The organism is Duganella kummerowiae (assembly GCF_053572355.1).
The window spans coordinates 57,458-168,970 of the sequence record NZ_JBKFEH010000015.1; the positions used below are offsets into that span (position 1 = coordinate 57,458).

The window sequence follows — 111,513 nt, forward strand, 5'->3', positions numbered from 1 at the left end:
AGGTCGGCGTCATTGTTGAACACGGAAACATCCGTTTCCCCAAGGACGCGGCTGGTAAGCGTGCCGGCCGTGATGGAGCCGCTCACATTAAGCGCCGTGCGGCCCATGTCGATCAGCGGTTCGATCGAGATCAGCAGGCCGGCCAGGGCCACCGGCAGGTTCATGGCCGAGAGCACGATCAGCGCCGCGAAAGTGGCGCCGCCGCCCACGCCGGCCACGCCCACCGAACCGATGGTAATGATGGCCAGCAGCGGCGCGATGAAGCCCAGCGTATAGGGATCGATGCCCACCGTGGGCGCGATCATCATGGCCAGCATGGCGGGATAGATGCCGGCGCAGCCGTTCTGGCCTATGGTGGCGCCAAACGAGGCGGCGAAGTTGGCGATGCCTTCCGGCGTGCCCAGGCGCTGGGTCTGGATCTGCACGCTCATCGGAATCGAGCCGGCGCTGGTGCGCGAGGTGAAGGCGAAGGCCAGCACCGGGAATACCTTCTTCACGTAGCGCAGCGGGTTCAGGCCCAGGCCGCTGATGATGAGCAGGTGCACGCCGAACATCAGGATCAGCGCGCTATAGGACGCCAGCACGAAGTCGATCAGGTGCAGAATGTCGCTGTAGCTGGAGGTGGCCACCACCTGCGCCATCAGGGCGAACACGCCATACGGGGTCAGGCGCAGCACCAGGGTCACGATGCGCATCACGATGGCGTGCGCCACCTGGATGAAGCGCTCGAAGGAGGCAAAGATGTCGGGTTTCTTGTCGTGGATGCCGGTGGCGGCGATGCCGATGAACATGGAAAAGATCACCACCGCGATGGTGGAGGTCTTGCGGGCGCCGGTCAGGTCCTGGAAGGGGTTGGCCGGAATGAAGCTGATCAGCATGCTCGGCAGCGAGACGGCCTGGGCGTCGCCGACCTTGCCCTGCAGGTAGGCGCCGCGCGCGACCTCGGCCGTGCTGGCGGTGAGGCCGCCAGCGTTCAGGCCGAAGGCGTAGGCCATGGCGATGCCGATGGACGCCGCCACCAGGGTGGTCACCATCAGCGTGCCTATGGTCAGGCCGCTGATCTTGCCCAGCGAATTGACCCCCTTGAGCTTGAGGATGGCGGAAATGATGGACACCATGATCAGCGGCATGACGATCATCTGCAGCAGCTTGACGTAGCCGGTGCCCACGATGTCCAGGTAGTCGCTGGTGGTCTTGAGCTCCGGCGCGTCGGCGCCGTAGATGGCCTGCAGCACGGCGCCCAGCAGCACGCCCAGGCCCAGTGCAGTGAACACGCGCACGGTGAAGCTGGCGTGGCGGCGCTGCTGGGTGTAGAGCAGGCCCAGCAGTGCCAGCGCGGCCAGCAGGTTGAGTATTACGTGAATTGCCATCGTCGGCCCTTTTTTGTAACCAAAGGGTAATTTTATATGGGATCGGGGACTGCCGTTACCGCATCTGTAAGCACATAAATCGAATATTTGGCTATATCCGCATTCGGTTTTGTTATAAGCGTTTAATTGGCGCCTGATTTCTGTTGTATTTCAGAAATTGCGTGTCAGTTACCCACATATGTTGACGTACAATAAATTCAACTAATTGATGAAATGGAGACTGGCATGTCTTTAGCAAGCATGAAGGTGAGTACGCGGCTCAGCCTGGGCTTCGGCCTGGTACTGGCCTTGTTGATGGCGGTGGCGGCGCTGGGCGTGTACAACATGCGCAGCATCAACGCGCAGCTGGACCGCATCGTCAGCCTGAACGTGGTGCGGGCCAACCTGGTGCAGGACATGTCGGAAGCGGTGCACGTGGTGGCGCGCGTGACGCGCAGCGTGGTGCTGCTGAACGACCACGCCGCGATGGAAACCGAACTGGCCAAGCTGAACAATGCGCGCGCCCACTACAACGAAGCCTTGCGCACGCTGCAGGCGCTGCCGGCATCGGCCGAAGGCTTGCAGCTGCGCCAGCGCATCGTGGAAGCCCAGCAGGCGGCGCGTCCCCTGACCGACCAGGTGATCGCGTTGGCGCGCGCGAACAAGGATGAGGAAGCCACCCGGCTGCTGATGTCGGCCGCCGGTCCCGCCACCCAAAAATGGCAGGACATCATGGATGAATATGTCGAACTGCAGAAAAAGCACAACAGCAGCGACGCCGCCGCCGCCAAGGAAACGTATGACCGCTCGACCACACTAATGCTGGGACTGTCAGGCCTGGCCCTGGTGCTGGGTCTGGCGGCTGCCGTGGTGATCGCGCGCGGACTGCTGCGCCAATTGGGCGGCGAGCCCGGCTATGCGGCCTATATTGCCGAACGCATCGCTTCCGGCGACCTGACGGTGGAGGTCAGCACCCGGGGCGGCAACGAGGCCAGCATGCTGCACGCCATCAAGACCATGCGGGACAGCCTGGCCAGCATCGTGCGCGAGGTGCGCGCCGGCACCGAGACCATCGCCTCGGCCTCGACCGAGATCGCCACCGGCAACCTGGACTTGTCGGCCCGTACCGAGGAACAGGCCAGTTCGCTGGAGGAAACCGCGTCCTCGATGGAGCAGCTGACCAGCGCCGTGCGCCAGAACAGCGAGCACGCGCGCCAGGCCAACCAGCTGGCGCGCAGCGCGTCCGAGGTGGCGGGGCAGGGCGGCAGCGTGGTGTCGCAGGTGGTGGGCACCATGGCCTCGATCAACGCATCGTCCAACAAGATCGTCGACATCATCGCCGTGATCGACGGCATCGCCTTCCAGACCAATATCCTGGCCCTGAACGCGGCCGTGGAAGCGGCGCGCGCGGGCGAGCAGGGACGCGGCTTCGCCGTGGTGGCCTCGGAAGTGCGCACTCTGGCCCAGCGCAGCGCGGCGGCGGCCAAGGAAATCAAGGAGCTGATCGGCGATTCGGTGGAAAAGGTGCAGAGCGGCAGCCGGCTGGTGGAAGAAGCCGGCAAGACCATGGACGAGATCGTTACCAGTGTGCGGCGTGTAACCGATATCATGGGTGAGATCAGCACGGCAGGCGACGAGCAGCAGGCCGGTATCGAGCAGATCAACGAAGCGGTGGTGCAGATGGATACCGTGACCCAGCAGAACGCGGCCCTGGTGGAGGAAGCCGCCGCCGCAGCTGCGGCCATGCAGGAGCAGGCCGCCAACCTGGAACGGGTGGTGAGCATCTTCAAGCTGGAGCATGACGACGCCGTGCGCCGTCAGCCTGCCAGGCCGGTGGCCAAGGCAGCTCCCAGGCCCGCGCTTCCGGCCAAAGCGGCCGCCGCCAGGCCTGCGCCGCGGCTGGCGTCCGCCGGCAAGCCGGCTGCCACTGCCCATGCCAGGAACGATGAGTGGGAGGAATTCTGAAGCGGGCACGATTCTCGCATCATGGTGAGTCTCCCTGACCATGAAAGCGTCTTGATGCGAAAACTCACTGCCTTGCTGCTGGCTGGCGCCGCTGGCGCCGCCCTGGCCGACGATGCGGCGCTGCTGCGCTGCCGCCAGCTTCCCGACGGCCCAGAGCGGCTGCGCTGCTACAACGCCATCCCGGTGGGCGCCCCCGCCACGCCCACCGCGCCCACCCGGGCCCAGCAGGAATCCAGCTTTGGCCGCGAGCAGGCGGTGATCGCCCAGCAGCAGCTGTCCGAGCTCAGCACCACCATTGCAGGAGAATTCGAAGGCTGGAAAGCGGGCGCCCGCATCCGCCTGGCCAACGGCCAGGTCTGGCAAATCGCCGACGACAGCGAGGAATGGATGCCACCGGTCACCAATCCCAGGGCCACGCTGCGGCGCGGCACGCTGGGCGCCATTTTCCTGGACATCGAAGGCGCCCCGCGCGCCCCGCGCGTGCGGCGCGTCAAATAGCGAGGACTAAAGCCAGATATCGAAGCGGGTGTGGGCATCGGCGGCGGCCAGGCGGTAGCGGTAGTGGTGGCGGGTGAGCACTTCGCGCACGAACAGCAGGCCTATGCCCTGTCCGCCTTTCCTGGTGCTGTAGAACGGCGTGAACAGCTGGTGCGGCGGCGCTTCCAGCGCGCCGCTGTCGGTCACCGACAGCCGCACCGCGCCATCCTCCTGCGCCAGCTCCAGCCCGACTTGCCCCGCCCGCCGCGCCAGGCCGGCTTCGGCCGCTTCCATGGCGTTCTTGACGATGTTGACCAGGGCTTGCTCCATCAGCTCCCGGTCCAGCATCTGCGGTCCCACCTCGTCGCGCCGCCGCCAGGCCAGTTCGATGCCGCGCTGGCGGCACGGTTCGCGGTACAGCGCGGCGATGTCGTCGAGCATGTCCGCCAGCGATACCGGCCGCAGTTCCGGCGCCGGCATCTTGACCACTTCCGTGAAGCGCTGGATGAATTGCCCCAGGCTGGCGTTGCGCCGTTGTACCGCGCTGACGGCGGTGCCGAAGTCCTCGGCGTCGCGCTCGGCCAACTGGGTCCGGTAGTACAGCAGCGATTCCAGCACCGAGCCGGTGGCCGCCACCGTGTTGTTGACCTCGTGCGCCAGCACCCGCACCAGCTTTTCGTAGGTGGCGCGCTCGGAACTTTCCAGCTCTTCCGTCAATTCCTCGATCAGGAGGAAATGGCGGGCAAAGCCGCGGTCGTGGAATTGCCCGCGCTGGGCCCGGTAGCGGCGTCCACCCGGATCTGCCAGCAACTGGCTGTCGCCCAGCGGCAGCGCGTCCAGCAAGGCCAGCAGGGCCAGGCTGCGCTCGCGCGCGGCCGCGTCGCCGCTGGGCACGGCGGCGCCGTCCAGCCAGTGGCGCAGCGGCAGGCCGCGTGCCTGGTCCAGTCCCAGCAGGGCTTGCGCGCTGGCGTTCAAGAGGCTGATGCGGCCGTCGAAATCAAACACGATGACGGCGCTGGGCGTGGCCTCCAGCAACTGTTCCAGGAAGCCGCGCTGCTCGCCGATCGCCAGCCGTTCCTGGTACAGGGCGCCCAGCATGGCGTTGAACATGGCGATCAGCTGGTCCAGTCCTTGGTCGCCGGTTGGCTTCAGGCGCGCGGCGTATTGCTGGTCCTGCAGTAGGTCATGGAAGTGGCGAGTGTAATTGAGCGGCTCCAGCGCCCGCCCGACCAGCCACAGGCCCAGCGCCAGGCTGGCCAGCAGCCCGGCCTCGATGGCCAGGAACAGCGTGGTCCGTTCACGGTACAGCCCTACCGTCAGCGCCAGCCCGGCCAGGTGCAGCACGATGAGGTAGGCGCGCAGTCGCCAGCGTAGACTCATGGCGCACTGCCTGGAATACGGGCACCCGTGCGTCTCAAGCGCACCGGCGCCAGTCCGCTTGGGCGTGGCAGGGCGGCCGTGACGTGATGGTGCAGGCCGCACAAATGCGTGGCGCACCACGCGGTATGCCGGCCGGCGCCGGGCTGACCGTGAGGCACCGGCACCAGTCCGCCCGGGCGCTGCGGGGCGGCCATGCGGGCCTGCGGGCGCCCGCGCGGCGTCATGGGGCGCCGTCCGGAACGCCTGCGCCGCCCAGGCCGTGGCGTTCCAGGCGCCGGTACAGCGCCGTGCGGCTCAGGCCCAGCGCCTTGGCCACGCGCGTGACATTGCCCTGGTGCTGCTCCAGCGCCTTGGCGATCATGTGCCGTTCGACCTGCTCCAGGGTCATGCCATCCACGCCCAGGCGCGGGGCGGCGCCGTGCTCGTGCTGCTGCACGGCCTGGAAGTCGGCCTGTTTCAGTTCGCTCTTGCCGACCAGCAGCAGGGTTCGCTCCAGGGTTTGCTTGAGCTGGCGGATGTTGCCCGGCCAGGGCTGGGCCGACAGCCACTCCAGCGCAGAAGGCGCCAGCGAGGCCGCGCCCAGGCCGTAGCTGTGCGCCACCTCGCCCAGGATGTGGCGCGCCAGCAGCGCAATGTCGCTGCGGCGCTCGCGCAGCGGCGGCAGGCGCAGGGTGATCAGGTTCAGGCGGTAGAACAGGTCCTCGCGGAACTCGCCGGCCGCCACCAGCTCGGCCAGTTCGCGGTTGGTGGCCGACACCACCCGCACGTCGGCGCGCTCGGTGCGGCTGGAACCGACCGCCTGGTAGCCCTGGTCCTGCAGCACGCGCAGCAGCTTGACCTGGTCGGCCCGGTTCAGCTCGCCGATCTCGTCCAGGAACAGCGTGCCCTCGTGGGCGCTGGCGATGTGGCCCTTGCGGTCGGCGCGGGCGTCGGTGAAGGCGCCGCGCACGTGGCCGAACATCTCGCTTTCGAACAGCGTGGGCGTGATGGCGCCCATGTTGATCTTGACGATGGGCCGCGCGGCGCGCGGGCTGTTGCGGTGGATGGCGTCGGCGATCAGCTCCTTGCCGCAGCCGCTCTCGCCCAGTATCAGCACCGGCGCGCGCGTGGCCGCCACCTGGCCGACCGTGGCCAGCACCTGCAGCAAACGCGGGTGCTCGCCGATGATGCCGGAAAAATCGAACTGGGCGTCCAGCGCCTGGCGCGTCAGGCGTGCGGCCGGAGCCGGCTCGGCCGAGGCCAGGGTGGCGCGGATCAGGCCCACCAGCTGGCTGTTGTCCCACGGCTTGGTGCAAAAATTGGCGGCGCCGGCCTGCATGCCGCGCACGGCCAGCGCGATCGAGCCCCAGGCCGTCAGCAGCAGCACCGGCAGCTGCGGGTGACGCTGGCGGATCTCGGCCAGCAGGGCCAGGCCTTCCTCGCCGCTGGTCTGCAGCGAGAAGTTCATGTCCTGCAGCACCAGGTCAACAGCTTCGCGCGCCAGCATCGCCAGGGCTTGGGCGGGATCGTCGGCGCACAGGGTGTCGAAGCCGGACTGCTTGAGCAGCAAGGCCAGCGATACCTGCACGGCCTGGTCGTCGTCGACGATGAGGATGCGTTGCTTGCGGTGTGATTCCATGGAATTCGTTATTCGTGGCGCAGGGCCGCTGTCGGGTTCAGGCGCGCGGCGCGCCAGCCCGGATACAACGAGCACAGCAAGGATAGCAGATAGATGACGCCCGCCGATAGCGCCGCCGCCGCGCTGAACACGGTCCAGTCCAGGCTGTCGAAGGCGCCGGTTAGCGGCAGCTGGGCCAGCAGCACCAGTCCCACCAGCACTGCGCCGGAACTGAGCAGCAGCTGTTCCCACACGATCTGGCGCGCGATGTCGCCGGCGCTGGCGCCCAGGGCGCGCCGCAAGCCGATCTCCGGAATGCGCTGGGTGATGTTCTGCCACAGCACGCCGAACAGCCCGAACGCCACCATGGCCAGCAGGAAGGCGGCCACCACGGCCAGCAGCTTGAGCGGCACCAGTTGCAGCCTGAACATGGAATCGCGCATCTCGGCGCTGGTCTTGATGGTGTAGGACCATTTCGGGCGCACCTGGTGCAAACGCTCGTTGAGTTCGGCCTCGAAGGCGCGTGGCGTGCCCGGCGCCACCTTGACATAGAGCGTGCGCATGTCCAGATGGGGGGCCACCGGGTTGAAGCGGAACAGCGCCAGGTTGACCGGCTCCATGAACTCGCCCTTGGGACGGAAGTCCTCGATCACGCCGACCACGCGGTGGCGCTCGGCCTTTTCCTCGGGCGCGTGCTCCAGCTCATACACCTGGCCAACCGCCGACCGTCCGGGGAACAGCTGCTCGGCCAGGCGGCGGTTGACCACCACCGGGGTGTCGGCCTGGCCATCGTCGGCCGGCGAGAACCAGCGGCCCGCATTGAGCATCATGCCGTGCATGGCGAAGAAATCGTCGCTGACCTGCAGTATCTGGGTCTTGACGGCGATGTGCTTGTCCAGCGTGTTGACGCCGGTGCTCATGGTGGACATGTCGAAGGTGGGATGCTCGCTGAAGGCCACGCCGCGCACCTGGGGCAGCGCGGCCAGGGTATCGTGCAGCTGGCGGTAGACGTCGACCCCGTTGCTCGACAGTTCATCGTCGACCGGGTTGAATTCCACGGTCCACACGTCGGCATACTGGAAGCCCAGCGGGCGCTGGTACAGCCGGTAGTTTTGCACGGCCACCACGGCCACGCAGAACACGATCACGAAGGCCAGCAGGATTTCCGCGCTCAGCAGCAGGTTGCGGGTCTTGCGTTTCCAGATCAGTTTGAACAGGTGGCGCAGCATCAGGCAGTTCCTTTCAGGGCGTGGACCGGGTCCAGGCGCGACATTTTCCAGGCCGGCAGCACGCCGGACAGCAGGCCGAACACCAGGGTGATCAAGAGGCCCAGCGCGAACACGGTCCAGTTCATTTGTACTTTGAGATAGGGGATGAGGCCGGAACCTTCCAGCCACCACAGCACGCCGGCCGTGGCGGCCAGGCCGAGCGCGCCGCCTGCCAGGCACAGCAGCACGTTTTCCAGCAGCAGCTGGCCGGCCATCTGGGCGCTGGTGGCGCCGAAGGCCTTGCGCACGCCGATCTCGGCGCTGCGTTCCAGGATGCGTCCCGTGTTCAGGTTGACCAGGTTGAGGGCGGGCAGCAGCATGAACAGCAGCATGGCGGCAGCAATCATGGACAGCAGTTTGGCGCCGCCGGCGTCGCTGCCCTCGCTGTTCATCAGCGTGCGGGCCACCACGTCCAGCTTGCTGTCGCCCCAGAAGCTGGCCTTGCTCCAGCGGCGCGGATCATTGAACTGGACCTTGCCGGCGGCTTGCTCGATCTCTCGCTTGAGGGCCGGCAGCTCCCCGGCGCTGCGCGCCATCAGCAGCGCCGTCAGGGTGCCGCTTTCGGCCTGGCGGTAGTCGGCGCCCGGCATGGTGGTGATCGGCGCCCACAGGTCGGCATAGCTGTTGAGCTGCAGGGTGTCCTCCACCACGCCGATGATGGTGTAGTTCACGCCGCCCACGTTGAGTTTTTGCTGCAGCGCGGACTGGCCGGGAAACAACTGGCGCGCCATGCTGTCGTTGATGACGGTCACGTAGCGTGCGCTGGCGACATCGTCCGCGGTCGGCAGGCGGCCGCCCAGCAGCTTGAAGTCCATGATCTTCCAGTAGTCGGCGTCGGCGTAGCGGATTTGCACGGTGGTCACGCGTCCCGGCTGGTAGGCCGACAGCGTTTGCGGCCAGCTGACCGCCGCCACCGCCACCGCCGAGGGCAGGTGGCGCAGGTCGCGGTCGATGAACTTGTAGCCCAGCGGGCCGCGCCGCTCGGCGTGCGGGCCCTTGTACTGCGCCATGACGATTTGCACGAAGCGCTCGCTGCGGTGCTCCACGCCGGTGGGGTAGAAGGCGTTCTGCAGCAGCGCCGTGACCACCATCAGCACCACCAGGGTGAGCACGATGCACAGCAGGTTGATGGCGGTGAACAGCTTGCGGCGCAGGAAGACCTTGTAGGCGGTCAGCAGGTAGTTGCGTAGCATGGCGCTCCCTTCAGGCGACCAGCTGGCCGTCGAACACGCGCACGGTGCGGTGCGCGCGGCTCGCTTCGCGCTCGTCGTGGGTGACCATGACCACGGTCGTGCCTTCGGCGTTGAGCTGCAGCAGCAGGTCCATGATCTCGGCGCCCATTTTGCTGTCCAGGTTGCCGGTCGGTTCGTCCGCCAGCAGGATGTGCGGCTGGCCGACGATGGCGCGGGCAATCGCCACGCGCTGCTGCTGGCCGCCCGACAGCTGGTTGGGATAATGCTCCATGCGTGCGCCCAGTCCCACCTTTTCCAGCGCGGCGCGGGCCAGCTGGCGGCGCTGGCCGGCGGGCAGCTTGCGGTACAGCAGTGGCAGCTCGACATTGTCGATCACCCGCAGGTCGTTAATCAGGTGGAAGCTCTGGAAGATGAAACCGAAGGCGTGGTTGCGCAGCTGGGCCACGTGCTTGTCCTGGTAGTTCTCGACCACGCGGTTGCCGATCTGGACCGAGCCTGCGCCAGGCCGGTCCAGCAGGCCGATCAGGTTGAGCAGGGTGCTCTTGCCGCAGCCGCTGGGGCCCATGATGCAGACGAACTCCGCCTGCTTGATGTGCAGGTCGATGTCCTTGAGGGCCAGGGTTTCGACCTTGTCGGTCTGGTAGGTCTTGCTGACGTTCTTCAATTTGATCATGTATGCCTCGGGAGTTAATGGGAGACGCGGATGCTGTCGCGTTCCTTGAAATTGCTGGTGTCGGAAACGATGAGGCGGTCGCCGGCGCGCGCGCCGGACAGGATTTCCACCGACTTGCCGTCGCTGGCGCCCAGGTCGACGGTGGTCTTGCGCGCCACGCCGTCGCGCAGCACGAACACCGGCTGCGGGCCGCGTCCGTTCAGGGCCGGACCGGCATCGGCCAGTAGGGTCTTGGCTTTCTGCTCGGTGATGATGTTGACGTCCACCCGCAGCTTGTTGCGCAGCATGGGGTGGTGCGGCTGCTCCAGGGTGACCAGCAGCTTGACGGTGCCGTTCTGGATTTCCGGCAGCACGGTCTGCACCTGGCCTTGCAGCACGGTGCCGTTCTGCTCCACCCGCACGCGCTGGCCGGGCGTGAGGCTGCGGGCGTGGAAGTCGGACAGCGAGGCTTCCACCTTGAAGTTGTCCAGCTCGGAGACGCGCGCCACCAGCTGTCCGGTGGCCAGGCTGGCGCCTTCGTCGGCCAACAGCCAGGTCAGCATGCCGGCAAAGGGGGCCCGTACCTGGGTCTGGGCCAGCACATCCTGCTGGCGCGCCAGCTGCTTTTGCAGGATGGATTTCTGCAGGCGGGCGCCCTCGATATTGCTTTGCGTGCCGCGCTGGTTGTCCTGTATGAGTTCGCGCTGCTGGCGCAGCTGGATTTCGGTGCGCTGCACGTTCAGTTCGGCCGTCAGCAAGTCTTCGGCCGAGACGCCGCCGGCCTTGCGCAAGGTCTGGTAGCGGCCCAGCTTGACGCGGTTGGCTTGCAGGTCCAGCTCCAGCAGCTCGATGGCGCTGACGATCTGCTTGCGCTTCTGGTCGTTTTCCAAGGTCAGCGACTGGATGCGGTTTTCCTGCTGGGCCAGCTGTTCGCGCAGGGCCTCGATGTCGAGCGCGGTGCTGCGGCTGTCCAGCTCCAGCAGCAGGTCGCCTTGTTTCACTTGCTGGCCCATGCGGGCGTGGACCTTGGCGACACGAGTCTGGATCGGGCTCGACACTAGTTCCTCGTGCACCGGTATCACCAGGCCGGAGGCGTTGATGGTGTTGGCGATGCTGCCGCTGCGTACCTCGGACAGGGTGACGCTGGCGCCATCGACACTGGGCGTGACGGCGCGGTTCAGGCCCCAGGCGGCCGCGCACACGCCGGCCAGCAGGGCGGCGCCCGCCAGCACGGCGCGGCGGCGGCGCTTGTGCAGCGTGAGGGTATCGATGGCTTGGTCCATGGTGCGTTTGAGAGATAGCGATACCATCTCCTTTGCAAGCCCCGTGCCACTCGCTTGAATGATCAATAAACTCTTGAAAATCAGATGGTTGCGACGGATGTGGCGGCGCGCCGCCGGGCTGGCGCCGCCCGCCTGCGCGCAACGGCGTCCGGATACGGACACCCCGACCCACGGGCGGGAAAACAACAAAATCCCCCCAGAGCAACACGGTTTCAGGTAGCGTTACATACCTGAGCCGTAGCACTGGGAGGAGTGATGGAGTTCAAGCGCAACTGCGCCGTTTTGTTATGTGCCTTGCCGCTGCTGGCTGGCGCCGCCGAGGAGGAAATCGTCACCGACCGTCCGGATTTCGTCGAGTCCAGCAATGTCGTTGGCAAGGGCCGCTTCCAGCTTGAAACCAGCATCGCCATCGACCGCAACAAGGGCGACGACGGCGTGCGCGAGCGCCTGTTTTCCACGCCCACGCTGCTGCGCCTGGGCATCAGCGACACGCTGGAGCTGCGCTACGAAACGGATGGCCGCCTGCGCGCCCGCACCGACTATCCGGGCGGCCCCAGCGTGCGTGAAAGCGGCTATGCCGATTCCTCGCTGGGCGTGAAATGGCACGTCCTCGATGGCGAGGGCTCCAGCCCCTCGGTGGGCTTGCTGGCCCATGTGGACCTGGACTCCGGCTCGGCCGCCTTCCGCGCCCCGGGGCGCGGCGGCTCGCTGCGCATGGCGGCGGAATGGGAGCTGCCCGATGAATTCTCGCTGGGCGTCATGCCCGGCCTGGCCTGGCAGCGCGACGACAACGGCCAGCGCTACACCGCCGGCATCTTCGGCATCGTGCTGGGCAAATCCTGGACTGACGATTTCCGCACCTTCGTCGAATACTCGGCGCCGCAGATCGCGCGCGCCAGCCATGGCGGCTCGGTCAGCACCTTCGACATCGGCGCGGCCTGGCTGCTGAACAGCCGCATCCAGGTCGACACTGCCCTGTCGCGCGGCCTGAACCGCCAGACCCCGGACTGGAGCTGGACCGCAGGCTTTTCCATCAAATTCTGACCCGAGGAACGCATGCACTGGACCATCAAGAACCGTTTGCTGCTGTCGAATGTGATCACCCTGGTGTTTGTCAGCCTGGTCGGGCTGGTCGGTTTTTTCGCCGTTCGTACGCTGGACAAGGCCATGGATGGCATCAGCGCCAACAGCGCCGCCATCAAGGATCAGTTGCAGGCCGACCAGGCCCACGATGCGCTGCGCGCCGACGTGCTGGCCGCGCGTCTGGCCAGCTTGACCGGCGACACCGCCGCGCAAAAAGAAGTGCTGCAGGATACCGAGGAACACATCGCCCTGTTCCGCAAGCTGATTTCGGAAATGGAGCAAGTCGACACCGACGCCGAGGTCAAGCAGGCTACCGCGCGCGTCAAGCCGGACATGGAAGCCTATCTGCAGCGCGCCGGCGAGATGGTGCGCCTGTCCTTCAGCGACAAGGACGCGGCGGCCGCCAAGTTCGGTCCCTTCATGGACAGCTTCCGCGTGCTGGAAAAAAGCATGGCCAATCTCAGCGAGTTGATCGAGAAGAATTCAGAGCGCGCCAAGCTGGTGGGCGACGAGGCGGTCGTGCAATCGCGCTACCGCATCATCGGCGGCGTGCTGCTGGCGCTGGTGGTGGCGGTGCTGTTCGGCCGCGCCGTGCAGCGCGCCATCATGGGGCCGCTGGAACAGACTGTGGCATTCGCGGCGCGCGTGGCGCAGGGCGATTTGAGCGGGCAGCTGGACATCAGCGACAGCGACCGCTCCGAAACCGGGGACCTGAAGCGCGCCCTGCGTGACATGAACGCCAGCCTGAACGCCATTGTCGGCACCGTGCGCAGCGGCACCGACACCATTTCCACGGCGTCCGGCGAAATCGCGTCCGGCAACATGGATTTGTCGGCGCGCACCGAATCGCAGGCCAGTTCGCTGGAAGAGACGGCGGCGTCCATGGAGGAGATGACTTCCGCCGTGCGCCAGAATTCCGGCCACGCCAAGGAAGCCAGTGCGCTGGCAGCCAGCGCGTCCGGCGTGGCCTCCAAGGGCGGCGCCGTGATGGAGCAGATGGTGCAGACCATGGACGCGATCCACCAGTCCTCCAGCCGCATCGTGGACATCATCGCCGTGATCGAGGGCATCGCCTTCCAGACCAATATCCTGGCGCTGAACGCGGCCGTGGAGGCGGCGCGGGCCGGGGAGCAGGGACGCGGCTTCGCGGTGGTGGCGTCCGAGGTGCGTGGACTGGCGCAGCGTTCGGATTCGGCGGCCAAGGAGGTGCGCGAACTGATCAGCGCCTCGGTGGCCCAGGTGGGCGAGGGCAGCCGCCTGGTGCACGAGGCGGGCGACACCATGGGCGAGGTGGTGTCGGCCATTGCCCGCGTCAACGCCATCGTGGCGGAAATCGACAGCGCCAGCCGCGAGCAGGAGCTGGGCATAGAGCAGGTCAACCAGGCCATAGGCGCCATCGATGGCGCCACCCAGCAGAATGCGGCGCTGGTGGAGCAGGCCGCTGCTGCCGCCGCCTCGCTGCAGGAGCAGGCCGAGCGGCTGTCGGAGGCGGTGCGGGTGTTCCGGCTGCGCGGCTGAGGACCGCCATGCGGCCAGGATTGCTTAATTAATCGTCTTCGTCATCCAGCCACGCCACGCGGCCGGCGCCGGCCTCGTTCAGGCGCGACCGCAGGGCAGGCGCGGCGGCGCCCGGCAGGCTGAACTCGAAGCGCACGAGGTCGCCGTGCTCGACCGCGTCCAGGCGGGCCTGGGCCAGTTCGATCTCGCGCCGCAACAAGCCTTCCAGGGCGTACGGCACCTGGCAGCGCAGGGTGTCGAGCTTGATGATGGGGACCTTGGCGGCGCCCAGCAGGGCTTGCGCCACGCTGTCGGTGTAGGCGCGCACCAGTCCGCCCGCGCCCAGCTTGACGCCGCCGAAGTAGCGCACCACGGTGGCCAGCACGCCCTCCAGGTCCTGGTGGCGCAGCACGTCCAGCATGGGGCGGCCGGCAGTGCCGCTGGGTTCGCCATCGTCCACGGCGGCTGACTGGCCGCCTGCCAGCAGGGCCCAACACACGTGGGCCGCGCCCGGATGCTGTTGCCACAGCGCGGCCACCACGGCCTGGGCCGAGGCGCGGTCGGCCATGGGCTGGACGCAGGCGATGAAGCGGCTTTTCTTGATCACCAGTTCATGGTGGGCGGGGGTGGCAAGGGTCTGGGGCATGGCAGTGTCGGCGTTAAGAGGATGTTTCAAACGTGAACCGGGCCAGGCGCCGTAACGGTGCCATGGTCGTTTTGAAACGTCCTCAAAGGGCAGCATGGTGCCAGAAATGGCGGATGAACACAAAGGCGACCGGGGCCGGCGCGCCAGGCGGGCACGTTATAATCGCGCACGTACCAACTTGCCTATCCCGCCATGACCGATTCCGCGCCTCATCTCCCACCACCAGACAGCGATGAGGACGACGACCAGCTGTGCCGCACCCTGGGCCTGGCGGCGCGCGGCATCGCGCTGGCGCGCCAGGAGGGCCGGGTGTTCCTGCGCATCCGGGGCGAGGCCGCATACGGCGGCATGAGCGTGCCGTATGACCTGGTGCCGGACCAGGGTGTGCTGGCCAAGCCCTCCAAGTGGCGCAAGATGGATCATGACACCCGTTGCCAGCTGCTGCTGGAACGGGCCAGCCCGGAAGCCGAAGCCGCGCTGCGCGCCCAGGTGTCCGGTTTCGTGCAGGAGCTGGCCGACGCCTGCGACGACTGCGGCCTGGACGCCGCACCCTTCCTGCAGGGCCTGGCCGGACAGATCACCGAGCCGGCCTCCATCGTATTCGACCGCCTGCGCCAGCGCCTGGGCCACGCGGTCGAGCGCGAGATGGAGGCGCAGCACGCCGAGCGCACCCGGCAGAGCATCAACCTGGCCGAATATCCGGCCTCCTTCGATGCGGCGCGCCGCATCAAGCGCCGCTTCATCGCCCTGCTGGGGCCGACCAACTCGGGCAAGACCCACCAGGCCATCGAAGCCTTGGCTAAGGCGCCCAGCGGTGTCTACCTGGCCCCGCTGCGCCTGCTGGCGCTGGAAAACTATGAGCGTTTGCAAGCCATGGCGCCGCACGGCAAGCCGCTGGCGGTGAGCCTGATCACGGGCGAGGAGCGGCGCCTGGAACCCGGCGCCACCCATGTGGCCAGCACGGTGGAAATGCTGGACACCCGCACCCCCGTGGACGTGGCCGTGATCGACGAGATACAGATGCTGTCCGACCGCGACCGTGGCGCGGCCTGGACCGCCGCCGTGTGCGGCGCCCCGGCCCGCACCGTCTACCTGGTGGGCGCCCCCGAAGCGCGGCGCGCCATCGAGGTGCTGGCGGCGCGCCTGGAGTGCGAGCTGGAAGTGCATTTGCTCAAGCGCAAGGGGCCGCTGTCGGTGGAGCCGGGCGCGGTGCGCAAGCTGCGCAACCTGCGCCGGGGCGATGCCGTGATCGCCTTCTCGCGCCGCGAGGTGCTGATGTGGCGCGACATGGTGACGGAAATGGGGCTGTCGGTGGCTACCGTGTACGGCAACCTGTCGCCCGAGGTGCGCCGCGCCCAGGCCCAGCGTTTCCGCGACGGTTCGGCCGACGTGGTGGTGGGCACCGACGCCATCGCCATGGGCTTGAACATGCCCATACAGCGCATCGTCATGACCACCAGCGTCAAGTACAACGGCTACGAGGAGGAGGAAATCCCGGCCGCGCTGGCGCGCCAGATCGCCGGCCGCGCCGGCCGCTACGGCGTGCACGAGGAAGGGCTGGTGGCCGGCTACGACGATGAAACCCACGCCGTGATCCGTTCGCTGCTGCGTGAAAAGCCGGTGCCGCTGAAAACCTCTGGCTTCGCGGTGGCGCCCACCCTGGAGCATTTGCACCGGATTTCCTCGGTGACGGGGGAGCAGGCGCTGGCCAAGCTGCTCAAGCGTTTCGTCCACAACATCGACGTGCCGGACGGCTTTTTCTATCCGCGTATTACCGAGGAGCAGTTCGAGCGCGCCGCCTGGCTCGATACGCTGGAGCTGAGCGTGGCGGAGAAGTTTGCCTTGTCGCTGGTGCCGGTCTCGTCCAAGGTGGCCGCGCTGCAGCACGCCTGGGAAAAGTGGGCGGTGGCCCTGGCCAACAAGAAAGTCACCCACCTGGGCGCGCTGCAGACGCCGCTCGCCTACCTGAACCTGCAGGAGGTGGAGGACGCCTGCCGCCTGTATTCCGCCTATGCCTGGCTGTCCTACCGGCTGCCCGAGCACTTCCCGGACATCGCCCGCGCCCAGGAATTGTCGCGCGAGGCCTCTGAGCGGGTCGATTCCATCCTGCGCGAGCAGAATTCCGCCGCGCGCCGGCGCCAGCCGGGCAAGTTCCGGCGCTAGCCATGGACGAGCCGCGCTGCCCCCTGTGCGGCCGGGTGCTGGGCACGGTCAACATCGACCGCCACCACCTGGTGCCGCGCACCTTCAAGGGCAAGGAGCAGTTCCCCATCCATAAAATCTGTCACCGCAAGATCCATTCCGTGTTCACGGAGCGCGAACTGTTGCAAAAATTTCATACTTGGGAAGCCTTGCGCGGCCATCCGGACATCCAGGCTTTCATTGCCTGGGTGGCGAAAAAAGACCCGGGTTTTTACGTCCGCACTGAAACTTCGGCGCGCAAGCGGCGCTGAAAAACAAAACGCCAACCGGTGGAGGTTGGCGTTTTGTTTGCATCTTGGTAGGCCGTGCGGGATTCGAACCTGCGACCAACGGATTAAAAGTCCGCTGCTCTACCAGCTGAGCTAACGACCCGTAGGGCCGCTATCATAGTCGCAGTTGCCATTGATTGCAAGCGGCCTCCGGCCGCCGCCCCGTATGTGCGCGGTGCTGGCTGGCATCCAGCCAGATCGGGGAGCGATATTTGGCGGGTATTTTATCGTCAGCGAATATCTGTATGGCAGTTTTACCATCTGGCCGCCCTGCAGCGATTTGACGAGCGCCCGGTGCTGTCAAGAAGAAATACGGCCTTTGTGCCAGAAATTGTCTGGTTCGTGCCAATTTCTGGTTTAATTTTCGCTGTATGCAGCCTGGACTACGGATAGGTATGCCCTTTTGCACGTCATGGAAGGGGATGCCGGCCGGTGGTGATTTGTGAAAAAAATCCATCGCATGTTTCGAATGGAAGTATTATCCGGGGCAATGGTTGGGCCGGCTGCAAATGGCGCGGTATTGCCTGGGGATATTTTCGGCGCGTACCGTCCAAATTCTCCGGTTATTATTTCGGCATAATATCCGGCTGATATCTTTCATGCACGGCGGCGTGGCGGAATAAAGAATAGCCGTTCCTTCAGGGAAGTGCTGCCAGCGCGCCTCGTAAATAAATCAGCACCGCCATCATAATGCGGAACGCACCGGGTCTTATCTGCCGCCTGGACCGGTATACATCGGCGGAGGAAAGCCCCCGGTTGCGGGCCGGTCCGGCTGATCTGTTTCTTGATGTAATCGTACCGTCACAATTGTGCCAAACCGGCTATCATGGCGCCCCGTCAGAACGCCGTACAAGGAACAAGCAAGTGAAGGTCGCAGCCATCGCGAAAACGCCGCCCCAGCTGGGCATGATCAACCTGCTGAAGGCCGTTGCCGCCCAGTTGATTGTTTTGCATCATCTGGCCTTTTATGGCCCGATGGCGGACGCCGTGCGCCCCATGTGGACCGGCCTGATCGACTGGCTGGGTTCCAGCGCGCGCATCGCGGTGCAAGTGTTCCTGGTGGTGGGCGGCTTCCTGGCGGCCAGATCGCTGTCGCCATCGGGCGGCGCCGGCCATGCCGATCCGCTGGGCGCCATCCGGCGGCGCTATGCCAAGCTGGCGCCGCCATTTTTTGTGGCGACATTGATGGCGGTGATGGCCTCGGCCCTGGCGGCGCTGCTGATGACCCACGACTCGATTTCGCCGCTGCCCACGCCGGGCCAGCTGGCGGCTCATGCGCTGCTCCTGCACGGAGTGCTCGGCTATCCGTCCGTGTCGGCCGGGGCCTGGTATGTGGCCATCGATTTCCAGCTGTACGCCCTGGTGGTGGGCATGCTGTGGCTGTGCGGCCGCATGGCGCGAGGGCGGCAGTTGCCCTGGCTGGTGCCGGCGGCCAGCACCCTGGGCATGCTGCTGTCCCTGTTGTATTTCAATCTGGACGCGGATTGGGATAACTGGGCCCTGTACTTCTTTGGCAGCTATGCGTTGGGCATGATGGCCTGGTGGACCGGCGATCCGCGCCGCACCCCGCTGCAGTCCATGGTGATGATGTCCACGATGGTGCTTCCCGGGCTGGTGGCGCTGGGCGTGCACTACCGCAGCCGCATCGCGCTGGCGGTGCTGGTGGCCTGCGTGCTGGTGCTGTTCGGGCGTCTCGAGACTGTTTCCGGCGGTCTGGCGGCGCGCGCCACTAGCTATCTGGGCAAGATTTCGTATTCCGTGTTCCTGATCCATTTCCCGGTCTGCCTGCTGGTGAACGCCGTGTTTACCAGCATGATGCCGGCTGCGCCGGCATGGCAGGCCGCCGGCATGGCGGCAGCCTGGAGCGCCAGCCTGGCGGCCGGCGCGGCCTTCTTCCGCTGGGTGGAAACGCCGCTCGGGCGGGCCATACAGGCGGCCGCCCGGCGCCGCCCACAGGCCGCTCCGCTGCCTATGGCCGCAGCTCGCCGGGGCGGGACGCTGATCAGTTAGTAAATCCGCATTAGTTATTTTATAATTCTGCCTGGAAATGCCATTGCATGAACAATGGCGTCGAATCACCACTTCAGGTAGAGATAATGAAAATACAACTTGCAAACAGCTTGTGGCGCTGGCTCGCACCGGCGCTGCTCGCGCTGCCGCTGCTGTCCGGATGCGGCGGCGGCGGATCGTCCAGCACCACTGTGGCCAATACGGCGCCGCGCCTGTCCATGCTGCTGGGCGGGCAGGTACGGGCCGGTGCCGCCGGCGCCGACGCCAGCGCCTCGGTCGGCAGCGAGGTGCTGCTCAGCGGCTCCAATAGTAGCGACGCCGAAGGCGACCCCCTGACCTTCAGCTGGACCGTGGTCAGCAAGCCGGCCAACAGTACCGTCACCATTGCCGCCAACGCCGGCGCGCAAGTGACCGTCAAACCCGACGTGGGCGGGACCTATGTATTCAACTTGAAAGTCACTGACAGCAAGGGCGCTTCCTCGGAACAGCGCGCCACGGTGCTGGTGGACAACACGCCGCCAGCCAGTTCGCTGGTGGTCAGCGTCAGTTATACGGCGGTGCCGGTCACCAAGCCCAGCCAGGATGTCAGCGTGGGCGCCGCCATCGTGCTGGACGCCAGCGCCAGCGCCGATTCGGATGGCGACCCCGTCAGCACAACCTGGCAGTTCGTGGAGCAGCCCGTGGCCAGCAAGGCGGGACTGGTCACGGCCGGCAAGACGGTGCGTTTCGTGCCCGACGTTCCCGGCACCTTCCGGGTCCGTGCGCGCGGCGCCGATCCCAAGGGCGCCTACGCCGACACCATTTTTGTCTTCGAGGCCCGCAACCAGGCGCCAGCCGTGGTGGTGGTGGGCAATGTCACGCCACAGGCGCAGGACGCCGGCGGGTCCACCATCCAGGCGTCGGTGGGCTACCTGGTGTCGCTCAACGGCGCCAACAGCACCGACCCGGCCGGCAAGCCGCTGACCTATGCCTGGAGCCTGTCCAGCAAGCCCTCCGCCAGCACGCTACAGCTGGGCGCCACCGCAGCCCGGGTGCTGCAGTTCGCGCCCGATGTGCTGGGCGATTACGTGGTCAAGCTGACCGTCACCAACAGCAGCGGCGAGGCCAGCTTCTACACCAGCACGGTATCGGTCAGGAACAGCCGTCCGGTGGCCAGCATCAGCAGCAACGCCACCCCGGTGGCGCTGGCGTCCGGCCCCACCATCCGCCTGCCGGCCAACACCGTGGTCACGCTGCGCGGTGGCGCCAGCAGCGACGCCGATGGCGACACCATCACCTATGCCTGGAGCCTGACGGACAAGCCGGCCGGCAGCGCCACCACGCTGTCCGCATCCGCCACCGCCAACGTACAGCTGACGCCGGACAAGGACGGCCTGTATGTGGTGCTGCTGCGCACCACCGACCCGGCCGGCGCCTATTCTGAACAGAGCCTGACCATCGATGTCGGCACTTATGCGCCGGTGGCCGTGGTCGACCGCAGCAATATGACCACCGTGGTGGGCGGCGCCGTCACCGCCTCGGCGGCCCTCAGTTATGACGAGGATGGCGATAAACTGAGCTATGCCTGGGCCCTGGACGCCCGTCCGGCCGGTTCCGCCGCCACCATCGCCAGCCCGTCCTCGTCCAGCCTGAGCTTCACGCCCGACCTGGCCGGCACTTACGTGGCGTCGGTCACGGTCAGCGACGGCAAGCGTTCGGCCATCGCCTATGTCAACGTGCGGGTGCTGGCCTCGATAGCCGGCTCGGTGGCGCTGCCGTTCGCGCCGCTGGAGACGCGCTACAGTCGTGGCCTGGATCGCCTGGTCTCGGTGGCCACCAATCCCAACGCGCTGAAGATCGTCGATCCCTTTACCGGCGCCATCAAGACCGTGCTGCTGCCCATGGCCGTCAAGTCGCTGCAGCTGAGTGCAGATGGCAAGCTGGCCGCCGTGCTGCACGAGGGAGTCCTGAGCCTGGTCGACCTGCAAACCGCCACGCTGCTCAAGTCCGCCGCCACCGGCGGCGCCCAGACCGACGCCTTCATCACCAACGACGGGGTGGCCTACCTGATCGGCCAGACCGGCGGCCAGTGGGTGCGGCCGGCGGTGACGGTGCTCGATGCCCGTACCGGCGCCAAGCTGTCCGAACTGGACTATGCGAGCGGCCAGTTCTATGGCACCCAGCGCGGCATTTTCGCCCAGAGCAAGAGCAAGGCGCTGCTGATGGCGAGCGGCCTGTCGCCGGCCGACATCTCTTATTTCACCGTCGATCCCAAGACCAATTCGGTGCTGGCCAGCGGCGATTCGCCCTATCATGGCGATTATTCGATGTCGGCGCCGCTGTACCTGAGCGAGACCGAGGACTTGGTGTTCACCTCGGCCGGCAATTACTTCCAGACCGATACCCTGAAGTACGCCGGGCGCTTCAGCATGACCGGCCAGCTGGCTTCCCTGAGCCACTCGTCGGCCGTGGATGAAACCCTGCTGATCGCCACCACCGGCGGTTCCTACCCCGACTATGCGGTGACCTACCCGTCGGTGTACAAGCGCTACACCGGCGCGCTGTTCCTGCCGGCCACGGACTTGCCGCTGCCGAAGATAGGCACTGAGCAAAGCTACGGCATCGGCATCTACCACAGCGCGGACGGCCACCATATCGCGCTGGTGCAGACCGGCAGCGCCGCTCAGAACGCGGCCGGGGTCAAGTATTACCTGACCTACCGTTAGCCCTCAGCCAGTGCGCCGCAGCTGGCGCATGAAGGCCTCCGGCGGCATGAAGCCGATCACGCGCGCTTGCGGCACTTCCTTGCCGCCGGCGTCGAACAGGATGATGCCGGGCGGCCCGAACAGCTGGAAGCGCTTCATCAGGGCGCGGTCGTCGGCATTGTTGGCGGTGACGTCCACCTGGACCAGCCGCATGCCGCGCATGGCGGCCGCCACCCGCGCGTCGGAAAAAGTCATGCGCTCCATTTCCTTGCAGGCCACGCACCAGTCGGCATAGAAGTCCAGCATGACCGGCTTGTCGGTGCCGGCCAGCAGCTGGTCCAGTTCGGCCACGGTGCGGATGCGCGTGAAGCGCGCTTCCTCATGTTCGCCGCCCCGGACCGCCACCGTGGCCGGGCCGGCGCGCAGGTGCGCCAGCGGCTGCAGTACGTCGGTGCCCGAGCTGGCCGCGCCCACCAGTTCGAAAAGGCCGCCCAACAGCAGCACCACGCCCAGGGCCCTCGCCGCATAGGCGCCCAGCCCGGCGCCGGGCGGCAGCGCCTCGCCGGTGCGCAGGAAGGCCGCGCACAGGATGGCGAACACGCCCCACAGGGCCATGGCGGCCGTCACCGGGAATACCGGACTGATCATCCAGATGGCTACTGCGATCAGCAGCAGGCCGAATACTTTTTTCACATTGTTCATCCAGGCGCCCGCGCGTGGCAGCAGGCTGCCGGCCGACAGTCCGGTCAGCAGCAGCGGCACGCTCATGCCGGCCGCCATAGAGAACAGGGCCCAGCCTCCGGTGGCGGCGTTGCCGGTCTGGCTGATGTAGAGCAGGGCGCCGGCCAGCGGGCCGGCCACGCAGGGCCCCACGATCAGGGCCGACAGCGCGCCCATGATGAACACGCCGGCAATCTTGCCGCCGCTCTGGCGCCCGCTCGAGGCGCTCAAGCGGCTTTGCAGGGCGCTGGGCAGCTGCAACTGGTAGACGTCGAACATGGACAGGGCCAGCGCGAACAGCAGCGCGCCAAAGGTCAGCAGCACCCACGGCTTTTGCAGCGCGCCGGCCAGGCCTTCGCCTGCCAGGCCGGCCGCCACGCCCAGCGCGGTGTACACCAGCGCCATGCCCAGGCTGTAGGCACCGGCCAGCAGCAGGCCGCGCCGCCGCGTCACGCTGCCCTCTCCGACGATGATGGAGGACAGGATGGGCACCATGGGCAGCACGCAGGGCGTAAACGAGAGCAGCAGGCCAAACACCAGGAAGGCGCCGCCTATGCGCCAGGCGCTGCCGCTTTGCAGGGTGCGCTGGGCCAGCGAGGTGTCATCCTCGGCGGGCGTTGGTGCGGGTGCAGCGCCTTGCGCCGCACCTGTCTCCGCGCCAGGACGTGCCGCCGGCGCCGGCGTGGCCGCCTGCGGCAGCGCAGCGTTTGGCTTGGCTGCCTGTCTGGCCGCATTGCCGATATCGGTCGCACGGCCCGTGTCCGTCGCCCCGGACGCCTTGGCCGTCAGCGCGCCCGGCGCGGCCGGATCGACGGTGTAGGTCAGCGCCACCGGCGGATAGCACAGGCCCGCATCGGCGCAGCCCTGGTAGCCGACGGTCAGCTCGAAGGGCGCGCTGGCGGTGACCGGCACGCCCAGCTCCAGCGACTGGTAATAGGTTTCCATCTCCTTGCCGAAGTTTTCATCGAACTTGCGCTTGCCGGGCGGCAGCTGCGGCTGTCCCACACCGGGGCCGGTAAAGGACAGGCGTTCGCGGTACAGGTGATAGCCTTCCGGGATGGTCCAGCGCAGGATGACGGTATGGGCGTCGCGCAGCTCCGCCTTGAGCACAAAGGCTTGCTCGGGCGGCAGGAAATCATCCGCCTGCGCGAACGGGAGGCAGGCCGCCAGCAACAGCGCGCACAGCCAGTTGAATATCGGTTTCATGGGGTTCTCCGAAAAATATGTCCTTGCTGGTCGATGGCCAGGTAGCCCATGCCGCAGCGCTCGAGGAAGGCCAGGCCGTCCTGCTCCAGCAGCATGGCGGTGGTGGTGCAGCTGCCGGCGGTGATCGCCAGCGGCGCCACCACGCTGACCGAGCGCCAGTGCGACACCGGCAAGCCGGTACGCGGGTCCAGCACATGGCAATAGCGCCGGCCATTGACCTCGATAAAGCGCTCGTAATCGCCGCTGGTGGCCAGGGCGCCGCGGCTGATCGGCAGGCTGGCCACCGTGCTGGCCGTGTCGCGCGGGTCCTGGATGCCGATATTCCACGCCGTGCCATCGGGGCGCGGACCGACGAAGCGCATGTCCCCGCCCAGGTTGACGTAGCCATGCTGCACGCCCATATCGGCCAGCACCTGGGCCGCCTGGTCCACCGCGTACTCCTTGCCGAAGCCGCCGAAATCCAGTTCCATGCCGCGCAGGGGCAGGAACACCCGGGCCTGGCCGCACACCACCTTGCCCCAGCCGACCAGCGGCAGCAGCCGGTCCAGGGCGCCGGCCTTGGGCAGGCGGCCGCTGCGGAAATCCCAGGCCTTGCGCAGCACCCCGGAGGTGATGTCGAAGCGTCCCTCGCTGGCGGCGTGCAGGCGGTCGGCGTAGGCCAGCAGTGCGGCCGTCTCCTCGTCGCATTCCACCGCATGCAGGCCGGCGGCGGAGTTGATGCGGCTGACCACGCTGTCGGCCAGGTAGCGCGAGTATTTTTGCTCGATGCGGCGCACTTCGGCAATGGCCGGCGCGGCGCACTGGCGCGCCTCGTCCGCGTGCTTGGCCACGACCCGGATTTCGCAGCTGCTGCCCATGGCCGTGAAGGCGAAGCTGTGGGCGCCGTTCACCACAGCCGCGTGAATCCCACTTGCAGGCTGGTGGCGCGCAGCGGCGCCAGGCCCGGGCTGCCATTGCCGAACACGCGCCAGGCGCCGCGCTGCTCATAGCGTTCCAGCTTCAGGTCCACGCTCCAGTCCTGGTCCAGCTGCTTGGCCACCTTGATGCCGGCGGTGACGGCGCCAAACGCGGACAAGCGCTGGTCGGCCGAGGTGTAGGCCGTGCCGCCGAACACGTAGCCGGGCGGGAAGGGCGCGCCGGTGCTGCCATACACCGGGTCGAAATAGAAATCCGCCGCCCGCTGCGAGTACAAACGCAGGGATGGCGTCAGCGTCCAGCCATCCGCCAGCGATTGCACCCATTCACCGGACAGCGTGTGCGCGCTGATGCCGAAGCTGTCGCGGTAGTAGCGGTAGGCCAGGCGGCTGGTGGCGTTGGCGGCCACGAAGCGGTGGTTCCACTGCGCCAGCAGGGTGTCCTGGTCGCGCTGGCGCGGGCGGTTGTCGGCCAGCTTGTACGGATCGGAGTAATAGCCATGGCCGCTGCTGTGGGTGTAGGTCAGCTGGCCGATATCGAGCGGCGTGAAGATGCGCGTCACGCCGGCCAGCACGTTCCAGTTCTGGCGGCTTTCATGGTCGACGATGTGGTTGACCGGGTTGATGGCGTCGTCCGAACCGCCCACGCCCAGCGACCAGCTGGTATTCTTGTCCTCGCTGTCCAGAGTGCCCTGCAGCGACAGGGCGCGCGAGCGGTAGTCATGCTCGGTCGAGAAGGCGGCGCCCACGCTGACCGTGCCGCGCGGCAGATAGCGGGTGACGGCCAGGTCGCCGGCCTTGCGCCGGTCGTCCATGCGCGAGGCGCCGGAGACCGCTGTGTGGTAGCGCGGTGAGGCGCCGGACACGTCGTCGGTGGTGGCGCTGGCCGCAATGGACCAGTCGCCCGCCACCGGGGCCAGCACGGAGATCGCGGGCGCATGCACGCGGATGCGGTCCAGGCCCGGCTGGTCTTCCTTGTAGTCCAGGTATTTGACGCTGATGGCGCCGCGCTCGGGCGCCGTCTCGGCATGTGCGGCGCCCGGCAGCAGCATGGCCGCCGCCAGCAGCGCCTGGCCTATCGATGGCTGTTTGGTGTTATCCATGGAATTCCTTGTCAGTTGCAGCCGCAGCCGCCGCCGCCAACCGCGCTGCCGCCCGAGGCGGCTTCCTTGCTGGCGTAGATGTGTTCATTGAAGCGCGTGGCCAGGCCGTCGCCCTGGATCAGCATGTCCTGGCGCGCCAGCTGGCCTTTTTCCCACGGCTGCACGGGCGGCAGCGCGCAGCCGGACAGCGCGGCCACGGCGGCGCCCAGCGCGATCACGAGGCGCGGCCTCATTTCGCACCTCCCAGCGCGGCCTTGATGCGCGCTTCCAGCGTTTCGCGGTCGGCGGCGCGGAAGCCGCTGTGTTCATACAGCACCTTGCCGTCAGGGCCGATCAGCACGCTGCTGGGCATGCCCTTGACGCCGTAGGCGCGCGGCGCGCTGCCGGCCGGATCGAAGGCGATGGCGAAGCGGGCCGGCACGGTGGCGAGGAAGTTGCGCGCATCCTCGGCCTTGGCATCGACGTTGATGCCGACGATCTGCAAGCCCTGGCCGCCATAGCGTGCCTGCATCTCGTTCATCCACGGGAAGGACTGGCGGCAGGGACCGCACCACGAGGCCCAGAAGTCCACGTACACCAGCTTGCCCCGGTACTGGTCCAGCTTGACCGTGCCATCGGGGCCGGTCAGGGTGAAGGCCGGCGCAGGCTGGCCTTGTTCCAGCGCGGACGCATACTGCGGCAGCGAAAGCGCGCCGCAAGCCAGCGCCACGGCGGCCATGGCGATGACCATCGATGCCTGTCCTGCGCGGGGCGCAAGCCCATACGCAGCCTGCGCCGCGCTGGGCCCGGCGCCGGCCATGCCGCGTTCCATGCGGTGGTGCCGGCCCGCCGTTCCCACTGCAGGCCGTCCCATGGCCAGTGCCGGAGCGGCGCCAGCCTCCCGTCCCCTGCGGCGACGCCAGGCCAGCACGCCGGCTGCCAACAGCACCAGTGCCGCCAGCATCGGATCGTTGCCATCCTGCGCAGCGGAGCATCCGCCGCCGCCACGGTTCTGCGCCTGGCCGCCGCCGGTGGGGAGGGCAGCCGTGCCCTGGCCGCTGAGCGAGATCGACCAGCTGGCGCCAGCCGCCTGCAGCGTCACGCTGCCGCTGGCGCTGCCCGCCGAGGTGGGCGTGAAGCGCACCGGCAGGTCGCACGAGGCGCCTGCCGCCAGCGTCAGCGGGAAGGCGGCGCAGGCGTTGCTGTCGGTGGCGGCGGCAAACGGGCCGGTATAGCTGGCGCCGGTGATGGTAAGCGCGGCGCTGCCGGTATTGGTCAGGGTGAAGCGCTTGAGCGGGCCGGCCTCGCCCACGGTGGCGCTGCCGAAGTCGAAGGCTTGCGGGTTGACGCCCAGCGATGGCGTGGTGGCTGGCACTGACAAGCCGTTGCCATTCAGGCGCAGGCTGAACTGGGCGCCGCCGTCGGTCATCAGCACCAGGTCGGCGCTGCGCGCGCCGGCAGCCGTGGGCTTGAAGCTGGAATCAATGGTGCAGCTGGCGCCGGGGCTGACGGTGGCGCCGCTGGCGCAGCTGCCCGCCAGTGCGAAGTCGCCCGGCTGGGCCCCGCCCAGCACCAGCGAGGCGATCTTGAGCGCGGCGCTGCCGTTGTTGCTCAGCGTGGTGCGGTGCGCCGCCGCCTGTTGGCCTACTTGCGTATCGGCGAAGGCGACCGGGGCGCTGTCGGACAGCACCGGCCGCGCCACGGCGGCCGAGGTGCCGGAACCGGTGACGCCCACCGACAGGTCGGGCGCATTGGAGCGCAGCAGCAGGGTGGCGTTCACGCTGCCCTCGGCGGTGGGCGCGAACGATAGCGCCACATTGCAGCTGGCAGCCACCGCCAGGGTGCCGGCGCAGCCCCCGCTGCCGATAGTGACGCTGGGCGCGCCGCTGACGGCGATGCTGGTGAAGGTGACCGGCACATTGCCACGGTTGGTCACGCTGACGTTCTGGGTGGTGGCGCCCGCGCCTATGGTTTGCGAACCGAAGGACACGGCGCTGGGATTGGCCGCCAGCGAGGCCGCAGCCGCGCTGGCGCTGCCGGACAGGCTGACTGCGAGATTGCCGTTGCTGGCATTGGATACCAGGTTCAGGCTGGCGGAGAAGGCGCCGGCCGCCGTCGGCGTGGCGCTCACGGTGATGGTACAGCTACCGCCGGCTGGCACCTGCGAGGCGGTGCCGCAGCTGCCGCCCAGCTTGAAGACGGTGGCATTGGCGCCGGACAGCGAGATGCCACTGAAGGCCAGTGCCGCCTGGCCCGCGTTGTTGACGGTGATGGTCTGGAGCGGCGAGCTGCTGCCGGCCACCAGGGCGCCGAAGTTCAGCGCGCTGGCCGACAGCGCCACGGTGGGCGTGGCCGCCGCGTTGCCGGTGCCGGCCAGCGCCACGCTGCTGCTGCCACCCGTGGCGTTATGGCTGATGTTGAGCACTGCGCTGCGCGCGCCGGCGGCCGTGGGGCGGAACACCAGCTGCACATTGCAGCTGGCGCCAGCCGCCACCGTGGCGCCGGCGCTGCAGCTGCCGCCGCTGATGGCGAAGTCGCCCGCATTGGCGCCGCCCACGCCTACGGCGCTGATGTTCAGCACCGCGTTGCCGCTGTTGGTGAGCGTGGTGGCCAGCGCCGCGCTGCCCTGGCCCACGGTGGTGCCGGCAAACGATAGCGTGGCCGGCGCCAGCGCCGCCGCCGGGACGGCGCTTACATTCGGATTGCCGATGAAGGCCGCCAGGTCGGCGATTTCGGCGTCGGTGAACTTGCCGTTGAACAGGGAGCCCATGCCGCCGCGGTTGGCGGCAAACGCGCTGGTGATCACGCTGGGATTGTTGGCCGCCGCGCGGATGCCGTTCACGTTATTGGCTGGCGAGGGGCCGTGGCAGGAGGCGCAGGCGGTGCCGCCGGACACCGGCCCGTTCAGGTACAGGCTTTTGCCATTCAGGGCGTCGGCCGCCTCGGCTGCGGGCGATAGCGCCAGCACGGCCCAGGCGCCTGCCACGCACAGCGTGCTGCGGTGGGGCGGTCGTATTCTTTTCATAGCTTCTCCAGTCGGTTGAATATTCGCGGGTTCAGGTTCCACAAGCAGCGATGGCGCCCGCATTGCACAATCCATGTAACAGCACGCACAGCCGCCAGTCGCGCCAGCGCTGGTACACGGCGCCGAACAGCAGGCCGGGCCAGAACACCAGCGCCGCCGCCGTCAGGCCGGCGCCCAGGTGCAGGGCGCTGAACGCCGCCGCGCTGGCCAGCAGGGCGGGGACGGGCGAGGTGTGCCGCAGCAGCCACTCCTGCAGGCCGGCGCGCATGATCCATTCCTCCAGCAGCGGCGCGACCAGCAGCAAACGCGCCAGCGCCATCGGGTCCGGCGAGAGCAGGGCGGGGCCGCACAGTAGCGATGGGGCAGGCACGTAGGCTGAACAATCCGTTAATGTTGTGCGGTCTATACCCGCCGCCGTGAAAGTGGTTCAAAATGAAGCGGGTATTTATTTTTGCGCTGGCATTGAACCTTTTTCCTGCGGACCGGTATTCACGGCATTGGAGGAAAAACAAGCATGCGGATAGGGGCAAGTGTGTCGGATGAACTGGATGAAATCGCGTTGTTGCAGCGCATAGGCGGCGGGGACAGGCTCGCCTTCCAGGCCCTGTATCGCGCCTATTTCTCCCGCCTGGCGCGCTTCCTGGACCGCATGACGCGCGACGTGGCGCTGATCGAGGAAGTCATCAACGACACCATGCTGGTGGTGTGGCAGAAGGCGCAGACCTTCGACGGCAGCTGCAAGCTGTCGACCTGGATCTTCGGCATCGCCTATCGCCAGGGATTGAAGGCGCTGCGCGGGCTGGACCAGCCGCTGGAGCCGCAGGAAGACCAGTCGGGCGAGGCCGGCGCCCAGCCCGAGCACGCTCTGGCGGCGCGCCAGCTGCAGCGCGGCGTCAGCCGGGCGCTTGATACGCTGCCGGTCGAGCAGCGCGTCGTGGTCAGCCTGACCTATTACCACGGCATGGCGTACCAGGAAATCGCCGACACCATGGGGTGTCCGGTCAACACCGTCAAGACGCGCATGTTCCATGCGCGGCAAAAGCTGAAGGACATGCTGTCCGATCATATGGAAGAGATGCAATGAGTACCCCAACCGCATTGAGCGGCGCTGAACACCAGGCGCTGCAGGACCTGCTGCCCTGGTACGCATCCGGCGCCCTGGACCAGGCCGAGGCGCAGCGTGTGCAGGACCACCTGCCCGGTTGCGCCGCCTGCCGTGCAGACCTGGCCTGGCAGCGCAAGCTGCTGGAGACGGAAGGCCCGCTGCCGGCTGGCCTGGACCCGGAACGTGCGCTGGCGCGTCTGATGCCACGGCTGGGGCAGGCTGCCGGCCCTCTGGCCGAGCGTACGCCTGCCACCGCACTGGGCGCCAGCCCGCAACTGACGCCGCCCGTGCCGATATCGCCAGCCGGCGTGCCCTTATCGCCGCCTGCGCCGGCAGTGCCGGCAGGCCCTGAGCTGTCGTCACCCGCGCCGGCATGGCGAGATAGTCCGCCGTTGTCGCCTCCATCGCCCGCCGCATCGCGGGGATGGGCCAGGCGCCTGCGTGCCTGGTGGGACGGCGCCGGCTGGCAGGGATGGGCAATAGGCGCGCAATTCGCCGCCATCGCCGTGCTGGCCGCGCTGCAGCTGCTGCCGCGCGACGAGGCGCCCATTTACCAGGCGCTGGGACGCGGCGCGGCCAGCACGCCGGACCTGCTGGTGGTATTCAAGCCGGACGCCCGCCTGCAGGACGTGCAGCACATCCTGCAAGCCAATGGCGCCCAGATCATCGGCGGACCCACCGTCACCGGCGCCTACATGCTGGACGTGGAAGCCAGCCGCCAGGCCAGGCTGCTGGCGGCGCTGCGGGCCGACCCCTCGGTGGAGACGGCCGAGGCGCTGACGGCCGGAACCCCGCCATGATGCGCACCCTGGCGCTGGCCCTGTGCCTGTGCTGCGGCGCGGCCCTGGCCCAGGAGGGACAGGACCTGCCCCGCATCACGCCGCAGGCGCAGCTTGCCGCCGCCCCGCCCAAGGTCGAGGGCGGCGCCGAGATCCTGGTCATGCTGCGCCTGCCCGCGCCGCACTTCCGTTCCGACGGCTACGGCAGCGCCAACTACCGCGAAGACGCCGGCCGCGCCGCGCGCCAGCGCATCGCGGCGGCGGTCGCGCAAGAGTACCGGCTCGAGCTGATGGAGGACTGGGCCATGCCGGCACTGAATGTCGATTGCTACCGCATGCGGCTGCCCGCCGGTGCGGCGGCGTCTGTCGTGCTGGAAGCGCTGGCGCATGACCCACGCATCGCCTGGGCCCAGGCCATCCAGGACTTCGCCGCGCAGGGCGGCAGCGATCCGCTGTACCGCATGCAGCCCGCCGCCGGTCCATGGCAGCTGGCCGAAGTGCGCAAGTCGGCCACCGGACGCAAGGTCACGGTGGCGGTGGTGGACAGCGGCGTGGAAAGCAGCCATCCCGACCTGGCCGGGCAGGTGGCGGTGGAGCAGAACTTCGTCGGCGAGCAGCCGTATGTGGCCGAGCTGCACGGCACGGCGGTGGCCGGCGTGATCGCCGCCCGCGCCGGCAATGGGGTCGGCATCGAAGGTGTGGCTCCCGAGGCACGGCTGATGGCGCTGCGGGCCTGCTGGCAGGCTGGCGCCGCGACGCGCTGCAACAGCTTCACGCTGGCCAAGGCCATCAACTATGCGCTCTCGAACGGCGCGCAGATCATCAACCTCAGTCTCTCCGGCCCGCAGGACCGGCTGCTGCAGCAGCTGGTGGAAGTGGCGCAGGCGCGCGGCATCCGGGTGGTGGGCGCGGTCGATCCGGCCCGGCCCGACGGCGGCTTTCCGGCCAATACGCCAGGCGTGTTCGCGGTGGCGTCGGACGGCGCGCCGCCGCGCACCGGCCTGCGCCCCCTGCTGGCGCCGGGACGCGACATCCCCACCACCATGCCGGGCGGACGATGGGGCATGGTGGCCGGATCGTCGTATGCGGCCGCCCATGTCTCCGGCATGCTGGCGCTGCTGGAGGAAATCAAGCCCCAGATGCCGGTCGCCAGGCTACGCGAGGGCATCGTACTGAACGAAGGCGGCGCACCGTTGACCGGGATAGACCTTTGTGCAACCATCAGCCGCATTTCAGGGAAATGTACATGCGCATGTCCATTCAGTTCCGCCAGCCGCTTGGCACATACGCCCTGAGCCTGGCCTGGCTGCTGGCGCCGGCCGCGCAGGCGCAGCTGAGCGGCAGCGCGGGACTGCTCTCGAATTACCTGTACCGGGGAATGTCGCTCAGCGACGACAAGCCGGCCGCGCGCCTGGCCATGAACTACGATGGCGACGGCGGCTGGTATGCGGGCGGGCAGGTGGTGAGCGGCCAGCTGGCGGTGGAACGCCATCGCAGCGCGCAGTGGACCGGCTTTGCGGGCTATGCGCAGCGGCTGCCGTCCGGGCTGGCCTGGGAGGCGGGCGTGACCGCATACGCGTTTCCGCATCATTCGGACTGGAGCTTCCGCGAGGTGTATGCCGGCCTGTCCGGCGAAACGCTGGGCGGGCGCTTGCATTACTCGCCCGACTACCTGGGCCTGGGGGAGCGCACCCTGTACGGAGAGCTCAACGGCGGCTGGATGCTGGGACCGCGCTGGCAGGCATTCTGGCATGGCGGCCATCTGCACTCCTACGACAACGCGCGCAGCAACCGCAGCGAGGCGCGCATCGGCCTCTCCACCGGACACCAGGGCTGGCATGTGCAGCTGTCGCTGGACCTGGTGCGCATGCGCGGCGCACCGGCCACCTACGTCTACTATGGCAACGCCGCACCCAGCGGAGCGGATTGGCGGCGCAAGACCGTGTTAACTGTCGCCCGGTCGTTCTAGCGTTGCGCTGGCCGGCAGCGGCTGTGGCGCCAGCTGGAATCGATGGAAGAAGCTGAACGGCCGATGCACGCCCGTGGGCGCGGAGACGATGGGCAGCATGAATTTTTTGTCGGCGAACAGTGTGAGGGTCCACACTGTCTCGCCGAAGAATCTGAAACGGACCGTGTCGGGAAGGGACAGATCGAGGTCCGAAAAAGCGGCGGCGGTGTAGATGTGATACATGCGTGCCAGGTCGGCAACCTGCAAATTGGTGTCCAGGAGGTAGATGTTCAGTGTTTCTTCGAAAGGGCAGTCGTCGCTCAGGAACAAGAGTACATAATCGTTCCACTTGAGCGCGGCCTCCAACACTGCGCCGTCCACTATTGTGCCGCTCGGTATGCCGGTAATCACGATTTCACTTGTCGGCGCCTTATCGGGGGTGGGCGTCGTCACTTGGCGGATGGCGTAGCCGGGGACATGAGATAACTTCATAGGCCATGTTTACCAAATATAGCTCGTACCAAATGCAGCAAATGCGCCACCGACAAACGCACCCACGGTAACACAAACCGGAGCTGCCGGTCCGCAAGCCAAGCCAGCCAGCGCGCCCCCCGCGATGCCTCCCGCCATGCTCGCGCCATTAATTGCGAGTTCCTTCTGAAATGCCGCGGCTTTATTGGTCGATGTTGCTATCTCGTAGGTGGATAAGGCCACAGCCAGAAAAAATGTGCCTCATGCCGCGTGGGTAAGGTTCTTCATGGCACGTGTAACTCTTGCGTTCGAATTGCCAGCTGACTTGACTATGCTCGCATAAATCAAATTTTGTTTGGACTCCGACAGCCTGGAGAAGATCGCCTGCTTTCCATATAAACTGGCAGTCTTGAGGGCGATCAGCTGGTTGAGCGAAAGCCCAGTCCGTTTCAAGCTTTCCGCGAATGCCCGACCAACCGGCGTGCTGCGCTCTCTGATCACGCCCATAATTACATTGCGTGCCTCCTGTGCTTGACGTGCCGCTACACCCCAGCTGATCCTTCTGCAAACGGCATCGGATCGCAATTTATCCGACATACTTTTGATCTCTTGCGCGTACAGTGAACGCGCCTTTGTATCTATAGTGAGATGGGCCGCTATATTGGTAAGCTCGGCTTGCAAGGCCTGTATCGTGGATTCGAAAACTGCTTCGTCAGTTCGGGGCTGGTTCGGTTCCATTGCCTATCTCCGGTAAGTGGTGACAGGTCGACGGTATGCTACATCTCAATGAGGCGGCTTGTGCAATCGCAATCGGGCTGGTCAATGGCCGATTTCATTATCTGGTTTTAACTTCACGCCTTCGACCTCCACCAGCTGATCCAGTCGTAGGGTTACGCCGGTGCTGGTGGTCAGGTAGTCGGCGCCATTGCGGGCGTAGACGTCGGTGATGATGGCGTTGATCACCTGGGGCGCGCCGCTGCTGTCCCGGAAAGCGATCTGTGTGGGCTGGCGCCGGGTCGCATGCACTTCCAGCAGGTCGTGGAAGTCGCAGCTGATCGGTTCATAGGAGGAGGGCTGGCCGCTCATGGCCATGGTTCGCCATTGTGCCACCAAACCGCGTGGTGGCCTCAGGGTGCCTTCTTCTTGCTCTGCGTGCGGCGCTGCTGCTGTTTGCGCTGGGTCTGGTTCTTGTTCTGTTTGGCCTGGTAGAGCACGGCCGCTTCCAATTTGGCCTGGGCCACGGTGCGCAGTTCTTCCTTGTCGTCGTGGGTGACGAAATGGTCGTTGGCTTGGGCATCGACCACCAGCTTGATTGCGGTTTCGTCGTCGAGGTCGTACAGTTCGGTGAGCAGGGTGGCTATCTCATCCAGGAATTCTTCGTAGGTCATGGCGGGTTTCTGTTCGGTGGCGGTGGCTGGAAGCAGAAAAGCCAACGCGAAGGTTGGCTTTTTTGTCTATCCCGATGGGCTCGATTTTAGCATGCCCGCTGAGGGTGCCCGCCGGCTCAGCGCAGGGCAGGCTGTTCGGCTTCCTCCCGGATGAAGCGCGACTCCGCCGACCACACGGCGCAGGCCCGGGCCAGCAGCTTGGCTTCGGCGTCGGCCAGCACGCCGTCGGCATCGGCGATGTTCCACATGGCGCGCAGCAGTTCGCGGCGCAGCTCCGGGTCCTGGATTTCGCCCAGCAAGGTGTCGATGGTCGCCTGGTCCAGTTCCACGTGCTCATGCTTGACCGCGGTGCTCAGCATGTCCTGGCACAGGTCGCTCACCAGGTCGTGGAAGGTGTCGATGTCGATATCGATGTATTCCAGCAGCCGCGTACGCTGCAGCGCCTGCAGTTCGGACGGCGCCAGGTTGCCATCCACCACCATGCACAGGGCCACGAGACGGCCAGCGGCGCTGGCGCTATCGGTTTCATAATGTCGCATACAGTTCTCCTTGAGAGTTAAGTTACTTCTTGCGGGTCACATACAAGCTGGCGACGACGCTGCCAGCAATCAGCACGGCCACTACGGACAGCGAGACGTGCACCGGAATATGCAGCCACGGCAGCAACAGCATCTTCAGGCCGATGAAGCACAGCACCAGGGCCAGGCCATACTTGAGCAGGTGGAAGCGCCCGGCGATATCGGCCAGAAGGAAGTACAGCGCCCGCAGGCCCAGGATGGCGAACATGTTCGAGGTGAACACGATGAACGGGTCCGAGGTGATGGCGAAGATGGCCGGGATGGAATCCACCGCGAACACCAGGTCGGTCGCCTCGATCAAAATCAGCACCAGCAGCAGCGTGGTCACGTAGCGCTTGCCGTCCTTGAACACGAAAAACTTCTCGCCATGGTCGCCTTCGGCCACCGGCAGGTGGCGCCGCGCAAAACGCAGCACCGGGTTGTTCCTCACGTCCGGCTCGTCGTCGACCGCCTTGAGCATCTTCACGCCGGTGTACAGCAGGAAGGCGCCGAACAGGTACAGCACCCAGCTGAACTCGCTCACCACCCAGGCGCCGGCCAGTATCATGATGGCGCGCATCACGATGGCGCCCAGCACGCCGTAGATCAGCACGCGGCGCTGGTATTCCGCCTTGACCTGGAAGGCCGTGAAGATCAGCAGGAAGATGAAAATGTTGTCGACCGACAGGGCTTTTTCGATCAGGTAGCCGGACAGGAACTCCAGCGATTTCTGCTCGGCGATCTCGGGGCCGACCGTGCTGTTCAAATACCACCACAGGCCACCGTTGAACGCCAGCGCCAGGCTGAACCAGCCCAGCGACCAGGCGCCTGCCTCGCGCGCCGTCACCTTGTGCGACTTGTTGCCGCCGAAGACCCACAGGTCGACGGCCAGCATCAGCAGCACGAAGGCCACGAAGCCGGCCCACATGCCAGGACTGCCTATGTTTTCCATGCCATTCATTGCGTTCTCCGCTTGATGAGGTTCTGGACCCATGATAGGACCGGCAAGTAATTCGTACAATTCGAATATACTTGCTCAATACATCGAAAAAACTGATGAATGGGAGTCCGGCATGGCGGCACTGAATTACAAGCACTTGCGCTACTTCTGGTTGGTGGCGCGCAGCGGCAGCATAGCCAAGGCAGCCGAGCAGCTGCACCTGACGCCGCAATCGATTTCCGGCCAGCTCACCGAATTTGCCGACACCCTGGGCGTGGAACTGTTCCGGCGGGTGGGACGGCGTTTGGAATTGACGGAGACCGGCAGCCGCGTGCTGCGCCATGCGGATGACGTATTCAGCGCCGGCGATGCCCTGCTGGAAACCGTCAAGGACCAGGCCGGCGCCCGGATGGGCACATTCCGGATCGGGGTGTCCGATTCTGTCTCCAAGGCGGTGGCGTGCCGCCTGGTGGCGCCGGCGCTGTCGCTGGCGGAACCCACCCGGCTGATCTGCCGCGAGGGCAGGCTGGCCGCGCTGCTGGCCGACCTGGCGGTGCACAAGCTGGACCTGATCATTGCCGACCGTCCCATGCCCAGCCACCTGAGCGTGCGGGGCTATAGCCACCTGCTGGGCGAGAGCGAACTGGGCGTGTTTGCCGCCACCACGCTGGCCGCGCGCCTGCGTGGCGATTTTCCCGCATGCCTGGACAACATGCCCTTGCTGTTGCCGGGCGAGGACTTCGCCGTGTACGCACGGCTGATGCAGTGGCTGCACCAGCACGTGGCGCGCATGCATGTGGTCGGCGAGTTTGACGACAGCGCCATGATCAAGGCATTTGGGCAATCCGGCGCCGGCGTGTTCTTCGCCCCGGCTGCCATCGCCGCCGCCATCTGCGCGCAATATGGCGTGGTGATGGTCGGCGCTATCCCCGCGCTGCGCGAACAGGTGTATGCCATCACCACCGAGCGCCGCATCAGCCATCCGGCCACGCAGGCGATACGGCAGGCGGCGCGGGAGACGCTGGTGGTCTGATATGATCGGCGCAGCGCAGCACCGTTCCGTCCGCCATCCTACCGGGAGACCAGTCCATGCCAGTCATTCGAGCCTCGCAGAGGCAGATCGAAACCGTCGCTACCTCGCAGCCCGGCGTGGAGAATCGGGAGGAATGGATCAGCGAGCCAGGCGGGCTGTCCGATGTCGGGGCGTTTATCCATGTGCTGGCGCCGGGAACGCGCTCGTCCATCAAGCACTGGCATCTGGCGGAGGACGAGCTGGTCTACGTCATCGAAGGCGAGATCACGGTCATCGAAGGGGAGGAGGAGCACCTGCTGGGTCCGGGCGACGCCGTGGCTTTTCCGAAAGGCAGGCCGGTGGGGCATTACCTCTGGAACAATCGCGGCTCCGTGGCGCGTTGCCTGGTGGTGGGCACCCGTGCCCCGGTTGACCGCATCACCTATCCGGACCACGACAGGATCATGCACAGGGACCGGTCGCTGCCGGATGACTTGTGGAGCGATGGGGCAGGTAACGAGGCGGATAGTCCGTATAAGGATTGGATGCCTTGAGCAGGATGTTGTAGCGCGGTGCAGGCTTGCCGGCCACTTCGACTGAGGGATGTCAATGCGTCAAGTGCCGCTCCAGTAAAAATGGTTATCCCGATAAACTTATCAGGAGCCATCATGGAGTACAGATATATTGGTAATCTCGCCGCACTGGAAAATTCGAATCCGGTTGGCGACGGCGAATGTGTCAGGGTGGCGCAGCACTATGCGAAGGCGCCATTGACCAGTTTTTGGCGGCCTGGGGAACGGGTACTCGATGCTGCGAAAGTTTGGCCTGGCACCGCGATAGCCACGTTTGCAGGGCCTCGTGCACGCTACAAGAACGCTCACGGCAACCATGCGGCGCTGTTTATATCTGCGGGGCCGCGGGATGCCGACGGCAAGCCGCGATACATCGTGGTGATGGACCAGTGGAGAGGGCGCAACGTCAAATCGAGGACGATCCAGCGCTATACTCCCGCGCGCGCCAAGGCGCTGAACATTCTGGATTGTGATAATGCAGAAAGCTTCTACATCATCCGGTGACACATGAAGACTCCTCAAATCGTTTTGGTTTTGTCAGCAATATCCTGGGCGCCTGATAAATCAGTCGCTGCCGAACAGATGCCGCAATGTCCGGCGCAGATCGATGGTAAATTGATCCGGGTGCTTCCTGTTCAGAGCGGGTGGAAAGGAATAGCCGCTACACGGCTCCGGCTGGAGCGGGCAACCGTGGTGCTTGGTCCGCCAGATGTGGAGGCCCGCGCTGAATTACGTGGCAATGAAAAGCGCCTTGGCAAGCATGCCGATCAAGTTACGTATGACGGACTAGGGGCACAGCAGGAGAAGTGGCTGGTTTGTGCTTATGGAAGGGGAGGGGATATTGAGCAGGCTGTCCGCTTACCTCAATCGGTAAATCGTTGCGTGATCAATACCGCTTCGAACACTCCAGGCGGTACAAACCAAGTGACGGTAGCTTGTTACTAGAATAAGGGGCGCAAGGCCTTGAAACAAAAAAGCCCACGAACCGGGTTCGTGGGCTTCCTTGATAATTCTTGGTAGGCCGTGCGGGATTCGAACCTGCGACCAACGGATTAAAAGTCCGCTGCTCTACCAGCTGAGCTAACGACCCTCAGGTATGACACCTGGGAACTTTCGGATGGTAGGCCGTGCGGGATTCGAACCTGCGACCAACGGATTAAAAGTCCGCTGCTCTACCAGCTGAGCTAACGACCCCCGAAAGAAGCGAGATTATAGGGGGTTTCCATGCTTCCTGTCAAACCCCCGCCGCGCATTACTTGGCGCCCAGGCGTTCCTTGGCGGTTGCTGCCGCGCTGGAGTCCGGGTAGGTCTTGATCAGCTCCTGCAGCGTCTTCTTGGCGGCCTTGTCTTTGAGTTCGGTCTGGCAGGCGGCGATGTTGAGCATGGCGTCCGGCGCCTTGGGGCTGTCCGGATAGGCCTTGACCACCACCTGCTGGGCCGCGATGGCGCTCTTGCAGTCGCGCTGCAGGTAATAGGCGCTGCCCAGGTTGTACTGGGCCCCGGCCGCGTAGCCGGATTCCGGATACTGGCGCACGAACTCGCCCAGCGCCACGGCGGCAGTTTTGTAGTCGCCGGCCTTGAACAGCAGCATGGCGGCGTCGTACGATTTCTGCTCGGCCGGATCGACCTGCGCGGACTTGCCGTCGATGGTCACCTGGCGCGGCTCCAGCTTGCGCAGACGGGTGTCCAGGTCCACGTAGAAGTCCTTCTGGCGCTTCTGGGCGTTGGAGATGTCATTGGCCAGCACTTCGATCTGGCCGCGCAGCTTGGCGATTTCCTGCAGGGTCAGCTCGTTCTGCGACACCAGGTCCAGCGCGGCCGATTTGTCGGCCTTGGTGTCCAGCCTGGACTTCACATCGGCGTCCAGCGCGTTCACCTTGGCGCGCAGCTCGAGGATGGCCTTGCGCGCTTCGTCGTCGTCGAACACGCCGGCGCCGGCGTGCAGGGGCAGGGCGGCCGCCATGGCCAGGAACAGGGCGGACAGGCCGGACGGGGAAAATTTCTTCATGTCGGACGCTTTCAGTTCTAATCGGACAGTGCAAAAGGAAACGGGGCGGTGCGCGGCCCACACGCCGCGTACCGCCCCGTATTATGCCTGTGGCCAGGCAAATCGGTAATGCCGTTGACGATTACTTGTAGACGATGTCAGCACGGCGGTTTTGTGCCCATGCTTCTTCGTTGGAGCCGGTGGCTTTCGGTTTTTCCTTGCCCAGCGAAACGGCTTCGATCTGCGAATCCGACACGCCCAGGGTGGTCATGGCCTTGCGCACGGCTTCGGCGCGTTTCTGGCCCAGGGCCAGGTTGTACTCGGCGCCGCCGCGTTCGTCGGTGTTACCTTGGATCAGGATCGAACGGTTCTTGTTCTTGACCAGGTAGGCCGAGTGATTTTCCACCACCGGCTTGCCGTCGGCACGCACCACGTAGCTGTCGAAGTCGAAGTACACACTGCGGTTGGCCAGCACGCCCTTGGGATCGTCCAGCGGGTCGATGGACTTGGTTTCCACCGGCGCCACGGCGCGGGTGTTATCGGCCATTGGCGGCGGCGGGGTGACGGGTTTTTCAACCACGGGCACCGGTGCCGGTTCCTTGACCGGGGTGCTGGAGCAAGCTGCCAGGATGGCAGCAGAAGTAATGGCCAAGGCCAGGCTGCTGAGTTTGCGCATTTGTGTTTCTCCTAGTTTATGTAGCGGATTTACTGCATGAAAGGACCCCAGGCGGGCTCCTTGATGTTACCGGCCTGCATGGACAAGCGTTGCTTGACACGGCCATCGACCGACACCACCACCAGCGACTTGCGGCCGCCGGCCTGGGTCGCATACAGGATGTACTTGCCGTTCGGCGCGAAGCTTGGCGACAAGTCGTCGGTGCTGTCGGACAGGCGCTGCTCCTGGCCAGAGACCAGGTCCAACACGTACAGCTGGTAATTTCCATCGCGCCGCGAGATGTAGGCCAGGTTTTTGCCGTCTGGCGAGATACGCGGGCTGATGTTGTAGCTACCGTTGAAGGTGACGCGCTTGGCTTCGCTGCCGTCCACGTTCATCCGGTAAATCTGGGGCCCGCCGCTGCGGTCGCTCACGAAGTAGATGCTCTGGCCGTCGGCCGAGAATTGCGGTTCGGTGTCCGTGCCGGAGCTGTTGGACACGCGGCGCAGGCCGCTGCCGTCCGGGTTCACGGTGTAGATCTGGGTATGGCCATCCTTGGACAGGGCCACGGCCAGCTTGTTGCCGCCAGGCGCCCAGGCCGGAGCTGAATTGTTGCCCTTTTCGTTGGCGATCACGGCGCGCGCGCGGGTGACCAGGTTCTGCACGTAGACCACCGGCTTCTTCTGCTCGAACGAGACGTAGGCCACCTTGGTGCCGTCCGGCGACCACGAGGGCGAGATGATGGGTTCGTTCGAGCGCAGCGCCATCTGGATGCCGTCGCCATCAGCGTCGGCCACGTCCAGGCGGTAGCTGCGGCCTTCCTGGCTGACATAGGTGATGCGGGTCGAGAAGATGCCGGGGATGCCGGTCAGCTTCTGGTACACGTCGTCGGCGATCTTGTGTGCGGTCAGGCGGGTGCTTTGCGCGGTCGGCTCGAAACCCAGCTTGGACAGTTCGGCGGCCTTGACCGTGTCGAGCAGCTTGTACTGCACCTTGTAGCGGCCGTCGGCCATGGATTGCACGCTGCCGACCACCAGGGCGTCGGCGCCCTTGGCCTTCCAGCTGCCGTAGTCGATATTGTTGAGGTCATTCACCACGCCGGCATCGATGATCTTGAACATGCCGCTGCGTTCCAGGTCGGCGCGGATAACGGACGAAATCTGCTGCTGTGACTGGCCCTCGTCGGCAAAGGCGGCGATGGCGACCGGAATCTGGTTGCTGCCGACGCCGGAAATCTCCACCCGCAGCTGGGCGTAAGCGCTGCCGGCGGTGGCGGCGATGGCCAGGCCGGCGTAGATCAGATAGTGGTTCAGTTTCTTCATCAATGTAAGTCCTTCATATTGAAATCCGCGATAATTTCGCGCTCTACCGTACCATCTTTCTTCTTGGGCAGCGGTGACGATTTGGTAATCGCATTTTCGATCGCGCTGTCATACGCGGCCGACCCGCTGCCTTTTTTCTTGCGGATGCCTATCACTTCGCCGGTGGGCAGCTGGGTGATGATGAAGGTGGCGCTCAGCGTATCGTCGGTGGTGCTGTAGACCAGGTTGCCCTTGATCTTGGCGCGTATCGCCGCTTCATAGCTGGGGTCGCCCTTGGGCCCGGTGGATTTCGCCGCCGTGCCCGTGGTGCCGGCGCCCACCGCGCCGGTGATACGTTTCATTTCCTCGGCGCGCACGGCGTCGAGCTTGGCCTGGGCCGCTTTCTCGGCCTTGGCTTTCTTCTCGGCGGCCAGCTTCTTCTCCTTGTCCGCCTTGTCTTTTTCCGCTTTCTCTTTTTCCTTCTCGGCCAGCTCGCGCGCTTCCTTCTCTTCGCGGGCTTTCTGCTCGGCGGCCTTCTTCTCTGCCGCTTTCTTCGCTTCCAGCTTGGCCTGCTTTTCCTCGGCTTCCTGCTTCAGCTTGGCTTCACGCGCGGCTTCCTGCTTTTCCTTCTCCGCCTTGAGCTTGGCCTTCTGGCGCTCCAGGGCGATGTCCGGCGCCTTGGGTGCTGGAGGCGTTTCCACTGGCGGCGCCACCGGTGGCGGCGGCGCTTTCTGCGCCGGCGCGGGTTCCGGTTCGGGTTCAGGCTCGGGCGCCGGTTCGGGCTTGGGCGCGGGAGCGGCTTGCTGCACCTGCATATCCACGAAGTCGACTTCGACCGCCACCGGCTTACTGTTCTGCCAGCTGATGCCTATCCACAGGAACAGCAGCAGCCCCAGGTGCATGGAACCGGCCAGTGCGAGCGAGCGCCAGCCGTCGTGTTGCCGTGGGACCTTGTACGGGCCGCTGGCGGGAGCGGGATTCATGCTTTGCGCCATGTCTTACTTGGTGGCCAGGCCCACGCGGCTGATGCCCATCTTCTTCGATTCCGAAATCAGCTGGATCACGTCGTCGTACTTGCTTTCCTTGTCGCCGGCGATGATGACAGGATACTCGGGATGGTCATTATGCAGCACACGCAACTTTCTCAGCAGCGCGTCGCGGTTTGGGGCCGTTTCCGGCGCTTCGCGTTCCTTGCCTTGCAGGCCGATCGAGAGCGCGCCGTTGGGCTTGATCACGACCTGGATGTAGTCCTCGGGCGGCTTGGTGGATTTCTCGGCGTTGGGCAGGTTGATCTCGCTCGGATTGTTGGCCGAGGGCATGACCATGAAGATAATCAGCAGCACCAGCATCACGTCGATGTAAGGCACGACGTTGATCTCGGATTTGAGCTTGCGGCCGCGGCCGCCGCGCATGCTGCTGGAGAAAGAGGATGCCATGATCTCGCCGCCTTCTTAGCGCGATTGACGCTGCAGGATGTTGGAGAATTCTTCGACAAAACTCTCGAAGCGGATGGCCAGGCGGTCGATATCGTGCGAGTAGCGGTTGTAGGCGACCACGGCCGGAATGGCCGCGAACAGGCCGATGGCGGTGGCGATCAGGGCCTCGGCAATACCGGGCGCGACGGCGGCCAGGGTGGCTTGCTGCACGTTGGCCAGGCCGCGGAAGGCGTTCATGATGCCCCACACGGTGCCCAGCAGGCCAATGTAGGGCGACACCGAACCGACCGAGGCCAGGTAGGCCAGGTGCGATTCCAGCGCATCCATCTCGCGCTGGTAGGCGGCGCGCATGGCGCGGCGGGCGCCGTCCAGCACCGCGCCCGGGTCGAGCGAGTCGCGGCTGGCGGCCAGCGCCGCCTTGCCCTTGATGAATTCGCCCATGCCGGCCTCGAAGATGCGCGCCAGCGGACCGCTGTTGGCGCGATCCTTGCCGGCGTTCTGGTGCAGGGCGTGCAGGTTGCCGCCGGCCCAGAAGGTTTTTTCAAATTCGATGGTCTGGCGGCGCGCGGCGCGCAGTGCGAACAGCTTGCGGAAAATATAGGTCCAGCTGGTGAGGGAAATCAGGAACAGCATCGCCATGATCAGCTGCACGATCAGGTGGGCGTTCGTGATGAGAGAGATAAAAGAAAGGTCTTGGGTGACGTTCATTGGATTAGCTATCTTATTGTTGGAGCTGGAGGCCGCGCATCTGCGCCGCCACAGTATCCGGAATGGCGCGCGGACGCAGCGCGCCATCGACGCAGCCTACTTTAACCTTGGCGGAATTGAGCAATTGTTCGCCGCACCACGCTTGCTGGACAAACATCACCGATGCGCGGCCCAGTTTCTCGATACCAAGTGTTAATTTTAGTTCATCATCCAGTTTGGCGGGCGCATGATAGTCGGCCTGGACGTTCTTGACCACGAACATGGCGTCGTGTTGCTGCAGCAGGGCGTGCTGGTTCACGCCGATGGCGCGCAGCCATTCGGTGCGGGCGCGCTCAAAGAATTTCAGATAGTTTGCGTAATAGACGATACCGCCGGCGTCGGTGTCCTCGTAGTAGACCCGTACATTCCAGATGAACTCTGCTGCAGACATGATATTATTTTTATGCTACTAATGAGGTTGAGCAACATTTTACGACGTTTTGCCAAACGTTGCGCAAAATTGCTTCGGCAGCAGTAAAGCGGTTTCTGTTTCCTTTGCCAAGGATTGTAACAACCGCTTACGAATTGTTGCTGGCGTGTAAAGGGCGGCGCCACATTGGCGGACCGCCGTGCAGGCGGGACTCCATGCTGGCTTGGTTGGCACGCTCAGCATGGGCTCCCGCTGTCGCGGCGGTCCGCCGATGCGGAGCGACCTTAGGGGTTGCGTTTTATTACTAGCGGACCGTAGCCCTGGCACGTCGGCATCATTTCCAGGCGGTTGATATTGATGTGGGGCGGCAGGGTGGCGATCCACAGGGCGGTGTTGGCGATATCCTCGGCCGTCAGCGGCACGGTGCCCTCGTAGACCTTGGCGGCGGCGTCGTCGTCGCGCAGGCGCACGTTGGAAAATTCGGTGCCGCCGCACAGGCCGGGCGCCAGGTTGGTGGCGCGCACCCCGGTGCCCACCAGGTCCGCGCGCAGGTTGAGCGTGAACTGTTCCACAAAGGCCTTGGTCGCGCCGTACACATTGCCGCCGGGGTAGGGCGTCTCGCCGGCCACCGAGCCCAGGTTGATGATGGTGCCCGTGTTGCGCGCCACCATGCCGGGCAGCACGGCGTGGGTCACGGCCACCAGGCCCGCGCAGTTGGTGGCGATCATGGTATTCCAGTCGGCCAGCGAAGAGGTGTGGGCCGGGGTGACGCCCAGGGCCAGGCCGGCGTTGTTGACCAGCACGTCGATGTCTTGCCATTCGGCCGGCAGGGCGGCCAAGGCGGCGGGAATGCTTTCCTGCTGCGTCACGTCCAGCTCCAGCGGATAGGCGGCCTCGCCCAATTCGGCAGCCAGGGCTTGCAGGCGGTCGAGGCGGCGGGCGCTCAGCAATACCTTGTGGCCGGCCTGGACGAAGGCGCGCGCCATGGCGGCGCCGAAGCCGGCGCTGGCGCCGGTGATGAAGACGATCATGGAATGTCCTGATGTAAGTGGAAAGATGGTGAAAATTGTAGCCGAAATATCGCCATGTCCCAGCTTGCCGGTTTGTCAAGCACTTCCTTGCTCTAATTTGGCACTTAAATTACAATTTGGTTTCCATTACGTCTCACGTAACTGGCGAAAAGCTGGCAAAGCGCCCCAATCTGGTGCGGAGCGGCCGGCGAAAGGTGGGCATCCACCGGGGAACGTGAGATTTCAACAGCCGTTCGCCTGGGCAGCCATCGATGGAATCGTACGAAGAGGCTGCCTTTTTGCGTCCCGGCTTCCCTCATTCGATCCACTGCCAGTAGCAAGTTACTCATTCGATTGGAGTTTTTTCATGTTCGCAAAAGATCACACCCTCGCCAGCGTCGATGCGGAGCTGTTTGCCGCCATCCAGCAGGAAAATACCCGCCAGCACGACCACATCGAGCTGATCGCCTCGGAGAACTACACCTCGCCGGCCGTCATGGAAGCCCAGGGCTCGCAGCTGACCAACAAGTACGCCGAAGGCTATCCGGGCAAGCGCTACTACGGCGGCTGCGAATACGTGGACGTGGTGGAGCAGCTGGCCATCGACCGTGTGAAAAAACTGTTCGGCGCCGAAGCCGCCAACGTGCAGCCCAACTCCGGCTCGCAAGCCAACCAGGGTGTGTTCTTCGCCGTGCTGAAACCGGGCGACACCATCATGGGCATGTCGCTGGCCGAAGGCGGCCACCTGACCCACGGCATGCCGCTGAACATGTCCGGCAAATGGTTCAACGTCGTGTCCTACGGCCTGACCGCCGAGGAAGACATCGACTACGCCGCCATGGAAGCGCTGGCCAAGGAGCACAAGCCCAAGCTGATCATCGCCGGCGCGTCGGCCTTCTCAAAGAAAATCGATTTCGAGCGCTTCGCCGCCGTGGCCAAGGCCGTGGGCGCCTATTTCATGGTCGACATGGCCCACTACGCCGGCCTGATCGCCGCCGGCCTGTACCCGAACCCGGTGCCGCACGCCGACTTCGTCACCTCGACCACCCACAAATCCCTGCGCGGCCCACGCGGCGGCATCATCCTGATGAAGGCCGAGCATGAGAAGGCCATCAACTCGGCCATCTTCCCCGGCATCCAGGGCGGCCCGCTGATGCACGTCATCGCCGGCAAGGCCGTGGCCTTCCAGGAAGCGCTGCAGCCGGCGTTCAAGCAATACCAGCAGCAGGTGGTGAAAAACGCCGACGTGCTGGCCAAGACCCTGATCAAGCGCGGCCTGCGCATCGTGTCGGGCGGCACCGAATCGCACGTGATGCTGGTGGACCTGCGTCCCAAGAACCTGACCGGCAAGGAAGCCGAGGCCATTCTCGGCAGCGCCCACATCACCTGCAACAAGAACGGCATCCCCAACGATCCGCAAAAGCCGTTCGTGACCTCGGGCATCCGCCTGGGTTCGCCGGCCATGACCACCCGCGGCTTCAAGGAAGCGGAAGCCGAGCAAGTGGGCAACCTGATTGCCGACGTGCTGGACAACCCGCATGACGCCGCCACCATCGAGCGCGTGAAAGCCGCTGTGAAGGTGCTGGCTGACACCTTCCCTGTGTACGCCAAGTAATCGTCCTACCTGTTGGGCGCCGGCTGTTCCGGCGCCCATGTTTCACCCTAAGTAGCAAAGGCTGCCGCCGCCATGAAATGTCCGTTTTGCCAGCATGATGACACCCAGGTGCTCGATACGCGCGTATCGGACGAGGGCGCCATACGCCGCCGCCGCCGCTGCGTGCAATGCGATAAACGGTTCACCACCTATGAGCGGGTGGAGCTGGCCATGCCCATCGTGGTCAAGAAGAATGGCAGCCGCACCGAGTATGCGGCGGCCAAGCTGCGCGGCAGCCTGATGCTGGCGCTGCGCAAGCGTCCGGTGGCGGCCGCCTCCATCGACCAGGCCATCCAGAGCATCGAGGAAAAGCTGCTGACCAGCGGCCAGCGGGAAGTCGATTCCGGCTACATCGGCGAACTGGTGATGCAGGAGCTCAAGCGCCTGGACAATATCGCCTACATCCGCTTCGCTTCCGTCTACAAGAACTTCGAGGACCTGGCCGAGTTCCAGGACGCCATCGCCGAAGTGGGCCAGGAGCGCAAGCCGCGCAAGGCTTGATCGCGTCAATACGGCCATGCGCCGTTGCGGCGCCGCGCCCTGCAGACACTGGCATCGCCGCCCCGGCCTTGGCCACCTTCCGTTTGTAACACCTGCGCCCAGATCCCTCTCATACCCCCGCTGCGCTTGAGCCAGGTCATGCCTGGCGCTCGGGCCGCTGCTAAGGTCTGGTACATGACGTCATCCGTGGAGGTGTGCCGTGTATGCAGGCAGGCAAGGCGGTTTCACCATGCTGGAAGTGCTGGTCGCCGTATTCGTGCTGGCGCTGGGCGTCATGGGCGGTGCGGCCATGCAGCTGGCGGCGCAGCGTTCGCGCCACGAGTCCGGCCTGCAATCGCAGGCGGCGTATCTGGCCGGGGCGCTAGCCGAGCGCATGCGCGCCAATCCGGCGGCCTCCTACCTGGGCTTCGATTACGACGCCAGTGCTGAACCCTTTCCCTCTCCTCCTGCACAGCTTTGCCATGGCGGCGCCTGTTCGCCCGATGCGCTGGCTGCGTTCGATTTGTATGAACTGAAACTGCTGGTGCGCGAACGCCTGCCCGGCGGCCGCGCGCTGGTGTGCCGCGACAGCGCCATCATCGGTGGACGGACCTTGACCTGGGCTTGCAGCGGCGGGGCCGGCGCGCCCGCCGTCATCAAGCTGGGCTGGCGTGCCAGGCGGCCCGACGGCGCCGACGATGCCATGGCGGATGGCGGCGCCCGGCCCGCAGTGGCGCTCATGCTGGGGATGTCGTCATGAAGCGCGAGCGCGGCTGGACCATCGCCGAATTCACCATCGCCAGCCTGCTGGGACTGCTGCTGATGCTGCTGGCCAGCGGCTTGCTGCTGGCCGCCAACGGCAACTACCGGCATCACAGCGAGACCGCGCTGCTGGACGATGGCGGCCGCTATGCCATGCAAGCCATCGCGCAGGCGCTGCGGCAGGCGGGCCATGTCAACTGGGACAGCGCCAGCGCGCCGGCGGAGGCCGACCCGGGGGACGAGCCCTACATCATGGGGCTGGATGCGCGCAGCCTCTCCAAGGCCGCCGACGGTATCGACCAACCGTTGCCGGATGTGGCCAACGGCAGCGACGTGCTGGCCGTACGCTATGCCGGTTCCGGCAGCGGCAGCAATGGCGACGGTTCCACACTCGACTGCGCCGGCTTCGGCGTGGCCGCGGCTGCATCGGCCGGGGAGCGCGGCTGGAGCATTTTCTATGTCGCGCTGGACAGCCAGGGCGTGGCCGAACTGCGCTGCAAATACCGGGGCGATACCGGCTGGGGCGCGGACGCCGTCGTGCGCGGCGTGGACAGCTTCCAGGTGCTGTACGGCGTCGATACCGATGCCGTGGCCGATGGCGTGCCGAATGCCTACCTGACTGCCAGCGCGGTGCGGGCGCTGGATGCGGCCATCGCCCCATCCGGCGCCACGGCGGCCGAACAGCAGCGTGACCGCAACCGGCGCAGCTGGTGGCGCCGCGTTGCCAGCGTGCGCGTGGCCCTGCTGCTGCATGGCGACATCGCCAGCCATCCGGACGGCGCGCCCGCCCAATACGACTTGTTCGGCAAGGCCTATTCAGACGCGCACGCAGGCGACGACGAGGGCGTGCGCGTGGCGGATGTGCGCCTGCCGGAAGCGATGCGCCATCGCGCGCGTAAGGTGGTCAGCACCACGGTTGCGCTGCGCAACCGCGGCGGGTGAGGGCGGGCATGCGCGGCCAGCGCGGCGCGACCTTGTTGATGGCCCTGCTCATGCTGGTGGCCGTGATGCTGGTCGGCGCCTCGGCGGCGCTGTTGTCGTTGCAGGGCGAGCAGGCCGCACGCGCAGAGCGTGACCGGCAGGTTGCATTTCAAGCAGCGGAGGATGCCTTGGCGGATGCGGAACATGATATCGCAGGGGATGGGCGGCTGGATGCCCGCGCGGCTGCCTTCAGCGCGGATGCAGCCTTGCCTGCAGCCTGCGGCAAGGATGGCGGTAGCGCGGGTGGCGGCGTAGCGGATGCCGCCAGTCGTGGCGTCCTGGCGCGCGCCGAGAGTGGGGAGCCGCCCCACTGGCAGGCCGTGGACCTGGGCGGCGGCGATGATGGCGGCGCCTGCACCGCCGAACATGGCGCATATACCGGGGCGGCCATGCCGACCGGCCAGGGCGTGTTGCCGTTCAGGCGCCCGCGCTACCTGGTTGAACGCGTGCCTTGCCACCTGCCCGGCGAGGACGCCAGCGCCGTGGCCCAGCCGCGCTACTGCTACCGCGTCTCCGCGATCGGCTTTGGACCGCGCCCGGAGGCGGAAGTGGTGCTGCAATCCGTCTACCGCAAGCCGGAGTAGGAGCCCATGTGCCAGACCAGCCAGCCATCCAGTTTGCAGAAGCGCCGCCCGCAGCCGAGTGTCCGGCGGCCTCCACGCACACGGCGCCGCTTGATGCCGCCGAGCCGCGTTCAGCTGCCTGGTCCCCAGCAGCGCTTGCCGCGAGATTCTTCATGCCGCCCATGACCGCTATCGCATGCCTTTCTGCCGCCGGGGGGCGCTTCAAGGCGATGTTGCTGGCGCGGCCGGCCGCTGCTGCCGGCATCAGGACGGCCTTGTTGGCGCTGGCGGCGTTGCCCTCGTATGCGGCGCCGCCTGTGCTGGCGCTGGCCAGCGAGCCGCTGACGGTGTCGTGCCGCGTGCCGGGATCGGTGGCTGCCGATGTGGTGCGTGGTGCGGCGCTGCTGGTGGCGGGCGAGGTGTTCCAGGCCAGCTATGACATGCGCGACTGGAGCGGCGGGTTCGAGCGCTATGCCTTGTCGGCCAACGGCATCAGCCGCTGGGATGCGGGCGCCATCCTGACTGGCGGGGCAGGGCAAACGCCGCATCCGGCTGCAGCGGCGCGCAATATCCAGAGCGCCATCGTGCAGGCCGACGGCAGCCTGGCGGCGATTCCATTCACCTGGGAGACGCTATCGGCGCAGCAGCAAGCCTTGCTGGACCTCGCGCCATCGGCTGCGCGCGCCAAGCCGGACGGCCTGGGTTCCCGGCGCCTGGCCTGGCTGCGCGGCGAACGTGGCGACGAAGGCACGCTGTTCCGCCGCCGCACCAGCGTGCTGGGCGACGCCGTCAATGGCACGCCGGTGCAGGTGGCAAGTGCCACGGGCGCCGGACGTGGCGCCGATTACGCGGCCTTTCATGCCCGCGCCGCCACGCGCCGTCCCATGCTCTACCTGGGCGCCAACGACGGCATGCTGCACGGCTTCGACACCCGCGACGGCAGCGAAATCTACGCCTACGTCCCCGATGCGCTGATCGCGGCGCTGAACCAGCTCACCGCGCCGGACTATGTGCACCGCGCCTACGTCGACGGCCCGGCCTTTGCCGGCGAGGCATTGGTGGACGGCGGCTGGCGCAGCATGCTGCTGTCGGCCATGGGCGCGGGCGCGCAAGGACTGTTCGCGCTGGACGTCACCGACCCCGAACGGATCGCCCCGCGCTGGGAATTCACCGACCGCGATGATCCCATGATGGGCAACGTCGCCACCACACCGCAAATTGCCAGGGTACGGGTGCGAAGCGGCCAGTACCGCCACTTCGCGGTGGCCGCCAGCGGCTGGAACAACTACGCCGACGATGGGCACCGCAGCGCCGCAGGCAATGGCGCGCTGTTCCTGCTGGCGCTGGACAAGCCGCCGGCCGAGGGCTGGAAACTCAACACCAATTACTACCGTATCGCCACGCCGATTTCGGAACCGGCCCAGGCCAACGGCCTGAGCGCCCCCGCCCTGGTGGCGGATGCCGATGGCGTGCTGCGCTACGCCTACGCGGGTGATTTGCAGGGCAACCTGTGGCGCTTCGATTTCAGCGGCAGCGCGCCCTGGTCCAGGGTGCAGCTGTTCAGCGCGCGCGATGGCGACGGCGCGCGCCAGCCCATCGCCCAGCAGCCGCGCGTGGTCTACGCCAGCGGCGGCGGCTACCTGATTTTGTTTGGCACCGGCAGGGCCATCGAGCAGGCCGACCTGGCCGGCAAGGCGCAGCAATCGTTCTACGCCATCCACGATACGCTGGCCGAGCCGCCCACGACGCTCAGCCGCCAGAAACTGACGGCCCGCCTGCTGCGCGAGACTGCCGATGGCTTGATGGTCAGCGGCCCCGCCATCGAGTACGGCAGCATGGGCTGGTATGTGGACTTCCTGGGCGAGGGGGAGCGCAGCATCGCCAGCGCCACGGTCGCGGACGGGCAGGTGCTGTTCAACACCCTGCTGCCGGGGAAGGACGTGTGCGGGTCCAAATCCAGCCGCAGTTACGCCATGGACGCGCTCACCGGCCTGGCCAGCAGCTACGCCGTTGCCACCGGACTGACTTCGCCCGGTCCCGGCGTCACAGGCTTGCTGCACAAGGACTACGCCGCCGCGCCGCTGCAAGTCGGCGCGCTGCGCAGCGCTGCCCGGCGCGACCCGACTGGCAAGGTGACCCAGCAAAAGATAGTGACGCTGACACAGCCCGGCGTCCGTACGCCGGTAACGGCCGCCGCCAGCGCCGCCATCGAGGTCACCCTGCGCTCCGGCCGCCTGAGCTGGCGCGAAGTCGCCAACTGGCGCGAGCTGCACCGCGCCGCAATCAAAGGAGGACCACCTTGAAAAGAATACGCGCTTACACCCTGGTCGAGCTGCTGGTGGTCCTGGCCGTCATCATCCTGCTGGCGCTGCAGGTCATGCCCTATTTTAAGCAGCAGATGATCAGGACCCGACGCAGCGAAGCCCACGCCGCGCTGCTGCGCCTGATGCAGCAGCAGGAACGCTACCGGACCCGGAGCAATACCTACATCGCCTTTTCCGCCGACGCCACCGATGCCGACGCCAAACTGTTCCCATGGTGGAGCGGCAATACGCCCAAGACCAGCGCCTACGAAATGGAAGGCACGCTGTGCGATGGGGCGCCCATCGCCGACTGCGTACGCATCCTGGCCAAGCCCGGCACCAGCCGCGTGGACGACAGTTTTAGCGACGGCGAGTGCCAGGAGTTGTCGCTGACCAGCAGCGGCGAGCGGCACAGCACGGGACCCGGTCAGCGCTGCTGGCCTTAGAACCCGTTTCAACATGACCATGGCGTCGTTGCGGCTCCTCGCCGTGCTGGCGCACTGCCTTCGTTGCCCCGGCCTTGGCCCGCGCCTCGCGCTGCTCATGTTGAATCAGTCTCATAGGAGCAAACCATGCGCCATCACCGCGGCCTGACCCTGGTCGAACTGCTGTTCGTGCTGTCCCTGTCCGCCATCCTGCTCGGCCTGGGCGCCGCCAGTTTCGATACGCTGATACAGCGCCAGCGCCTGCGCACGGCCGTGGCCGACCTGGTGGCCGCCATCGACCTGACCCGCGCCCAGGCCATGGCGCGCGGCGGCCGCGTGCTGCTGGCGCCGCTGGCCGGGGATGGCGCCTCCTGGCAGCAAGGCTGGGCCATTTTCATCGACGACAATGGCAACCGCCGTCCCGATCCCGGCGAAGTCCTGATACAGCGCCACGGTGCCGTGGCCGAAGGCATCAGCATCGCCTCCGCCTTCACGTCCGGTGCGGCGCCGCACTACCTGGCTTACAATGGCGCAGGCCGCAGCTGCAGCGCAGACAACAGTCTGGCCGCCCACTGGGGCACGCTGTCGGTGCGGCAGGGCGCGCAGGCGCGCCATATCAAGATCAACATGCTGGGCCGGGTGCGCGTGTGCGACCCGGCCACGCAGCCCACCGGCTGCAGCGGCGCGGCGGAAGGCTGAACACGAATGACGACGAGCGACAACCAGATTATCACCAGCGACCTGGATGGCATGCGCCTGGCGCTGCAATGGGCCGAAAAGGGCCTTTACACCACCTCGCCCAATCCGCACATCGGCTGCGTGATCGTGCGCGATGGCCGGGTGATAGGCGCGGGCGTGACCCAGCCGGCCGGCCAGGACCACGCCGAAATCCAGGCCCTCAAGGACGCCGCGGCGCACGGCCACGACGTGCGCGGCGCCACCGCCTACGTCACGCTGGAACCGTGCAACCACCATGGCCGCACGCCGCCCTGCTCGGACGCCCTGGTGCGCGCGGGGCTGGGGCGGGTGGTGGCGTCCATGGTCGATCCCAATCCGCTGGTGGCGGGGCAGGGCATGGCCAAGCTGGCCGCCGCCGGCATCGCCACCGATACCGGCCTGCTGGCCGCTGAAGCTTATGAGTTGAACGTCGGCTTCTTCTCGCGCATGACGCGCGGCCTGCCGTGGGTGCGCATGAAAAGCGCAGCCAGCCTGGATGGCGTGACGGCCCTGAGCAATGGCGTCAGCCAGTGGATCACCGGGCCGGAGGCGCGCGCCGACGGCCACGCCTGGCGCGCCCGCGCCTGCGCCATCCTGACCGGCATCGGCACCGTCAAGAGCGACGACCCGCAGCTCAACGTGCGCGCGGTGGAAACGCCGCGCCAGCCGCGCCGCATCGTGGTGGACAGCCGGCTGGAGATCGGCCTGGCGGCCAGGGTGCTGCAGGGTGGCGGCGCCTGGATCGCGGCCGCCGTGCCCAATCCGGACAAGGAAGCGGCCTTGCGCGACGCGGGCGCGGAGGTCATCATGCTGCCCAACGCCTCCGGCAAGGTCGACCTGCCCGAGCTGATGCGCGAGCTGGGCCGCCGGCAGATCAACGAGCTGCACGTGGAAGCGGGCGGCAAGCTGAATGGTTCGCTGATACGCGAGGGCTGCGTGGACGAACTGCTGGTCTACCTGGCGCCGTCGCTGATCGGGCCGGGGCAGGGCATGTTTGCCTTGCCCGAGCTGTCCGCGCTGGAGGGCAGGCAAAACCTGAAATTTCACGGGGTTCAGCAGATCGGCGCAGATTTGCGTATCCTTGCCAGATTCACTCCTCACTAAAAGCCATTATGTTTACTGGAATTATCGCCGCCATCGGCAAAATCGAAACCGTCACCCCGCTGGAAGGCGGCCACGATGCGGGCGTCCGCCTGGACATCAACGCCGGCGGCCTGCCGCTGGCCGACGTTGCCCTGGGCGACTCCATCGCCATCAACGGCGCCTGCATGACCGTGGTGGAAAAGGACGCCACCAGCTTCCGCGTGGACGTCTCGCGCGAAAGCCTGAACCGCACCGTGGGCCTGGACACCACCACTGAAGTCAACCTGGAAAAGGCCCTGACCCTGTCCGAGCGCCTGGGCGGCCACCTGGTGTCCGGCCACGTGGATGGCCTGGGCGTGGTGCGCAAGTTCGAGCCGGTGGGCGAATCGTGGGAACTGGTGATCGAAGCCTCGCATGACCTGGCCAAATTCCTGGCCTACAAGGGTTCCATCGTCGTCAACGGCGTCTCGCTGACGGTCAACCGCGTGACCGACATCGGCAGCGGCGCCGACCTGGTGTGCCAGTTCTCGATCAACCTGATCCCCCACACCATTGCCATGACCACGCTCAAGCACCTGTCGGCCGGGCAGAAAGTCAACCTGGAAATCGACCTGATCGCCCGCTATGTCGAGCGCATGGTGAGCGTGGGCAGTGCGATAAAATAAGGCGGACGGCCAAGCATCGCGGGCGCTTGCAGTCACAAGGTGCAGGGATGAATGATTCGAAGCCCTGGGCGCAGCCGGGTCCGCTCGATCACGCGACCGCGATTGGCATGTCTCACGCGCTCGAAGCCATGGCAAGCAAGAAGGAGCGTCAACTGCGGGCGGCTGCGCATGCGGCTTCCCGGGCTTTCATGGACGCTGCGCATGCTGCTGGCGGCGTCGGCGTCACGTCGAAGACATACATGGTCAAGGGCGACCCGGAGCGCCGGGTTGATATTGAAGTCCGTGAAGGGATTGCTTTCGTATGAGCGACTTCCTGTACGAGAAATTTCTTGAGGACCGCGACATTTATCGCGCGGCGCGGGCCTTTTGGGCCAGCGAGATCAGTCATCTCGTGCCCGGCCGTGCCTTGCAGCCTTACCTGGCCGACAAGTTCGAAGATGGCGAGCTGTTCTATGATGGCAATCCCATCGCCAATGCGGTCAATCTGAAAACAGGCAAGGCCGCCAGGATAGTCCAGGAGTCGCCGCAGGAGTTTGGCAAGTTTTACAAGAGTTGGAACCAGCCTGCCTCGGTCCGGTTTCCAGGAGGAGAACAGCTGGCTGTCCAGGAAAAAGTTATCGTGCTGACTCTCACTCGCGAGTCGCTGGAGCGCTCCCTGCAGGAGCTGCAGGACTGGCTTGCCTGACAAGCCCGTTGTCGGGCGGGCGCTTCTGGGGGATAATGTCGGCCATGAACGATACCACTACCCGCCCCCCACTGCCCGACCACCTGTCCATCGATCCGAGCAGCAAGTTCCACGTTGCCGCCGTGTTCGAGCATGATGTCGGCATCAAGTTTAACGACAAGGAACGTTTCGACGTCGAGGAATACTGCGTCAGCGAAGGCTGGATCAAGGTCGCCTCCGGCAAGGCGCTGGACCGCAAGGGCCGTCCCATGCTGATCAAGCTCAAAGGCAAGGTCGAAGCCTTCTACCGCTAAAAACCCGTTTCAAAATGACCATGGCGTCGTTACGGCTCCTCGCCGTGCAGGCGCACTGTCTTCGTCGCCGTGCCTAGCCCTGCTCATTTTGAAACGGGTTCTAAGAGGCCGTTTCAAAAAGACCGTGGCGTCGTTGCAGCGCCTCGCCGTGCGTTCGCACTGTCTTCGGCGCTACGCCTCGCCACGCTCATTTTGAAACGCCCTCCAAGAACCCGTCTAAGCATCATCCGGCCGGCGGCAGCAGCCGGATCAGCCCATAGCTGAGCACCGACAAGCCCAGCAGCGACAGCACCACCACGCCGGCCACCTTGCGTCCCGCCGCCACCACGCTGCGGGCGTCCACACCCAATCCCAGGGCAGCCATGGACATCACGGTCAGCACCGATGCTGCGTGGTGCGCCGGCGCCAGCACGGCCTGCGGCACCCAGCCTGCCGAACGCGCGCCCATCAGCAGCAGGAAGCCGACGATAAACCAGGGCAGCATGTGCGCCAGCCCGGGATGCTTGCCGCCCGGCTCGCGCCGCAGCAGCGACATGGTCACCACCACCGGCCCCAGCATCAGCACGCGCACCAGCTTGACCAGGGTGCCGACGTGGACGCTGGCCTGCGACACGGAAGCCGTGGCCGCCAGCACCTGTGGTACGGCATAGACGGTCAGTCCTGCAAACACACCATATTGCGCCGCCGACAATGACAGCAGCGGCATGGCCAGCGGCAGCAGCAGCACCAGCAGCACGCCCAGCACGGCCGTGAAGGCGATGGCCGCCGCCACGTCGCCGCTGTCGGCGTCGATCACGGGCGCGACGGCGGCGATCGCCGAGTTGCCACAGATGGAGTTGCCGCAGGCGATCAGCAGCGCCATCTTCACCGGCAACCCCGCCGCCCGTCCGATGCCGTAGCTGAGCGCAATGGCCAGCGCCACCACGGCGGCAATGCCGACCAGCAGCCGCCAGCCCTCGGCCGCCACGGCGCCCGCACTGACAGACAATCCCAGCAGCAGCACGGCCAGTTCCAGCAGGATCTTGGCGCTGAAGTGCACGCCGGCCTGGTAGCGCTCGGGCAGGCCCAGCGCCGTGCGCAGGACGGCGCCCAGCACGATGGCCAGCACCAGGCTTTCCAGCCAGGCCTTGCCCAGCCATGCCAGTTCCAGTTGTTCCAGCCCGCAGGCCAGCAAGGTGACCAGTCCGCACAGAGCGGTCCCCGGCAGCAGTGTTTTAAAGTTTGGGTAGTTCATTTTTCGAATATCCTTATGCGATAAACGAATTATGAAATCCGGTATTATTTAGGTCCATCTTGAAATTTTTACCAGTTTATTAGATTGGATCGAATGATGCTGACCCTGGACCAGTTGCGCATTTTTGCCGAGGTGGCCGCGCGCCAGCACCTGACGCAGGCGGCCCAGGCGCTGGCACTGACTCCGGCCGCCGTCAGCGCCGCCATCAAGACCCTGGAAGGTCGCTACGGCACGCCGCTGTTCGACCGTGTCGGACGCGGCATCGTGCTCAACGCCTCGGGCAGGAACTTCCTGCCCGAGGCCCGTGCGGCGCTGGCGTCGGCGCGGGCGGCCGAGGCGGCGCTGGCCGGGCTGGGCGGGCTGCAGCGCGGCAGCGTCACCGTGCACGCCAGCCAGACCATCGCCAGCTACTGGCTGCCGGCCCGGCTGGCGGCATTCCGCCAGGCCTATCCCGGCATCGCGCTGGAACTGGTGATCGGCAACACGCAATCGGTGGCGCAGGCGGTGGCCGAGGGCAGGGCGGAGCTGGGACTGGTCGAGGGCGGGCTGGAGGAGGCGGGCCTGGAGCGCCGCGCCATCGGCGGCGACCAGCTGCTGGTGGTCACCGGCCCGGACCATCCCTGGGCGGGCGGCGCCCGGCTGGAGGCGGTGGACTTGATGGCGGACCGCTGGATACTGCGCGAGGCCGGCTCCGGCACCCGCGCCGTGTTCGAGGCCATGCTGTTACGCTCCGGCGCCGATCCGCGCGCGCTGGACGTGGTGCTGGCCCTGCCGTCCAATGAAGCGGTGTGCGCCGCCGTGCTGGCCGGGCCCTATGCGGCCGTGGTGTCGGAACTGGTGGTCGGCGCCCAGCTGCGGGCCGGACAGTTGGCGCGCGCCAACGCCGAGCCGCTGGCGCGCAGCTTCCACCTGCTGCGCCATCCGGAACGGTCGCAGAGCCGGGCGGCAGCGGCATTGGAGCGGTTGCTCGGCGCGTAAATACGGTGGGGCAAGCCGAAATCCTTTAAAATAGCGGGTTAGGAATATCTAGCTCAGCTATCAAGGATTACAAATGTCTATTTCCAGTACCGAAGAAATCGTCGCCGAACTGCGCGCTGGCCGCATGGTCATCCTGGTCGACGAAGAAGATCGGGAAAACGAGGGCGACCTGGTGCTCGCGGCGGACTTCGTCACGCCCGAGGCCATCAACTTCATGATCAAGCATGCGCGCGGACTGGTCTGCCTGACCCTGACCGAGGAGCGCTGCGACCACCTCAACCTGTCGATGATGTCGGCCCGTAACGGCACCCCGTTCGGCACCAATTTCACTGTCTCGATCGAAGCTGCCGAGGGCGTGACCACCGGCATTTCCGCCGCCGACCGCGCACGCACCATCCAGGTTGCCGTGGCCAAGGACACCCAGGCTAGCGACATCGTGCAGCCGGGCCACATCTTCCCGCTGAAAGCCGTCAAGGGCGGCGTGCTGATGCGCGCCGGCCATACGGAAGCGGGCTGCGACCTGACCGCCATGGCCGGCCTGACCCCGGCATCCGTGATCTGCGAGATCATGAAGGACGATGGCACCATGGCGCGCCTGCCGGACCTGCTGGAATTCGGCAAGGAACACAATCTGAAAATCGGCACCATCGCCGACCTGATCCACTACCGCAGCCAGAACGAATGCATGGTGCAGCGCGTGGCCGAGCGCCAGCTGCAGACAGCCTACGGCGCGTTCCGCATGATCGCGTTCCGCGACACGCCCAGCGGCTCGGCCCACCTGGCGCTGGTGCATGGCGAACTGGGCGGCGGCAAGGAAGCCCTGGTGCGGGTGCACCAGCCGGTGTCCATCCTGGACCTGCTGGAAACCGAGGCCACCACGCACTCGTGGAATATCCCGGCCTCCATGGCCGCCATCAAGGCGTCCGAGCGCGGCGTGATCGTGCTGCTCAACTGCGAGGAAACGGCTGACCAGCTGTTCACCCAGTTCGAAGCGCTGGGCCAGCCGGAAAGCAAGCCGAAAGGCCGCGCCGCCAGCATGGACCTGCGCAGCTACGGCATCGGCGCGCAAATCCTGCGCGCCCTGGGCGTGAGCAAGATGCAGCTGCTGGCCAGCCCGCGCAAGATGCCGTCCATGACCGGCTTCGACCTGGAAGTGACCGGCTACCTGGCCAAACCCGCAAAGTAACCATTGAACCCACCTTTAAGAGGCATGATATGACCGTAGGAAGCTACGAAACCAATTTGAATGGCGAAGACCTGCGCATCGGCATCGTACAGGCGCGTTTCAATGAAGACGTGTGCCATGGCCTGCTGTCGGCCTGCCTGGCCGAGCTCAAGCACCTGGGCGTGGCCGACGAGGACGTCCTGCACGTGACCGTGCCGGGCGCGCTGGAAGTGCCGCTGGTGCTGCAGAAAATGGCCGAGTCGCAGCAGTTCGACGCCCTGATCGCGCTGGGCGCCGTGATCCGCGGCGAGACCTACCACTTCGAACTGGTGTCGAATGAATCCGGCGCGGGCATCACCCGCATCGGCCTGGACTTCGGCATCCCCATCGCCAACGCCATCCTGACCACCGAGAACGACGAGCAAGCCGAAGTGCGCATGGCCGTCAAGGGCGCCGACGCGGCCCGCGTGGCGGTCGAGATGGCCAACCTGACCATCGCCCTGGAAGAGCTGAACCAGGACATAGGCGACGACGAATAACACCAACAAGGCAACAACCATGAATGACAAGACTGTGCACGCCAACCCGAGCAAGAACCGCACGCCGCGCCACCGCGCGCGCGAGTTCGCGCTGCAGGGACTGTATCAATGGCTGCTGAACAATGAGGACGCGAAAACCGTCGTCAACAACATCCGCGCCGCACACGGCTTCGAGAAAGCCGACGCCGAGCACTTCACCAACCTGCTGTACGGCGCCATCCAGGATTCCGTGGCCCTGCGCGAGACCTTCGCGCCGCTGGTGGACCGCGGCGTGGCCGAGCTGTCGCCCATCGAGCACGCGGTGCTGCTGATCGGCGCCTACGAGTTCAAGAACAACCTGGACATTCCCTATCGCGTCATCATCAATGAGGCGGTGGAGCTGACCAAGTCGTTTGGCGGCATCGATGGCCACAAGTACGTCAACGGCGTGCTGGACAAGCTGGCCGCCAAGCTGCGCGCCGACGAAGTGGCGGCCGACAAGAAACGCTGATCCCTACCCGGTATCGCGAAAAGCCACCCAAGGTAGCTTGCGGTGGCTTTTTTCATACCCAGCGGTATCGTGATTGACGCTGCGCAAGGGAATGCGCAGAATCGCTAGTCTTACAAGCAAGGGAGAATGCGATTTATCCGCAGATACCGCCATGGCGCCGGCGCGCGCTGCTGGCCGCCCTGGGCGGCGTGCACCTGTTGGCCTTCATGCTGTGGCGTGCGCCGGAGTATCTGCGGCCGGCCCCGGCCCAGCAGCGGCGCATGGAGATCACCTGGGTGCTGCCCCCCAGGCCGGCGCCGCGGCTCGACGCGCGTAACGCGCCACCGTCCGGGCCGCACACTGCGGCGCAGCCGCGTAGCGCACGGGCGCCCGCCGCGCCGCAGCCCATCCATTTGCCACCCGCCGCGCCATCGGCCGTCCCGCCCACCGCGCCATCTGCAGCCGAGGCGCCGCAGCTGGCGCAGCCGCTGCCCATCACGCCGCCGGATCCATTTGCGCTGCCGCTCAAGGACCAGGGGAGAGGCAAGGACAAGGGCGACGTGCTGCAGCAGTCGCTGAAAAGCGCTGGCGCTGTCGACCGCCAGCTGCGCAAGGAATCATGGAACCCGCGCGACAAGCATATCGTGTCGGCGGCGGTGGAGGAGGCGGAGAAGGGCACGCGGGCCGGCGTCAACATCGAGACCTTCGAGCTCCCCGACGGCCGCAAGATGGCCAAGGTGCGCATGCCGAACGGCAGCAGCTATTGCGCGGCCACGCAGTCCAACGCCCTGACCGGCGGCCGCGACCCGTTCCGCGACGGCGTCAAGACCCAGGTCAGCACCTGTCCGCGATAGTTACCCGCTCATGCTGAAGCCGCATTAACGAGGCGAAAAAAAAGCCACCGGGCGGTGGCTTCCTTGCGTGGGGCTGGTTCACAGTCCCGCGATTTGCGTACTGTTCTTTTCCTTCTCGCCCGGCACGGCGTCCTTGGCGGCAAGCATTGGCGCCGCGGGGGTAATGGTCGGCACTTTCTTGCCGGCCGATACCTGCTTGAGGCGCTTGTATTCGGCCAGCACGCGCGAACCGTAGCCGTCGTCGTGCTCGAAGGCGGCGGCGCCCACATAGGTTTTCAGGCCGGCTTCCACGGAGCCGCCACGGGTCACGTAATCCTTCAGGATCAGCGAGCCGACGCGGATGTTGGCGACCGGGTTCAGCGCCGCCTGGACGCCGCCCATGTCCTGGAATTTGTCGTGGTGCACCTTGGACATGACCTGCATCAGGCCCTGCGCGCCCATGGGGCTTTCCGCGAACGGATTCAGGCCAGATTCGATGGCCATCACGGCCAGGATCAGCAGGGGGTCGAGCTTGATTTCACGCGCAGTCAGGTAGGCGGTGGAGACCAGCATGTTGGTGGCGTCATTGGCCACGCGATAACGCTTGGCCAGCCATTCGGTAACCCATTGCTGCTGCTTCTTGTTGCCCAGCAGGGCCTTTTCCTCGGCCGTCAGCGGCGCCGGTTCAGCGGCGGCCTGGGTGGGAGCAGGGGCTTGCATCAGGGCGGTCAGCGGCGGCGCGGCCACGGCAGGCGCTTCTGCGGCCGGTTCGGGATTCAAGGCGAGGCTCAGTTGCTTGGCCAGCTGAGGACGGACGAACAGGACTGCCAGTACTACCAATGCCGAAATACCAAAAATGGTGAGCGTATGTTGTGCGGTGGTCAGCACGCCACGGGCCGAAATGCGCGGCGCGGTCATCCACGCGGCAGGCCGGACAGCCATGGTGCGGGCAATCGAAATTGCACCGGTGAAACGATTAATCATAGAGTTCCCCCTGAATTGTGCGGCGAAGCGCGTCCCTGACGCGCAAGACGCAGCCAAAGGTTAGAGCTAATGCCGTACATCAGAAATATCATCGTTCGCCGCGACGCCGGGAGCGCGCGTGTCGAACGCCATCATTGCTTGCTGGAAGCTGACTTTTCCGCTTCTGGTACTTCGTCAGTTGCAATACAACTTGTCTCGGGGAGGTAAGGCAGACGCCTTTTGAAAACACTCCTTAAAATGTCATTGGAGCCCCGACTCCGTGAATGAATGAGCGACAACTAGTTATGGTCCTGAGACACTGTCCTCTTCAAGTAGGGCAGATTGTAGGGGGCACGATATATCACGTCAATACTATAGAAATCGAAAGCTATAACTTTTAAATCTAGAATTCAGCCTTGCTTTCCCCGGAAAACCAATAGAATCAACCACTTGACCCCGATTTTTAAGCTGCGGCCTCCACAGCGAAAAAAAATTAAAAAACGATGAAATATACTGACCTGCGCGATTTCCTTTCTCAACTGCAACAAATAGACGAACTTAGACACATTTTGTTACCGGTTTCGCCGAATTTGGAGATGACGGAGGTGTGCGACCGCACCCTGCGGGCCGCCGGCCCGGCCCTGCTGTTCAAAAATCCCACCGGTTACAGCATCCCCGTGCTGGGCAATCTGTTCGGTACTCCACGCCGGGTGGCGCTGGGCATGGGCGCCGAGGATGTGAGTGAATTGCGCAAGATAGGCCACGTGCTGGCCCGGCTCAAGGAACCCGAGCCGCCCAAAGGATTCAAGGACCTGATGGGCATGGGCTTGCTGGTCAAGGCTGTGTGGGACATGTCACCCAGGGAGCTGCGTGGCGCGCCTTGCCACGAGGTGGTCTGGGAGGGCAATGACGTCGATCTGGCGAAACTACCGATCCAGCACTGCTGGCCGGGCGACGTCGCCCCTCTGATTACCTGGGGGCTGGTGATCACCAAGGGACCGAACAAGAAGCGCCAGAACCTGGGCATCTACCGCCAGCAGGTGCTGGGGCCGAACAAGGTCATCATGCGCTGGCTGGCGCATCGCGGCGGCGCGCTGGACTTTCGCGAGCACGCCATCCGTAACAAGGGACAACCCTATCCCGTGTGCGTGGCGCTGGGCGCCGATCCGGCCACCATCCTGGGCGCGGTGACGCCGGTGCCGGACACCTTGTCGGAATACCAGTTCGCCGGCCTCTTGCGCGGCAGCCGCACCGAGCTGGTCAAGGCTATCGGCAGCGAGCTGCGCGTGCCTGCCTCGGCCGAGATCGTGCTGGAAGGACATATCTATCCGGACGAGAACCACCCGTCCGGCTACGAGCATGCGCTGGAAGGCCCGTATGGCGATCACACCGGCTATTACAATGAGCAGGACTGGTTCCCGGTGTTCACCATAGACCGCATCACCATGCGGCGCGATCCGATCTACCACTCCACGTATACCGGCAAGCCGCCCGACGAGCCGGCCGTGCTGGGCCTGGCGCTGAACGAGGTGTTCGTGCCGCTGCTGCAAAAGCAGTTCACCGAGATCACCGACTTTTACCTGCCGCCGGAAGGCTGCAGCTACCGCATGGCCGTGGTGCAGATCAAGAAGCAGTATGCCGGCCACGCCAAGCGCGTGATGTTCGGCGTGTGGAGCTTCCTGCGCCAGTTCATGTATACCAAGTTCATCGTGGTGGTGGACGAGGATGTCGACGTGCGCGACTGGAAGGAAGTGATCTGGGCCATTACCACCCGCGTCGATCCCACCCGCGACACCACGCTGGTGGACAACACGCCCATCGATTACCTGGACTTCGCCTCGCCGGTCAGCGGCCTGGGCAGCAAGATGGGCATAGACGCCACCAACAAATGGCCGGGCGAGACCAGCCGCGAGTGGGGCACCACCATCACCATGACGCCTGACGTCAAGCGCAAGGTGGACGAGATCTGGCAGCAGCTGGGCCTGTGATTCACCTGCCTTCCACGAATATCCGGGAACGGGTATAATGGCGCCTGGCGGGCCCCTGCGCATTGTGGCGCGGCCAACCTGGTCAGGTCGGGAACGAAGCAGCCACAGCTGCTAACCATAAGTGCCGCAGATCAGGCTCGCCTCCTTATTCAAAAAAAGCTGCCACTGGCAGCTTTTTTTTTGTTCAATATGTTGTCCCAACATGGTGTCCAACATGGTGTCAGGTCTGCCATTGGTACATGAGTTCGCTTCATGTGGCCGAGCTCATGTACTTTTGGCAGATCTCACAACATGGTGTCCACAACATGGTGTCAGGTCTGCCATTGGTACATGAGTTCGTTTCATATGGCCGAGCTCATGTACTTTTGGCAGATCTGACACCGGGTTGCTTTTGGCAGATCTGACACCGGGTTGCTGACACCGGGTTGCTTGGCATTTTTTTATTCGGTATCGAGCTCGGCTTCCAGCGGCTTCTCGCTGGCCACCATCAGCGGGTTTTCCTTGACCCAGACGCTTTCCGGCTTGAGCTTGATGCGGTTGCGGGCGTCGGTGCTGTAGACCTTGGCGCCATCCTTGGCTTCGATGCGCAGGGTGGCCGGCTTGCTGAACTTGAATATCACCACCTTCATCGACGGCGCGAACATGCTCATGGCGCCGGCGATGGCCTTGACCACATTGTTCGCCTGCGGCACGCCGCCCATCACACTGTTATATGGCCATTGGGTCCCATCGCCCAGCGGCACGGTGGCGTCGTAGAAGAAGCCGGCCTTTTCTTCCTTGGGCACGGACAGCAGCGTCATCGCGTTCTCGCTGATCCATTTCTGATTGGGCACCAAGGTGAAGCGTCCCTCGGGCGAAACCGGGATGGCCGTGCGCTCGCCATTGTGCAGCACGGTCAGCTTGAGGTCGCCCGGCTTGATGTTCTTGTTCTCCGGGATCAGGCGCAGGTAGAGGTTGACCTTGTCGCGCTCGGCTGCAGGCATGGCATAGTATTTCTCGACGCTGGATTTCTCCACCAGCTTCTTGTAGGGAATCCATTCACGCTCCTGGGCGTGGGCAAGCACGGACAAGGACAGCAGGGACAGCAAGGCCAGTGTTTTCATCTTTTATCCTGTTAAAAGAAAAGCAAAGTGTAGAGTATTTCCTAACGGCTATCGAATTCCTGCATGCCTTGTTACAATTTCGCTTTTGTCCTCGCCGACGAGCTTCTACGGTAAAATCCCCGCATGTCCTATCAAGTCCTCGCCCGTAAGTACCGTCCCAGGAATTTCGAAACGCTCGTCGGCCAGGAGCACGTCGTGCGTGCGCTCACGCACGCCCTGCGCAGCGGCCGCCTGCACCACGCCTACCTGTTCACCGGCACGCGCGGCGTCGGCAAGACCACCTTGTCGCGCATCCTGGCCAAGTCGCTCAACTGCGTGGGACCGGACGGCAATGGCGGCATCACGGCCACGCCCTGCGGCGTGTGCGAGGCTTGCGTGGCCATCGATGGTGGGCGCTTCGTGGACTACATCGAGATGGACGCGGCCTCCAACCGCGGCGTGGATGAAATGGCCCAGCTGCTGGAGCAGGCGGTGTACGCGCCCAGCAACGCGCGCTTCAAGGTCTACATGATCGACGAGGTGCACATGCTGACCAACCATGCCTTCAACGCCATGCTCAAGACGCTGGAGGAACCGCCCGAGCACGTCAAGTTCATCCTGGCCACCACCGATCCGCAAAAGATACCGGTCACCGTGCTGTCGCGCTGCCTGCAGTTCAACCTGAAGCAGATGCCGCCGGGGCACATCGTCGGCCACCTGGAAAATATCCTCGGGCAAGAGCAGGTCAGCTTCGAACAGCCGGCCTTGCGCCTGCTGGCCCAGGGCGCGCACGGTTCCATGCGCGATGCGCTGTCGCTGACCGACCAGGCCATCGCCTATGCGGCCGGCGCGGTCACGCTGGAAGCGGTGCAGGGCATGCTGGGGGCGCTGGACCAGTCCTACCTGGTGCGCCTGCTGGACGCGCTGGCCAAACAGGATGGCGCCGACCTGCTGGCCGTGGCCGACGAGATGGCCACGCGCAGCCTTTCCTACAACGGCGCCTTGCAGGACCTGGGCACCTTGCTGCACCGGATCGCGCTGGCGCAGACGGTGCCCTCGGCCGTGCCGCAGGATTTGCCCGAGTATGGCGACATCGTGCGCCTGGCCTCAGCCTTCGATGCCGAGGAAGTGCAGCTGTATTACCAGATCGCGGTGCACGGCCGTAACGAGCTGGGGCTGGCGCCCGATGAATACGCGGGCTTTTCCATGACGCTGCTGCGCATGCTGGCCTTTCGGCCCGGCGTAGGCGGCGCCGAAGGTCAGCCGGCCGCCGCGCCGGCCGCATCGCGCGCCGCCGGCGTGGCCGCCGCCCGCGCCGCGGCCGGTGCGCCGCCGGCCCGCGCTGCGGCCCATGCGCAGGCCAGCCACGCCTCGGTGACGCCGCAGGCCGTGGTGGCAGGGGCTGCTGCCGCCATGGCGCGCGGCGTCGCGCTGCCGCAGTCGGTGCCGGTAGCGGCCGCGCCGGGCGCCGCGCAAACCCGCCCAGTGCCGCCGGCCCCGGCGGCCATCGCACCCTCCCATGCAATGCAGCCCGCAACGCCGTCCGCAGCGCCTGCCCATGGAATGCAGTCCGCGCCGGCCGCAGCGCCTGCCCATGGAATGCAGCCTGCGCCAGCCACGGCATCACCTACTCCCGCCGCGCAGGCACACGCACAGACCGCAGCGCCTAACCCAGCTTCGCCTGCGCCCAGCGCCCCACTGAGTCCGGCCCGCGCCGCCATCAACGCCGCGCTGGAAGCGGCGCGCGCCGCTTCGCGACCCGGCGGCAGCCGCCCGGCCGCGCCGCCGCCCGCCGCTGCACCTGCATCACAAGCAGCGCTGCCCCAGCCGTCCGCATCGCATGCTGCCGCATCTCACGCCGCCGCGCCGCAGGCGGCAAGCCAGTATCCGGCGACGCAGGCGTCGCCGCGCCCAGGCGCGCCGGGCGTCGCCACGCCGGGCTCCGCCACGCCGGGCGTCGCCACGCCGGGCGTCGCTGCTCCGGGCGCCGCCGCGCAACCGCCGTCGGGCGCCAGCGTTCCTCCGGCCAGACCGCAGTTCCACGCCGCCACGTCGGGCTCCGTTGCTCCGGGCGCGGCCGCGCCATCGCAGCCTGCCGCCACTCGCGCCCCGGCGCCGTGGGAAGACATGCCGCCGCAAGCCGGCAGCGAGACCCCCGTCATGCAGCACGCCCCGGCCCGTCCCGCCGCCGCTCCGCAGGCGCCGCAGCGCCCGGCCCAGCGCGCAGAACCGGAGGACGACCTACCGCCCTGGGTGACGGAATTCTCGGACGATACCGCCGTCCCGGCATCGGCCCCTTACGACGAGCCGGAACAGCAGATCGCCATTCCGCAGCGCGCCGCTCCGGCCCCGGCCAAGGCGCCCTACGACTACGTGATCACGCCCGTGCCCGAACTGGACTGGGACGGCAACTGGCCGGCCGTGGCGGCCTCGCTGCCCTTGCGCGGCGTGGCCCAACAGCTGGCCATGCAGGCCGAGCTGGTCGGCTGCCACGTGGACGGCAACGCCGTGGTGATCAAGCTGCGGGTGCCGATCGAGACCTGGCGCACACCCGGCAACGTGGAAAAACTCAGCGCAGCCCTGAATGAACGCTTCGGCCGCGCCATCCGGGTCGACACCGAGCTCGGCCCCGTGTGGTACACGGCCAGCGCCGAGGCCCAGGCCTTCCGCGAGGCTTGCCAGCGCGCCGCCGAGGAAACCATCGCCAACGATCCATTCGTCAACAGCATGATCCGCGAATTCGACGCCTTCGTGGTCCCCGGCAGCATCACGCCGCCGCCGGCCGCGCAGGCCGCGCCGCACTGATCATTCAACCTATACTCAACGGAGAACACCATCATGATGAAGAACCAACTGGCCGGCCTGATGAAACAAGCCCAGGCAATGCAGGACAACATGAAAAAGGCCCAGGAACAGCTGGCCCTGATCGAGGTCGAGGGCCAGTCCGGCGCCGGCCTGGTGAAAGTCACCATGACCTGCAAGAACGACGTCAAGCGCGTGGTGATCGATCCCTCGCTGCTGGGTGACGACAAGGACATGCTGGAAGACCTGGTGGCGGCCGCCTTCAACGACGCCGTGCGCAAGGCCGAAGCGACGGCCGCCGAGAAAATGGGCGGCCTGACCTCGGGCCTGAACCTGCCGGCCGGCTTCAAGATGCCGTTCTAAGCACGGAGCGGCGCGCGCGCGTTCATGTCCAAGTCGCTTGAATTCCTGGCCGAGGCGTTGCGCCGCCTGCCCGGCGTGGGGCCGAAATCGGCCCAGCGCATGGCCTTCCACCTGCTGCAGCACGACCGCGAGGGCGCCGACATGCTGTCGCGCGCCCTGCACCAGGCGGTGCAGTCCGTGCACCACTGCGCGCTGTGCAATACCTTCACGGAAGAGGAGGTGTGCGCCACCTGCGCCGACGAGCAGCGCGACCGCGCCCTGCTGTGCGTGGTCGAGACCCCGGCCGACCAGCTCATGATAGAACAGACCCTGACCTACAAGGGCCTGTACTTCGTGCTGATGGGCCGCCTGTCGCCGCTGGACGGCATAGGCCCGCGCGACATCCACCTGGAAAAGCTGAGCGCGCGCGCCACCGACGGCCTGGTGGGCGAAGTGGTGCTGGCCACCAATTTCACCAACGAAGGCGAGGCCACCGCGCACTACATCAGCGAGATGCTCAAGGCGCGCGGCCTCAAGGTCAGCCGCCTGGCGCGCGGGGTGCCGGTGGGCGGCGAACTGGAATACGTGGACGCGGGCACCATCGCCCGCGCCATGCTGGATCGAAGGACGACATGATGGGCAAGGATACGGGCGCGGCCAACGCGGGAGCCAAGGCGGGACCGCTGGCGGGCATCAAGGTACTGGAACTGGGCACGCTGATCGCGGGCCCTTTTTGTGCCCGCATGCTGGGCGAGTTCGGCGCCGAGGTGATCAAGATCGAAACCCCGGGCGAGGGCGACCCGCTGCGCAAGTGGCGCGTGCTCAAGGATGGCACTTCGCTGTGGTGGTCTGTCCAGGCGCGCAACAAGAAAAGCGTGACGCTCAACCTCAAGCACGAGCAAGGCCGCGCCATCGCCCGCAAGCTGGCGCTGGAAGCCGACATCATCATCGAGAACTACCGTCCCGGCGTGCTGGAGAAGTGGGAGCTGGGCTATGAGCAGTTGAAGGCGCTTAAGCCGTCCACCGTCATGGTGCGCCTGTCCGGCTTCGGCCAGAGCGGTCCCATGAAGGATTTGCCGGGCTTTGGCGCCATTGGCGAATCCATGGGCGGGCTGCGCTATGTGTCGGGCTTCCCGGACCGGCCGCCGGTGCGGGTTGGCATTTCCATAGGCGACTCGGTGGCGGCCCTGCACGGCGTGATCGGCGCCATGATGGCCTTGCGCCACCGTGACGCCACTGGCGGCCGCGAACATGGCGAGGGCCAGATGGTGGACGTGGCCCTGTATGAATCCGTGTTCAACCTGATGGAATCGCTGGTGCCGGAATACAGCCACGCAGGCGTGGTGCGCGAGCGCACCGGCGGCGCGCTGCCCGGCATCGTGCCGTCCAACACCTACACCACGCGCGACGGCCAGAACATCGTCATTGCCGGCAATGGCGACGCCATCTTCAAGCGTTTGATGCTGGCCATGGGCCGCATCGACATGGCGGGCGATCCCGGCCTGGCCCGCAACGACGGCCGCGTGCCGCGCACCAGGGAAATCGACGACGCCATCCAGGCCTGGTGCGACACCCAGGATATCGATGGCGCGCTGGCGGTGCTGAAGGCGGCCGACGTCCCGGCCGGCAAAATCTATTCGGTGCGCGACATGATGAGCGACCCGCAATTCCTGGCGCGCGGCATGTTCGAGCAGCACCAGTTCGCCGACGGCACGCCGGTGCAGCTGCCGGCGGTCTCGCCCAAGCTGTCGGCCACCCCGGGCGGCACGCAGTGGCTGGGACCCGAGTTGGGCCAGCACAACGAGGAAGTGCTGCAATCGCTGGGCTACAGCCCGGCCGACATCGCGGCGCTGAAGGATGGCGGCGTGCTGTAGGACTCACATGGCGGCCGGGCCGGCCAGCGCGTACTGGTGGCGCAGCATGTCGGTGATGGCTTCCTGCGGCGAGGGATGGCCCAGGTAATAGCCCTGCACCAGGTCGCAGCCGTATTCCTCCAGCAGCACCAGCTGTTCATCGGTCTCCACGCCTTCCGCCACCACCGCCATTTTCAGGCCGTGCGCCATGGCGATGATGGCCCGCGTGATGGCGGCATTCTCGGAATCCTGCGGCAGGCCGCTGATGAAGCTCTTGTCGATCTTGAGGGCGCGCACGTGGAAGCGCTTCAGGTAATTCATCGACGAATAGCCGGTGCCGAAGTCGTCGATCGACAAATACACGCCGATGGCGCGCAGCTGCTCCAGTGTGGCCATGGTGGCGCGCGCATCGTCCATCAGCGTTCCCTCGGTCAGCTCCAGTTCCAGCAGCTGCGGCTCCAGGCCGGAATCGTGCAGGGCCGACAGCACGATAGGCGCCAGGTTGTCGTCCTTGAACTGCTTGGCCGACAGGTTGACCGCGATGCGCAGCGGCGGCTGGCCGGGGCGCTGCCAGGCCCGGGCCTGCTTGCAGGCGGTGCGCAGCACCCATTCGCCGATCGGCACGATCAGCCCGGTCTCCTCTGCCAGCGGGATGAACTCGGTGGGCGAGACGATGCCGCGCTCGGCGTGGCGCCAGCGCACCAGCGCCTCGACCCCGACGATGCGGGCGCTGGCCACATCGATCTGCGGCTGGTACAGCAGATACAGCTCGTTGTTCTGCAGCGCCTTGCGCAAGCCCACCTCCAGCTTGACGTGGCTCATGATCTGCATGGTCAGCGAGGAGCTGTACAGCTTGGCGTTGTTCTTGCCGCAGTTCTTGGCGTGGTACATGGCGGTGTCGGCGAACTTGAGCAGCGAGTTGCAGTCCTCGCCATCCTCCGGATACAGCGAAATGCCGATGCTGGCCGTGACGAAGATCTCGTGCGCCTCCAGGATGAAGGGCCGGCGCATGGCTTCCTTGACCCGGTGCGCCACCGCCAGCGCGTTGTCGACCCGCTCCAGGTCGGGAATCAGGATGGTGAACTCGTCGCCGCCCAGGCGCGCCAGGTTGTTGGTGGTGAGCTCGGTGCGCGACAGCAGGTCGCTGGGCCGTATGGTGTCGCGCAGGCGGTCGGAGACGGCCTTGAGCAGGCTGTCGCCCACGTTGTGGCCCAGGGTGTCGTTGATGCGCTTGAAGGAATCCAGGTCCATGAACAGCACGGCGAACTTCTTGTTGCCCTTGCGCGAGCGGTCCAGCTCACTCTCCAGCATTTCCAGGAAGGCCTGGCGGTTGGGGATGCCGGTCAGGCTGTCGGAATACGCCAGCCGGCGTATCTGCTCCTCGGCGTGCTTGCGCTCGCTGATGTCGCGCACCAGGCCCAGCACTTCGTCCGGGCCGGTGGCCACCAGGCGCGCCTCGAAATGCTGGGCCACGTGGCGCTCGCCGTCCATGCGCCGCAGCTCGTAGTCGAGCGAGCGGATGTGCTGGGTGCGCAGCACGGTCTGCAGCTCCTCCTGCAGGCGGTCCGCGATGGCGCGTGGCAGCACCTCGCTCACATGGCGCCCGACCCGGGCCGGGGCGCCGCTGGCCGGTTCGCCGTCGTGGCCCTGCTCGTAGTCGAGGTAATAGCCGTCGCGGTTCATGCGGAAGAAAGTGTCGGGGATGGCGGCCAGCACGGCGCGGTTCTGGGCGTCGGCAATGCGCAGGCGGGCGATGGCGTCGCTGGCGCGCAGCACATACAGCACCCGGTGGCCGAGGATGGGCCAGTTGATGGGCTTGGACACAAAATCAGTGGCGCCCGCCTCGTAGGCATGGGTGACGGCTTCCAGGTCGTCGCCGCCGGTGACCATGATGACCGGGGCCCCGGCATGGCCCTCCATCTGGCGCATGGCCTGGCACACCGCGAAGCCGTCCATGCCAGGCATGTCCACGTCCAGCAGCACCAGGTCGGGCGCCATGCTCTGGTAATAGGCCAGGGCCTGGGCGCCGTTCTCGGCCTCGATGCCATCCAGGCCGACCTGGCCCAGCATCTCCAGCATCAGCATGCGCATGACGGGATCGTCGTCAGCCACCAGCACCAGGCCGCGTTGGGGGGGGAGGGGCGTTGCCATATCAGCTGTCCTTTTCAAGTATGGCCGCCAGGGCTGGCTGCACGGCCTGGAATTCGCGCTCCGCAGCGGCCAGGAGGGGAGCGGTGCCGGCGCTGACGCCGCCGCGTCCCAGTTGTTCCAGCTCGCGGCACAGCTGCGCCAGCGCCTCGGCGCCGACGTTGGCGCTGCTGGACTTGAGGCTGTGCGCGGTCTTGCGGATGGAGTCGGTGTCGGCCGCCGCCACCGCGCGGCCCAGGGCCTGCAGCTGTCCCGGGGTGTCCTGCAGGTAGGCCCGCAGCACGCGCGCCAGCAGGGCCGCGCCGCCCGCCGGGCTGAGGGCGCGGATGTTGTCCAGCGCCTGCGCGTTGAGGCGCGGCGGGCCGGCTTGCATGGCGGGCGCGGGCTGGGGCGCCGTGGCCGCAATGGCCGCTGCGTGCGTGTGCAGCGCCGCATCGGTGTCCTGTGGCGCGGACGCTGCGTGCGATGCGTGCGCTTGCACTGCCGTCTCGGCTTCTGGCGCTGTATCGGCGTCGGCCAGGCCTCGCATGCTGCGTGGCAGCTTGATCCAGCGGCCCAGGGTCTGGCCCAGCGCCTGCTGGGTGTATGGCTTGCTGAGGTAATCGTCCATGCCGGCCGCCAGGCACGATTCGCGGTCGCCCTGCAGTGCGTTGGCCGTGATGGCGATGATGGGCAGGGTGCGCGCCCCGCCGTGCTGCTGCTCGTGGCGGCGGATTTCCGAGGTGGCGGCAAAGCCGTCCATGACCGGCATCTGGCAATCCATCAGCACCGCGTCGAAATGGTGCTGCCGCACCGAGTTGAGGGCTTGCTCGCCATTGCTGGCGCGGCTCACTTCGAGGCCCAGGCCTTCCAGCATGGCGCTGGCCACTTCGACGTTGACCGGATTGTCCTCGGCCAGCAGCACCCTGCGCCGTTTGCGGGCCGGCGCCGCCGCAGGGATGGACTGCGGCACGGCGGGCGCGATGGCCGCGCTGAAGGCCGGGACGGGCGGCGCGGGGGCCGCCTGTCCGGCGGCGTTGCCCGACAGCGGCCGCTGCGCGTGCGCGATGGCGTCCGCGTGGCCGTCCGACGGCGCACCCTTGAACGGCAACACCACGCTGTCGTACACATCGCAGGCGCGGGGCGGCTTGAGCAGCTGGATGGCGACCCCTGCCGCGCGGCGCTGCACCGGGTCGGCCGCCGTCCGCCCGCTGCTGAGCAGGACCACGCGCGTGGCCGCCAGCGCGGGATCGGCCTTGATGGCGGCCGCCATCGCCAGCCCGCTGGTGCGCGGCAGCTCCATGTCCAGCAGCGCCACATGGTAGGCGCGCTGATCGCGCGCTGCCTGCAGCAGGCGCGGCAACGCGGCAGAGGCCGCCACGCTGACGCAGGCCACCTGCCAGCCGGCCAGCCACGCCTCCAGCTGGCCCCGGCTGGCGTCGTCCTCGTCCACCAGCAGCACGCGCAGGCCTGCGCCGCCGGCCAGGTAGGCCGCATCCTCGCCCTCGACCCGGCGCTTGTCGGCCTGCACCGTGAACCAGAACACCGAGCCCTGCGGCAGCGCATGGTCCATGCCGATCACGCCGCCCATCAGTTCCACCAGCTGGCGCGAGATGGCCAGCCCGAGTCCGGTGCCGCCATGCTTGCGCGTGGTGGAACCGTCCGCCTGCGAGAACGAGTCGAAGATGCGGGCGCGCGCCTCGCGCGAGACGCCGATGCCGGTGTCGTGCACGGCGAAGCGTAGCGCCACCGCTTGCGCATCCTCGCCCTCCAGCGTGGCGTGCACCACGATTTTGCCGCTGTCGGTAAACTTGACTGCGTTGCCGAGCAGGTTGACGATCACCTGGCGCAGACGGTTGGGATCGCCGCAGATGGTGACCGGAATCTCGTCCGCCACCGCCACCTCCAGGCGCAGCCCCTTGGCCTGGGCCTGGGGCGCGAACACGTTCTCGATCTCGTCCATCAGGTCGCGCACGTGGAACTGGATGTATTCCACCGTCAGCTTGCCCGCTTCTATTTTCGAAAAATCCAGAATGTCGTTGATGATGACCAGCAGATGTTCGCCCGAGCGCTTGACCATATTGGTGTAATGGCGCTGCTGTTCGCTCAGTGGGGTACCGAGCAGCAGCTCCGTCATGCCCAGCACCCCGTTCATGGGAGTGCGGATTTCGTGGCTCATGGTGGCCAGGAAGGCGCTCTTGGCCTGACTAGCGGACTCAGCGGCATTCTTGGCCTTTTCCAGCTGCTCCGTGCGCACCCCGACCTGGCGTTCCAGCTGGTCGCGGTATTGGGCCAGCGTGGCGTCGTGGCCCTCGATCTGGGCCAGCATGTCGTTGAAGCTGTCGATCAGTGTACCGAGCTCGTCGCTGCGGCTATGCTCGATGCGGTGCGCGTAGCTCTGGCTGCTGCTGACCTGGCGGGCCGCCTCGATCAGGGTGGCAATGGGCGCCGCGATGCCGCGCCTGAAGCGCGCCGCCATCAGCAGCGCCACCAGCAGCGACAGCAGCGCCGCCGCGCCGGCCACAGCCAGGTTGCGCAGCACCTGCAGCCACATGGCGCCCTGGCCGCCTTCCAGCATCACGGCGCCCACGATCTCGTCACGGTAGGGCACCGGCGTGTAGACCCTCAAGGTGGGTTCCCACAGCGGGCCGCGCCGTTCGCTGCGGGCCGGCAGCGCCAGTTCGGCGCTGCTGAGCGCGCCGGTTTCCGGCGCCGCCACGCCCTCGGCCGCATACTGGGCCAGGGGCAGGCCGTCACCATCGTACAGCACGGCCTGCAGGATATCGTCCTTGAGCGCCAGCGCGGCCAGGATTTGCGCGGCCTGCTTGCGGTCGCCATGGCGCAGCGCCTGCACGCTGTGGGCGCCGATCACGCCGGCCAGCGAGGACAGCTGCTTGCGCTCCTCGGCCGTGTGGCTGAGCACGGTGGTGGCCGCATACGCCAGGAACACCAGCAGCAGGGCGCTGCCGGTGGACAGTGCCGAGATCATGGCCAGCTTCCGGCTCAGGCTGGAGCGCTCGAATTGGAACATGGCCTAGCCCCGGGTCCGTGGCGGACCGGCGGGCACGGCATGGACGGGGCGGTGCGCAGCTGTCATGGTTCAGGGGTGAATAAGTGGGGCGGGAAAGTGCTAAAAGGAAAAATATCTGCTTCAGGCCGGAACGGCTTTGATCTGCGTCTAAGGCGTGCGGCTTTGAGCGGCGTCAAAGCGGCTGTCCCCCGGCGTGGCGTGCCTGCGTTGTGCTTTCTCCACGGCTGGCCATGACGCGCGCGACCATCCTGTTCATGGCGGAAGCCGTCACGCTGGCGCACGTCGCGAGGCCGCTGGCGCTGGCGGGCGCCCTGGCGCCTGAACGTTACGAGGTGCACTTTGCCTGTGCCGGCGGCTACGAGCATTTCTTTGCCGACAGCGGCCTGCGGCACTGGCCGCTGGCCAGCATCTCCAGCGCGCGCTTCCTGGCGGCGCTGGCGGCCGGCCAGCCGGTGTACGACCAGGCCACCCTGCAGCGCTATGTCGAGGAAGACCTGCATCTGCTGGCCGAACTGCGTCCGGACGTGGTGGTGGGCGACTTCCGGCTGTCGCTGTCGGCCAGCGCGCGCATCGCGCGGCTGCCTTATGTGGCGCTGGCCAACGCCTACTGGAGTCCGTATGCGCGCCAGCATTACACCGTTCCCAGCCTGGCCATGAGCCGGGTGCTGCCCATCCCGCTGGCGCAAGCCATGTTCCAGCTGATGCGGCCACTGGCGTTCGCCCGCCACGCGCGGCCGCTGAACCAGGTGCGGCAAGCCTACCGCCTGCCCTCGCTGGGTCCGGATTTGCGCCGCGTCTATACGGATGCCGACCACACCTGGTATGCCGATGTGCCGGAAATGTTCCCGACGGATGGACTGCCTGCCACGCACGCCTATCTGGGGCCGGTACTGTGGTCGCCGCCGGTGGCGCTGCCGCCCTGGTGGCATGCCTTGCCGCCGGCGCTACCCGTCGTGTATGTCACCCTGGGCAGCTCCGGCCAGGGTGACTTGCTGCCGCTGGTGCTGCACGCCCTGGCCCCGCTGCCGCTGACGGCCATGGTGGCCACGGCGGGGCGGCCGCCGCCGGCGCGGCCGCCCGCCAATGCGTACATGGCGTCCTATGTGCCGGGCGAGGCGGCCGCGCGCCGCGCCGCCCTGGTCATCTGCAACGGCGGCAGTCCGACCAGCCAGCAGGCGCTGGCGGCCGGGGTGCCGGTGCTGGGCATCGCCGGCAACCTGGACCAGTTCCTCAACATGGATGGCGTGATGCGGGCAGGGGCCGGCGCCGTGCTGCGCGCCGACCGCCTGCAGGAGGGGGAATTGCAGCACACGGTGATGGCGCTGCTTGAGCAGCCCGGGCCGCGTGCGGCCGCGGCACGGCTGGCGCAGGTGCTGGCGGCTGCGCCGGCACCACGCCGCTTCGTGGAATTGCTGGATGGCGTGCTGGCGTCCTAGCAGGCGCACAGTCCGGCAAGCGGCGCGGGCTGTTCCTGCTTCCGCCGGCGCCGGCTCAGCGGGTGCCGGCTCAGCGGGTGCCGGCTCAGCGGACGCCGGCTCAGCGCCAGGCCGGCAAAGCCCAGTCCCAGCAGGGCCAGCGTGGCCGGTTCAGGCACCGCCAGCGCGGCAAAGCTTTGCGAGGAATCCACTTTCAGGAAGGGCACGGTGCTCACCGTGGTGCCGTCCCACATCACGCTGGGGGTGAAGAAGGAGGGCACGTTGGTGGTGCCGGTGATGATGTTGCTGAAGATGGAACCGGTGGCCACGTCCAGGTAGTTGGCGTCCACGTAATCGATCATGAAGCGCGAGTCGAAGGAGCCGGTGCCCACCGCGCCGGTGGCGGTGAAGCTGGCGTCGTTGAAGATCAGGTGGCCGGACATGACCAGGATGCCGTCGCCGTCCGGGTCGGCCGGGCCGCCGCAGCCGGCCGAGGTGCTGCCGGCGCCGTAACAGCGCACGGTGGACGCGCCGTTGCCGGGCACGGCCACGCTGTCGGCGCCCGGCCCTGGCACCAGGCGGTCCAGGTAGATGGCGATGTTCTGCACGCCGGCATGGGCCAGGTCCACGTCCATCGCGGCCGACTGGCTGGCGGGGAGTGCGAAGTGGGCCGTGGTGGCGGTCTGCAGGTCGACCAGTTCCTGGAAGCGGATCACGGCGCTGATCTCGAAGCTGCTGTTCAAGCCGGCCGGGGTCACGATGGCCGGGGTATTGCTGTTGGACATGGTGCCGATCACGAACTGCGAGCGCAGCTCGGTCAGGTAGGGCGCGGCGCCGCCCGGCCCGACGATCAGGCCGGGGATGAAGCCGGTGGCCAGTCCGGTATCGGTGACGTTGGTCCACAGGTCGGCATAGGTGGTGTAGCTGCCGGCGCCGGTTGGATCCAGGCCCACGGTGGGGCCGGCGGAGGCGGCGCCCGGCAGGGCCAGGACGGCGCAGGCGAGGGCGGCGCCCAGTGCGGATTTGAAACTCATGATGGGACTCCCAGGTAGTGGATAAGGCCGGCGCCAGCGCCGGTACTGGCTAGTGTGCAAAAAGCCTGCCACCCGGGTTTTAATCGAAAAATCAAAGGCTTGCATGAAGCTGCAGCCTGCTTCACGGAAATGTGTAAAAAATTCCGTCAGTGCGCCGCGCGCAGCAGCCGGGCCGGCACCCCGCCCCACACTTCGCCGGCGCCGATGCGGCTATCCTTGGCCACCACGGCCCCGGCCGAGACGATGGCGCCGTCGCCTATGCACACGCCGGCCATCACCACCGCCATCGCACCGATGGTGACGCCGTCGCCGATATGCACCGGCTTCAATTCCAGCCGCGCACCCTCGATCACATGGGAAAAAATCACGGCGTCATGGCCGATGATGGTGTTGCTGCCGATGCGCGTCAGCGGTGGATCGAGGATGGCCCCGGCGCTGTAGGTGTTGCGGCCCAGGCGTGCGCCCAGCGCCAGGTAGACCAGGCGCATCAGCGGCACCGGGATGGCGTGGGTGCGTATCAGGCTGTTGAACAGCAGCAGGTAGAACAGGATGTTGACGTTGGCCGCGAACTCGGCGCGCGAGTGTTCGGCAATCACGCCTTCGGCCAGCGGCAGCGCCGCCAGGAACAGGCGGTACACGAGGAAGGCCCACAGGTAGACCAGCACGGCGCCGCCCAGCATCAGCAGCACGCCACGGAAGTCGCCCAGCGGCAGGCTGCCCAGCAGCAGGGCGGCGCTGCCCGCCCCCAGCAGCAGTATCAGCGCCAGCAAGGCCAGGAAGCACGCGATCTCGCGGCCCCTAATCGCGCGCACCTTGGCCTCCGGCATGGACGATCAACTCCTGCAATGGCAGGCGCAGCGAGCGCGCCGCCGGCGCCGGTCCCTCGCCCAGGCGGCCCAGGAACACGGCGCGGGCCAGGTTGCCGGGGCCGATCAGGGACCCGGCCTCGGCGGCCAGCGCGGCGGCGGACTCGTGCATGCCTGGTGCTGCCGAGAACGGACGCTGCTCGCGCACGTAGCGGGCAAAGATCAGCGGCGTCAGCTCGGGCTGCAGCTGCAGGCCCAGTGTGGTGGCGGCCAGCCACAAGCGCTGCATGGCCCGCCCGGCCGCCACGTAATCGTCGATGCCGCGCGGCGGCTGCTCCGCCAGCAGCACGAAGTGGGCGGCGCAGGCCAGGGCCGGCAGCCAATCCATCTGGATGCGCGGGGCCCAGGTGCCGGCCAGCCAGGTGTTAAAAAATTCGACACGGGGCCAGCTCTGCATCACCCAGCGCATCAAACGCGCCGTCAGCGGGTCCACGCCCAGTGCCTGGTCGGGCATGCGGTCCAGGCTGTGGCGGGCATTCCACTCGATCACGGCGCGGTGGGTCTGGAAGGCCTCCGGCATGGTCAGGCGCAGACGGGCGTTGCGGAACAGCAAGCGCGCCATGGCCCAGCGCCGGCCGGCGCCTTCCAGCCACAGCAGGTCGTAGCCGGGCGGCAGGGATAGCTGCAGGGCGGCTTTCTCGGCGGCCCGCAGCGAGCGTGTGCTGAGCGGGCGGCGCTGCACGCTGCGGCGCTCGATGGCGCCCGCCAGTGGGTCCGGCGCCAGCCCGGGGGCGCTGTCGAACTGCACGTCGAAGGTGGGATGGGTATCGGGCGCCTGCGTGCGCCGGGTGGCGCGCATGGCCAGTCCGGCCGTGCTGGCGGCAATCGCCATGGTTTCCAGCAAGGCGCCCAGCGAGATCTGGCTGGGATGGCCGTCCAGGTCGTAGACGCAGTGCTCGCGCGTGTCGTGCCCGTGCACCACCACCTGGCGCGGGCCGATGATCTCGAAGCGCCAGGGCTGGGTGTTGTCGCCGCTGGGGGCCCAGCGCGCCAGGTCCAGTATCCGCTCCAGCACGGGGTCCATCCCCCTCGTCGGCGTGTTCATGGGCGGCTTTCCTGTGGCGCTGACGGACGGCGGCGCCGCGCCAGGGCCAGCGCCAGTCGCTGCAGCGGGTGGCGGTGGCCACCGGGACGCCAGGTGCGCACCAGCCGGTTGCGGTAGGCGTCGAACTGCAGGCCGTAGGGGGCGGCCCAGACCCGGCCCCGCCCCAGCAGGATTTTCAGCGCCTCGGTGGCGGCGGCGCCCGCGCACAGTTCGCAGCCCATGATGGTGGATGGGCCGCGACGCTCGCCCAGGTTGATGGCGGCCGGATCGACCAGGTAGCCGGCCTGCAGCCCGGCCGGGGCCAGGCCGACCAGGAAGCGCAGCGCCTTTTCCTCCTCCGGCAGCTGGCCCCAGCCGAAGTATTCCTCGAAGGTCATGCCGCCCGGCAGGAAGACCAGCAGGGCCGTGCCCATGCCCAGCGGCGCCGCCGTGATGGCCGGGATGCCGAGCCGGGCGCAGGCCGCGAACACGCCCTGGCGTGCCTCGAAGGCAAAAAAATCCAGGCTGTCCACATACAAGTCCACGCCCTCGAAAAATGCGGCCAGGTCGCTGCTCCGCACCCCGGCCGGGAAGCGCCTGAGGTCCAGCTCCGGGTTGATGTCCAGCGCCATGCGCGCCAGCACCTCCACCTTGGGCTGGCCCAGCGTGTTCATGTTGGCTCCCGCCTGGCGGTTGAAATTGGCCAGGTCGAAGGCGTCGAAATCGGCGATATGGAAGGCGCCTATGCCCAGCCGCGCCAGGGTCAGCAGGTGGCCGCCACCGACCCCGCCCAGGCCGGCAATGGCCACGCGCTTGCCGCGCAGGGCTTGCTGCTCCGCCGCCGTGACCCAGCCCAGGTTGCGCGAAAATGCTTCCATGTACGAAAAACCTTGTGCCATGTCATCCCGTCAGCGTTGCTGAAACCGGTTCGACTGCGGCTTATCAATATAGTTCCACAAAAACTCATGCAGAAGTAAAAAAAACCGGCTCGCGGGGAGCCGGTTTCCGGTGTCAGCAACAGCCGCCGCGTTTGCCCGCGCCGCCGTAGCGGGCTTCCTGGCGTTCACGGAAGAATTCCTCGTAGCTCATGACGGGTTCGCCGGGATGGGTGGCCTCGCGGTGCGCCACGTAGGCGTCGTAGTCCGGCAGTCCCATCATCAGGCGCATGCTTTGGCCCAGATAGCGCCCGGCCTTGGCCAGTTCGCCCAGCATCAGGGCACCTGCGGGGCCAGCACCAGCGGGCTTTCGTGCACGCTGGGCAGGGCGCTGGCGCGGGCCCGCAGCGCGGTGCGCACGCCGAACACCAGCACCGCCAGCACCACCACGATGAAGAAGCCGGCCAGGCCCGCGTCCAGGTAATCGTTGAAGATCACCTGCTGCATCTGCGCCACGGACTTGGCCGGGGCCAGCAGCTCGCCCTTGTCGTAGGCGGCCTGGTATTTGGCGGCGTGGGCCAGGAAGCCGACCTTGGGATTGGCGTCGAAGATCTTCTGCCAGCCGGCCGTCAGCGTGCACAGCAGCAGCCACACGGTGGGCGCCAGGGTGACCCAGGCAAAGCGGCCCTGTTTCATCTTGAACAGCACGCAGGTGCCCAGGATCAGGGCGATACCGGCCAGCATCTGGTTGGCGATGCCGAACAGCGGCCACAGGGTGTTGATGCCGCCCAGCGGGTCGACCACGCCCTGGTACAGGAAGTAGCCCCAGGCCGCCACGCACAGGGCGGTGGCCAGCAGGTTGGCGAACGTGTTCTCGGTCTGCTTCATGGCCGGCACGAAAGCGCCCAGCAAGTCCTGCAGCATGAAGCGGCCGGCGCGGGTGCCTGCGTCGACGGCGGTCAGGATGAACAGGGCTTCGAACAGGATGGCGAAGTGGTACCAGAAGGCGCGCATCTCGTTGCCGCCGATCACGCCCGACAGGATGTGGGCCATGCCCACGGCCAGGGTGGGAGCGCCGCCGGCGCGCGAGATGATGGTGTGCTCGCCGACTTCCTTGGCGGTTGCGGTCAGCATCTCGGGCGTCAGGTAGAAGCCCATCTGCGACACGGCGTGCGCCACCGCTTCCGGGGTGGTGCCGATCAGGGCGGCCGGGCTGTTCATGGCGAAATAGATGCCCGGCTCGATGGTGGAGGCGGCCACCAGGGCCATGATGGCGACGAAGGATTCCATCAGCATGGCGCCGTAGCCGATGAAGCGCGCGTGCGATTCATTCTCTATCATCTTGGGCGTGGTGCCGGAGGAGATCAGGGCGTGGAAGCCGGACACGGCGCCGCAGGCAATGGTGATGAACAGGAAGGGGAACAGGGTGCCGGACCAGACCGGGCCGGTGCCGTCGATGAACTTGGTCAGAGCCGGCATCTTGAGGTAGGGTGCCACCACCAGGATGCCCAGCGCCAGGCCGACGATGGTGCCTATCTTGAGGAAGGTGGACAGGTAGTCGCGCGGCGCCAGCAGCAGCCACACGGGCAGCACCGAGGCCACGAAGCCGTAGCCGATCAGCATCCAGGTCAGCTCGGTGCCGGTGTAGGTGAACATGGGCGCCAGGGCCGGATTTTCCTGCACGTACTGGCCGCCGAAGATGGCGCCCATCAGCAGGATGAAGCCGATCACCGACACCTCGCCCACGCGGCCGACCCGGATGAAGCGCGAATACACGCCCATGAACAGGGCAATGGGGATGGTGGCCATGACGGTGAAGCTGCCCCAGGGCGAGCCGGTCAGCGCCTTCACCACGATCAGGGCCAGCACGGCCAGGATGATGACCATGATCATGAAAGTGCCCAGCAGCGCGATCATGCCGGGGATCTGGCCCAGCTCCTGCTTGATCAGGTCGCCCAGCGAGCGGCCGTCGCGCCGCATGGAAATGAACAGCACGATGAAGTCCTGCACGGCGCCGGCAAACACCACGCCGGCCAGTATCCACAGCATGCCGGGCAAATAGCCCATCTGGGCCGCCAGCACCGGGCCCACCAGCGGGCCGGCGCCGGCAATGGCGGCGAAGTGGTGGCCGAACAGTACGTACTTGTTGGTGGGTACGTGGTCCAGGCCATCGTTGAGGCGCTGGGCCGGGGTCTGGCGGCGCGGATTGAGCTGCAGCACTTGCTCGGCAATGAACAGGCTGTAGAAGCGGTAGGCAATCAGGTAGATGCAGACGGCGGCAATGACGATCCAGATTGCGCTGATCGGTTCGCCCCGGTGCAGGGCCACCACGCCCAGCGAGGCCGCGCCGGCCACGGACAGGGCGGCCCAGCCCAGCATGGCGGCCGGGGAGGAGGGTAATAGTTTCATGCGGTTCTCCAAGGAATGTTGATGCCGCTCTGTGCCAAAAGGCATGCGGGCAGCTTATGTAAAGTATTCACCGACCTGATATCTGCCGCAAGCGCAGCACTACGCAGTACCATCGGTATTACTACGTAGGCCGGGCGCGGCCGGGCGGCGTACAATCGGCCTTCGGTAATAGGGGGCGGTCGGATGAAGTTGCGGCAAAAAGTCATATTCCTGGCGATTACGCCCATGATATTGGCCCTTCTGGCCATCGCGGCGGCGGTCTGGCACCAGTCGGCGCTGCTGGCGCGGCAGCAGCGCGCCAGCATCCAGCAAGCGTATTTATCCAGCAAGGAAGCGGAGCTCAAACATTACGTGGCGCTGGCCCATCATTCCATCTCCCATTTGGTCGACTCCGGGCGCACCGACGAGGCCGCCAAGGAAGAGGCCAAGCGCATCCTGTCCAGCTTGAGCTATGGCGACGACGGCTATTTCTTCCTGTATGACATGCAGGGCAAGTCGCTGATGCATCCGCGCCAGCCCGAACTGGTGGGCCGGAACCTGTTTGATCTCCGCGACGCCGAGGGCAACCCGACCATACAGCGCCTGCTGGCGCGGGCCCGCGCCGGGGGAGGGCTGGAGCGCTACATGTGGGTCAAGCCCTCCACCCACAGGCCCGTGGCCAAGCTGGGCTATGTGATCGCACTGCCCGGCTGGGGCTGGATGATGGGCACCGGCATCTATCTGGACGACGTGGACCGCGCCCTGGCCCAGGTCGACGTCCAGCAGTCCGGCAACATCCGCAACACCATGCTGTGGATCGCCGCCATTGCCATTGCCAGCGCGGTGGCGGTGGCCGTGTCCGGCGTGGCGCTCAACATCAGCGAGCTGCGGGTGGCGGATGCCAAGCTCAAGGCCCTGGCCCAGCGCGTGGTGGAATCGCAGGAGGAGGAGCGGGCCCGGCTGTCGCGCGACCTGCACGACGGCATCAGCCAGTGGCTGGTGTCGATCAAGCTGCAGATCGAGGCCGGCATCATCCGCCTGGGGCAGGGCGGCGGCCCGGCCCAGCTGCAGGCGGCCCAGGCCGGTTTTGAGCACGCGGCCGGGCAGCTCAACGACGTGCTGGGCGAGGTGCGCCGCATCTCGCACAACCTGCGGCCCGCCATCCTGGACGACCTGGGGCTGGCGGCGGCGCTGGGCCACCTGGCCCAGGAAGCTGGCCTGAGCAGCGCCACCCCGATCCACTTCCACGCCGAGGGCGACACCGACGGCCTGCCGCAAGTGGCCGACACGGTGCTGTTCCGCCTGGCACAGGAAGCGCTGGCCAACGCCGAGCGCCACGCCGGCGCCAGCCGCATCGACATCAAGCTGTGCGCCGACGCCGAGGCGGTCGAGCTGCAAATCCGCGACGACGGCGCCGGATTCGACGCCGAGCACGTGGCCCGGCACCCACAGCGCGGCATCGGACTGCGCAACATGCTCGAGCGCATGGACGCCATCGGCGGCCGGCTGGACATCAGCTCCAGCGCGGCCGGCACCACCGTCACGGCGCGCGTGCCGCTGCCATCCACCGTCTAGCCTGGAGAGAGACCCATGCAAGCCCCCGTGAAAATCCTGCTGGTCGACGACCATCCCCTGGTGCGCGACGGCCTGCGCGCCCGGCTGGAAGCCATGCCCCAGTTCCAGGTCGTGGCCGAGGCCGGCGGAGCGGCGGAAGCCCTGCAGCAGGCGGTACAGCACGATATCGACCTGGTGCTCATGGATATCAACATGCGCGGCACCAACGGCATCGAGGCCACGGCGCAATTCCGGCAGGCGTTTCCGCGCATCGCCGTGCTGATACTGTCCATGCACGACAAGCTGGAGTACGTGTCGCAAGCGATCGCGGCCGGTGCACGCGGCTATGTACTGAAGGACGCGCCGGGCAAGGATATCGTGGTCGCCATCGAAACCGTGATGTCGGGCGGGATCTACTATAGCGCCGCGCTGGCCCGCCAGCTGGCCCAGCCGCAGCACCAGGACAACCAGCTGACCGGGCGCGAACAGGAAGTGCTGCGCCACATCGCCAATGGCGAATCGAACAAGCAGATCGCGCGCGCCCTGGACCTGAGCGTGCGCACGGTGGAAACCCACCGCCTCAACATCAAGCGCAAGCTGGGCATAGAGGGACAGGCTGAACTGATCAGATACGCAGTACAACACATGCAATGAAGATGGCCTGATTTTCAACCGAAACTGTCACTGCGGAAATTTCTGATATATTCTGCCGTAAGGAAAGAATGTAAAATTTACTAAGTTTGAATGTTTCGTGCGGTCTGGCATTGGTAATATGGACAGATAGACTACAATCATGCTCGTACATGGTTGCCATCCGTCAATACATCCTCTAAGATGGGCCGCACTACCCACACCGAGAATCAGATGTCCGAGTCCGCAGCCAGCCAGTTTCCTTTGGTGCAACTAAACGCGGTGTCCAATGCCCAGCACGAGTGGGTGGCACTGACGTTCGCATGGGCGGCGGCAGGCGGCGATCCGCTGCAGGACGCCATCACCCTGCTGGGCTATCCCGACATGCACGCGGCCCTGGCGCCACTGGACTGCATCATTACGCTACCCGAGCCGTTGCGGGTGGAAGCATCCCACCTGGACTCACTGCCCGCCCACCGCGTCATCGTCAGCCTGCCAGCGGAGGCTTGCGCCGATGCGGCCGTACACAAAAAAGTATCCGGCTGGGCCGAAGCCGGCTACCGCGTGATGACCGAAGGGGTGGCCGGCCTGGACGCCACCCGCTGCGGTGCCCGCGCCCTGCGTTTCGACGCCCGGGACGCGCTGCCGCCGTTGCTGGCGCTGGTGGGCCAGCCGGGACCGCACCTGGCCACCGGAGTGCACAGCGAGGCGCGCCTGGCAGAATGCCGCGAGGCCGGTTTCAGCTGGTTCCAGGGCGATTACGCGCTGCGTCCCGGCCAGTCGCAGCAGGGCGACGGCACCTCGCGCAAGCGCCTGCTGGCGCTCCTGGGCCTGCTGGCGCGCGACGCCGACTCGCGCGAGCTTGAAGTGCTGCTCAAGCAGGACCCGGCCCTGTCCTACCATTTGCTCAAGCTGGTGAACTCGGCCGCCTTCGCCCTCAGCAACCCCATCCACAGCTTCGCCCAGGCCATCAACGTGCTGGGCCGGCGCCAGCTGCAGCGCTGGCTGCAGCTGCTGCTGTACGCGCGCCAGCAGGACGACGAGCTGGCCCATCCGCTGCTGCCGCTGGCGGCCGTGCGCGCGGCCCACATGGAAGCCCTGGCCAAGAGCCGGGGCGGCGACCGCGACCAGCAGGACATGGCCTTTGTGGTGGGCGTGTTCTCGCTGCTGGACGTGCTGCTGTCCATGCCCATGGCCGACATCGTCAGCGCCCTGTCCCTGGACGTGGACGTGGTGATGGCCCTGCTGGAGCGCACCGGCCCGCTGGGCGAACTGCTGTGCCTGGTAGAGCGCCCGGACCCGGCCGCGCTGGAGGCGCTGGGCATCGAGCGCGAGACCTATTGGCAAGGGCAGCTGCAGGCCTACCACTGGGCGATCCAGGTGAGCAGGAATATCTGACATGGCGGCCCATCCCGTCTCCGACTTCCTGGCCCACAGCGCCGCCCTGTGCGACGCCGTGCTGCGCCTGCGCGGCCCCGCGCTGGCCGAGGAACTGGGACGGATCGCGCGCGCCGTGATGGACAGCCCTGCAGGCTGCTACGTGGCGGCCGACGGCCCCCACGCCGCCGCCGTGCCGGAGGGCGGGCTGGTGCAGGAAATCCGCTACGGCGAGCAGTGCTTCGGCCACCTGGCCGTGTCCGGCCGCGAGTACGGCGAGCTGGACCAGGCGCACCTGGCCAGCCTGGCCGGGCTGGCCGCCAGCGTGTTCCAGGTGCATTCGCTGGCCCGGCGCAGCGCGCACGCCTACAGCCAGGTCGAGGCCCAGCTGCAGCACCAGTCGCAAATCCTGGACCAGATCCACGAATCGGTGCTCACCATGGACCTGAACGGCTTTATCACCAGCTGGAACAAGGGCGCCGAGCGGCTGTTCGGCTACAGTTCGGTGGAAGCCGTGGGGCGCAACATCCTGTTCCTGTACGACGAGGAGGACCACAGTTTCGACGACCCCTACCTGTTGCAGGGCGGGCGCCTGATGGAAGTGCGGCGCAAGAAGAAATCGGGCGAGGTGTTCTGGGCCAGCCTGTCGCTGTCGCCGCTGAGCGACATCCACGACCGCTCGATCGGCCTGATCGCCTACCTGACCGACATCACCGAGCGCAAGCAGGCCGAGGAACGCATCCACCATCTGGCCTATTACGACGATTTGACGGGGCTGCCGAACCGCAGCCTGATGACCAAGCTGGTGGACCAGGCCCTCACCGTGGCCCAGCGCAGCAAGCTGCAGGGCTGCATGCTGTTCATCGACCTGAACCGCTTCAAGGTGATCAACGACACCTTGGGCCGCAAGATAGGCGACGCCCTGCTGTGCGAGGTGGCGCGACGCTTCCGTGGCGTGCTGCGCGACCAGGACCTGGTGGCGCGCCTGAGCGGCGATGAATTCGCGGTCGGCCTGTTCGACATCAGCCAGCACTACGAAGCCAGCACGGTGGCGCACAAGCTGCTGGGCGCGCTGAACGCCCCCATCCTGATCGAGGGCCACGACTTGCGGGTGGGCGGCAGCATCGGCATCAGCGTCTATCCGCAGGACGGCGGCGACGCCGAGACCCTGCTGCGGCTGGCCGACATCGCCATGGTGCGCGCCAAGCAGGTGGGCGCGGCGGACGGCGAGCACGTGGCGTTCTATAGCCAGGACATGAATCAGGGCATGCAGGAGCGCATGCGCATCGAATCCGGGCTGCGCAATGCGCTGGGCAATGGCGAGCTGCTGCTGCACTACCAGCCCAAGTTCTCCATCTCCAGCGGCAAGATCATTGGCGCCGAAGCGCTGGTGCGCTGGCGCCACCCGCAGCGCGGACTGGTGCCGCCGGCCGAGTTCATCCCGCTGGCCGAGGCCACCGGGCTGGTGGTGCAGGTGGGCGAGTGGGTGCTGGAGACGGCCTGCGCCCAGGCCGAGCAGTGGAAAAAGGCCGGGCTGCCGCCGGTGCGGCTGGCGGTCAATGTGTCGGCGCGCGAATTCACCTCGGCGCTGCCGGGGCGGGTGGCGGAGACGCTCAAGCGCTACGGGCTGGAGCCGTGCTGGCTGGAACTGGAAATCACCGAGAGCACGCTGATGCACAATATCGACCGCGTGATCGGCATCATGGACCGCATCACGGCGCTGGGCGTGACCCTGTCGCTGGACGATTTCGGCACCGGGTATTCCAGCCTGTCCTACCTCAAGCGCTTCCCCATCGACACCCTCAAGATAGACCGCTCCTTCACCACCGGCCTGCCGTCCGACGCCAACGACTGCGCCATTGCCAGCACCATCATCAGCATCGCCCAGCAGCTCAAGCACAAGGTGATCGCCGAGGGCGTGGAGACGGTGGAGCAACTGTCCTTCCTGAAAAAATCGGGCTGCGACGAGGTGCAGGGCTATCTGTTCTCGCAGCCCTTGCCGGCCGAGGCCTTCGAAGCGGCGCTGCGGCAGAACTGGCTGCCGACCAAGGCGGCCTGAGTCGCCTCTGCTTGGTCCCCTCTGGCTTAGTAGTGTGTTTTCTGTATAATGCAGCCACCTGGAAGCGTGGCCGAGTGGTTGAAGGCAGCAGTCTTGAAAACTGCCGACGGTTAATTCCGTTCGTGAGTTCGAATCTCACCGCTTCCGCCAGGAAATAAAAAATGACCGCCGCGAGGCGGTTTTTTTATTTCCTGGCGGAAGCGAGCAAGGCCCCTGCGGGCCTTGCGTGTGAGATTCGAAGGGCATGGCCCTGCAGGGCCATCCCGCTCCGAATCGCCCGTTTGCTGCCGCAGCGCGGCAGCTCAGCGCGCCGAGGGCGCGCGTTGTTCCGCTAATTCCAGTCAAGTCCGAATGTCGGCACTGAGGCCTGCCATGCGTGGCCACCCTATCACGCGGCCCATAAACAGGTCCAGCACCACCTCCAGGTCATCATTCCTTGTCGGGTTCGCAGCACCGTCATATCGCCGACCCATATCTTGTTCGGGGCATCGACGGGGAACAGGCGACGGATCAGGTCAAGCGCTGGCGCTTGCATCCTTTCCTTTGCCTGCATGACGCGAAAGGGCCTGACGCGGCCCGTCTGGATGCCCTCCTGCTGGCGCGCTCTTGGCACCTGATGTTTGCCCCAGCGGATACCTTTGGCGTTGAGCAGGAGCCAGGTCTTGACCGCGCCGGGCTATCTCACTCCCCCTGCTGATCAGAATGTGGGCAGGTGGGGTTCAATTGGGGCGATGCCTACCAGTTCAATGACTGGTGAGTGCGTACCGACCACATTTATTATCGGATGACTGGGATCTGGATTCGGCGCTTCGGGGTCAGGGTCGTAACCAGGGAGTGTCACCCCACCGCCGCCACCTCCGCCGCCACCACCACCCCCACCGCCGCCACCCGAGTCGCCACCAGTACCGGGTGGGTGATTCATATCGGGGGGAGTTTGCCCTGGCTCATATTTTGGTCCAACCTCTACCTTCCCGTTCTTCACCTGCTGCCAATATCCTCCCGGGTTTGTATGCTGTGTTGGATCAGATAAAGTTACGGTACCCCCAGTTGAACCGTACAACGCTCTGACGGGTTCTCCAAGTTTGTTCGCCAGTTGAGATTCCAGCATCGTCGCCCATTCTTCCGCAAGCTGCTGAAGCATGTTTTTCGCCATTTCTGCGGTTTTTTTATGCATCCATTCATGATAAAACCCTACTGCGGGGGATTGCACACCAATAGTTCCATCGGCAGAAATAACGATTAAGCCTGAGTAGGGATCTACATTAATTGTATCCGTAACTGGATCGTAAGTCATTTGCCCCCTATGGTTAAATTCTATTTTTTGACTGCTGAAGTCATCGCTGAAGTTTAATCCGCCAGGTACCGTGAGGTAGTCTATCATTTTCCAGAAAGCCGCGATATCAGCGGTGGTGCTGCCGTCTTTAAAATTGGGCATGTTCTATCCTTGTACGTGAAATTAATCGGCGCAATTAACGCCTTTTGTTCTGGTTATATTTGTATTAAATTTCGCTGACTTCGTCCAGTTCGTTAGCGCTGTAAAAGCTAACGGCGTAACCTTAAGAGATTCAGTACCTGGGTAGCCATAAACCCTAATATAACGTTCGCCACTGGTATCCGCGCCGTCATCCATTAAAAATTTTATTTGCTGGCCATTTTTTAATTCTAGATAAATAGCGCCACGTAGGCGATATATTGTTAAGTTGGCGGGGTAAAGAGTAAAGTTTTGTAGCGCTTCCAGTATAATTTTTACTTCTTGGTAGGAATGTGTCTCATATGAGCACGATGATTCGTAGAGGTCCTGTTCGTTCCACTGTGTGCGTGTCAATAGCCCTGGGGGACTCAAAACAACACGGACAGATTTTATTTCCGTTGCTTCAAGAATAATCGGGCTGGGTGAATTTTCAGCAAAACAAAGCTGTTGAAAAAAAAGGAGTAGCGAGGCAAATAATTTTGTGTGCGACTTCATAAATTTCCTTGCAATTTAGGCGAGAAAATTTTACCAGCAATATTCAGTGGAAAGCTCACACAATGTAACTTTTTGACTTTTGTCAAAATTTTTTAAATAGGAGACTGCCGCTAAGACGAGCAGCTTTCTTGACGAGATCGAAGGGGCTTCCCACGGTCGGTGCTGGTGGCAGAAGCGCTCCCGTACTGTCCGAAGCGTGACAGCCCTTGGCCGGCTGCCGTTGGGCTGCAGCGCATGCCACGCATGCTCCATGCCCAGCGCGCTTCGGCTTGTCGCAGGAAGGCGTCTAGGTCGTTATCCATGATAGCCCGGCTATACGCTACATGCCGGATATCCACTTTGGTTTGATTGGGCAAACCGCCAATGCGCCGGGACGTCGGCAGGCGCAACCCACGCTTGTGGTGCTCATCGATGCCCTGCGCAGGTAACGGGCTTTCGCGCTGGCCTCTAAACGGTCAACACGATCTTGCCGACATTCAAACCGTCCTCCATGCGCTGCTGCGCGGCGCCCGCTTGCGCCAGCGGGAACACGCTGTCGATCACCGGGGCCAGGCCATCCTTGCCAAACTGGTCCAGCCAACGCTCCCTGAAGCGGCGCGACATGCCGTGCTTGACTTCCTGGCTGCGCGACTTCATCACGGTGCCGATGATGTGCAGGTGACGGTAAAGCAGGCGCTCCAGCGGGATCCTGGCGTTGTCTATGCCGCCCATGATGCCGATCTGTACCAGGCGGCCGCCGAAGTCCAGCGAGTTGACGTTGCGTTCGAAGTAGGGCGCGCCGATGAAGTCGAGTATCAGGTCGACGCCACGATTGCCGGTCAGCTCAGCCACGGCGGCGGCGAAATCCTCGTCCACATAGTCGATCGCGTGGTCCGCTCCCATGCGGCGTACCAGCTCGTGCACTTCCGATTGGGCCGTGGTGACGACCCTGGCGCCGGCCGCGTGGGCCAGCTGGACTGCAGCGCCGCCCACCCCGCCAGCGCCGGCGTGGATCAGGACGGTTTCGCCTGGCTGCAATTTGCCCAGATGGATCAGGGCTTCGTGGGCGGTGACGAACACTTCGGTGATGGCGGCGCCCTGGATGTAGTCCAGGCCTTCGGGAATCGGCATGGCCATGCGGTAGTCGATACGCGCCATTTCGGCGTAGGCCCCGCCACCGACGATGCCCATGACGCGGTCGCCGACCTGATAACCCCGGGCGTTTGCCCCCACGGCCGTGACGACACCTGCGATTTCCAGGCCCATGATGCTGGAGTCTCCGAAGTCGGGGCGGCCGTAGCCGCCGCGGCGATGGGTCAGGTCGGCGCGGTTGACGCCGGCCGCGTGCACACGGACCATCAAATCGTCGGGACGCAGCACCGGGTCGGGTACCTCGGCCAGTTTCAGCACGTCGGTGGAACCAAAATCGTCGAATGTGATTGCTTTCATGGTGACTCCTTAACCTGTAGAGAGTGGGCGATGCGCAGGGCGGGAAGCTGGCGCTTCGGCCCTGCTGCATCAGGTCTCGTCTCGCATTCCTTGCGAGTCATGAGCTAAGGTCAGGATAGCGAGCTAAGCACCCGGCGATAATCCCATGCCGCCCACAAACGGCTGTGCACGCCTCGCACAGGTGGTCCGGTTTTAGGCGGTCGTCAGTTCTTGCGTTGCTGGGCGACGGCATCCGCCGTGACCTTGCCCTGCTTGCCACCAAACTGGAAAATCACGTAATTGCTCAACTGGGCAATTTCATCATCCGTAAAGGCGGCCTTGAAGGAGGGCATGGCCACCTCCTTGCCGCCGATGCGCATCTTTGCGCCATGCAGGATGATTTGCACCACGTTGCGGCCAGCCGGGTCGTTCACGGAGCGGGCGCCTGCCAGCGAGGCATGGCTGGACTGCGCCCCTTGCCCATTCCACTGGTGGCAGCTGGCGCAGCTTGCTTCGAACAGACGCAGGCCGCCTGCCAGGTGCGATGGCGTCGCAGGCGACGGCGTGTACGGCCCGGAACCGGCCATGCTGTCGGGCCGCGCGTTGATGGCTGCCGCCTCGTCGCCGGCACGCGGCGCTACGCTGCGCAGGTAGGTGATCAGGGCCTGGACGTCCTGCGGCGCCAGATACTGGAGGCTGTTCTCCACCGCTTCGCCCATGGGGCCTGCCGCCGAACCGTGGCCGCTCGCGTGGCCGGTACGCAGATATAGCGCGAGCTCCGCGTCGGTCCACTTGCCTATCCCGTGCACCGGGTCGGACGTGATGTTGGGCGCCTGCCAGCCGTTGACCACGGCGCCGCTCAATTCCTTGCTATGGTTCAGGGCAAAGCCGATATTGCGCGGCGTATGGCATTCCGCGCAGTGCGCCAGCGCGACGGCCAGGTAGGCGCCGCGATTCCATTCGGCCGGCTTGCCCGGCGTCGGCTGGAAGCGCTCGGCCTTGAAGAACGCGGCATTCCAGAATCCCATGGCCCAGCGCTGGTTGAACGGGAAACCCAGCTCCGGCTGGCGCGCCTGCTGCTTCACTGTGGGCAGGCTGAATAGATAAGCCTTGATGGCCAGCGCATCGTCGCGGCTCAGCTGCGAGTAGGAAGTGTAGGGGAAAGCGGGGTACAGGCGCTTGCCGTCCCTGCGTATGCCATCGTGCAGCGCGCGCACGAAGTCGTCATCGCTGTAGTTGCCGATGCCGGTTTCCTTGTCCGCCGTGATATTCGACGAGTACAGCGTGCCAAACGGCAGCTTGAACGCCAGTCCGCCGGCGTAGGGTTTGCCGCCGGCGACCGTGTGACAGGCCACGCAATCGGCTGCTTTGGCGAGGTAGGCGCCGCGTTCGATTTGCGAGGCCGACGCCGGTGCGCCGGCCAGGGCAGGCGACACGCCAGGCGCCGGGTCGGAACGGGTCAGGTAAGTGTAGGCGGCCGCGCCGGCAATGGCCAGGCAGAGCGGGGCCAGGACAAATATGCGCTTCATGCCGATTGCTCCTCTTGCGCCGCGCTTGCGCCGTGTGGGGCCATGGATGCCTGCCGGCCTTGCGCCAGCAATGCACGGCGTACCGGAAGTTCGCGCAGGCGGACACCGGTCGCGGCGTAGATGGCGTTGGCCAGCGCTGGCGCCGCAATCGCGGTGCCGACTTCGCCTATGCCGCCCGGCGCTTCGGTGCTGTTGACGATGTGGACCTCGACATTGGGCGTCTCGTTCATGCGTATCATGCGGTAGTCGTTGAAATTGCTTTGCTCGATGGCGCCGTGCTCTATCGTCACTTCATTGAACAGCGCCGCGCTCAGGCCGAACAGCAGCCCGCCCTGGATCTGCGCCTCGATGGAGCCGGTGTTGACCGGCACGCCGCAGTCCACCGCCACCACCGCCCGCCGCAGGCGCACGTCGCCCTGTGGTGTGACTTCGACCTCGATCATGGCGCAGACCTTGGTGCCAAACGGTTCGCCCAGGGCGACACCGCATCCCACCCGTGGCGGCATGGGCTTGCCCCAGCCAAACTGCCTGGCCGCCAGGTCGAGCACTGCCATCGAACGCGGGTTATGGCGTAGCAGCGCCTTGCGCCATGCCACGGGGTCTGCCTTGGCCCGATGCGCCAGTTCATCGAAGAAGCTCTCCACGATGAACAGGTTATGGAGCGCGCCGACCCCGCGCCACCAGCCGACCAGCAGGCCGGGCGGCATGTCGTGGCGTACCCATTCGACCTTCATGTTGGGAACGGCGTAGGGAATATCGGCCACACATTCGATGGCGTCGCCATCCAGGCCATTCTTGCGCATGCCGCCTGGCCGCCAGCGTCCCAGCACGGTGGCGCTGCAGACGCGGTCACCGTACCAGACCGGATATCCTTTGGCGTCGACCACCGCTGAAATAACGTCGTGATACATGGGACGGACGATGTCGTGCCGGATGTCTTCCTCACGGGTCCAGATGATTTTCAGCGGGTAGGGCGCCAGCTTGGCAAACGCCACGGCCTGATCCACATAGTCGGACTCCAGCCTGCGGCCGAATCCACCGCCCAGGTATTGCGGATGCAGGATGATTTTTTCGGGCGGCAGGCCGGTGATCTTCGCCGCGTTGGCGACCACCCGGGTGGGAACCTGGGTGCCGGCCCAGATCTCGCAGCGGTCCTTGGTCACGTGCACAGTGGCATTGAGCGGCTCCATGGTCGCGTGGGCAAGCATGGGCAGCTTGTATGTAGCCTGGATGAACTCACCTTCCGGACGCGTGCCCACTTCGCGGCCGAGGATGGCCTTGCCATTTTGCTGGCTGGCGGCCAGGCCATCGCGCAAGTCCTTGGTGCTGAGCTTCGCGTTCGCGCCCAGGTCCCACTCGACTTCCAGCAGCTCCATGCCACGCTTGGCGGCGCCAAAGTGGTTGGCCACCACCGCGACGGCGTTCTCGATGCGGAGCACGTCGATGACGCCCGCAACGGCTCTGGTCGCGCGGTCGTCGAACTTGCGCAGCTTGCCGCCGAAGGTGGGGCAGGCCTGGACGGTGGCTATCTTCATTCCGGGCACGCTGACATCGATACCGAATTTGACCGCGCCGTTGATCTTGTCGCGCGAGTCCAGGCGCGCCATGGGTTTGCCGATCAAACGGAACTCGCCCGGGCTCTTGAGCCGGACCTCCTGCACATCGGGCAGCTTGTTGGCGGCGGCAGCCACTTGCGCATATTTCAGGCTGCGGCCGCTGGGCCGGTGGTGGATCTCGCCGCGCTCGACCACGCAGGCGCCGGGGTCCACTTTCCATCTTGCCGCAGCTGCGGAGACCAGCAATGCCCTGGCCATGGCGCCTGCCTGGCGCAGTTCGGTAAAGGTGCTGCGGGTGCTGGTGGAGCCGCCCGTGATTTGTCCCTTCAGGAGTTTCATCCCGTAGAGTTCATCGCTGGGCGGTGCGTGTTCCACCTGGATCTGGTCCAGGCCGACGTCCAGCTCCTCCGCCAGCAGCATGCAGGAGCCGGTGTAGATGGCCTGGCCCATTTCCACCATCGGCATCACCAGGCGGATCGCGCCATCGGTATCGATGCGCACGAAGGCGTTCGGCGCGAAGGCGGGGGCGCCGTCAGCCGACGCTGCGGCGGCATCGCCAGCCTGGCGGTGCGGCGTGATCAGGGCCAGCGCCGGCTTGGGCGTGGACATCCAGGCGAATGCCACGGACAGGCCTGCGGCTTTGAGCACGCGGCGGCGGCCGGCCGACACGGTGTCTTGTTCGCTTTTCATGGGCGGCCTCCGGCGGCGCCCGCGGGAATGGCCTGGGTGACGACTTGTTTTCCGGTCGCCGCCTGCTTAATGGCGGCGCGTATGCGCACGTAGGTGGCGCAGCGGCAAAGGTTACCGGACATGGCTGCGTCGATGTCGGCGTCGCTCGGGTTGGGATTGCGGTTCAGCAGGGCGGCGGCGGACATGATCTGCCCGGATTGGCAGTATCCGCACTGGACCACGTCCACGGCCAGCCAGGCTTGCTGGATGCGTTTTCCGTTCTCGGTTTCCCCCACCGCCTCGATGGTGGTGACCTCGCGGTTGCCGACCGCCGACACCGGCAGCACGCAGGAGCGTACCGGCTGGCCGTCCAGGTGCACGGTGCATGCCCCGCATTGGGCGATGCCGCAGCCGAATTTGGTGCCCGTCATCCCGATCACATCGCGTATGGCCCAGAGTAGCGGCGTTTCGCCGTCGATATCCACCGTGCGCTGGTGGCCGTTGAGCTTGATCGTAAATGGCATGGGCATGGCTCCTGAAATGGTCGCGTGATGGCTACTGAGCGTAACAAGGGCGGCGGGAATTGATAACTGCCTGGATGGGATAAACGGCTTTGCACTTTTTGCATAACCCGAATTGCCGAGCGCCCGATCTCCCCGTTGGGCGACCACGCGGGTAGGGGCGGCTTTATCGGATAAGATGGCGCTTTCCGACCAGTGCCGGCAAGGAATGTACAGATGCAGTCCGAAAAATTCGCAGAGTTTCTAGGCGTGTTTGTCGATGTGGCGCGCGAAGGGAGTTTCTCCGGCGCCGGGCGACGCCGCGGGCGCACGCCATCCTCCATCGGCCGGCAAATCGATACGTTGGAAGCGTACCTCGATACCCCCTTGTTCCTGCGCTCGACCCGGGTGCTGACGCTGACCGATGCCGGCCAGGCCCTGCTGGTAAGGGCGCGCCAGATATTAGATGCGCTGGTGGACGCGCAGCAGGAGCTGGCGTCGATGAAGGGCGCCGTGACGGGCATCCTGCGGGTGGCCTGCTTCCCCACGTTCGGGAAGCGCTATGTCCTGCCCATCATGGGAGCGCTGGCGCGGGACTACCCTGACCTGCGGTTGGAGCTGGACCTCACGGAAAGGCTGGCGGACCCGGTGGCGGAACGCCTGGACCTGGTGATAAGGATAGGCGACATGGCCGACAGTGCCCTCATCGGCAGCCGCATCGCAACCCAGACCCGGCTGCTGTGCGCGAGTCCCGCCTATCTGGCCAGTAAGGGGGCGCCGGCGAATATGCAGGAGCTGCTCTGTCATCGCTTGATCGACAAATTGCATGGTGCGGATTTATTGGGCTGGAGCGACGTCCTTGGGCATCCGGCGCGCGCCGGAAGCACCCAGCCGGTCTTTGCCTGCGATGATTTCGAGGCGATGCGCCTGGCCGCACTGGAAGGCCTGGGAGTCGGCTACTTGCCCGACTGGGTGGTGGGCCCGGACATCAAGGCAGGTGCGCTCCAGCAGTTGTTCCCGGACTGGTCCAGGCAAGCGCCTGCAATGACGGGCATACATGCACTGAGGGCCATCCGCCAGCCGCCAGCGCGCGTGACCGTGTTCCTCGATGCGCTCAAGGCGCATATCGGCCAGCCGCCAGGCTGGGCGCTTTGAGGCGCCAGGGGGTATTCAGGTCGAACGGCCTTGCGCCGGCCGGTGCTCGCTGGCCAGCTTGACCGTATCGCTCTCATCGCTGTTGTCCGTCACGTAGATGGTGTAGCTGGCGCCGTCCGGCGCCACCCGCACCACCACGTGGCCTTCGTTGCTGCGCAGCTGGCTGGTCAGGCGCCGGTTGGCCAGGTCGTTCTCGTGCATCAGCGAGGTGGCGTAGATCTCGCGCGCGCCGGGATAGAGGCGCTGGCTCAGCATGCGTTCCATCTGCAGCATGTCCGGATGGGCGATGTGCCACACCGGTATCACCCAGGCCTGCGGGCGCAGGGCCCGCACCGCGTCCGCGCTCAGGCCGTCGAACATGCCGTGGTGGTCGGCGGTCGCCACGCTGACCGGTCCCGCCACGCGCGCGGCCGCGCCCAGCACGTCGCGCCAGGGCAGCTCGCCGTCCAGGGTGTAGCTGGTCAGGTCGCCGCCCGTGAAGTAGGAGAACGGGCCCAGGCTGATCTTGAGCGCGATCGAGCACACATTCTCGTTTGGATAATCGGCTTTGGCCAGCGTGGCCAGGGGCGGGAACATGGCCCGGGATTGCTCGCCGCTGCCGGTCCACACCTCGCCGTTGGCGGCCACCACGCGCACCCCGAACGGCGCCGCGATGCTGCGCGCGGCGATCTGGCTGGCGCTGCCGGGCCGCGCCCGTTCCACCGCCAGCCCGCGCGCGGCGCGCGACTGCACGTAGGCGTAGTAATTCTCAGCATAGCGGCCGCCCGGGCGCACCGGATAGTCATAGGAAGGGTAGGCGCGGTCGATCAGCTTGATCACCGGCACCAGCTCGGCCACGTCGGTCACGCCGGACAGGCGATAGGGCCCTTGCGCTGACGGCGGCGCGCTATCGTCCACGTCGCCCATGTGGTCGGGATGCAGGTGCGAGACCAGCACATAGTCCAGCTGCTGGCGGCCGGTCGCGCGCAAATGGCGCTGCACGTAGCGCGCTACCCACTCGCCCGGACGGCGCTGTCCGCTGGGCTTGGGCGCGGCCGAGGTATCGAGGGCGTCATTGGTGGCGCCGGCGTCGATCAGCAGGCTGGTCCCGTCTGGCATGATCACCAGGGTGGCGCTGCCGCGGCCGGTGGCGATGTGGTGGATGTCCAGCTGGCCCGGGGTCCAGGGCGGCAGGCGCGCGGGCCGCGCTGCGGCGACGGCGCGCGGCAGGGCAAGCTGCGCGGCCAGCATGGCAAGCATGAAGCGGCGGCGGTCGATGGGGTGGCTCATTCCAGCTCCTCGAAAACAGGCGCCCGGCGGCATGCCCGCCATGGTGGCTGGCGCTGCGCCGCCATGCTCAGCCGCCGCGCAGGACGGGCAGCACCTGATCCAGGCGCGCGGCTTCGTAGGTGGGCAGGGCGGCGCTGTCGTTGGCGGCGCGGCCGGGGTTGAACCAGCAGCTGTCGATGCCGTAGCGGTTGGCGCCCAGGATATCGGCGTCCAGGCGGTCGCCCACGATCACGGTCTCGCTCCGGTTGAAGCGGCGCGCCATGGCGGTGGTGTACTCGAAGAAGCGGCTGTCCGGCTTGGCGTGGCCGCAGGCTTCGGAGGTGGCGATGAAGGAGATGTAGCCGCCCAGCCCGGAGGCGGCGATGCGGCGCTCCTGTATGCTGGCCACGCCGTTGGTGATGATGCCCAGTTCGCCCTGGGCCGCCAGCGCCTCGCACAGGCGCGCGGCGCCATCGATCAGCACCACGTTTTCCGACAGGGCCTCCAGGTAGCCCAGGCTGGCCGCTTCGGGGTCCAGATCCAGGCCGTTGGCCGCGAAGGTCTGGCGGAAGCGCTCGACCTTGAGGAAGTCCTTGGAGACGGCGCCCTGCTCGAAGGCGCGCCACAGCGCCACGTTGTAGGCCTGGTACTGCTGGAACAGGCTTTCCGTGATGGTGGTCAGGCCCAAGTCCTGCAGGGTACGGGAGAACGCGAGTTTTTCGGAAGCCCGGAAGTCCAGCAGGGTGTCGTCCAGGTCGAACAGGAAGAGGGTGTGTTTCATGGGCGCATAGTAGCACGCCACATCGGCACGCCACATCGGCACGCCACATGGCTGCGCCCGTCAGTCCTCCTCGTGGGCCTCCTCGATGACCACCCGCACCTGGTCGGCGAAGCCGAATTCCACCGGATGGCCGCCGGGACCGTCCTGGTAGTGGAAGTGGATGCCGCGGCTGTCCTCGCTCAGCCAGGCTTCGCCCTGCTGGCGGTCCTTGGCGTCGGTCAGGCTGACCAGGTCGATGATGCGGCGCTCGCCCGGCGCCAGGTGCTTGACCACGTCCTTGGTGCGGGTGGTGGCGAGGGGAAGATAGCGGGCAGAGTTACGGTCCAGCATGACAAGCTCCTCAATGTTGTTGGAGCCATGCATTGTAGGCCGGCCGGACGGAAAGCGGCGCCTGCCACAAGAGGGAGGCGCAAGCGCAGGACGCCACCGGGCGCAGCTCAGGCCGATGGCGTAATGGTCAATTGCAGCTTGAGGCCGTTGACGGCCATGCCGGCCTGCTGGCCCAGCGTGACCAGCAGCGCCGGCTGGCCCACCACGGCGCCGTCCTGTTTGAGCGTGGACTTGAGGTAGACCGACTGCTCGTTCACCTTTTTCAGCAGGAATTCGCCGCGCCAGGCGCCGCTGGCGACGGCGAATGGTTCATTCTCCCGCACCAGCAGGCGTGGCGTGGCAGTCTCGCCATCGGCCTCGAGCTGTATCGCAACCTGGTACCGGCTGCCTTCCTTCCCGGCGCCGGCATGGGCTGCCACGGCGCCCAGGGTGCAGGCGCCGACCAGGGTGGCGATGACGGCGCGGCCGGCCAGGCGGCGCAGGGGACGAGGGGCTTGCTGCTGCAGTTGCATGATGCGTTCCTTGAGTGGGTGGATGGATTGCCATTGGCAGTGGATCAGGTGCGGCCATGCCGACAGCTGGGTCTTGAGCATGGCCTCCGCATAGCTGCGCCGCAGGCCCGGATGGGCGCGCATGACGGCGGCGTCGCAGGCCAGTTCCTGGTCCAACCGGTAGCGGCGCGCCGCCAGGTACAGCAGCGGATGAAACCAGAACAGGCACAGGATCAGCGCGCACAGGCCGTTTTGCAGCGGGTCGCGGCGCGCCAGATGGACCCGTTCATGGGCCAGGATCAGCTGCTGTTCCCGCGCCGTGTAGCGGTTGCCGAAGTCGGCCGGCAGCACGATGGCCGGGCGCCACAGGCCGACCACGGCCGGGCCGACGGCGGCGCTGGCGCTGTGCAGCAGGCCATCCTCATCCCTCAGCGGGCCGAGCCGGGCGCGGTAGCGCGCGTGGCCGCGCCACAGCCAGGCCAGCATGGCGATGCAGCCCGCCAGCCAGGCGGCGGCCAGCCACTCCTGCCCGTGCGATGGCGTGGCCGGCAGCAGTGGTGCACCGTAGGCCAGCAGGCGGCGCGCGGGCAGGACGGGCAATTGGAGCGGGGCGCTGTGCATGGCGGGCAGCAGTGCCGCCAGCAGCGCCAGGGGCACGGCGCTCCACGCCAGGTAAGCGAGTTCCATGCCGAACAGGCGGCGCAGGTGCTGCCGCAAGGCCAGTACCAGCGCGGCCGCGATGCCGCCCGTGATGCTGGCTTCGGCCAGTGCGCGCAGCAATTCGCTACTCATCGTCGAACTCCTGCACCAAGCGCTTGAGCTCGGCCAGGTCGGTCTTGCTGAGTTTGCGATGCTGGCCGAAGTGGGCCACCAGCGGCGCGATGCGGCCGCCGAACAGGCGGTCGATGAGGCTGCCGCTTTTGCCTTCCACCCATTGTTCGCGCGTCAGCACGGGCGAATAGAGGAAGCGGCGGCCGTCCTTCTGCGCGCTGAGCGCGCCTTTTTTGAGCAGGCGGTTGAGCAGGGTCTTGACGGTGGCTTCCTGCCAGGGTTGGCGCCCGGCCAGGGCCGCCACCACTTCCTCGGCTGTACGTGGACTGGCGTTCCACAGTACCTCCATGACCATGGATTCGGCTTCACTGATATGCATCGTAGTTGATTACAGCTGTAATTGATGATCATGATTACAGTTGTAATTGGTCCTGTCAAGCGTCAGATATGTGCTACAAGCACCTTAAACTGCGATGGTATTTAAGAAATAAAAGTATCCATCAGGTATTTATTTGTGCTATATTGAAACAACTGTTGCGCTACTGGTTAAATAGATGGCTACTGAAGGTGGGCGATGGTGCAAGACCAACTACAACCATGAGGTGCGTTTATGAAATTTATCAAGTTCTTTCCAGCAGCGCTCGTTTGCGCGCTGGCAGCTTCCAGCAGTGTGGCCCTGGCGGCCAACACCCCGGTCATCACCATGCCCACCAAGGTGGAAAGCTGCTCGGGCAGCTGGATCTCGGTAGTAGGCGCATCCTGCCTGGGTGTGTATAGCGGCAATTTGAACGGCAATGCCAATACTTACAAGGAAGTAAACCTGGTCTTGAACCAGTGGAACCAGACAGTGTCGTCCGCCGTCGCATCGTCGAATTACATCTCGGCTATCACCACGCCCAAGAATGCGACGTCCTCCACCATCGACTTCAGCTCGCTGCTGTACGGCGATACCATCATCGGCGTGCACTACGGTAAGGTAGACAGCTATAACAACGTCACCGTGTTCTATAAATTCAATGCCGGCACGACGGGACTGGACAAATTCACCACCAGCCTGACCAGCGCCTCCAACGCGTCGCTGTACAAGACCGGCATCGCGCCGGCCGTGCCGGAACCGGAAACCTACGCCATGCTGCTGGCCGGCCTGGGCCTGGTCGGCTGGATGCGCCGCCGCAAGTCCGCCTGATTCAGAAGGCGTGCCGCATGCCTAGCGATACGCCTTTTTGCGCGGCCCCTTCCTGCGCTCCCAGCGTATTGGTGCCAAAGTCGTAATGCCCGTGCGCATCGTTGCGCAAACGGGTGTAGAAGGCAAACAGGCTGGTACGGCGCGAGAAAGCGTAGTCGTAGCCCAGCGTGGCATGGCTGGCGCCCGTATCCGGCCCGGCCGCGATATAGCCGATGCGCTGTTTGGCCCCGCCCTTGCCGTCGCCTGCGCGCGCATAGGCCAGCAGCAGCCGGCTGGCGCCCCACTGGTGGGTGGTCGAGAGGTACCAGGAATTGCGCGCCAGTGTTCCGCTGGCGGTCTGGTAGCGCAGCCGCTCGGCGATGGCGGCCACGCGGGTGGCGCCGAACTGCCACGCCGCACCGGCCTTGCTGCCGCTATCATTCAAACCCACACCCTGGTACTCGTGATGGCGCTCGTGCGCCAGCGTGAAGTACAGCGGCCCGCGTTCGTAGATCAGCGCTCCCGAGGTCAGCGACGGATGCGCGCCATTGGCCGGGCGCTCCTCGCTCAATCCCTGCGCCAGGCGCACGCTCCATCCCTTCCAGTCCGCCGAGTTCCAGTGCACGCTGTTCTGCTGGCGGCGGTCGAAGGAGGAGGTGTCGCTGACGTTGTCCACCGTGGCCGCCGAGCCATTGCCCATGATGCTCATGTAGCCCGCCGTGGTGGGATAGAACGGATCCAGGCTTGCCGTGGCCGAGTTGTAGGGCAGCGTCCAGTTGCCGGCGAAGATGGCGCCGAAGCCGCCAGACAGGCCCACCCGCGTGTCGCGCGCGGCCGGGCTGCCGGCGCCGGTGTCGGGCGACAGCGTGCCTTCGATCTGGAAGATGGCGTGCAAGCGATCGCCCAGCGCCTCGTCGCCACGAAAGCCCAGCACTGAACGGTAGTTGGACAGCCGCGTGACATCGCCGCCGGGCGCCTGGAAGCTCTCCAGGCCCACATTCAGCCTGCCGTAGACCGTCACCGTAGACGATTGGGCCTGGGCCGCGCCGCACAGCATGGCGGCGCAGGCCGGTATCAGCAAACGGCGCATCTCAATGCAGCTGGGTGTAGTTGAGCGGAATCCAGCGGTAGGACTGGCCGTTGGCCGTCACATGGCCCAGGCCGGGAAACTGCAGGTGCGCCGCGCCCACCAGCACGCCATCCCTGGCGGCCTGGCTGAAGGTCTTCAGGCGCTGCGCCATGGCGGCGTTGTTGTCGCTGTCGAAGGCGATGGTCACTTTCGGATGGCTGAACTGCACCGCGCCGACGTGGATCAAGTCGCCGACCAGCAGCAGCTTCTGGCCCTTGCTTTCCACCAGATAGACCGTGTGGCCCGGCGTATGGCCGTAGGCGCCGGTGGACTTGACGCCCGGCGCCAGCTGGGTGTCGCCATCGAAGGGCTGGAAGCGCTGGCTGGCGCTGTAGGGCTGCAGCGACACCATGGCGCCCTGGAAGAAGCTCTTGCCGTCGGCTGGCGCCTGATCCATTTTTTCCTTGCTGAGCCAAAAATCTGCGTCGCGGCGGTCGGCGCGCACCACCGCGTTGGGGAATACCGCGGCGCCGCTGGCGGCCAGGCCGCCCAGGTGGTCGGGGTGCAAATGGGTCAGGTAGATTTCATCGACCTGCTCCGGCTGGTAGCCCGAGGCCTTGAGGTTGGACAGCAACCTGCCCAGCGTGGGGCCCAGCAGCGGGCCGGCGCCGGCGTCGACCAGGATCAGCTTGCTGCCGGTGTTGACCAGGTAGGCGCTGACCGAGGTTTCCAGCGGGTTGCCGAGGAAGGCTTGCGCCAGTTCCTTGTCGGTCTGCGCGGCGGGCTGCTTGAGCAGCTGGTTCATGGGCAGCTCGACGGTGCCGTCGCTGAGGGCGGTGATCTCGAAATCGCCCAGCATGATGCGGTGGAAGCCGGGAGCGTTGGTCTTGGCAAGAGGTGCGGCGGCGTGGGCGCTGAGCGCGCCGGCCGCCAGCAGGGCGGCGCAGAGGTGGCGTAGCATGGTCTTCCTTTCAGGGTGGGTGGCAACCCCGATCATGGCAGCAGGCTGCGGCCGCGGGGACTCCCGAAAGTCAGATGGCGGACCTATCTTGTGTGGCATCCGGCGTCCAGCACGGGACGCTCGCGCGCCTCCAGGCCCATGAGGTCCGGGCGGTCGTAGGGGATGTAGCCCATCCAGAACCAGGGCAGGCAAGTGTGGCCGAACACGCGCTGCACGGCCGGATAGAACATGCGCTTGCCGTTGGAGCTATTGCTCAGCATGAGGATGGCGCTTTGCCGCTGTTCGAAAGCCAGCGCCAGGTTGTGGGTGCCGTCGTCGGCGCCTTCCTTGAAGAAGGCCGGTCCATACGGGGAGCGGTACAGCACCCAACCCAGGCCGATGTTCAGGTCGATGTTGCGCCACAAATCAGTCTGGCCCGGCCAGTGCGAGGGAAACTGCTGCGGCGAGACAATGGCGAACTGCGGCGACAGCATCTGCCGGCGCGATGCGGGCGACAGTCCCTCGCCGCGCAGCACGCCGGCCAGGAAGGCGGCGTAGTCGTCCAGCGTGGTGTCCATGGAGCCGGCCGCGCGCGGGCGGCTGCGCTGGTTGTGCTTGATCGCCTCGCCGTGCTCGCCATAGTGGGTCACCACGTGGCTGGCGAAGTCCGGACGCCACACCATGCTGGTATTGCGCATGCCGAAGCGGTCGAACACGCGCTGCTGCATCAGCTGCGTCAGCGTCTGGCCGGTGCGCTCCTCGATCACCACCTGCAGGATGTTGAGGCCCTCGCCGGAATACACGTAGCGGGTGCCGGGATCGTATTTGAAATCGAGCTTGCCGTTGTCGTTGATGGCGCGGAAGTTGAGCAGGCCGCTGGTGTGCGACATCAGCATGCGCGGCGTGAGCTGCTTCCAGCGCTCGTCGTCCTTGAGATCGCCGAAGTTGGCATATTCGGGCAGCGGGCGCTTGAGCTGGGCCGGCAGCGGCAGGTCCAGGTCCAGCACCTTCTCGTCCACCAGCTGCATCACCATGTAGGCAAAAGCGGCCTTGGTCAGTGAGGCGCCGTACATGATGGTGTCCGTGCGCAGGGGGACGGCATTGGCCACGTCGGCATAGCCGTAGGCGTGGCGGTACACCACCTGGCCACGGTCGATCACGGCCAGCGCCAGCCCCGGCACCTTGGCCGCCGCCATCAGGCGGGTGAAGTCGGCGTCGATGCCGGCGTCCAGGCGCGGGATGGCGTGAGGGCGGGGGGCAGGGGAGGCGGCCGGGTTGGAGGCCGGGTTGGAAGCCGATACTGCAGGCGTGGCGGGCATGCCGGCGCAGGCGGACAGCAGGGCGGCGCAACTGGCAGGGGCGCCCATGAGGGCGCGGCGGGTGGCGGTCATCATGGCGGCACCGGTGGTGGCAATGTCTTTATTCTAATTTATTCTTCCCGGCTTGGCGGGTATACTTGCGGTTGCTACAACAGGAACAGGGGAAGATTTTGCAGGTGAAGGATATTCGGTGGAAGCGGTGGGGCGCAGTGGCTGGCGGCGCGCTGGCGGTGTACACGCTGGCGGGTTTCGTGCTGGTGCCGCAGCTGCTCAAGAGCCAGCTGCCGAAGTATGTGGAAAGCGAGATGGAGCGTCGCGCCTCGGTGGGCGATGCCAGCTTTAATCCCTATACGCTGCGCCTGTCGCTGCAGGATGTCAAGCTGCAGGAGGCCGACGGCGCGCCGCTGTTCGCGCTGGGCCGCCTCGACGTGGAGCTGAACTGGCGCTCCCTCTTCAAGCGCGCCTGGAGCGTGGCCGAGATCCGGCTGGTGGCGCCCGCGCTGCAGCTGGCTATCGCGCCGGATGGCCGCTTCAATATCGCCGAACTGATCGCGACACTGGACAAGCACAAGAAAAAGGATGAACCGGACAGCGGCATGCCGCGCCTCGTGATAGGCCATTTCGCGCTGGAGCAGGGTAAGGTGGAGATGAACGACCGCCGTGCCGGCTATGCCGATACCTACACCCCCATCGATATCGCGCTCGACAACCTGAGCACGCTGCCGGACGAGCATGGCAACCTGACCTTCGCCGCCGACGCCGTGCACGGCGGGAAGCTGCGCTGGAAGGGCCAGGCCAGCCTCAGCCCGATCGCGGGCAGCGGCACGCTGGAACTGGAGCATGTGGCGCTGCCCGGCGTGGCGGCCTACCTGAAATCGTTCAGCCTGGCGGAGGTGAGCAAGGGGACGCTGTCGGCGCACCTGCCTTACCAGTTTGCGTACCAGGATGGGCAGCTGTCGGCCGGGCTGTCCGGCGCCGGGCTGGCGCTGCGCGACCTGGCGCTGGCGCGGCGTGGCTCGGCGGCGCCGTTTGTCGCGCTCAAGCAGGTCGAGCTTAAGGAGGTGGCGCTCGACCTGTCCAAGCATACGGCCAGCATAGGCGCGCTGGCGCTGGGCGACGGCGCCCTGAGCATGCGGCGCGATGCGCGCGGGGTGCTCGATATCGCCGACTTGTCCGTGCCCGCGCCTGCCGCCGGGCCGGTGGCGCCGCCTGCGCCTGCAGCTACGCCGGTCGCAACTGGATCGGCTTCAGCTAGGCTGGCCGCATCTACGCCGGCCGCCCCAGGAAAGGCAGCGCCAACGCACGCCGCGCCTGCGCCGCCGGCACCGGCCTGGAAGATAGGGTTCAAGCAGGTGGGCCTGGAGCGCATCGCGCTCAACCTGGTCGACGAGACAGTGCAGCCGGCTTTCAAGGCCAGCGTGGCGGACGCCCAGCTGCACCTGAAACTCGAACTGGAGCAGGCGGCGGGCGGCATGAAGCTGCTGGCGGACGACGCTGCGTTCTCGCTGTCCGGCGTGGCGCTGACCAGCGGGACGATGGCGCCGCTCAAGCTGGACAAGCTGGGTTTCGATGGCGCATCGCTGGACCTTGCGGCCCGCAGCGCCAGGGTGGCCCGCCTGTACGCCGAGGGCGGGCAGCTCGACCTGGAGCGCGATGATGCAGGCTTCCTGTTCATGCGCCGCCTGCCCGGTTCTGGCAGTGCTGCCGCCAGGCCGGCCTCCGCGCCCGCTGCCGCGCAGGCTGCAGGAGATCCATGGAAAGCGGCAGTCGGCCGTGTGGAGCTCAAACGCATAGGCGCCAGCTACGCGGACTCCAGCGGCATCAAGGCCCATGTGCGTGACTTCAACCTGGACGTGGAAGGCGTTAGTACGGACCTGAAGCAGCCTCTCAAGTTCAAGGGCGGCATGGCCTTGCAGGAGGGTGGGGCGCTGACGGCGCAGGGCAAGGTGGCGCCGTCCACTGGCGCCGTCGATACGCAGCTCCAGCTCAGCAGGCTGGCGCTGGCGCCGCTGCAGCCGCTGCTGGCCAAACACGTCAAGCTGAAGATCACGGGCGGCAGCCTCAATGCGCAAGGCCGCCTGGCCACCGGCGCGGGCGGCAAGGCCGCGCCCAGGCTGCGCTATGACGGCTCGCTGGAAGTAGCGGGCCTGGCGCTGGACGAGGAGGATAACGACCGCTTCTTTGCATGGAAGTCGGTCAAGGCCGACCGGCTGGCCTTCAGCCTGGGGCCGGACTTGCTGGACGTGCCGGAGCTGCGCATAGTCGAACCCAACGCCACGCTGATTATCGAGAACGACCGCAGCTTCAACGCGCAGCGGTTGCTGGTGCAGCAGCCCGCGCCGGCCCCCGGCACGGCTGCTGTTCCCGCAGCGGCGGCCGCGCCGGCGGTGGCAGGAAAGGCGACCGCAGCGCCAGCGCCGCGCAGCGCTGCCGCCAGCGCGGGTCCGGCCGCGAATCTGGCGGCGCAGCAGGATGCGCGGCAGGATGCGGACGAGCCGTTCCCGGTGCGGGTGCGCCGCGTGCGGCTACAGAACGCCAAGCTGGATTTCGCCGACCTGAGCCTGCGTCCGCAATTCGGCGCCCACATCTATGAGCTGGGCGGCGTGATCACCGGCCTGTCCTCGCGGCGCGACGCCAGCGCCCGGATCGAACTCGATGGCCGTGTTGACGACTATGGCATGGCGCGCGTGCGCGGCCAGCTCAATCCCTTCGCACCGGCCGACAACACCGACCTGAACGTGATTTTCAAGAATGTGGACATGGTGTCGGCTTCGCCGTACAGCATGAAGTTCGCCGGCTACAAAATCGCCGAGGGCAAGATATCGCTGGACTTGCAGTACAAGGTGCGCCACGGCCAGCTGGACGGGAACAACCAGGTGGTGCTGGACAAGCTGACCCTGGGCGAGCGCATCGACAGCCCGGACGCGCTCAAGCTGCCGCTGGAACTGGCCCTGGCCATCCTGAAGGACAGCGACGGCCGCATCGACCTGGGCCTGCCGGTATCGGGCGACTTGAACGACCCGCAGTTCAGCTATGGCGCCGTGGTGTGGAAGGCGCTGGGCAATGTGCTGACCAGGGTGGTGACCTCGCCGTTCCGCGCGCTGGGCAAGCTGTTAGGCGTGAGCGGCGACCGCCTGGAAAGCGTGGACTTCGATCCCGGCAGCGCCCAGCTGCTGCCGCCCGAGCGCGAGAAGCTGCAACAGGTGGCCAGCATCCTCGCCAAGCGCGAACAGCTGACGCTGTCCGTGCCCGGCCAGTACAGCGACGCCGCCGATGGCGCCGCCCTGCGTGTCGAGGCCCTGCGCCGCGCCGTGCTGGCGCGCAGTGGAGCCAGGGTGGAAGCGGGCGAGTCCCCCGGCCCGCTGGACCTGGGCCAGCGCAAGATACGCAGCGCCGTACGCGAACTGTATGCCGAGCGTTTCGGCGCCGCGGAACTGGATAAGCAAAAGCAGGCCGCCGAAGCCGCCGCCAGGAGCGCATCCGGCACCGCGGCAAGCTCGAACCTGGCGGCGCTGTGGCAGCGTGCCGGCCAGCTGGTGCAGGGCGAACCGCTGGTGCCGGACACCGGCCCATACTACGATGGCCTGCTGCGGCGCCTGGAAAGCCAGCAGCCGCTGCCCGACTATGCGCTCAGCGCACTGGGACAACGCCGCGCGCAAGCCATCGTCGCGGCGCTGGGCGAGGCCGGCGTGCCGGCGGCGCGCGTGCAGGCCGCAGGCGCGCAAGCGGCGCCAGGCGAGGCCGGCAAGCCGGTGGCCCTGAAACTCGGCCTGAAGGCTCAGTGATGGAGCCGCATATCGAACCGCGGCGCGGCTGGCATGCCGTGCTGCCCATGCTGATGGTGGTCGGCAGCCAGCTGTCCACCAACGTGGGCGCGGCCGTTGCCAAGTATTTGTTCCCGCTGATCGGCGTGGAGGGCGTGGTGGCCTACCGGGTCGGCTTCTCGGCCCTGATACTGCTGGCCATCTTCCGCCCGTGGCGCGCCGCGCGGCTGGACTGGACCCAGCGCTGCAACGTGGCCATCTACGGGGTGGTGATCGGCATGATGAATCTGCTGATCTACCAGTCCTTCAAGCACATCCCGATCGGGGTAGCGGTGGCGATCGAGGTGGCGGGGCCGCTGACGGTGGCCGTGCTGTCCTCGCACCGCGCGCGCGACTTCATCGCCATTGCCATTGCCGTCACGGGCCTGTACTTCCTGCTGCCGCTGCATGGCCACGCCGGCCAGCTCGATCCGGTCGGCGTGGCGTATGCGGCCGGCGCCGGCGTGTGCTGGGCCCTGTACATCGTGTATGGCAAGCGCGTCTCAGGCATGCACGGCGGGCAGACCGTGGCCTGGGGCATGCTGGCCGCCGCCGTGTTCATCGTGCCGAACGGCTTCGCGCACAGCGGCACGGTGCTGTTCACGCCATCCTATATCGCCATCGGCCTGGCGATCGCCGTCATGTCCAGCGCCATACCCTACACCATGGAAATGATGGCCCTGCGCCGCCTGCCGCAGCGGGTGTTCGGCATGGTCAGCAGCGGCGCGCCGGCCATCAGTGCGCTGGCCGGCATCGTGATCCTGGGCGAGCATCTGAGCCTGGGACAGTGGCTGTCCATTCTGGCCATCGTGCTGGCCTCGGCCATGACGTCGTTGCGCTAGCGTCGTGATAACATCGTTGTTTGCCATACATAGACCCTGCGAGGTGCCCTCATGTCCTTGTCCCACGCCCGCCAGCCCATCGCCGCCGCAGCGGCGTCGCTGGCCGTGTTCGCCCTGTCGGTGGCCTGCTTCCTGCCGCCGCTGAACCACTACACCACCAACTCGGTGCTGCTGATCGTGCTGCTGGCGCTGTCCATCGGCGTCAGCTACATCATCCACCTGATCTTCATCGGCATGGCGGCGCGCCGCCTGGGCCGTTCGCCCGCGCTGTGGGTGATCGTGGCGGCCCTGTTCATGCCGGTCGCTTCCATCATCGGCCTGATCATGTTCGAATGGTTCAGCGAGCAGAAGGACGTCCAGCCGGTGCAATAAGGGCCTTGCCAGCATCGCAAATGGTGGTCTAGTATGGAGTCCGGCGCACACCTTGCGCCAGCGTCGCTCGGACGGTTCCGGGCGCTTACGTGAGACAACTCAATGACTACCACACCTGCTGCGCGCAGCTTCGCGCGCATCGACCGTTTGCCCCCCTACGTTTTCAACGTCACCGCGGAACTCAAGCTGGCCGCGCGCCGCCGCGGCGAAGACATCATCGACATGTCGATGGGGAATCCGGATGGCGCCACGCCGCCCCACATCGTGGCCAAATTGGCCGAGACCGTGCAGCGGCCGGACACCCATGGCTATTCGGCCTCCAAGGGCATTCCGCGCTTGCGGCGCGCCATCACGCGCTGGTACCAGACCCGCTACGGCGTGGACCTCGATCCCGATTCCGAAGCCATCGTTACCATAGGCTCCAAGGAAGGCCTTGCGCACCTGATGCTGGCCACCCTGGACCAGGGCGACACGGTGCTGGTGCCCAATCCCAGCTATCCCATCCATATCTGGGGCGCGGTGATTGCCGGCGCCAACATCCGCTCGGTGCGCATGACGCCCGGCGTGGACTTCTTCGAGGAGCTGGAAAAGGCGGTGCGCGAGAGCTACCCCAAGCCCAAGATGATGATTTTGGGCTTCCCGTCCAACCCCACGGCGCAGTGCGTGGAGCTGGAATTCTTCGAGCGCGTGGTGGCGCTGGCCAGACAGCACAACATCCTGGTGGTGCACGACCTGGCCTATGCCGACATCGTGTTCGACGGCTGGAAGGCGCCCTCCATCATGCAGGTGCCGGGGGCGCGCGAGGTGGCGGTGGAATTCTTCACCATGTCCAAGAGCTACAACATGGCGGGCTGGCGCATCGGCTTCATGGTCGGCAACAAGGAGCTGGTGGCGGCGCTGGCGCGCATCAAGAGCTACCACGACTATGGCAGCTTCACCCCGGTGCAGGTGGCGGCCATCGCCGCACTGGAGGGGGACCAGGAGTGCGTCAACGAGATCCGCGACCAGTACCAGCGCCGCCGCGACGTGCTGCACAAGGGCCTGTGCGAGGCCGGCTGGCCGGTCGACAAGCCCAAGGCCTCCATGTACATCTGGGCCCGCATCCCCGAAGCCTACCGCCACCTGGGCTCGCTGGAGTTCTCCAAGCTGCTGCTGGCCGAGGCCAAGGTATGCGTCTCGCCCGGCATCGGCTTCGGCGAGTATGGCGACGAGTATGTGCGCTTCGCCCTGATCGAGAACGAGTCGCGCATACGGCAGGGCCTGCGTGGTATCAAAGCCATGTTGCGCAAGCCTGTTCCGCCTGCCGCCGGCTGAAATCAGCAGCTCTTTTAAGCTGCATCAAGCGTGGTGCTGGATGCGGCTGCCATGGCGGCTGTCTTTTGGTAGTGTGGACCCTCGTCCCGCAGACCTGGAGCAGCCGCCATGCCACCATTCTCCCTCAGTGTCAGCGTTCAGCGTCTGCTGAACTCGGTCAAGAAACTGGAAGACAGCCTGCGCGCGGCAGGCTTGCCGCGCTGGCTGGCGCGGCTGCCGGTGTGGTGGCTGAGCTGGCATTACTGCCGCATGCTGGACGATAAGATC

At 66.1% G+C, this 111,513-nt stretch carries 104 protein-coding genes, 4 tRNA genes, 1 other RNA gene and 1 riboswitch (2 of these 110 only partly in view); of the genes, 53 read left to right on the top strand and 56 right to left on the bottom strand.

Annotated features, from left to right (window positions below):
* Positions 1-1,370: the 5' portion of an L-cystine transporter gene (locus ACLB1G_RS19860; RefSeq protein WP_491628969.1), read on the bottom strand. It extends 31 nt beyond the left edge of the window; 1,370 of the gene's 1,401 nt are visible here — the first part of the coding sequence; the start codon lies at positions 1,368-1,370; the stop codon falls past the left edge of the window.
* 225 nt (positions 1,371-1,595) lie between these two features.
* On the opposite strand from ACLB1G_RS19860, the gene ACLB1G_RS19865 reads away from it, so the two are divergent.
* Positions 1,596-3,314 (top strand): methyl-accepting chemotaxis protein, encoded by a 1,719-nt coding sequence (locus tag ACLB1G_RS19865; RefSeq protein WP_491628970.1) that lies wholly within the window; start codon positions 1,596-1,598, stop codon positions 3,312-3,314.
* Between the two features lie 54 nt (positions 3,315-3,368).
* Entirely contained in the window at positions 3,369-3,812 is a 444-nt protein-coding gene (locus tag ACLB1G_RS19870; protein ID WP_491628971.1) for a hypothetical protein, read from the top strand.
* Positions 3,813-3,818: 6 nt separating this feature from the next.
* Here ACLB1G_RS19870 and ACLB1G_RS19875 read toward each other — a convergent pair whose 3' ends face one another.
* The 6 genes from ACLB1G_RS19875 to ACLB1G_RS19900 all read right to left on the bottom strand — a co-directional run bounded on the left by ACLB1G_RS19875 (position 3,819) and on the right by ACLB1G_RS19900 (position 11,164).
* Positions 3,819-5,171, bottom strand: a complete 1,353-nt coding sequence (locus ACLB1G_RS19875) for a sensor histidine kinase (protein WP_491628972.1) — start codon at positions 5,169-5,171, stop codon at positions 3,819-3,821.
* A gap of 220 nt (positions 5,172-5,391) precedes the next feature.
* Positions 5,392-6,789: a sigma-54-dependent transcriptional regulator gene (locus ACLB1G_RS19880; RefSeq protein ID WP_491628973.1), complete on the bottom strand. Its 1,398-nt coding sequence runs from the start codon at positions 6,787-6,789 to the stop codon at positions 5,392-5,394.
* An 8-nt stretch (positions 6,790-6,797) separates the two neighbouring features.
* Positions 6,798-7,997, bottom strand: coding sequence for an ABC transporter permease (locus ACLB1G_RS19885; protein WP_491628974.1), 1,200 nt, complete (start codon positions 7,995-7,997; stop codon positions 6,798-6,800).
* Positions 7,997-9,229: an ABC transporter permease gene (locus tag ACLB1G_RS19890; RefSeq protein WP_491628975.1), complete on the bottom strand. Its 1,233-nt coding sequence runs from the start codon at positions 9,227-9,229 to the stop codon at positions 7,997-7,999. Before ACLB1G_RS19890 ends, ACLB1G_RS19885 begins: the two co-directional genes overlap by 1 nt.
* A 10-nt stretch (positions 9,230-9,239) precedes the next feature.
* Positions 9,240-9,902, bottom strand: coding sequence for an ABC transporter ATP-binding protein (locus ACLB1G_RS19895; RefSeq protein ID WP_491628976.1), 663 nt, complete (start codon positions 9,900-9,902; stop codon positions 9,240-9,242).
* Positions 9,903-9,916: 14 nt separating this feature from the next.
* On the bottom strand, positions 9,917-11,164 hold the full coding sequence (locus ACLB1G_RS19900; protein ID WP_491628977.1) for an efflux RND transporter periplasmic adaptor subunit: 1,248 nt from the start codon (positions 11,162-11,164) through the stop codon (positions 9,917-9,919).
* 255 nt (positions 11,165-11,419) lie between these two features.
* Between ACLB1G_RS19900 and ACLB1G_RS19905 the strand changes: the two genes are divergently transcribed.
* Both ACLB1G_RS19905 and ACLB1G_RS19910 read left to right on the top strand, forming a co-directional pair.
* On the top strand, positions 11,420-12,208 hold the full coding sequence (locus ACLB1G_RS19905; RefSeq protein WP_491628978.1) for a transporter: 789 nt from the start codon (positions 11,420-11,422) through the stop codon (positions 12,206-12,208).
* A 12-nt stretch (positions 12,209-12,220) separates the two neighbouring features.
* The gene (locus tag ACLB1G_RS19910; RefSeq protein ID WP_491628979.1) at positions 12,221-13,765 is read left to right on the top strand and encodes a methyl-accepting chemotaxis protein; all 1,545 of its coding nucleotides are present in this window, start codon (positions 12,221-12,223) and stop codon (positions 13,763-13,765) included.
* Positions 13,766-13,793: 28 nt separating this feature from the next.
* On the opposite strand, the gene ACLB1G_RS19915 is transcribed toward ACLB1G_RS19910, so the two are convergent.
* Positions 13,794-14,390 (bottom strand): IMPACT family protein, encoded by a 597-nt coding sequence (locus tag ACLB1G_RS19915; protein WP_491628980.1) that lies wholly within the window; start codon positions 14,388-14,390, stop codon positions 13,794-13,796.
* A gap of 192 nt (positions 14,391-14,582) precedes the next feature.
* On the opposite strand from ACLB1G_RS19915, the gene ACLB1G_RS19920 reads away from it, so the two are divergent.
* Together ACLB1G_RS19920 and ACLB1G_RS19925 are read left to right on the top strand one after the other, a co-directional pair.
* Positions 14,583-16,553 (top strand): helicase-related protein, encoded by a 1,971-nt coding sequence (locus ACLB1G_RS19920; protein ID WP_491628981.1) that lies wholly within the window; start codon positions 14,583-14,585, stop codon positions 16,551-16,553.
* Positions 16,554-16,555: 2 nt separating this feature from the next.
* Complete coding sequence (locus tag ACLB1G_RS19925; protein ID WP_491628982.1) at positions 16,556-16,843, top strand: hypothetical protein; 288 nt, start codon at positions 16,556-16,558, stop codon at positions 16,841-16,843.
* A 45-nt stretch (positions 16,844-16,888) separates the two neighbouring features.
* Here ACLB1G_RS19925 and ACLB1G_RS19930 read toward each other — a convergent pair.
* Positions 16,889-16,964, bottom strand: a tRNA-Lys gene (locus ACLB1G_RS19930).
* Positions 16,965-17,725: 761 nt separating this feature from the next.
* On the opposite strand from ACLB1G_RS19930, the gene ACLB1G_RS19935 reads away from it, so the two are divergent.
* Both ACLB1G_RS19935 and ACLB1G_RS19940 read left to right on the top strand, forming a co-directional pair.
* Positions 17,726-18,871: an acyltransferase family protein gene (locus ACLB1G_RS19935; protein WP_491628983.1), complete on the top strand. Its 1,146-nt coding sequence runs from the start codon at positions 17,726-17,728 to the stop codon at positions 18,869-18,871.
* Positions 18,872-18,957: 86 nt separating this feature from the next.
* A complete protein-coding gene (locus ACLB1G_RS19940; RefSeq protein WP_491628984.1) occupies positions 18,958-21,576 on the top strand; it encodes a YncE family protein in 2,619 nt (872 codons plus the stop codon).
* 3 nt (positions 21,577-21,579) lie between these two features.
* Here ACLB1G_RS19940 and dsbD read toward each other — a convergent pair whose 3' ends face one another.
* From dsbD to mrtJ, 6 genes are read right to left on the bottom strand one after another with little or no spacing between them, the layout of a single operon-like run.
* Positions 21,580-23,481: a protein-disulfide reductase DsbD gene (dsbD, locus tag ACLB1G_RS19945; protein ID WP_491628985.1), complete on the bottom strand. Its 1,902-nt coding sequence runs from the start codon at positions 23,479-23,481 to the stop codon at positions 21,580-21,582.
* Positions 23,478-24,371: an FAD:protein FMN transferase gene (locus tag ACLB1G_RS19950; protein WP_491628986.1), complete on the bottom strand. Its 894-nt coding sequence runs from the start codon at positions 24,369-24,371 to the stop codon at positions 23,478-23,480. The genes dsbD and ACLB1G_RS19950 overlap by 4 nt, the downstream gene beginning before the upstream one ends.
* Positions 24,368-25,498: a DUF3570 domain-containing protein gene (locus ACLB1G_RS19955; protein WP_491628987.1), complete on the bottom strand. Its 1,131-nt coding sequence runs from the start codon at positions 25,496-25,498 to the stop codon at positions 24,368-24,370. The genes ACLB1G_RS19950 and ACLB1G_RS19955 overlap by 4 nt, the downstream gene beginning before the upstream one ends.
* Positions 25,499-25,509: 11 nt before the next feature.
* Complete coding sequence (locus ACLB1G_RS19960) at positions 25,510-25,731, bottom strand: DUF4266 domain-containing protein (protein WP_491628988.1); 222 nt, start codon at positions 25,729-25,731, stop codon at positions 25,510-25,512.
* On the bottom strand, positions 25,728-28,502 hold the full coding sequence (locus ACLB1G_RS19965) for a choice-of-anchor D domain-containing protein (protein WP_491628989.1): 2,775 nt from the start codon (positions 28,500-28,502) through the stop codon (positions 25,728-25,730). Before ACLB1G_RS19965 ends, ACLB1G_RS19960 begins: the two co-directional genes overlap by 4 nt.
* A 31-nt stretch (positions 28,503-28,533) precedes the next feature.
* Entirely contained in the window at positions 28,534-28,872 is a 339-nt protein-coding gene (gene mrtJ / locus ACLB1G_RS19970; protein WP_491628990.1) for a JDVT-CTERM system glutamic-type intramembrane protease MrtJ, read from the bottom strand.
* A 144-nt stretch (positions 28,873-29,016) separates the two neighbouring features.
* Between mrtJ and ACLB1G_RS19975 the strand changes: the two genes are divergently transcribed.
* From ACLB1G_RS19975 to ACLB1G_RS19990, 4 genes are read left to right on the top strand one after another with little or no spacing between them, the layout of a single operon-like run.
* Complete coding sequence (locus tag ACLB1G_RS19975) at positions 29,017-29,586, top strand: RNA polymerase sigma factor (RefSeq protein WP_491628991.1); 570 nt, start codon at positions 29,017-29,019, stop codon at positions 29,584-29,586.
* A complete protein-coding gene (locus ACLB1G_RS19980; RefSeq protein WP_491628992.1) occupies positions 29,583-30,407 on the top strand; it encodes a zf-HC2 domain-containing protein in 825 nt (274 codons plus the stop codon). The genes ACLB1G_RS19975 and ACLB1G_RS19980 overlap by 4 nt, the downstream gene beginning before the upstream one ends.
* The gene (locus tag ACLB1G_RS19985; protein WP_491628993.1) at positions 30,404-31,681 is read left to right on the top strand and encodes a S8 family peptidase; all 1,278 of its coding nucleotides are present in this window, start codon (positions 30,404-30,406) and stop codon (positions 31,679-31,681) included. Before ACLB1G_RS19980 ends, ACLB1G_RS19985 begins: the two co-directional genes overlap by 4 nt.
* Complete coding sequence (locus ACLB1G_RS19990; RefSeq protein ID WP_491628994.1) at positions 31,633-32,355, top strand: TorF family putative porin; 723 nt, start codon at positions 31,633-31,635, stop codon at positions 32,353-32,355. The genes ACLB1G_RS19985 and ACLB1G_RS19990 overlap by 49 nt, the downstream gene beginning before the upstream one ends.
* Here ACLB1G_RS19990 and ACLB1G_RS19995 read toward each other — a convergent pair.
* The 6 genes from ACLB1G_RS19995 to ACLB1G_RS20020 all read right to left on the bottom strand — a co-directional run bounded on the left by ACLB1G_RS19995 (position 32,332) and on the right by ACLB1G_RS20020 (position 35,711).
* Complete coding sequence (locus ACLB1G_RS19995; protein WP_491628995.1) at positions 32,332-32,826, bottom strand: hypothetical protein; 495 nt, start codon at positions 32,824-32,826, stop codon at positions 32,332-32,334. The genes ACLB1G_RS19990 and ACLB1G_RS19995 overlap by 24 nt on opposite strands.
* 240 nt (positions 32,827-33,066) lie before the next feature.
* On the bottom strand, positions 33,067-33,543 hold the full coding sequence (locus ACLB1G_RS20000) for a hypothetical protein (RefSeq protein WP_491628996.1): 477 nt from the start codon (positions 33,541-33,543) through the stop codon (positions 33,067-33,069).
* A gap of 81 nt (positions 33,544-33,624) precedes the next feature.
* Complete coding sequence (locus ACLB1G_RS20005) at positions 33,625-33,897, bottom strand: hypothetical protein (RefSeq protein WP_491628997.1); 273 nt, start codon at positions 33,895-33,897, stop codon at positions 33,625-33,627.
* A gap of 35 nt (positions 33,898-33,932) precedes the next feature.
* Positions 33,933-34,193, bottom strand: a complete 261-nt coding sequence (locus tag ACLB1G_RS20010) for a hypothetical protein (protein WP_491628998.1) — start codon at positions 34,191-34,193, stop codon at positions 33,933-33,935.
* A 116-nt stretch (positions 34,194-34,309) separates the two neighbouring features.
* Positions 34,310-34,732 carry a tellurite resistance TerB family protein gene (locus tag ACLB1G_RS20015; protein ID WP_491628999.1) on the bottom strand — a complete coding sequence of 141 codons (423 nt, stop codon included), beginning with the start codon at positions 34,730-34,732 and terminating at the stop codon, positions 34,310-34,312.
* 22 nt (positions 34,733-34,754) lie between these two features.
* On the bottom strand, positions 34,755-35,711 hold the full coding sequence (locus tag ACLB1G_RS20020) for a TerC family protein (protein WP_491629000.1): 957 nt from the start codon (positions 35,709-35,711) through the stop codon (positions 34,755-34,757).
* Positions 35,712-35,823: 112 nt separating this feature from the next.
* Between ACLB1G_RS20020 and nhaR the strand changes: the two genes are divergently transcribed.
* The 4 genes from nhaR to ACLB1G_RS20040 all read left to right on the top strand — a co-directional run bounded on the left by nhaR (position 35,824) and on the right by ACLB1G_RS20040 (position 38,219).
* Entirely contained in the window at positions 35,824-36,723 is a 900-nt protein-coding gene (gene nhaR / locus ACLB1G_RS20025) for a transcriptional activator NhaR (RefSeq protein WP_491629001.1), read from the top strand.
* Positions 36,724-36,779: 56 nt separating this feature from the next.
* On the top strand, positions 36,780-37,256 hold the full coding sequence (locus ACLB1G_RS20030; RefSeq protein WP_491629002.1) for a cupin domain-containing protein: 477 nt from the start codon (positions 36,780-36,782) through the stop codon (positions 37,254-37,256).
* Between the two features lie 114 nt (positions 37,257-37,370).
* On the top strand, positions 37,371-37,778 hold the full coding sequence (locus tag ACLB1G_RS20035; protein WP_491629003.1) for a BPSL0067 family protein: 408 nt from the start codon (positions 37,371-37,373) through the stop codon (positions 37,776-37,778).
* 3 nt (positions 37,779-37,781) lie between these two features.
* Positions 37,782-38,219 carry an STY0301 family protein gene (locus ACLB1G_RS20040; protein ID WP_491629004.1) on the top strand — a complete coding sequence of 146 codons (438 nt, stop codon included), beginning with the start codon at positions 37,782-37,784 and terminating at the stop codon, positions 38,217-38,219.
* A 69-nt stretch (positions 38,220-38,288) separates the two neighbouring features.
* On the opposite strand, the gene ACLB1G_RS20045 is transcribed toward ACLB1G_RS20040, so the two are convergent.
* The 10 genes from ACLB1G_RS20045 to ACLB1G_RS20090 form a co-directional block, all read right to left on the bottom strand.
* Positions 38,289-38,364, bottom strand: a tRNA-Lys gene (locus ACLB1G_RS20045).
* 28 nt (positions 38,365-38,392) lie between these two features.
* Positions 38,393-38,468 (bottom strand) — tRNA-Lys (locus ACLB1G_RS20050).
* 58 nt (positions 38,469-38,526) lie between these two features.
* On the bottom strand, positions 38,527-39,282 hold the full coding sequence (ybgF, locus tag ACLB1G_RS20055) for a tol-pal system protein YbgF (protein WP_491629005.1): 756 nt from the start codon (positions 39,280-39,282) through the stop codon (positions 38,527-38,529).
* Positions 39,283-39,403: 121 nt separating this feature from the next.
* Positions 39,404-39,937, bottom strand: a complete 534-nt coding sequence (gene pal / locus ACLB1G_RS20060; protein ID WP_491629006.1) for a peptidoglycan-associated lipoprotein Pal — start codon at positions 39,935-39,937, stop codon at positions 39,404-39,406.
* Positions 39,938-39,966: 29 nt separating this feature from the next.
* Positions 39,967-41,238: a Tol-Pal system beta propeller repeat protein TolB gene (gene tolB, locus ACLB1G_RS20065; protein WP_491629007.1), complete on the bottom strand. Its 1,272-nt coding sequence runs from the start codon at positions 41,236-41,238 to the stop codon at positions 39,967-39,969.
* Positions 41,238-42,200 (bottom strand): cell envelope integrity protein TolA, encoded by a 963-nt coding sequence (tolA, locus tag ACLB1G_RS20070; RefSeq protein ID WP_491629008.1) that lies wholly within the window; start codon positions 42,198-42,200, stop codon positions 41,238-41,240. Before tolA ends, tolB begins: the two co-directional genes overlap by 1 nt.
* A gap of 15 nt (positions 42,201-42,215) precedes the next feature.
* Positions 42,216-42,653, bottom strand: coding sequence for an ExbD/TolR family protein (locus ACLB1G_RS20075; protein WP_491629009.1), 438 nt, complete (start codon positions 42,651-42,653; stop codon positions 42,216-42,218).
* Between the two features lie 15 nt (positions 42,654-42,668).
* On the bottom strand, positions 42,669-43,361 hold the full coding sequence (gene tolQ / locus ACLB1G_RS20080) for a protein TolQ (RefSeq protein ID WP_491629010.1): 693 nt from the start codon (positions 43,359-43,361) through the stop codon (positions 42,669-42,671).
* 13 nt (positions 43,362-43,374) lie between these two features.
* Complete coding sequence (gene ybgC, locus ACLB1G_RS20085) at positions 43,375-43,791, bottom strand: tol-pal system-associated acyl-CoA thioesterase (protein WP_491629011.1); 417 nt, start codon at positions 43,789-43,791, stop codon at positions 43,375-43,377.
* 263 nt (positions 43,792-44,054) lie between these two features.
* Positions 44,055-44,801, bottom strand: a complete 747-nt coding sequence (locus tag ACLB1G_RS20090; RefSeq protein ID WP_491629012.1) for an SDR family NAD(P)-dependent oxidoreductase — start codon at positions 44,799-44,801, stop codon at positions 44,055-44,057.
* A gap of 127 nt (positions 44,802-44,928) precedes the next feature.
* Positions 44,929-45,051, top strand: a riboswitch (ZMP/ZTP riboswitch).
* A 96-nt stretch (positions 45,052-45,147) separates the two neighbouring features.
* Here ACLB1G_RS20090 and glyA point away from each other — a divergent pair.
* The 13 genes from glyA to ACLB1G_RS20155 all read left to right on the top strand — a co-directional run bounded on the left by glyA (position 45,148) and on the right by ACLB1G_RS20155 (position 55,391).
* On the top strand, positions 45,148-46,395 hold the full coding sequence (gene glyA, locus ACLB1G_RS20095; protein ID WP_491629013.1) for a serine hydroxymethyltransferase: 1,248 nt from the start codon (positions 45,148-45,150) through the stop codon (positions 46,393-46,395).
* 72 nt (positions 46,396-46,467) lie between these two features.
* Positions 46,468-46,935, top strand: a complete 468-nt coding sequence (gene nrdR / locus ACLB1G_RS20100; protein WP_491629014.1) for a transcriptional regulator NrdR — start codon at positions 46,468-46,470, stop codon at positions 46,933-46,935.
* Positions 46,936-47,134: 199 nt separating this feature from the next.
* The gene (gene pilV / locus ACLB1G_RS20105) at positions 47,135-47,674 is read left to right on the top strand and encodes a type IV pilus modification protein PilV (RefSeq protein ID WP_491629015.1); all 540 of its coding nucleotides are present in this window, start codon (positions 47,135-47,137) and stop codon (positions 47,672-47,674) included.
* Positions 47,671-48,618, top strand: a complete 948-nt coding sequence (locus ACLB1G_RS20110) for a PilW family protein (RefSeq protein ID WP_491629016.1) — start codon at positions 47,671-47,673, stop codon at positions 48,616-48,618. Before pilV ends, ACLB1G_RS20110 begins: the two co-directional genes overlap by 4 nt.
* A gap of 8 nt (positions 48,619-48,626) precedes the next feature.
* On the top strand, positions 48,627-49,241 hold the full coding sequence (locus ACLB1G_RS20115; RefSeq protein WP_491629215.1) for a pilus assembly protein: 615 nt from the start codon (positions 48,627-48,629) through the stop codon (positions 49,239-49,241).
* Positions 49,242-49,402: 161 nt separating this feature from the next.
* Positions 49,403-51,523, top strand: a complete 2,121-nt coding sequence (locus tag ACLB1G_RS20120) for a pilus assembly protein (RefSeq protein ID WP_491629017.1) — start codon at positions 49,403-49,405, stop codon at positions 51,521-51,523.
* Positions 51,520-51,969, top strand: coding sequence for a type IV pilin protein (locus ACLB1G_RS20125; RefSeq protein WP_491629018.1), 450 nt, complete (start codon positions 51,520-51,522; stop codon positions 51,967-51,969). Before ACLB1G_RS20120 ends, ACLB1G_RS20125 begins: the two co-directional genes overlap by 4 nt.
* Before the next feature lie 126 nt (positions 51,970-52,095).
* Positions 52,096-52,647, top strand: a complete 552-nt coding sequence (locus tag ACLB1G_RS20130; protein ID WP_491629019.1) for a GspH/FimT family pseudopilin — start codon at positions 52,096-52,098, stop codon at positions 52,645-52,647.
* Positions 52,648-52,698: 51 nt separating this feature from the next.
* A complete protein-coding gene (gene ribD, locus ACLB1G_RS20135) occupies positions 52,699-53,769 on the top strand; it encodes a bifunctional diaminohydroxyphosphoribosylaminopyrimidine deaminase/5-amino-6-(5-phosphoribosylamino)uracil reductase RibD (protein ID WP_491629216.1) in 1,071 nt (356 codons plus the stop codon).
* 8 nt (positions 53,770-53,777) lie between these two features.
* Positions 53,778-54,413, top strand: coding sequence for a riboflavin synthase (locus ACLB1G_RS20140; protein WP_491629020.1), 636 nt, complete (start codon positions 53,778-53,780; stop codon positions 54,411-54,413).
* 47 nt (positions 54,414-54,460) lie between these two features.
* Complete coding sequence (locus ACLB1G_RS20145) at positions 54,461-54,718, top strand: hypothetical protein (RefSeq protein ID WP_491629021.1); 258 nt, start codon at positions 54,461-54,463, stop codon at positions 54,716-54,718.
* The gene (locus ACLB1G_RS20150) at positions 54,715-55,098 is read left to right on the top strand and encodes a hypothetical protein (protein WP_491629022.1); all 384 of its coding nucleotides are present in this window, start codon (positions 54,715-54,717) and stop codon (positions 55,096-55,098) included. Before ACLB1G_RS20145 ends, ACLB1G_RS20150 begins: the two co-directional genes overlap by 4 nt.
* Positions 55,099-55,142: 44 nt before the next feature.
* The gene (locus tag ACLB1G_RS20155) at positions 55,143-55,391 is read left to right on the top strand and encodes a DUF3297 family protein (RefSeq protein ID WP_491629023.1); all 249 of its coding nucleotides are present in this window, start codon (positions 55,143-55,145) and stop codon (positions 55,389-55,391) included.
* Between the two features lie 223 nt (positions 55,392-55,614).
* On the opposite strand, the gene ACLB1G_RS20160 is transcribed toward ACLB1G_RS20155, so the two are convergent.
* The gene (locus ACLB1G_RS20160; protein ID WP_491629024.1) at positions 55,615-56,625 is read right to left on the bottom strand and encodes a YeiH family protein; all 1,011 of its coding nucleotides are present in this window, start codon (positions 56,623-56,625) and stop codon (positions 55,615-55,617) included.
* A gap of 93 nt (positions 56,626-56,718) precedes the next feature.
* On the opposite strand from ACLB1G_RS20160, the gene ACLB1G_RS20165 reads away from it, so the two are divergent.
* The 5 genes from ACLB1G_RS20165 to ACLB1G_RS20185 all read left to right on the top strand — a co-directional run bounded on the left by ACLB1G_RS20165 (position 56,719) and on the right by ACLB1G_RS20185 (position 60,630).
* On the top strand, positions 56,719-57,603 hold the full coding sequence (locus ACLB1G_RS20165; protein WP_491629025.1) for a LysR family transcriptional regulator: 885 nt from the start codon (positions 56,719-56,721) through the stop codon (positions 57,601-57,603).
* 73 nt (positions 57,604-57,676) lie between these two features.
* Entirely contained in the window at positions 57,677-58,789 is a 1,113-nt protein-coding gene (ribBA, locus tag ACLB1G_RS20170) for a bifunctional 3,4-dihydroxy-2-butanone-4-phosphate synthase/GTP cyclohydrolase II (protein ID WP_491629026.1), read from the top strand.
* Between the two features lie 29 nt (positions 58,790-58,818).
* Complete coding sequence (ribH, locus tag ACLB1G_RS20175) at positions 58,819-59,307, top strand: 6,7-dimethyl-8-ribityllumazine synthase (protein ID WP_491629027.1); 489 nt, start codon at positions 58,819-58,821, stop codon at positions 59,305-59,307.
* 19 nt (positions 59,308-59,326) lie between these two features.
* Complete coding sequence (gene nusB, locus ACLB1G_RS20180; RefSeq protein WP_491629028.1) at positions 59,327-59,797, top strand: transcription antitermination factor NusB; 471 nt, start codon at positions 59,327-59,329, stop codon at positions 59,795-59,797.
* A 188-nt stretch (positions 59,798-59,985) separates the two neighbouring features.
* On the top strand, positions 59,986-60,630 hold the full coding sequence (locus ACLB1G_RS20185; RefSeq protein ID WP_491629029.1) for a hypothetical protein: 645 nt from the start codon (positions 59,986-59,988) through the stop codon (positions 60,628-60,630).
* 78 nt (positions 60,631-60,708) lie between these two features.
* Here the strand turns inward: ACLB1G_RS20185 and ACLB1G_RS20190 are convergent, their stop codons facing one another.
* Positions 60,709-61,593 (bottom strand): transglycosylase SLT domain-containing protein, encoded by an 885-nt coding sequence (locus ACLB1G_RS20190; protein ID WP_491629030.1) that lies wholly within the window; start codon positions 61,591-61,593, stop codon positions 60,709-60,711.
* A 482-nt stretch (positions 61,594-62,075) separates the two neighbouring features.
* On the opposite strand from ACLB1G_RS20190, the gene ubiD reads away from it, so the two are divergent.
* Both ubiD and ffs read left to right on the top strand, forming a co-directional pair.
* The gene (ubiD, locus tag ACLB1G_RS20195; protein WP_491629031.1) at positions 62,076-63,560 is read left to right on the top strand and encodes a 4-hydroxy-3-polyprenylbenzoate decarboxylase; all 1,485 of its coding nucleotides are present in this window, start codon (positions 62,076-62,078) and stop codon (positions 63,558-63,560) included.
* A gap of 46 nt (positions 63,561-63,606) precedes the next feature.
* Positions 63,607-63,705: signal recognition particle sRNA small type (ffs, locus tag ACLB1G_RS20200), an RNA gene on the top strand.
* A gap of 295 nt (positions 63,706-64,000) precedes the next feature.
* On the opposite strand, the gene ACLB1G_RS20205 is transcribed toward ffs, so the two are convergent.
* Positions 64,001-64,663: a hypothetical protein gene (locus ACLB1G_RS20205; protein WP_491629032.1), complete on the bottom strand. Its 663-nt coding sequence runs from the start codon at positions 64,661-64,663 to the stop codon at positions 64,001-64,003.
* Positions 64,664-64,786: 123 nt separating this feature from the next.
* On the opposite strand from ACLB1G_RS20205, the gene dnaX reads away from it, so the two are divergent.
* The 4 genes from dnaX to ACLB1G_RS20225 are packed head-to-tail and all read left to right on the top strand — an operon-like array spanning position 64,787 to position 69,660.
* Positions 64,787-67,447, top strand: a complete 2,661-nt coding sequence (gene dnaX / locus ACLB1G_RS20210; RefSeq protein ID WP_491629033.1) for a DNA polymerase III subunit gamma/tau — start codon at positions 64,787-64,789, stop codon at positions 67,445-67,447.
* Positions 67,448-67,480: 33 nt separating this feature from the next.
* On the top strand, positions 67,481-67,807 hold the full coding sequence (locus ACLB1G_RS20215; RefSeq protein WP_491629034.1) for a YbaB/EbfC family nucleoid-associated protein: 327 nt from the start codon (positions 67,481-67,483) through the stop codon (positions 67,805-67,807).
* 24 nt (positions 67,808-67,831) lie between these two features.
* Positions 67,832-68,422 carry a recombination mediator RecR gene (gene recR, locus ACLB1G_RS20220; RefSeq protein WP_491629035.1) on the top strand — a complete coding sequence of 197 codons (591 nt, stop codon included), beginning with the start codon at positions 67,832-67,834 and terminating at the stop codon, positions 68,420-68,422.
* The gene (locus ACLB1G_RS20225; RefSeq protein ID WP_491629036.1) at positions 68,419-69,660 is read left to right on the top strand and encodes a CaiB/BaiF CoA transferase family protein; all 1,242 of its coding nucleotides are present in this window, start codon (positions 68,419-68,421) and stop codon (positions 69,658-69,660) included. Before recR ends, ACLB1G_RS20225 begins: the two co-directional genes overlap by 4 nt.
* Positions 69,661-69,663: 3 nt before the next feature.
* On the opposite strand, the gene ACLB1G_RS20230 is transcribed toward ACLB1G_RS20225, so the two are convergent.
* Positions 69,664-71,790, bottom strand: a complete 2,127-nt coding sequence (locus ACLB1G_RS20230; RefSeq protein ID WP_491629037.1) for a putative bifunctional diguanylate cyclase/phosphodiesterase — start codon at positions 71,788-71,790, stop codon at positions 69,664-69,666.
* A 1-nt stretch (position 71,791) separates the two neighbouring features.
* Entirely contained in the window at positions 71,792-74,797 is a 3,006-nt protein-coding gene (locus tag ACLB1G_RS20235) for a response regulator (protein WP_491629038.1), read from the bottom strand.
* A gap of 230 nt (positions 74,798-75,027) precedes the next feature.
* Here ACLB1G_RS20235 and ACLB1G_RS20240 point away from each other — a divergent pair, with 230 nt between their 5' ends.
* Positions 75,028-76,233: a glycosyltransferase gene (locus ACLB1G_RS20240; protein ID WP_491629039.1), complete on the top strand. Its 1,206-nt coding sequence runs from the start codon at positions 75,028-75,030 to the stop codon at positions 76,231-76,233.
* Here the strand turns inward: ACLB1G_RS20240 and ACLB1G_RS20245 are convergent.
* The 6 genes from ACLB1G_RS20245 to ACLB1G_RS20270 form a co-directional block, all read right to left on the bottom strand.
* A complete protein-coding gene (locus tag ACLB1G_RS20245) occupies positions 76,230-77,246 on the bottom strand; it encodes a PEP-CTERM sorting domain-containing protein (RefSeq protein WP_491629040.1) in 1,017 nt (338 codons plus the stop codon). The two genes, ACLB1G_RS20240 and ACLB1G_RS20245, sit on opposite strands and share 4 nt — an antisense overlap.
* 146 nt (positions 77,247-77,392) lie before the next feature.
* Positions 77,393-78,073, bottom strand: coding sequence for an acyltransferase (locus tag ACLB1G_RS20250; protein WP_491629041.1), 681 nt, complete (start codon positions 78,071-78,073; stop codon positions 77,393-77,395).
* Positions 78,045-79,157 carry a nitroreductase family protein gene (locus tag ACLB1G_RS20255; protein WP_491629042.1) on the bottom strand — a complete coding sequence of 371 codons (1,113 nt, stop codon included), beginning with the start codon at positions 79,155-79,157 and terminating at the stop codon, positions 78,045-78,047. The genes ACLB1G_RS20250 and ACLB1G_RS20255 overlap by 29 nt, the downstream gene beginning before the upstream one ends.
* On the bottom strand, positions 79,154-80,035 hold the full coding sequence (locus ACLB1G_RS20260; RefSeq protein ID WP_491629043.1) for a ThiF family adenylyltransferase: 882 nt from the start codon (positions 80,033-80,035) through the stop codon (positions 79,154-79,156). Before ACLB1G_RS20260 ends, ACLB1G_RS20255 begins: the two co-directional genes overlap by 4 nt.
* Before the next feature lie 112 nt (positions 80,036-80,147).
* Complete coding sequence (locus ACLB1G_RS20265; protein WP_491629044.1) at positions 80,148-80,348, bottom strand: YbdD/YjiX family protein; 201 nt, start codon at positions 80,346-80,348, stop codon at positions 80,148-80,150.
* Positions 80,348-82,420: a carbon starvation CstA family protein gene (locus ACLB1G_RS20270; protein ID WP_491629045.1), complete on the bottom strand. Its 2,073-nt coding sequence runs from the start codon at positions 82,418-82,420 to the stop codon at positions 80,348-80,350. The genes ACLB1G_RS20265 and ACLB1G_RS20270 overlap by 1 nt, the downstream gene beginning before the upstream one ends.
* A 183-nt stretch (positions 82,421-82,603) precedes the next feature.
* On the opposite strand from ACLB1G_RS20270, the gene ACLB1G_RS20275 reads away from it, so the two are divergent.
* From ACLB1G_RS20275 to ACLB1G_RS20295, 5 genes are all read left to right on the top strand, one after another.
* Positions 82,604-83,974, top strand: a complete 1,371-nt coding sequence (locus ACLB1G_RS20275) for a cache domain-containing protein (protein ID WP_491629046.1) — start codon at positions 82,604-82,606, stop codon at positions 83,972-83,974.
* Positions 83,975-83,989: 15 nt separating this feature from the next.
* The gene (locus ACLB1G_RS20280; RefSeq protein WP_491629047.1) at positions 83,990-84,607 is read left to right on the top strand and encodes a response regulator; all 618 of its coding nucleotides are present in this window, start codon (positions 83,990-83,992) and stop codon (positions 84,605-84,607) included.
* Between the two features lie 210 nt (positions 84,608-84,817).
* Positions 84,818-85,981 carry an EAL and HDOD domain-containing protein gene (locus ACLB1G_RS20285; RefSeq protein ID WP_491629048.1) on the top strand — a complete coding sequence of 388 codons (1,164 nt, stop codon included), beginning with the start codon at positions 84,818-84,820 and terminating at the stop codon, positions 85,979-85,981.
* A gap of 1 nt (position 85,982) precedes the next feature.
* Positions 85,983-88,019 carry a putative bifunctional diguanylate cyclase/phosphodiesterase gene (locus ACLB1G_RS20290; RefSeq protein WP_491629049.1) on the top strand — a complete coding sequence of 679 codons (2,037 nt, stop codon included), beginning with the start codon at positions 85,983-85,985 and terminating at the stop codon, positions 88,017-88,019.
* Between the two features lie 60 nt (positions 88,020-88,079).
* Positions 88,080-88,169 (top strand) — tRNA-Ser (locus ACLB1G_RS20295).
* 547 nt (positions 88,170-88,716) lie between these two features.
* On the opposite strand, the gene ACLB1G_RS20300 is transcribed toward ACLB1G_RS20295, so the two are convergent.
* From ACLB1G_RS20300 to ACLB1G_RS20325, 6 genes are all read right to left on the bottom strand, one after another.
* Positions 88,717-89,454 carry a hypothetical protein gene (locus tag ACLB1G_RS20300; RefSeq protein ID WP_491629050.1) on the bottom strand — a complete coding sequence of 246 codons (738 nt, stop codon included), beginning with the start codon at positions 89,452-89,454 and terminating at the stop codon, positions 88,717-88,719.
* 21 nt (positions 89,455-89,475) lie between these two features.
* The gene (locus tag ACLB1G_RS20305) at positions 89,476-89,985 is read right to left on the bottom strand and encodes a hypothetical protein (RefSeq protein ID WP_491629051.1); all 510 of its coding nucleotides are present in this window, start codon (positions 89,983-89,985) and stop codon (positions 89,476-89,478) included.
* Between the two features lie 447 nt (positions 89,986-90,432).
* Positions 90,433-91,413 (bottom strand): NAD(P)H-quinone oxidoreductase, encoded by a 981-nt coding sequence (locus tag ACLB1G_RS20310; RefSeq protein ID WP_491629052.1) that lies wholly within the window; start codon positions 91,411-91,413, stop codon positions 90,433-90,435.
* 203 nt (positions 91,414-91,616) lie between these two features.
* Entirely contained in the window at positions 91,617-92,921 is a 1,305-nt protein-coding gene (locus ACLB1G_RS20315) for a c-type cytochrome (protein WP_491629053.1), read from the bottom strand.
* A complete protein-coding gene (locus ACLB1G_RS20320) occupies positions 92,918-95,167 on the bottom strand; it encodes a xanthine dehydrogenase family protein molybdopterin-binding subunit (RefSeq protein WP_491629054.1) in 2,250 nt (749 codons plus the stop codon). The genes ACLB1G_RS20315 and ACLB1G_RS20320 overlap by 4 nt, the downstream gene beginning before the upstream one ends.
* Positions 95,164-95,670, bottom strand: a complete 507-nt coding sequence (locus ACLB1G_RS20325; protein ID WP_491629055.1) for a (2Fe-2S)-binding protein — start codon at positions 95,668-95,670, stop codon at positions 95,164-95,166. Before ACLB1G_RS20325 ends, ACLB1G_RS20320 begins: the two co-directional genes overlap by 4 nt.
* Positions 95,671-95,883: 213 nt before the next feature.
* On the opposite strand from ACLB1G_RS20325, the gene ACLB1G_RS20330 reads away from it, so the two are divergent.
* Positions 95,884-96,801 carry a LysR family transcriptional regulator gene (locus tag ACLB1G_RS20330; RefSeq protein ID WP_491629056.1) on the top strand — a complete coding sequence of 306 codons (918 nt, stop codon included), beginning with the start codon at positions 95,884-95,886 and terminating at the stop codon, positions 96,799-96,801.
* A gap of 15 nt (positions 96,802-96,816) precedes the next feature.
* Here ACLB1G_RS20330 and ACLB1G_RS20335 read toward each other — a convergent pair whose 3' ends face one another.
* From ACLB1G_RS20335 to ACLB1G_RS20355, 5 genes are all read right to left on the bottom strand, one after another.
* Positions 96,817-98,070, bottom strand: coding sequence for a ComEC/Rec2 family competence protein (locus ACLB1G_RS20335; protein ID WP_491629057.1), 1,254 nt, complete (start codon positions 98,068-98,070; stop codon positions 96,817-96,819).
* 67 nt (positions 98,071-98,137) lie between these two features.
* The gene (locus ACLB1G_RS20340; protein WP_491629058.1) at positions 98,138-98,830 is read right to left on the bottom strand and encodes a YjjG family noncanonical pyrimidine nucleotidase; all 693 of its coding nucleotides are present in this window, start codon (positions 98,828-98,830) and stop codon (positions 98,138-98,140) included.
* Positions 98,831-98,890: 60 nt separating this feature from the next.
* A complete protein-coding gene (locus ACLB1G_RS20345; protein WP_491629059.1) occupies positions 98,891-99,160 on the bottom strand; it encodes a hypothetical protein in 270 nt (89 codons plus the stop codon).
* Positions 99,161-99,267: 107 nt separating this feature from the next.
* Positions 99,268-100,443: a M56 family metallopeptidase gene (locus tag ACLB1G_RS20350; protein ID WP_491629060.1), complete on the bottom strand. Its 1,176-nt coding sequence runs from the start codon at positions 100,441-100,443 to the stop codon at positions 99,268-99,270.
* Positions 100,436-100,801 carry a BlaI/MecI/CopY family transcriptional regulator gene (locus ACLB1G_RS20355; RefSeq protein WP_491629061.1) on the bottom strand — a complete coding sequence of 122 codons (366 nt, stop codon included), beginning with the start codon at positions 100,799-100,801 and terminating at the stop codon, positions 100,436-100,438. The genes ACLB1G_RS20350 and ACLB1G_RS20355 overlap by 8 nt, the downstream gene beginning before the upstream one ends.
* Positions 100,802-101,032: 231 nt before the next feature.
* Here ACLB1G_RS20355 and ACLB1G_RS20360 point away from each other — a divergent pair, with 231 nt between their 5' ends.
* Positions 101,033-101,608, top strand: a complete 576-nt coding sequence (locus ACLB1G_RS20360; RefSeq protein ID WP_491629062.1) for a PEP-CTERM sorting domain-containing protein — start codon at positions 101,033-101,035, stop codon at positions 101,606-101,608.
* A 1-nt stretch (position 101,609) separates the two neighbouring features.
* Here the strand turns inward: ACLB1G_RS20360 and ACLB1G_RS20365 are convergent, their stop codons facing one another.
* The 3 genes from ACLB1G_RS20365 to ACLB1G_RS20375 all read right to left on the bottom strand — a co-directional run bounded on the left by ACLB1G_RS20365 (position 101,610) and on the right by ACLB1G_RS20375 (position 104,990).
* Positions 101,610-102,677: a porin gene (locus ACLB1G_RS20365; RefSeq protein WP_491629063.1), complete on the bottom strand. Its 1,068-nt coding sequence runs from the start codon at positions 102,675-102,677 to the stop codon at positions 101,610-101,612.
* A 1-nt stretch (position 102,678) separates the two neighbouring features.
* On the bottom strand, positions 102,679-103,617 hold the full coding sequence (locus ACLB1G_RS20370) for an MBL fold metallo-hydrolase (RefSeq protein WP_491629064.1): 939 nt from the start codon (positions 103,615-103,617) through the stop codon (positions 102,679-102,681).
* Positions 103,618-103,700: 83 nt separating this feature from the next.
* On the bottom strand, positions 103,701-104,990 hold the full coding sequence (locus tag ACLB1G_RS20375; protein WP_491629065.1) for a serine hydrolase: 1,290 nt from the start codon (positions 104,988-104,990) through the stop codon (positions 103,701-103,703).
* 101 nt (positions 104,991-105,091) lie between these two features.
* Between ACLB1G_RS20375 and ACLB1G_RS20380 the strand changes: the two genes are divergently transcribed.
* The 5 genes from ACLB1G_RS20380 to ACLB1G_RS20400 all read left to right on the top strand — a co-directional run.
* On the top strand, positions 105,092-108,700 hold the full coding sequence (locus tag ACLB1G_RS20380; RefSeq protein WP_491629066.1) for a DUF748 domain-containing protein: 3,609 nt from the start codon (positions 105,092-105,094) through the stop codon (positions 108,698-108,700).
* A complete protein-coding gene (locus tag ACLB1G_RS20385) occupies positions 108,700-109,560 on the top strand; it encodes an EamA family transporter (RefSeq protein WP_491629067.1) in 861 nt (286 codons plus the stop codon). Before ACLB1G_RS20380 ends, ACLB1G_RS20385 begins: the two co-directional genes overlap by 1 nt.
* A gap of 51 nt (positions 109,561-109,611) precedes the next feature.
* Positions 109,612-109,932 (top strand): hypothetical protein, encoded by a 321-nt coding sequence (locus ACLB1G_RS20390; RefSeq protein ID WP_491629068.1) that lies wholly within the window; start codon positions 109,612-109,614, stop codon positions 109,930-109,932.
* Between the two features lie 102 nt (positions 109,933-110,034).
* Positions 110,035-111,246: an alanine transaminase gene (alaC, locus tag ACLB1G_RS20395; RefSeq protein WP_491629069.1), complete on the top strand. Its 1,212-nt coding sequence runs from the start codon at positions 110,035-110,037 to the stop codon at positions 111,244-111,246.
* A 108-nt stretch (positions 111,247-111,354) separates the two neighbouring features.
* Positions 111,355-111,513: the 5' portion of a hypothetical protein gene (locus ACLB1G_RS20400; protein ID WP_491629070.1), read on the top strand. 387 nt of this gene lie beyond the right edge of the window; 159 of the gene's 546 nt are visible here — the first part of the coding sequence; its start codon is at positions 111,355-111,357; its stop codon lies beyond the right edge, outside the window.

Bases quoted from the DNA above. Each gene is read 5' to 3' on its own strand.
- ACLB1G_RS19865 (WP_491628970.1), top strand. From the start codon at position 1,596: ATGTCTTTAGCAAGCATGAAGGTGAGTACGCGGCTCAGCCTGGGCTTC.
- ACLB1G_RS19870 (WP_491628971.1), top strand. From the start codon at position 3,369: ATGCGAAAACTCACTGCCTTGCTGCTGGCTGGCGCCGCTGGCGCCGCC.
- ACLB1G_RS19875 (WP_491628972.1), bottom strand. From the start codon at position 5,171: ATGAGTCTACGCTGGCGACTGCGCGCCTACCTCATCGTGCTGCACCTG.
- ACLB1G_RS19880 (WP_491628973.1), bottom strand. From the start codon at position 6,789: ATGGAATCACACCGCAAGCAACGCATCCTCATCGTCGACGACGACCAG.
- ACLB1G_RS19885 (WP_491628974.1), bottom strand. From the start codon at position 7,997: ATGCTGCGCCACCTGTTCAAACTGATCTGGAAACGCAAGACCCGCAAC.
- ACLB1G_RS19890 (WP_491628975.1), bottom strand. From the start codon at position 9,229: ATGCTACGCAACTACCTGCTGACCGCCTACAAGGTCTTCCTGCGCCGC.
- ACLB1G_RS19895 (WP_491628976.1), bottom strand. From the start codon at position 9,902: ATGATCAAATTGAAGAACGTCAGCAAGACCTACCAGACCGACAAGGTC.
- ACLB1G_RS19900 (WP_491628977.1), bottom strand. From the start codon at position 11,164: ATGGACCAAGCCATCGATACCCTCACGCTGCACAAGCGCCGCCGCCGC.
- ACLB1G_RS19905 (WP_491628978.1), top strand. From the start codon at position 11,420: ATGGAGTTCAAGCGCAACTGCGCCGTTTTGTTATGTGCCTTGCCGCTG.
- ACLB1G_RS19910 (WP_491628979.1), top strand. From the start codon at position 12,221: ATGCACTGGACCATCAAGAACCGTTTGCTGCTGTCGAATGTGATCACC.
- ACLB1G_RS19915 (WP_491628980.1), bottom strand. From the start codon at position 14,390: ATGCCCCAGACCCTTGCCACCCCCGCCCACCATGAACTGGTGATCAAG.
- ACLB1G_RS19920 (WP_491628981.1), top strand. From the start codon at position 14,583: ATGACCGATTCCGCGCCTCATCTCCCACCACCAGACAGCGATGAGGAC.
- ACLB1G_RS19925 (WP_491628982.1), top strand. From the start codon at position 16,556: ATGGACGAGCCGCGCTGCCCCCTGTGCGGCCGGGTGCTGGGCACGGTC.
- ACLB1G_RS19940 (WP_491628984.1), top strand. From the start codon at position 18,958: ATGAAAATACAACTTGCAAACAGCTTGTGGCGCTGGCTCGCACCGGCG.
- dsbD (WP_491628985.1), bottom strand. From the start codon at position 23,481: ATGAAACCGATATTCAACTGGCTGTGCGCGCTGTTGCTGGCGGCCTGC.
- ACLB1G_RS19955 (WP_491628987.1), bottom strand. From the start codon at position 25,498: ATGGATAACACCAAACAGCCATCGATAGGCCAGGCGCTGCTGGCGGCG.
- ACLB1G_RS19960 (WP_491628988.1), bottom strand. From the start codon at position 25,731: ATGAGGCCGCGCCTCGTGATCGCGCTGGGCGCCGCCGTGGCCGCGCTG.
- ACLB1G_RS19965 (WP_491628989.1), bottom strand. From the start codon at position 28,502: ATGAAAAGAATACGACCGCCCCACCGCAGCACGCTGTGCGTGGCAGGC.
- ACLB1G_RS19975 (WP_491628991.1), top strand. From the start codon at position 29,017: ATGCGGATAGGGGCAAGTGTGTCGGATGAACTGGATGAAATCGCGTTG.
- ACLB1G_RS19980 (WP_491628992.1), top strand. From the start codon at position 29,583: ATGAGTACCCCAACCGCATTGAGCGGCGCTGAACACCAGGCGCTGCAG.
- ACLB1G_RS19985 (WP_491628993.1), top strand. From the start codon at position 30,404: ATGATGCGCACCCTGGCGCTGGCCCTGTGCCTGTGCTGCGGCGCGGCC.
- ACLB1G_RS19990 (WP_491628994.1), top strand. From the start codon at position 31,633: ATGCGCATGTCCATTCAGTTCCGCCAGCCGCTTGGCACATACGCCCTG.
- ACLB1G_RS19995 (WP_491628995.1), bottom strand. From the start codon at position 32,826: ATGAAGTTATCTCATGTCCCCGGCTACGCCATCCGCCAAGTGACGACG.
- ACLB1G_RS20000 (WP_491628996.1), bottom strand. From the start codon at position 33,543: ATGGAACCGAACCAGCCCCGAACTGACGAAGCAGTTTTCGAATCCACG.
- ACLB1G_RS20005 (WP_491628997.1), bottom strand. From the start codon at position 33,897: ATGGCCATGAGCGGCCAGCCCTCCTCCTATGAACCGATCAGCTGCGAC.
- ACLB1G_RS20010 (WP_491628998.1), bottom strand. From the start codon at position 34,193: ATGACCTACGAAGAATTCCTGGATGAGATAGCCACCCTGCTCACCGAA.
- ACLB1G_RS20015 (WP_491628999.1), bottom strand. From the start codon at position 34,732: ATGCGACATTATGAAACCGATAGCGCCAGCGCCGCTGGCCGTCTCGTG.
- ACLB1G_RS20020 (WP_491629000.1), bottom strand. From the start codon at position 35,711: ATGAATGGCATGGAAAACATAGGCAGTCCTGGCATGTGGGCCGGCTTC.
- nhaR (WP_491629001.1), top strand. From the start codon at position 35,824: ATGGCGGCACTGAATTACAAGCACTTGCGCTACTTCTGGTTGGTGGCG.
- ACLB1G_RS20030 (WP_491629002.1), top strand. From the start codon at position 36,780: ATGCCAGTCATTCGAGCCTCGCAGAGGCAGATCGAAACCGTCGCTACC.
- ACLB1G_RS20035 (WP_491629003.1), top strand. From the start codon at position 37,371: ATGGAGTACAGATATATTGGTAATCTCGCCGCACTGGAAAATTCGAAT.
- ACLB1G_RS20040 (WP_491629004.1), top strand. From the start codon at position 37,782: ATGAAGACTCCTCAAATCGTTTTGGTTTTGTCAGCAATATCCTGGGCG.
- ybgF (WP_491629005.1), bottom strand. From the start codon at position 39,282: ATGAAGAAATTTTCCCCGTCCGGCCTGTCCGCCCTGTTCCTGGCCATG.
- pal (WP_491629006.1), bottom strand. From the start codon at position 39,937: ATGCGCAAACTCAGCAGCCTGGCCTTGGCCATTACTTCTGCTGCCATC.
- tolB (WP_491629007.1), bottom strand. From the start codon at position 41,238: ATGAAGAAACTGAACCACTATCTGATCTACGCCGGCCTGGCCATCGCC.
- tolA (WP_491629008.1), bottom strand. From the start codon at position 42,200: ATGAATCCCGCTCCCGCCAGCGGCCCGTACAAGGTCCCACGGCAACAC.
- ACLB1G_RS20075 (WP_491629009.1), bottom strand. From the start codon at position 42,653: ATGGCATCCTCTTTCTCCAGCAGCATGCGCGGCGGCCGCGGCCGCAAG.
- tolQ (WP_491629010.1), bottom strand. From the start codon at position 43,361: ATGAACGTCACCCAAGACCTTTCTTTTATCTCTCTCATCACGAACGCC.
- ybgC (WP_491629011.1), bottom strand. From the start codon at position 43,791: ATGTCTGCAGCAGAGTTCATCTGGAATGTACGGGTCTACTACGAGGAC.
- ACLB1G_RS20090 (WP_491629012.1), bottom strand. From the start codon at position 44,801: ATGATCGTCTTCATCACCGGCGCCAGCGCCGGCTTCGGCGCCGCCATG.
- glyA (WP_491629013.1), top strand. From the start codon at position 45,148: ATGTTCGCAAAAGATCACACCCTCGCCAGCGTCGATGCGGAGCTGTTT.
- nrdR (WP_491629014.1), top strand. From the start codon at position 46,468: ATGAAATGTCCGTTTTGCCAGCATGATGACACCCAGGTGCTCGATACG.
- ACLB1G_RS20110 (WP_491629016.1), top strand. From the start codon at position 47,671: ATGAAGCGCGAGCGCGGCTGGACCATCGCCGAATTCACCATCGCCAGC.
- ACLB1G_RS20115 (WP_491629215.1), top strand. From the start codon at position 48,627: ATGCGCGGCCAGCGCGGCGCGACCTTGTTGATGGCCCTGCTCATGCTG.
- ACLB1G_RS20120 (WP_491629017.1), top strand. From the start codon at position 49,403: ATGACCGCTATCGCATGCCTTTCTGCCGCCGGGGGGCGCTTCAAGGCG.
- ACLB1G_RS20130 (WP_491629019.1), top strand. From the start codon at position 52,096: ATGCGCCATCACCGCGGCCTGACCCTGGTCGAACTGCTGTTCGTGCTG.
- ribD (WP_491629216.1), top strand. From the start codon at position 52,699: ATGCGCCTGGCGCTGCAATGGGCCGAAAAGGGCCTTTACACCACCTCG.
- ACLB1G_RS20140 (WP_491629020.1), top strand. From the start codon at position 53,778: ATGTTTACTGGAATTATCGCCGCCATCGGCAAAATCGAAACCGTCACC.
- ACLB1G_RS20145 (WP_491629021.1), top strand. From the start codon at position 54,461: ATGAATGATTCGAAGCCCTGGGCGCAGCCGGGTCCGCTCGATCACGCG.
- ACLB1G_RS20150 (WP_491629022.1), top strand. From the start codon at position 54,715: ATGAGCGACTTCCTGTACGAGAAATTTCTTGAGGACCGCGACATTTAT.
- ACLB1G_RS20155 (WP_491629023.1), top strand. From the start codon at position 55,143: ATGAACGATACCACTACCCGCCCCCCACTGCCCGACCACCTGTCCATC.
- ACLB1G_RS20160 (WP_491629024.1), bottom strand. From the start codon at position 56,625: ATGAACTACCCAAACTTTAAAACACTGCTGCCGGGGACCGCTCTGTGC.
- ACLB1G_RS20165 (WP_491629025.1), top strand. From the start codon at position 56,719: ATGATGCTGACCCTGGACCAGTTGCGCATTTTTGCCGAGGTGGCCGCG.
- ribBA (WP_491629026.1), top strand. From the start codon at position 57,677: ATGTCTATTTCCAGTACCGAAGAAATCGTCGCCGAACTGCGCGCTGGC.
- ribH (WP_491629027.1), top strand. From the start codon at position 58,819: ATGACCGTAGGAAGCTACGAAACCAATTTGAATGGCGAAGACCTGCGC.
- nusB (WP_491629028.1), top strand. From the start codon at position 59,327: ATGAATGACAAGACTGTGCACGCCAACCCGAGCAAGAACCGCACGCCG.
- ACLB1G_RS20190 (WP_491629030.1), bottom strand. From the start codon at position 61,593: ATGATTAATCGTTTCACCGGTGCAATTTCGATTGCCCGCACCATGGCT.
- ubiD (WP_491629031.1), top strand. From the start codon at position 62,076: ATGAAATATACTGACCTGCGCGATTTCCTTTCTCAACTGCAACAAATA.
- ACLB1G_RS20205 (WP_491629032.1), bottom strand. From the start codon at position 64,663: ATGAAAACACTGGCCTTGCTGTCCCTGCTGTCCTTGTCCGTGCTTGCC.
- dnaX (WP_491629033.1), top strand. From the start codon at position 64,787: ATGTCCTATCAAGTCCTCGCCCGTAAGTACCGTCCCAGGAATTTCGAA.
- ACLB1G_RS20215 (WP_491629034.1), top strand. From the start codon at position 67,481: ATGATGAAGAACCAACTGGCCGGCCTGATGAAACAAGCCCAGGCAATG.
- recR (WP_491629035.1), top strand. From the start codon at position 67,832: ATGTCCAAGTCGCTTGAATTCCTGGCCGAGGCGTTGCGCCGCCTGCCC.
- ACLB1G_RS20225 (WP_491629036.1), top strand. From the start codon at position 68,419: ATGATGGGCAAGGATACGGGCGCGGCCAACGCGGGAGCCAAGGCGGGA.
- ACLB1G_RS20230 (WP_491629037.1), bottom strand. From the start codon at position 71,790: ATGGCAACGCCCCTCCCCCCCCAACGCGGCCTGGTGCTGGTGGCTGAC.
- ACLB1G_RS20235 (WP_491629038.1), bottom strand. From the start codon at position 74,797: ATGTTCCAATTCGAGCGCTCCAGCCTGAGCCGGAAGCTGGCCATGATC.
- ACLB1G_RS20240 (WP_491629039.1), top strand. From the start codon at position 75,028: ATGACGCGCGCGACCATCCTGTTCATGGCGGAAGCCGTCACGCTGGCG.
- ACLB1G_RS20245 (WP_491629040.1), bottom strand. From the start codon at position 77,246: ATGAGTTTCAAATCCGCACTGGGCGCCGCCCTCGCCTGCGCCGTCCTG.
- ACLB1G_RS20250 (WP_491629041.1), bottom strand. From the start codon at position 78,073: ATGCCGGAGGCCAAGGTGCGCGCGATTAGGGGCCGCGAGATCGCGTGC.
- ACLB1G_RS20255 (WP_491629042.1), bottom strand. From the start codon at position 79,157: ATGAACACGCCGACGAGGGGGATGGACCCCGTGCTGGAGCGGATACTG.
- ACLB1G_RS20260 (WP_491629043.1), bottom strand. From the start codon at position 80,035: ATGGCACAAGGTTTTTCGTACATGGAAGCATTTTCGCGCAACCTGGGC.
- ACLB1G_RS20265 (WP_491629044.1), bottom strand. From the start codon at position 80,348: ATGCTGGGCGAACTGGCCAAGGCCGGGCGCTATCTGGGCCAAAGCATG.
- ACLB1G_RS20270 (WP_491629045.1), bottom strand. From the start codon at position 82,420: ATGAAACTATTACCCTCCTCCCCGGCCGCCATGCTGGGCTGGGCCGCC.
- ACLB1G_RS20275 (WP_491629046.1), top strand. From the start codon at position 82,604: ATGAAGTTGCGGCAAAAAGTCATATTCCTGGCGATTACGCCCATGATA.
- ACLB1G_RS20280 (WP_491629047.1), top strand. From the start codon at position 83,990: ATGCAAGCCCCCGTGAAAATCCTGCTGGTCGACGACCATCCCCTGGTG.
- ACLB1G_RS20285 (WP_491629048.1), top strand. From the start codon at position 84,818: ATGTCCGAGTCCGCAGCCAGCCAGTTTCCTTTGGTGCAACTAAACGCG.
- ACLB1G_RS20290 (WP_491629049.1), top strand. From the start codon at position 85,983: ATGGCGGCCCATCCCGTCTCCGACTTCCTGGCCCACAGCGCCGCCCTG.
- ACLB1G_RS20300 (WP_491629050.1), bottom strand. From the start codon at position 89,454: ATGCCCAATTTTAAAGACGGCAGCACCACCGCTGATATCGCGGCTTTC.
- ACLB1G_RS20305 (WP_491629051.1), bottom strand. From the start codon at position 89,985: ATGAAGTCGCACACAAAATTATTTGCCTCGCTACTCCTTTTTTTTCAA.
- ACLB1G_RS20310 (WP_491629052.1), bottom strand. From the start codon at position 91,413: ATGAAAGCAATCACATTCGACGATTTTGGTTCCACCGACGTGCTGAAA.
- ACLB1G_RS20315 (WP_491629053.1), bottom strand. From the start codon at position 92,921: ATGAAGCGCATATTTGTCCTGGCCCCGCTCTGCCTGGCCATTGCCGGC.
- ACLB1G_RS20320 (WP_491629054.1), bottom strand. From the start codon at position 95,167: ATGAAAAGCGAACAAGACACCGTGTCGGCCGGCCGCCGCCGCGTGCTC.
- ACLB1G_RS20325 (WP_491629055.1), bottom strand. From the start codon at position 95,670: ATGCCATTTACGATCAAGCTCAACGGCCACCAGCGCACGGTGGATATC.
- ACLB1G_RS20330 (WP_491629056.1), top strand. From the start codon at position 95,884: ATGCAGTCCGAAAAATTCGCAGAGTTTCTAGGCGTGTTTGTCGATGTG.
- ACLB1G_RS20335 (WP_491629057.1), bottom strand. From the start codon at position 98,070: ATGAGCCACCCCATCGACCGCCGCCGCTTCATGCTTGCCATGCTGGCC.
- ACLB1G_RS20340 (WP_491629058.1), bottom strand. From the start codon at position 98,830: ATGAAACACACCCTCTTCCTGTTCGACCTGGACGACACCCTGCTGGAC.
- ACLB1G_RS20345 (WP_491629059.1), bottom strand. From the start codon at position 99,160: ATGCTGGACCGTAACTCTGCCCGCTATCTTCCCCTCGCCACCACCCGC.
- ACLB1G_RS20350 (WP_491629060.1), bottom strand. From the start codon at position 100,443: ATGAGTAGCGAATTGCTGCGCGCACTGGCCGAAGCCAGCATCACGGGC.
- ACLB1G_RS20355 (WP_491629061.1), bottom strand. From the start codon at position 100,801: ATGCATATCAGTGAAGCCGAATCCATGGTCATGGAGGTACTGTGGAAC.
- ACLB1G_RS20360 (WP_491629062.1), top strand. From the start codon at position 101,033: ATGAAATTTATCAAGTTCTTTCCAGCAGCGCTCGTTTGCGCGCTGGCA.
- ACLB1G_RS20365 (WP_491629063.1), bottom strand. From the start codon at position 102,677: ATGCGCCGTTTGCTGATACCGGCCTGCGCCGCCATGCTGTGCGGCGCG.
- ACLB1G_RS20370 (WP_491629064.1), bottom strand. From the start codon at position 103,617: ATGCTACGCCACCTCTGCGCCGCCCTGCTGGCGGCCGGCGCGCTCAGC.
- ACLB1G_RS20375 (WP_491629065.1), bottom strand. From the start codon at position 104,990: ATGATGACCGCCACCCGCCGCGCCCTCATGGGCGCCCCTGCCAGTTGC.
- ACLB1G_RS20385 (WP_491629067.1), top strand. From the start codon at position 108,700: ATGGAGCCGCATATCGAACCGCGGCGCGGCTGGCATGCCGTGCTGCCC.
- ACLB1G_RS20390 (WP_491629068.1), top strand. From the start codon at position 109,612: ATGTCCTTGTCCCACGCCCGCCAGCCCATCGCCGCCGCAGCGGCGTCG.
- alaC (WP_491629069.1), top strand. From the start codon at position 110,035: ATGACTACCACACCTGCTGCGCGCAGCTTCGCGCGCATCGACCGTTTG.